This is a genomic window from Nocardioides sp. NPDC092400, from assembly GCF_040684155.1.
Taxonomy (GTDB): domain Bacteria; phylum Actinomycetota; class Actinomycetes; order Propionibacteriales; family Nocardioidaceae; genus Nocardioides.
On sequence record NZ_JBFBFJ010000003.1, the window covers coordinates 220,748 to 319,100 of the forward strand.

Genomic DNA, 98,353 nt, shown 5'->3' on the forward strand with positions numbered 1-98,353 from the left:
CCTTCACCGCGACGGCGTCGATCACCGTGTTGGTGAGCAGCGCGGCGACGGCCACCGCGGTCCACCGCGCGGCCCGCTCGCTGGCCACCCGCCGGGCGACCGCGGCCGCGGCGAGGACGGCCAGCACGCAGGCGACCGCGCCCAGGACGCGGATCGCGTGCTCGCCGCCGACCCGGTCGGTCAGCGCGAAGACGGCGATCACCAGCGGGTGCCGGTCGACGAAGAGGTCGCCGTACACGCTGTCGGGGCGGGGGTCCCAGCTCCGGGCGACCAGCGTGAACCCGGCCTCGTCGGGGCGCAGCGGCCGGGTCAGGCCCGGCAGTCGGAGCAGGAACGCCAGGGTCGCGGCGACCGCGACCGTCCACCGCGAGTCGATCCGGGCACCGACCCACCGCGCCTGGTGCTGCAGCCGGTCGAGCATGCGGCACAGGTTCCCAGACGCCGCCCGCCGAGCCGCGGCCCCCACCCGTGTGACCTGGGGGAAACATCGGCGACCCGGTCCGGCAACCTCGCCGGGCGAGGGTGGCGGCATGTTGTGGCGAGTGCGGACGACCCTGCCCGACCGACCCGGAGCGCTGGCCGTGCTGGCCGAGCACTGCGGACGGGCCGGCGTGAACATCCTGGGCCTGCAGATCTTCCCCGGCGTCGAGGCCGTGACCGACGAGCTGGTGCTGAGCACCCCCGGTGGGTGGGGCGCCTCGGCCACCGCCCACCTGGTGGAGCGGGCCGGCGGCCGCTCGGTCGTGGTCCAGCCCTGCACGGAGGCGGCGCTGTCGGACCAGCCGACCCGGTACGTCCAGGCCGCCCGCACCATCCTCGCCTCGCCGATGTCCTTCCCCGACGTGGTCGCGAGGCTCTTCGACGCCGAGGCCGACGCGGTCGACCCGGCCGGGCCGCCGCAGGACGTCATGGAGATGACCGTCGGCGACGTGCAGGTGCAGGTACGCCGCACCGCGGCGTTCACCGCCACCGAGCACGCCCGCGGAGCGGCGATCGCCGACCTGGTCAGCGACGTGCTGCAGCGGACCAAGGCCGAGTCGGCCATCGCGGTGACCCCCGGGCGGCGGATGGGCGGCGGCACGATGCCCGAGCACGTCGTCGACGGGGACTCCATCAGCGCCGTCGTCGACGGTGTGGTGGTCGGCCTCGCGACCGTCCAGGGCGAGCTCGAGGAGGACCCGGGCGCCCGGCAGGTCGTGCTCCGGGTGGACCCGGCGTGGCAGCGACGGGGCATCGGCACCCGGCTGCTGGTGGACGCGGCCCGGCTCGCGCACACGCTGGGTGCGGGGGAGATCGTGCTCACCACCCGCTCGGACAACCAGGCGGTGCTCCCGATGGTGCTCGCGGCCGGCATGCGCGGGCGGATCCGGATGGCGGCCGACGTGCTGACCGTCCGCATCGCCGTGCGCGAGCTGCGTCCGCTCACCGCCTGACCCACCCGCGGGCGACTACTCCTCAGGTGGAACCGGCACTTCTCAGGCGATGCATCCCCCGAGAAGTGCCGGAATCCCCGGGGCCCCGGGGATTCCGACGCGCCCCCACGCCCGCCCACCACCATCCGGCCGGTCCGAGGAGCGTCGTCGACGCCGGTAGGCTGGACGGGTGGAGCTCCCTGACAAGTTCGCCGCTCTCGGCCTCACCTACGACGACGTCCTGCTGCTGCCGGGGTACTCCGACCTGGCGCCCTCCGACATCGACACCACCAGCCGGCTGACCCGCGAGATCAGCCTGCGGGTGCCGCTGGTCAGCGCCGCGATGGACACGGTCACCGAGTCGCGGATGGCGATCGCCATGGCCCGCCAGGGCGGACTCGGCGTGCTGCACCGCAACCTCTCGATCGAGGACCAGGCCTACCAGGTCGACCTGGTCAAGCGGACCCAGACGGGGATCATCTCCAACCCGGTGACGATCGGTCCGGACGCGACGCTCGAGCAGCTCGACCAGCTGGCGGGGGAGTACCGCGTCTCCGGCTTCCCGGTCGTCGACGGCGAGCAGCGCCTGCTGGGCATCATCACCAACCGCGACCTGCGGTTCACCCCGGTCGCGGAGTGGGCCACCACCAAGGTCGACGAGGTGATGACGACCGAGGGCCTGGTCACCGGTCCCGCGGGCATCTCGCGCGACGACGCCACCGTGCTGCTGCGGCGGCACAAGAAGGAGCGACTGCCCCTCGTCGACGAGCAGGGCCGCCTGGTCGGGCTGATCACCGTCAAGGACTTCGTGAAGTCCGAGCAGTTCCCGCACGCCTCGAACGACGGCTCCGGCCGGCTCATGGTCGGCGCCGCGATCGGCTACTTCGGCGACGCCTGGGAGCGCGCGACAACCCTGATCGACGCGGGCGTCGACGTGCTCGTCGCCGACACCGCGCACGGCCACGTGCGCCTGCTGCTCGACATGGTCCGCCGACTGAAGTCCGACCCCGCGACCAAGCACGTCCAGGTCATCGGCGGGAACGTCGCCACCCGCGACGGCGCGCAGGCGTTCGTCGACGCCGGCGCGGACGCGGTCAAGGTCGGCTTCGGCCCGGGCTCGATCTGCACCACCCGGGTCGTCACCGGCGCCGGCGTGCCGCAGGTGACCGCGGTGTACGAGGCGTCGCTGGCGTGCAAGCCGGCCGGGGTGCCGGTCATCGCCGACGGCGGCCTGCAGCAGTCCGGTGACATCGCCAAGGCGCTCGTCGCCGGCGCCGACAGCGTCATGGTCGGCTCGCTGCTGGCCGGCTGCGACGAGTCGCCGGGCGAGCTGATCTTCCTCAACGGCAAGCAGTTCAAGGCCTACCGCGGCATGGGCTCGCTGGCGGCGATGTCGAGCCGGGGCAAGAAGTCCTACTCCAAGGACCGCTACTTCCAGGCCGAGGTCCTCAGCGACGACCTGATCGTGCCCGAGGGCATCGAGGGCCAGGTGGCCTACCGCGGGCCGCTGGCGGCCGTCGCCCACCAGCTCGTCGGCGGCCTCGCGCAGTCGATGTTCTACATCGGCGCCCGGACGGTGCCCGAGCTGCAGGAGAAGGGCCGGTTCGTGCGGATCACGTCGGCCTCGCTCAAGGAGAGCCACCCCCACGACGTGCAGATGACCGTCGAGGCCCCGAACTACAACGGCCGCTGAGCCGGAGCAGAGGACAGATGACCGAGATCGAGATCGGCCGGGCCAAGCGTGCTCGCCGCGCCTACTCCTTCGACGACGTGGCGATCGTGCCCTCCCGGCGCACCCGCGACCCCGAGGAGGTCAGCACCGACTGGCAGATCGACGCCTACCGGTTCGACCTGCCGGTCCTGGCGGCCCCGATGGACTCGGTGATGTCGCCGGCGACCGCGATCGCCTTCGGCGAGTTCGGCGGCCTCGGGGTGCTCAACCTCGAGGGCATCTGGACGCGGTACGACGACCCGGAGCCGCTGCTGGAGGAGGTCGCCGGCCTCGAGGGGCACGACGCGACCCGGCGCCTGCAGGAGATCTACCTCGAGCCGGTGAAGGCAGAGCTGATCACCGAGCGGCTGCGCCAGGTGCGCGAGGCCGGCGTGACCGTCGCGGGCTCGCTGTCGCCGCAGCGGACCAAGGAGTTCGCCAAGACCGTGGTGGACGCGGGCGTCGACATGTTCGTCATCCGCGGCACGACCGTCTCGGCCGAGCACGTCTCCTCCCAGGCCGAGCCGCTGAACCTCAAGGAGTTCATCTACGAGCTCGACGTGCCGGTCATCGTCGGAGGCTGCGCGACCCACCAGGCGGCGCTGCACCTGATGCGCACCGGCGCGGCCGGTGTCCTCGTCGGCTTCGGCGGCGGCGCCGCGCACACCACCCGCACCGTCCTCGGCGTCGCCGTGCCGATGGCCTCCGCCGTCGCCGACGTCGCCGCGGCGCGCCGCGACTACCTCGACGAGTCCGGCGGCCGCTACGTGCACGTGATCGCCGACGGGTCCATCGGCCAGTCCGGCGACCTGGCCAAGGCGATCGCCTGCGGCGCGGACGCGGTCATGGTCGGCTCGCCGTTCGCCCGGGCCAGCGACGCGCCTGGCCGCGGCTTCCACTGGGGCACCGAGGCCCACCACGCCGACCTGCCGCGCGGCCAGCGCGTGCAGTTCGAGACGGTCGGCACGCTCGAGGAGATCCTCTTCGGCCCCTCCCGCGTCGCCGACGGCACGATGAACCTCATCGGCGCGCTGAAGCGGTCGATGGCCACGACGGGCTACACCGAGGTCAAGGAGTTCCAGCGCGTCGAGCTCGTGATCGAGTGAGCGCGGTCGACGAGCGCCCCGTCACCATCCACACCGACGGGGCCTGCGTGCCCAACCCCGGCCCCGGCGGCTGGGGCGCGCTGCTGCGGCAGGGCAGCCACGAGCTGGAGCTGTGCGGCGGCGAGGTCGAGCCCACGACGAACAACCGGATGGAGCTGACCGCGCCCATCCGCGCGCTCGAGGCGCTCAAGCGGCGGTCGGTCGTGCACCTGTTCACCGACAGCACCTACGTGCGCAACGGGATCACCTCCTGGGTCGTGGGGTGGCAGCGCAACGGGTGGCGGACCAGCACGAAGCAGCCGGTCAAGAACGACGACCTGTGGCGCCAGCTGGTCGCCGCCTGCGCCGAGCACGACGTCGAGTGGCACTGGGTCAAGGGCCACAACGGCGACGAGGGGAACGAGCGCGCCGACCGGCTCGCCGCCCGCGGCCTCGCCGAGGCGCTGGCGGCCGCGCGCGCATGACCGGGCTGCTCCTGGGCGCGGGCCAGGCCGAGGCGGTGCCCGGGGACCTGCGCGCGAACGTCGCGACCGCCGCCCGGCTGGCCCGGCGGGCCGCCGACCGGGGCGTGCGCGTGCTCGTGCTGCCCGAGGCGTTCCTGACCGGGTACGACGCCTCCGCGTTCGACGGCGTGCTCCCGACGGCCGAGCGGGTGGCCGGTCCCGAGCTCGACCCGCTCCGCGAGGCGGCCGCGGCCGGCGACCTGGTGGTGGTCGTGGGCACGGCGCTGCAGCGCGCGGACCGCCGTACCCTCTCCTCGGTCGTGGTCCGGCCCGGCGGGGAGGTGTCGGTGCCATACGACAAGCAGCACGTCGACCACGACGAGCTCGCCTGGTTCACCGCGGGGGACGCCGGCTGCTCGATCACCGTCGACGGGGTCGAGCTGGGACTGAGCATCTGCTACGACGGCTGCTTCCCCGAGCACGCCCGGGCGGCCTCCGACGACGGGGCGCTGGGCTACCTCAGCTCTGCGGCGTACTTCCCCGGCGGGGCGCACCGGCGCGACCTCTACTACGCCGCCCGTGCGGTGGAGAACTCCTTCTACGTCGTCTTCTCCGGGCTCACCGGCCGGTGCGGCGGCAGCTCGTTCATCGGTGGTTCGGCGGTCCACGACCCCGAGGGCCGCCCGCTCGAGCGGCTCGGCGAGGAGGAGGGGATCGCGGTCGGCGAGCTGGACCCCGGGGTGGTCGCGGCGACCCGGGAGCGGCACCGGATGCACCACGACCACCGCCGGTCGCTGGGCGACCGGGTGCGCGCCTGACCTGCCTCTTGTCGGGTGTCGGCGGGCGGTCCTAGGGTCCTGCCCTCACCACTTGGTGACCGCCATCACTCGGGAGGCGTCGTGCGCCGTACTGCTCCATCCACCCTCGTCGCGGCGACCGCCGCGCTCGCGCTGGTCTGGCCGGCGTCCCCGGCCCTCGCCGTCGGTGCCGACGACGACCCCGCACGCCACGCACTGCGCAGCGGCGTCACCGAGGACAGCTTCTACTTCCTCATGGCCGACCGCTTCGCCAACGGCGACCCCGGCAACGACACCGGCGGGATCCCCGGCGGCAAGGACGAGCACGGCTTCGACCCGACCGCGAAGGGCTACTTCAACGGCGGCGACCTCGACGGCCTGCGCGCGCAGCTGGACTACGTCGAGGGCCTCGGCACCGACGCCATCTGGCTGACCCCGGTGTTCCAGAACAAGGCGGTGCAGCTCGAGGACGGCCCGTCGGCCGGCTACCACGGCTACTGGATCACCGACTTCACCCGGATCGACCCGCACCTGGGCACCAACGCCGATCTCGCCGAGCTCGTCGACGCCGCGCACGACCGCGGGATCAAGGTCTTCTTCGACATCATCACCAACCACACCGCCGACGTCATCGGCTACGAGGAGGGCGCGCGGACGGCGTACGTCCCCAAGGACGTCGAGCCCTACCGGACGGCCGGCGGGGCGCCGTTCGACGACCGCGACCACGCGGGCACCGGCGACTTCCCCGACCTCGACCCCGCGACGTCGTTCCCCTACACCCCGGTCCTCGCGCCGGGGGAGGAGGACCTCAAGGTCCCGGCCTGGCTCAACGACCCGACGCTCTACCACAACCGCGGCAACACCACCTTCACCGGCGAGGACAGCCAGTACGGCGACTTCTTCGGCCTCGACGACCTCTTCACCGAGCACCCGCGCGTCGTCGACGGGATGATCGACATCTACCGCACCTGGGTCGAGGACTTCGGGATCGACGGGTTCCGCATCGACACCATGAAGCACGTCGACGACGCGTTCTGGCAGGCCTTCGGCCCCGGCATCCTCGACTTCGCCCGCAGCCACGGCAAGCCGGACTTCTTCATGTTCGGCGAGGTGGCCCTCGACGGCAGCGACGCCGCCGCCAAGGCCTTCACCTCCCACTACACCGGCCACAACGGCATGCAGGCGGTGCTCGACTTCCCCTTCCAGTGGGCGGCCCGCGACTTCGTCTCCCGGCAGCGCAGCGGGCGCGCGCTCGCCCGGTTCTTCCGCGACGACGACTGGTACACCGACGCCGACAGCAACGTGCACTCCCTGCCCACCTTCCTCGGCAACCACGACATGGGCCGCTTCGGGCACTTCCTGGCCGTCGACGACCCCGACCGCAGCGCGGCGGAGCGACTGCGGCGTGACGTCCTCGCCCACCAGCTCATGTACCTCTCCCGCGGCAACCCGGTCGTCTACTACGGCGACGAGCAGGGGTTCACCGGGACCGGCGGCGACCAGCTGGCGCGGCAGTCGATGTTCGCCAGCCAGGTCCCCGAGTACGCCGACGACGACCAGCTGGGCTCCGCGGAGACCCCGGCCTCCGACAGCTTCGACACCGACCACCCGCTCTACCGCACGATCGCCGGCCTGGACCGGCTGGTGGAGCGGCACCCGGCGCTGAGGCGGGGCGCCCAGCAGGTCCGGTCCGCCGACCGCGACGTCGTCGCCTTCTCCCGGATCGACCGGCGGCAGCAGCGGGAGTACGTCGTCGTCCTCAACACCGCGGAGCGCCCGCGGGCGCTGCGGGTCCCGACCTGGGTCCGCGACGGCCGGTTCCGCAAGGTCCTCGGCCAGGGCCCCGCGACTCGCGAGAGCGGCCGCGACGGCGACCTGCGGGTCACGGTGCCGGCGCTCGGCGCGGTGGTCTACGCCTCCACCGCGCGGATCCCGGCCTCGCGGCGGGCACCCGCGGTCCGGCTGGCAGAGCCGGCGCCGACCAAGGTCGCCCGCAGCCGCACCAAGGTGGTGGCGAAGGTCGGCGGCGACTCGTTCTACGAGGTCACCTTCCAGGCCAAGGTCGGCGGCGGGCGCTGGCGCGACATCGGCACCGACGACTCCGCGCCGTACCGAGTCTTCCACGACACCCGGGACCTCGCCACCGGGACCCGCGTGCAGTACCGCGCCGCCGTCCTGGACAACCGGGGTCACAGCCGCACCAGCGGCGTGCGCGCGACCCGGGTGGCACCGCCGACCGTCGACCTGACCACGTCCGGGGAGCGCGGCACGGTGAGCAACGTCGACCCGGTGACGGTCACCGCGGTCGTCGACCCCGAGCGCCCGGCGCAGTCGGTGCGGTTCGAGCGCAGCGTCGCCGGCGGGGCGTGGGAGGTGCTCGGCACCGACACCTCCTCGCCGGCCTACCAGGTCAGCGACGACGTCTCCGCCCTCCCGCTGGGCACGCGGGTCCGCTACCGCGCGGTGCTCGTGGAGCGCGGCACGCCTCGCGTCGTCGGCGGTCCGGTGACCGTCACCACGGCGGCGCCGACGCCGGCCCGGGAGTCGGTCACGGTCGCGGGCAGCCTGCAGTCGGAGATCGGCTGCGCCGCCGACTGGGACCCCGCGTGCGAGGAGAGCCGGCTCGCCTTCGACCCCACCGACGGCCGGTGGCACGCGACGTTCGAGCTGCCGGCCGGCAGCTACGACTGGAAGGTCGCGGTCGACGGGTCCTGGGACGAGAACTACGGGGCCGGCGGTGCGGCGGGCGGCGACAACCTCACGCTCGTCGTGCCCGAGGGGGGCGCGACGTACCGCTTCACCTGGGACCAGGTGAGCAAGGAGCCGTCGGCCACACTGGTGCCATGACCCGCCCCGGCGCGCCCGTCCGACCCGACCCGAGCGCGCTGGGACCTGCCGCCCGGCAGGCGGCTCTCGACGAGCTGGCCGCCCCCGACCGCGAGCTGGACGTGCTCGTGGTCGGGGGCGGGATCGTCGGCACCGGGGTGGCCCTCGACGCGGTGACCCGCGGCCTGTCGACCGCGCTCGTCGAGCAGCGCGACCTCGCCAGCGGCACGAGCAGCCGCTCCTCGAAGCTCGTCCACGGCGGCCTGCGCTACCTCGAGATGCTGGACTTCGGACTGGTCCGCGAGGCCCTGCACGAGCGCGGCCTGCTGCTGACCCGGCTGGCGCCGCACCTGGTCCGGCCGGTGCCCTTCCTCTACCCTCTGACCCACCGCGGCTGGGAGCGGCCCTACGTCGGCGCGGGGCTCGCGCTGTACGACGGGCTGGCCGCCCTCGCCCCGGGCGGGTCCGGGCTGCCGCGGCACCGGCACCTCACCCGCCGCCAGGTCGCCCGGATGGCCCCGGACCTCCGCGTGGACAGCGTCACCGGCGCCATCCGGTACTTCGACTGCCAGGTCGACGACGCGCGCCTCGTGCTCACCATCGCCCGGACCGCCGCGGCGCACGGCGCCGCCGTCGCGACGCGGACGAAGGTCACCGGCTTCCTGCGCGAGGGGGAGCGCGTCGTCGGGGTCCGGGCCACCGACCTGGAGACCGGTCGCGAGCTCGAGGTGCGCGCCAAGGTCGTCGTGAACGCCGCCGGCGTCTGGACCGACGAGGTGCAGGAGATGGTCGGCGGTCGCGGCGCCCTGCACGTGCAGGCGTCTAAGGGGATCCACCTCGTCGTGCCGCGGGACCGGATCCGCTCCGAGGCGGGCTTCATCGTGCGGACCGAGACCTCGGTGCTGTTCGTCATCCCGTGGGGCCGGCACTGGGTCATCGGCACCACCGACACCGAGTGGGACCTCGACAAGGCGCACCCCGCCGCGAGCCGGACCGACATCGACTACGTCCTGGAGCGGGTCAACGCGATCCTGCGCGAGCCGCTGGACCACGACGACGTGGAGGGCGTGTACGCCGGGCTCCGGCCGCTGCTGAGCGGGGAGTCCGAGCCGACGTCGAAGATCTCGCGCGAGCACACCGTCGTCACCCCCGTCCCCGGCCTGGTGATGATCGCCGGCGGCAAGCTCACGACGTACCGGGTCATGGCGCGCGACGCCGTCGACGCGGCCGCCCACTCCCTGCGGACCACCGCCGGCCTGGCGGTGCGCGACTCGATCACCGACCGGGTCCCGCTCGTCGGGGCGGAGGGGTACGAGGCGCGCACCAACCAGCGGGTGCAGCTCGCCCGCGCCTCGGGCCTGCACGTGGCGCGGATCGACGCGCTGCTGGGCCGGTACGGCGCGCTCATCGACGACGTGCTCGCGCTCGTCGCCGAGCGGCCCGAGCTCGCGCGCCCGCTCGACGGTGCGGACGACCACCTCGCGGTCGAGGTCGTCCACGCCGTGTCCCACGAGGGCGCCCGCCACCTCGACGACGTCCTCACCCGGCGCACCCGCATCTCGATCGAGACCTTCGACCGCGGCACCCGCGCCGCGCCGGGCGTCGCCGCGCTGATGGCGACCGAGCTCGGGTGGGGCGAGGAGCGCACCGCCGACGAGGTCGACCACTACCTGCGGCGGGTCGAGGCCGAGCGGCAGAGCCAGCAGCGGCTCACCGACCAGGAGGCGGACGAGGCGCGGGTCAAGGCCCCCGACATCGTCTGACCGTCCCCTCGGTCGTCGCGGGTCGACCTGGGGGGCGCCTGCGGCTCCCGCCGTGGGCGGGGGCCCGGTCTACCAGCCCTGCGCTCGTGCCTCGCTCCGGGCCGCCAGACCCAACCACGACCGGGCCCCCACCCCCGGCGTGCGCCTCCGGCGCCCGCGGGGTGGGCTCGGAAGCGCTTGTGGCTCCCCACGAGGGCGGGGGCCCGGTCTACCAGCCCTGCGCTCGTGCCTCGCTCCGGGCCGCCAGACCCAACCACGACCGGGCCCCCACCCCCGGCGGGCGCCTCCGGCGCCCGCAGGGGCGAGGCGGCCCGTTGACAACTAGAACGTGTTCCACCGATGCTGGCGACCACTGAGACCCACGTCACACCCGTGCGCGACGTGGTCGACCCGAGGAGCGCCCGTGACCCAGGCACCGCCGCCGCCGGACATGAAGCTGCAACGCACCAGCCGCGACCCGAGCACGTTGCCGGACCGGCTCGTGGCCTGGTTGGCGCGGGAGCTCCCGCCAGGGGCGGACCCGGTGGTGGTCGTGCACTCGGGCGCCGACGCCAACGGGATGTCCTCGGAGACGCTGCCGCTCGACGTGACCTGGACCCAGGGCGGCGAGCAGCGCACCGGGCGGTACGTCGCGCGGGTCGCGCCGGCCGCGGAGGACTTCCCGGTCTTCCCCGACTACGCGCTGGGCGACCAGTACGACGCGATGCGGCTGGTGGGGGAGCTGACCGCCGTGCCGGTGCCGGTGGTGCGGTGGATGGAGCCGACCGGGGAGGTCCTGGGGACGCCGTTCTTCCTGATGGACCGGGTCGAGGGGGTCGTGCCCCAGGACGTGCTGCCCTACAACTTCGGCGACAACTGGCTCCACGACGCCTCGCCCGAGGAGCAGCGCCGGCTGCAGGACGCGACCGTCGGCGTGCTGGCCGGGCTGCACGGCGTGCGCGACGCTGCGACGACGTTCGCCTTCCTCGACCCCGCCCGTCACGGCCACGCCGGGGCCACGCCGCTGGAGCGGAACCTGGCGCGGACCCGGGCCTGGTACGACTTCGCGGTCCCCGACATCGGCCGCTCGGCGGTCACCGAGCGCGGCCTGGCCTGGCTCGAGGCGAACCTGCCGCCGGACCAGGGCGACACCGTGCTGTGCTGGGGCGACTCGCGGATCGGGAACGTGCTCTTCGAGGACTTCGCGCCCGTCGCGGTGCTCGACTGGGAGATGGCCACGGTCGGGCCCCGGGAGCTCGACCTGTCCTGGATGGTCTTCGCCCACCTGGTCTTCGAGTCGATCACCGGTGCGCTCGAGCTGCCCGGCATGCCGCACTTCCTGCGCGAGGAGGACGTCCTCGCGACGTACCGCGAGCTCACCGGGGTCGAGGTCGGCGACCTGCACTGGTACCACGTCTACAACGCGGTCCAGTGGTGCATCGTCTTTATGCGCACCGGTGCCCGGCAGATCCACTTCGGTGAGATCGAGCGGCCCGACGACCCCGACGGGCTGATGCACCACAAGCCCCTGCTCGACCGCCTCCTGGCCGAAGCGGGGGCCTGAGCCGTGGTCGGCCCGCTCGACGAGTACCCGCTGCACCAGGCGCCCCTCCCCGTCACCTGGCCCGCGAGCAGCGACCGCAACTTCTACGACCGCTGCTACTTCAACGCCCACGACCGCACCGGCGAGCTGTTCCTGATCACCGGGCTGGGCTACTACCCCAACCTCGGCACCAAGGACGCCTTCCTGCTGCTGGCCCGCGACGGGAGGCAGACGGCCGTCCACCTCTCCGACCTGTGCGACGACGACCGCCTCAACCAGCACGTCGGCGGCTACCGGCTCGAGGTCGAGGAGCCGCTGCAGCGCATCCACCTCACCCTCGAGGAGACCGAGGGGATCGCTGCGGACCTCACCTGGGAGGGCTCGTTCCCGGTCCTCCAGGAGCTGCCGCACGTCCTGCGCTCCGGCGCCCGGGTCACCCTCGACGCGCAGCGCTTCGCCCAGGTCGGCACCTGGCGCGGCCACGTCGTCGTCGACGGCGAGCGGATCGAGGTGACGCCGGACCGCTGGGTCGGCACGCGCGACCGCTCCTGGGGCATCCGCCCGGTGGGCGAGGCCGAGCCGGCCGGGGCGCCCGCGGACCCGCCGTTCGACGGGATGTGGTGGACCTACGTCCCGATGCGCTTCGAGGAGTACGCCGTCGTGCTCATCCTCCAGGAGGACCCGTCGGGCTACCGCACCCTCAACGACTGCCACCGCGTGCACGCCGACGGCCGGGTCGAGCAGCTCGGCTGGCCGCGCGTGCAGGTGCACTACGCCTCGGGCACCCGGAAGCCGACCGGCGCGACCATCACCTGCACCAGCGGTCGCGGGGAGGAGGTCCGCCTCGAGGTCTCCTCGCTGCTGGCGGCGCCGCTCCACGTGGGCGGCGGGTACGGTGGCGACCCCGACTGGACCCACGGGGTGTGGAAGGGCGAGAAGTTCGTCGAGCGGCTGACCTACGACATGGCCGACGAGGCCGTGCAGGGCCGGTTCATGTTCGGCTGCGTCGACCACGTCGGCCGCGCCGTCCTGCACGAGGGTGGGCGGACGGCCGAGGGCTGGGGCCTCTTCGAGCACTTCGCGATCGGCCGCCACGACCCCAGCGGCTTCGCCGACTGGTTCGCCACCGCGCCCTGACGCGCGCCCCACCACCCACGCGGACCGCCGCGCCCACGACGTACCCACGACGTACCTCAGGAGCACCCATGACCCTCGACCGCGACGCCTTCTTCATCGACGGCGGCTGGGCGGCACCCGCCACGTCGGCGACCCTCCAGGTGGTCTCGCCGCACAGCGAGCAGGTCGTGGCGACCGTGCCGGAGGGGTCGGCGGCCGACGTCGACGCCGCGGTCGCCGCCGCCCGCCGCGCGTTCGACGAGGGGCCCTGGCCGCGGATGTCGCCGGAGGAGCGGATCGAGGTGGTCCAGGCCTTCTCCGGGCTGTACGCCGCGAGGCTGGCGGAGATGGCGGACCTGATCACCACCGAGATGGGCTCGCCGACGTCGTTCTCGAACCTCGCCCAGTCGCCGGCGCCGTGGATGCAGATCGAGTCGTTCCTCGCGATCGCCCGCGCCTTCCCCTGGGAGGAGACCCGTCCCGGGGCGCTGGGGCCCGAGGTCATCGTCCGGCGCGAGCCGGTCGGCGTGGTGGCCGCGATCCCGCCGTGGAACGTCCCGCAGTTCACCACGATCTCCAAGGTCGTCCCGGCCCTGCTGGCCGGGAACACGGTCGTGGTCAAGCCGGCCCCCGAGACCCCGCTCGACGGCTACCTGCTCGCCGAGCTGCTCGCCGAGGCGGGGGTGCCCGCCGGCGTCGTCAACATCGTCGCCGCCGGCCGGGAGGTCGGCGAGCACCTCGTGGCGCACCCCGGCGTGGACAAGGTCGCCTTCACCGGGTCGACCGCCGCCGGCCGCAGGATCGCCGCGGTGTGCGGCGAGCAGCTCAAGCGGGTCAGCCTCGAGCTCGGCGGCAAGTCCGCCGCGATCGTCCTCGACGACGCCGACCTCGCCGCCACGATGGAGGGGCTGAGGTTCGTTGCGCTGATGAACTCCGGCCAGGCGTGCGTGGCCCAGACCCGGATCCTCGCCTCCCGCGCCAACTACGACGCGGTCGTCGACGCCCTGGCCGAGACCGTCTCCGGCATGGCCGTCGGGGACCCGGCCGACCCGGCGACCGAGATCGGCCCGATGGTGGCCCAGCGCCAGCAGGAGCGGGTCGAGAAGTACATCGCGCTCGGCCAGGAAGAGGGCGCACGCGTCGTCGTCGGGGGCAACGGGATGCCCGAGGGGCTGGACCGCGGCTGGTACGTCCGGCCGACCGTGTTCGCCGACGTCGACAACCGGATGCGGATCGCGCAGGAGGAGATCTTCGGCCCCGTCCTGTCGGTGATCGCGTTCGACGACGTCGACGACGCCGTCCGGATCGCCAACGACTCCGAGTACGGCCTGGCCGGGACGGTCTGGACCGGGGACCCCGCTGCGGGGCTCGACGTGGCGCGCCGGGTGCGTGCCGGGACCTACGGCGTCAACACCTACACGATGGACTTCGCGGCGCCGTTCGGCGGGCTCAAGGCCTCGGGGATCGGCCGCGAGTTCGGGCCGGAGGGCCTGGCGCAGTACACCGAGCTCAAGTCGATCTACCCCACCGCGCCGGCCATGTGAGCCGAACGGCCGACCCGGTTGACAAGGCGGACGACTGTGTAAAGCCCCACAATCCCTACCGCCGGGTAGTCCGGGAGACCGCGGTCACATACCCTCGGTACATGAGCGCCTCTTCACCGACCTCGTCCGGCGGCCCGCTCGTCGAGGGCCCCCGCGACCCCGAGCACGAGCCGGGGGCGACGTACGCCCTCGAGCCGGACCACGTCGCGTCCCTGACCCGGCGGGTCGTCTCCTCGTCGGGGGAGACCAACGCGGTGTTCTCCCCGCTGGACGGCGCACCGCTCGCCCACGTCCCGCAGAGCAGCGACGCCGACGTGGCCGAGGCGTTCGCCCGGGCCCGTCGCGCCCAGCAGGCATGGGCCCGCACCAGCGTCGACGAGCGCGCCGCGACCCTGCTGCGGCTGCACGACCTGGTGCTGGACCGGCAGGACGAGATCGTCGACATGGTCGTCCTGGAGTCCGGCAAGGCGCGCAAGCACGCCTTCGACGAGGTCCTCCACGTCGCGATGACCGCCCGCTACTACGGCCGCACGGCCCACCGGCACCTCGACACCCGCCGGCACCCCGGCGTGATGCCGGTGCTCACCCGGGTGGACGTCAACCGCGTGCCCAAGGGCGTCGTCGGCGTCATCTCGCCGTGGAACTACCCGTTCACGATGGCGCTGTGCGACGGCCTCCCGGCGCTCCTCGCCGGCAACGCCGTCGTCGCGAAGCCGGACGCCCAGACGATGCTGTCCGCGCTGCTGGGTGCGCAGCTGCTCGAGGAGGCCGGGTTCCCCGCCGACCTGTGGCAGGTCGTGGCCGGGCCCGGCTCGCGGGTCGGCGGCGGCATCGTCGAGCGCGCCGACTACGTCTGCTTCACCGGGTCCACCGCCACGGGCCGGGTCATCGCCCACGGTTGCGCCGACCGGTTGATCGGCTGCTCCCTCGAGCTCGGCGGCAAGAACCCGATGCTCGTCCTGCGCGACGCCGACCTGGAGCGGGCCGCCGAGGGCGCCGTCCGCGCGACGTTCTCCAACGCCGGCCAGCTCTGCGTGTCCGTCGAGCGGCTCTTCGTCGCCGACCAGGTCTACGACCGCTTCGTCGAGCGGTTCGTCGCCCGCACCCAGGCGATGACGCTCGGTGCGACCCTGGACTGGGACAACGACATGGGCTCGCTCATCTCCCAGGCCCAGCTCGACGCCGTCGTGCACCACGTCGACGAGGCGGTCGCCAAGGGCGCCCGGGTGCTCACCGGCGGCAAGGCCCGGCCCGACCTCGGGCCCTACATGTACGAGCCCACGATCCTCGAGGGCGTCACGCCCGACATGGCCTGCTTCCAGGACGAGACCTTCGGCCCGGTCGTCTCCCTCTACCGCTTCCACGACGAGGCCGACGCCGTCGCGCGGGCCAACGAGGGGGAGTACGGCCTCAACGCCGCGATCTACAGCCAGGACGGCGCCCGGGCCCGCACCATCGCCCGGTACGTCAAGGCCGGCACCGTCAACATCAACGAGGCCTTCGGTGCCACGTTCGCCAGCATCGACGCGCCCATGGGCGGCATGCGGCAGTCCGGCGTGGGCCGGCGGCAGGGCGCCGAGGGCATCCTGCGCTACACCGAGACCCAGTCGGTGGCGACCCAGCGGCTGCTGCGGTTCGCACCCGTCCTGGGCATGTCCGACGAGACCTACGCGAAGGTGATGACCGCCAACCTCCGCCTGATGAAGAAGCTGGGGCGTGCCTGATGACGACCGACCGACCTGAGCAGGCCCGCGACTTCGACGTCCTCGTCGTCGGATCCGGCTTCGGCGGCTCCGTGGCCGCCCTGCGGCTGACCGAGAAGGGCTACCGCGTCGGGGTGCTCGAGGCGGGCGCCCGGTTCCGCGACGAGGACTTCGCCGAGACCTCCTGGGACGTCAAGCGCTACCTGTTCCGACCGGAGGTCGGCTGCTACGGCATCCAGCGCATCGACGCGCTGCGCGACTGCCTGATCGTCTCCGGTGCCGGCGTGGGCGGCGGCTCGCTGGTCTACGCCAACACCCTCTACGAGCCGCTGCCGGCGTTCTTCAACGACCCGCAGTGGAGCCACATCACCGACTGGAAGTCCGAGCTCGCGCCGTTCTACGACCAGGCCAAGCGCATGCTCGGCGTGGTCGAGAACCCCCTGCGGACCCCCGCCGACGACGTGATGGAGAAGGTCGCCAGCGAGATGGGGGTGGCCGACACCTTCCACCCGACCCCGGTCGGCGTCTTCTTCGGCGGCCCCGGCCAGGAGAGGGGCGAGCAGGTGGCCGACCCGTACTTCGGCGGCGCCGGTCCCGAGCGCACCACCTGCATCGGCTGCGGTGCCTGCATGAGCGGCTGCCGCCACAACGCCAAGAACACCCTGGTCAAGAACTACCTCTACCTGGCCGAGGAGGCCGGTGCGAAGGTGCTGCCGCTGACGACGGTCACCCGGATCGCGCCCCGCGAGGACGGCGGGTACGACGTCCACGTCCGCTACACCAAGGCCAAGACGCCCCGACGGTCGGCGACCCGCGTGCTCACCGCCGACCAGGTGGTGCTGGCGGCCTCGGCGCTCGGGACGCAGCGGCTCCTGCACCGGATGAAGGACGAGGGGCACCTGCCGCGGGTCTCGGACCGCATCGGCTACCTCTCCCGGACCAACTCCGAGTCGATCCTGGGCGCGATCGCGCCCGACACGAAGATCGACTACAGCGAGGGCATCGCGATCACGTCCTCCTTCCACCCCGACGACGACACCCACATCGAGCCGGTCCGCTACGGCAAGGGCAGCAACTTCATGTCCATGCTGCAGACCGTGCTCACCGACGGTGACGGCCCGGCCCCGCGCTGGCGCACCTGGGTCAAGGAGACCTGGAAGCAGCGGCGCAACATCACCGACCTCTACGACCTGCGGCACTGGTCGGAGCGCACGGTGATCGCGCTGGTGATGCAGAGCCTGGACAACTCGATCACGACGTACACCAAGCGGATCCCGGGCACGAACCGCCGCTTCCTCACCTCGCGCCAGGGCCACGGCGTGCCGAACCCGACCTGGATCCCGGCCGGCAACGCCGCGGTCCGGCTGATGGCCAAGATCATCGGCGGCACGCCGGGCGGCAACATCGGCGAGCAGTTCAACATGCCGCTGACCGCCCACTTCCTCGGCGGCTGCGCGATCGGCGACTCCGCCGAGACCGGAGTGATCGACCCCTACCAGCGGGTCTACGGCCACCCCGGCCTGCACGTCTCGGACGGCTCCGCGGTCACCGCCAACCTCGGCGTGAACCCGTCGCTGACGATCACCGCCCAGGCCGAGCGGGCGATGTCGCTGTGGCCGAACAAGGGCGAGCCGGACCGGCGCCCGGCGCTCGGCGCGGACTACCGCCGGGTGGACCCCGTCGCCCCGCGCTCGCCGGTCGTCCCCGACAGCGCGCCGGGGGCCCTGCGACTCCCGATCGTCGGGGTCTCCTGAGCGGTCCGCACCGCGCTGACCTGCGCGGACACCTCGAGGGACGGCCCGGTCCAGACCGGGCCGTTTTTCGTCCCCGATCGGGCGTAACCCGACCGCGGGGGCGTCGTTGAGTGGTCAGACCCGGCAGTCATGCTCCCTCCCAAGAGTCGGGTCGTGGTCCAAGCACTGTCCAACAGCTGCGTGGACGATCAGGGCCCGGCCACCCTCCCTCCCCGGCCGGGCCCTGGTGCATTTCACGGCCCCCTGCGGCCGAGCACCCCGCGGGCGGGCCGAGCGCCGCCGATAGGCTGCGCCCCATGACGGCGGTGGGAGAGCACGACCTGGTCCTGGTGGTCGACTTCGGGGCGCAGTACGCGCAGCTGATCGCCCGCCGGGTGCGCGAGGCCCGCGTCTACTCCGAGATCGTGCCGCACACGATGCCGGTCGAGGAGATGCTGGCGCGGGGGCCGAAGGCCATCGTGCTGTCCGGCGGCCCGTCCTCGGTGTACGCCGAGGGCGCACCCTCGATCGACACGTCGCTGTTCACGGCCGGCACGCCGGTCTTCGGCATGTGCTACGGCTTCCAGCTGATGGCCCGCGGCCTCGGCGGCGAGGTGTCCCACACCGGCGCCCGGGAGTACGGCCGGACCGACGTGACGGTCACCGAGCCCGGCACGCTGCTCTCCGACGTACCCACCGCGCACCGGGTGTGGATGTCCCACGGCGACTCGGTCACGGCCGCGCCCGAGGGCTTCTCGGTGCTCGCGTCGACGGCGGTCACCCCCGTCGCGGCGTTCGAGGACGTCGACCGCGGCCTCGCCGGCGTCCAGTGGCACCCCGAGGTCCTGCACACCGAGCACGGCCAGCGGGTCCTCGAGCACTTCCTGCACGAGATCGCCGGGTGCCGGCCGACGTGGACGATGGTCAACATCGTCGAGGAGCAGATCGAGGCGATCCGCACCCAGGTCGGGGAGCGGGGCCGCGCGATCTGCGGGCTCTCCGGTGGCGTGGACTCCGCCGTCGCGGCGGCGATCGTGCAGCGCGCCATCGGCGACCGGCTCACCTGCGTGTACGTCGACCACGGCCTCATGCGCCAGGGCGAGACCGAGCAGGTCGAGCGCGACTTCGTGGCCGCGACCGGGGTGGACCTCAAGGTGGTCGACGCCGAGGAGCGCTTCCTCTCCGCCCTCGCCGGCATCTCCGACCCCGAGGAGAAGCGCAAGACCATCGGCCGGGAGTTCATCCGCGTCTTCGAGGCCGCCCGCGCCGAGATCCTCGCCGGGTTCGTCGAGCAGAGCACCGCGACCGAGGGCGACAAGGTCGCGTTCCTCGTCCAGGGCACGCTCTACCCCGACGTCGTGGAGTCCGGCGGCGGGGCCGGCACCTCCAACATCAAGTCCCACCACAACGTGGGCGGCCTGCCCGACGACATGGACCTCGAGCTGGTCGAGCCGCTGCGCACCCTGTTCAAGGACGAGGTCCGCCAGGTCGGCGAGCAGCTCGGCCTGCCGGCCGAGATCGTCCACCGCCAGCCGTTCCCCGGCCCCGGCCTGGGCATCCGGATCATCGGGGAGGTCACCCGCGAGCGGCTCGACATCCTCCGCCAGGCCGACGCGATCGCGCGCGAGGAGATGACCCGGGCCGGGCTGGACCGGGACGTGTGGCAGATGCCGGTCGTGCTCCTCGCCGACGTCCGCTCGGTCGGCGTGCAGGGCGACGGCCGCACCTACGGCCACCCCGTCGTGCTGCGCCCGGTCACCTCCGAGGACGCCATGACCGCGGACTGGGCGCGCCTGCCGTACGACGTGCTCGAGCGCATCTCCACCCGGATCACCAACGAGGTGAGCGAGGTCAACCGGGTCACCGTCGACATCACCTCCAAGCCCCCGGGCACCATCGAGTGGGAGTGACCGCGGCGGCCTGACCGGCGCCGAGCCGGGTTTCGCCCTCCTACGCGTGGGTAGGTTCCCGGTGTGGGGGGACGTCGTGCTGCGCTCGTGGCCGCCGCCGTGTCGACGGCGGTGGCGCTCGGTGGCGCCGCCGTGGCGGTCCGTGAGGCCCCCGAGCCGGCGGGCACCAGCAGCAGCCCCGCGGTGACGACCCGGGTCGCCGACCGCGGCGGCGAGCGTCCCGACCCCGCCGACCTGCCGCGCCTGGGCGTGCAGTTCCACGGCACCTGGACCCACTACACCCGCCGCGAGCGCGCCGTCGTCCTCGACCGGATCGAGCGCTCCGGCGCCACGTGGGTCCGGCTCGACGTCGGCTGGTCGATGCTCCAGCCGAAGCGCGGGTCCTACGACCGCGAGTGGGGCGTCAAGCGCGTCGACGGCGTGATGGACCAGCTGCGCCGGCGCGGCCTGAAGGTCCTGGTGATGTTCTGGCTCACCCCCGACTGGGCGACCCGCGAGGACGACCCGGTGCTCGCGCAGTACACCCCGCCCGACCGCACCCGCGACTACACCGAGGCGCTCGGCTGGGCCGCCCGCCGGTGGGGCGACGTGGTCGACGCGTGGGAGATCTGGAACGAGCCGAACCTGGAGTCCTTCTTCATCGGGACCGACCCGGCCGCCTACACCCGCATCCTGTGCCGCGCCTACCCGGTCGTGCGCCGCAACGACCCCGGCGCCCGGGTCGTCTTCGGCGGCCTGATGTACAACGACGACGCCTGGCTCGAGCGCGCCTACGACGCCGGCGTCGGCGGCTGCTTCGACGTGATGGCGGTGCACTCCTACCAGGCGCCCGCCGACGCACCGCCCGGCGCGGCCGACGACGGCGAGGTGTGGAGCCTGGCCCACCTCGACGCGGTGCGCGCCACGATGCGCGAGCACGGCGACCGGCTGCCGGTGTGGATCACCGAGTTCGGCTGGAGCGTGCACCGCAACGAGACCGACACCGAGCCCTGGCGGCGCGGCGTCACGAGGAAGCAGCAGGCGGCGTACGGCGCGCAGGCGCTGAAGATCATGGCCCGCGACTTCCCGTACGTCACCGCGGCGTTCTGGTACAAGGACGCGGCCGTCGCCAGCAGCACCGACGAGCACCAGGAGGGCTACGCGCTCCTGGACGAGAGGCTCAGACCGAGACCGGTGCTCCGCCGGTTCGGGAAGCTCTACGGGGAAGGCTGAGCGCAGTGTCTGTGGGGGGCATGCTGCGGAGGGCGGTCAGGTACCGCTGGGCCGTCGTCCTGGCGATCCTGGTGCCGGCCGTCGTCGTCGGCGTCGGCGCGGTCGAGACGCGTCCGGACTCCAGTGTCGCGGTCAGCGTCGTGGCCGCGACGCCGGAGTCGGCCGAGCTCGTGAGCGCCGACGCGGTCCGGCTCGCGCTCGGGAGGTACGCCGTCGCGCTCACGTCGCCGGACGTGCTGGACCAGGTCGCCACCACCACCGGCGCCGACCGCTCGGCGCTCGAGGACGCCGTGGCGGTGACGGTCTCCCAGGACGCCGGGAACCTCGCGGTCCGCGCGACGATGGCCGACGAGGACCAGGCGGTCGCCGTCGCGCGTGCGGTCGCCGAGGTCGCGGTCACGATGGGCGAGGAGGACCCGCTCGCCAACGCCACGGTGCTCTCCGGGGCCCGGGTCGAGCCGCCAGGGCCGCTGGGCTCGCCCCGGGTGCTCGAGCTGGTGCTCGTCCTGGCCGCACTGGTGGTCGCCCTGGCCGTGGCGTACGCCCTGGAGGCGGTCCGCCCGCGGGTCCGCACCGGCGGTGACGCGGCGGTGGCCGCGGGGGGCCCCGTCCTGGGCAGCCTGCCCGCCTTCACCGGGCCCTGGCCGCGTCGGACCGTCGCTTCGGACAAGGACATCCTGACCTCCGCCCGCGCGCTGCGCAGCGGCTGGACGGCCTCGGCGGGCACGGTCCCGCCCGGCCCGGTCGTCCTCGTCGGGGCCGAGCCCGAGGCCGGCGCCACGACCGTCACCTTCCTCCTCGCCCGCACGCTGTGCGACCGCGGCGAGTCGACGCTGGTGCTGGACCTCGACCTGGACGAGGCGGGCCTGACCGCGCTGATGGAGACGCCGGGCCGGTACGTGCTCGACGACGTGCTCGCGGAGCGGGCGTCGCTGGCCGATGCGGTCGTCCACGAGGGCGACGTCGCGGTGCTCGGCGCCGTCCCCCTGCGGTCGGCCGACGACGTGCTGGACCGGCGCCTGCCGGAGGTGCTCAAGCAGGCGGACGACCAGTGGGACGTCGTGCTGTGCGACACGACCCCGCTCGACGCGGGGGAGAGCTCGGAGATCGTCGCGGGCCACGCGGCCTCGGCCGTGGTCGTCGTACGCCTCGGGACGCCGGTGGCGGCGGTGCGGCGGACGGCGGCGCGGCTGTCCCGGCTCGGGGTCCCGGTGCGTGGCGTCGTGCTCAACCGCGCCACGCGGGACCAGGCCGAGGCGCCGGCCCTCGCCGAGGCCGCCACGGGCACGCTCGATGGCTGAGCGACCGCAGCCCCCCGGTCTCCCGCAGGTCCTCACCATCCACTCGGGGGGCGCCGGGCTCCTGCCCGGCCGCGAGCCGGTGGTGCTGATGTACCACGGGTTCTGCGTGGACCGCCGCGACGACGACCCGGAGAACCTCTTCGTCGAGGTGCGCCGGTTCGAGGAGCAGCTCTCCTGGCTGCTGGCACAGGGGTGGCGGCCGCTCGACCTGGACGGCTACCTCGCCGCGCGGCGGGGCCAGCGGTCCCACGCCCGGTCGTTCCTGGTGACGATCGACGACGGCTTCACCTCCGTGCTCGACCTCGCCGTGCCCGTGCTGCAGCGGCTCGGGGTGCCCGCCCTGCTCTACGTGCCGGCCGACCTCGCCGGCCGCACCGCCCGGTGGCTGCCCCGTCCGGCCGAGGAGCGGCTGCTCGACCCGGCCGCGCTCCGCCACCTGCACGGGCTGCCCGGCATCGAGCTGGGGGTCCACGGCGGGGACCACCTCGACCTGCGGGGCTGCGGCCGCGAGGAGCTCGACCGCCAGGTGCACCGCGCGCACGGCCGGCTGGCCGACCTGGCGGGGGAGCCGGTCCGGTCCTTCGCCTACCCCTTCGGCGCCCACGACGCCGCCGCCCGGGTGGCCGTCGCGGCGGAGGGCTTCGCGGTGGCCTTCTCGGTGTACGACGACGCCGGCCCGCACGCGGTGAGCCGGATCGACGTCAACGCCACGGACACCCTCGCGTCGTTCCGCCTCAAGGTGCAGCTGCCGCACTACCGCCGCTGGTGGGGCGCCCTCGAGCGGGTGCCCGCGGTCCGGCGCCAGGTGCGCGCCCTCACCACCCGGACCCCGCGGCGGGCGCGGTGAGCGGCACCACCGTCGCCGGTCTCCTCCGCGAGCCGGCCGCCGGCGCACCGGCGCGGGCGCTCGTGCCGCCCCGGCTGCTGGCGGCGAGCCGCTCGCGGCCCGCCGCGGCGACCGCGCGCACCACGGCGCTCTACGGCGGCTACGTGCTCGTCGGGCTGCTCACCGGGGTCGTCACCGCGGGCGTCGGCCTGCTCGCCGGCGCCGCCGCCTCGCTCGCCCTCCTCGTGGCGCTGCTGCTGGCGGCGGTGGCCTGGCGCACGCCGTACGTCGCGGTCGTGGCCGTCGCGCTCGCGCTGCCGCTCGGCCAGCTCACCGTCGGCCCGGCCGAGCTCGTCCAGGTCTCGACGGCAGCCGTCGTCCTCGCCGTGCTGGTGCCGGCCGCCGCGCGCGGGCAGGTGCGCCTGCCCCCGTGGCCGGTCGCGGTGCCCCTGGCGGCCTTCCTCGTCGTGGCCGCGCTCTCGACGCCGCGCGCGTGGGACGCCGACCTCGCCTTCCGCCTCGACGTCCAGCTGCTGCTGCTGGTGCTGCTCACCGTCGCGGTGACCACGGCGGTGCGCACGCCGGCCCAGGCGTACGCCGTCGCGACGGCCCTCGTCGTCGGCGGCGGTGCGGCCGCCGTGCCGGCCCTGCTCGACTCGGGGCCGACGGAGAGCTACTACGGCGGGGGCGTGGTCACCGGGCGCGCGCTCGGGATCTTCGCCCAGCCCAACGAGCTCGGGATCTTCGCCGCGGTGCTGCTGGTCGTCGCGGTCGGCCTCGGCCTGACCGCGAGCCGTCGCGCGGCCCGGGTGACCTGCGCGGTCGGCGGGAGCCTGCTGCTGGCGGCCCTCGTGGTGTCGCTGTCGCGGGGCGCGTGGGCCGGTGCCGTGGCCGGCCTGGTGGCCCTGGCCGTGCTCGTGCCGCGCACCCGACGTGCCCTCGCCGTGCTGGGCGCGGTGCTGGTCGTCGCGGCGGTCGTGCTCGGCGCGCTCGGGGTGGGGCCGGTCGCCGAGGTCGGGGTGCGCGTCGCGTCGCTCGCGGAGAGCACCGAGAACCCCTACGACCAGCGCCCCCTGATCTGGGCCGAGGCGCTGCGGCTGGTCGCGGAGTCCCCTCTGCTCGGGCACGGGCCCGGCGGGTTCACCGCGGCCGCGGGCAGCGACGCCCTGCGGACCGGGGCCTTCCTCGACGTGGACCACGCCCACGACCTGGTGCTCAACGTGGCCGTCGAGCACGGGCTGGTCGGGCTGCTCGCGCTCCTCGCCCTGGTCGCCGGGCTGGCCTCCCTGCTGCGCCGGCGGCACGCGCCCGGGCCGGGCCCGGACCCGGAGCTGCTGCCCCGGGTGCTCGCGGCCGCGCTGGTCGTGGTGCTGGCGCACGGGATCGTGGACTACCCGCTGCGCAACCCCACCACGATGACGACCGTGTGGCTGGTCCTCAGCCTGCTGGCCGCGGCCGCGGTCGTGACCGCCCGCCGCGCGCGACCGGAGCAGGACGCATGAGCGCGGGACCGGCGCCGCTCGCGCCCCTGCGGGTGGTCGTGGTGACCCCCGCCGGGGTGCTCGGGGGGTCCGAGCGGTGGCTGCTCGACCTGCTCGCCGCGACGTCGCGGCTGTCGGCGGAGGTGTGGCTGCTCGAGGACGGGCCGCTGCGCGCGGAGCTCGAGCGGCTCGACGTACCCGTCACCGTGCTGCCCACCGGACGGCGCGGCGCGGCGCTCGCCGCCCGCAACCTCGACCTGGCCCGGCGGCTGAGGACGAGCGACGCGGAGGTGGTCCTCGCGAACGGCGTGAAGGCCGCCGCCGCGGTCGTCCCGGCCGCGCGGACGGTGGGCGTGCCCGTCTGCTGGGCCAAGCACGACTTCTCCTGGGACCGCGAGCTGGCCCGCCCGCTCGGCCGCCTGGCCGACGTCGTGCTGGCCACCTCCGAGGCGGTCGCCTCGGCGACCGGCCGGCGCGACGCGGTCCTCGTGCCCCCGCCCCGGCCGGCCGCCGCTCCCGCCGGCCGCGAGGCGGCGCTCGAGCTGTGGGCCGCGCACGGCCTCCCGCGCGCCGACGGCCCGGCCCTCGCGGTGCTCGGGCGCCTGGTCGGCTACAAGGGCGTCGACACCGCCGTCCGGGCGCTCGCCGAGCCGTCGGGCCCGGCCGGCGCCCCGTGGCGCCTGGCCGTGGCCGGCCCGGACGACCCGACCGAGCCGGAGGAGCGGGCCCGGCTCAAGACGCTGGCCGAGGAGCTCGGCGTGGCCGACCGGTTGCACCTGCTCGGCCCGGTCGAGGACGCCGGCCGGCACCTCGCGGCCTTCGACGCCGTCGCGGTCCTCACCCGCCCCGCCGGAGCGCGGTTCGGCCGGGAGGGCTACTCGCTGGTCGCGCTCGAGGCGCTCGCCGCGGGCGTCCCGCTGATCGGCGCCGCCGGCAACCCGGAGGTCGAGCGGATGGCCGGCCTCGCCGGCCGGGTCGTGCCGCCCGACGCACCTGCCGCCGTCGCCACCGCGCTCGCTGAGGTGCTCGAGCCGGCCGTCGTGGCGCACTGCCGGACCGCCGGGCCCGCCGTGGTGGCCGGGCACCCCGACCGCGCCGGCTGGGCCGACCGCGTCTCCTCGGTGCTGGCGGGCGCCGCCCGCCGGCCCGGCGCCGGGCTGGCCGGCCCCCCGGTGACGGTGCTCAGCTGCTTTAAGGACGAGGAGGGCCACGTGGACGGCGTCGTCTCCCGCGTCGTGGCGCAGCTCGGGCCCGACGACGAGTACCTCCTCCTGGACGACCGCTCCCGCGACGGCACCGCCGCCGAGCTCGCCGCCTGGGCCGCCCGGGACCCCCGCGTCCGCCTGCTCCAGGGGCCGGGCATCAACCTCTCGGCCGCTCGCAACACCGGCTTCGCCGCGGCCCGGCACGCCCACGTGGCGTGCACCGACGCGGGCTGCCTGCCGGCGGCGGACTGGCTCGCCGCGCTCCGGGCACCCTTCGCCGAGGCCGACCCGACCGGTCCCGTCGGCCCCGTCGGCCCGGTCGACCTCGTCGTCGGCGTCTACGACGTCGACGGCGGCGACCCGGTCCGCGACGCCGCACGCGTCGCGCTCTTCCCCTCGGTCGCCGAGGCCCGGCGGCCCGGCCCGCTCGCGCGCACCGCGGGCCGGCTCACCGGCCGCCGGTTCTCCGCACGCCGCCTCGACGGCCGGTCCATGGCGTGCACGGTCGAGGCCTGGCGCCGTGCCGGTGGCTTCGACGTCGCGCTCTCCAGCTCCGAGGACGCCGTCTTCGGCGAGACGGTCCTCGCGACCGGGGGCGGCAGCGTGCTGGCCCTCGACGCCCGGGTGACCTGGGAGCAGACCGGGCGGCTGGGCGACATGGCCCGGATGTACGCCCGCTACGGCGAGTGGGGCGGTCGCGCCGGCTCCTGGCCGCTGGTCAGCCGCGACGTCGCCCGCGGTGCGGCGTACGTCGGCGGGCCGGCGCTCCTGGCCGCCGGCGGCCCGCGCACCCGCGTGGTCGTCGCGGCCGCCGCGGCGGCGTACCTCGCGATCCCGGCGGTCCGCGCGCGCGGTGCGGAGGTGGCCCCGGGCACGTGGGCACTGGTGCCTGTCGTGCTGGCGCTCAAGGACGTCTCCAAGGCGGCCGGCTGCGTGCGGGGCCTGGTCGGGCGACTCGCCTCGCGGGGGAGCGGGTCGGCATGACCGACCAGCAGGTCTCCGAGACCACCCACCGGGCCGCCCGCAACGCCGCGGTCCGCGCGGCCTCCGAGGTCCTCGGCAAGGTCGCCACCCTGGCGTGGACCGTCGCCGCAGCGCGGATGCTGCCCAACGAGGACTTCGGCACGGTCACGTACGCGATGACGATCATGCTGGTCCTCAGCGCGCTGGCGACCTGGGGCTTCGACTCGGGGCTCACCCGACGCGGGAGCGCCGACCCGCCGGCGCTGCCGCGGATCCACCAGGCGACCCAGGTCTGGAAGACCGTCCTGGCCGCGCCGGTGTTCCTCGTCGCCGGCATCGTGCTCGCCGGGACGCCCTCCGTGGGCTCCTGGCAGGTGCTGGCCTGCATGCTGCTGGCGGGCTTCCCCGAGCAGTGGAGCCACACGATCCGCTCGACGGCGGCAGCCCGCCAGGTCTCCTCGGGCATCTCGGTGGCGCTGGTGCTGCAGCGCGTGGCGACCGCCGCCGCCGTGCTGGTGGCGCTGGTGGCGGGCGGGGGTTCGGAGGGCGTCGCGCTCGGGTTCCTGGTCGGCACGTTCGCGGGGTACGGCGCGCACGTGGTCGCCCTGCGGCGGCTCGACGTGCGCCGGCCGGTGCGCGAGCTGAGCCGCGCCGACCTGTCCCTGACCGTGCGGGGGACGTTCCTGATCGGACTGAGCGGCCTGGTCCTGATGCTGCTCTTCCGCGTGGACGTGCTGATCCTCGGCCACGTCCAGGGGCCGGGGGAGGTGGCCGTCTACTCCGTGGCCTACCGCGTGCTGGAGACGGTCCTGTTCGTCACCTACGCGATCAACTACGCCGTGCTGCCCGTCATGAGCGCGACCGACGACGACAGCAAGCGGCGGGTCGGCTTCGAGCGGGCGGTCGCGGTCGCCGGCTTCGTCTACCTGCCGTTCGTCGCGGTCTGCCTGGTCGAGGGCCGGGCGGTCCTGCACCTGCTCTTCGGTGCGGCGTACGCCGACGCGGCCGCGCCGGTGCTCGCCGTCCTCGCCCCCGCGCCGCTGTTCGTCGCCGCGGCGACCTTCGCCAGCTCGGTGCTCCTGGCGCGGCGCCGGTCGTGGGAGATGCTCGTGGGCTCCGCGGCCGCGCTCGCGGTCAACCTCGTGCTCAACGTGGTGCTCATCCCGCCGCACGGCGCGATCGGCGCGGCCGTCGCCACCACCGTCTCCTACGTCGTGCAGGTGGCGGTGCTGCTCGTCGGGCTGCGCCGGCTGGGCGAGCGCCCGGCCGTCCTGGCGCCGCTGGCCTCGGCGGCCGGTGCGTCCCTGATGCTGCTCGTGGCCCTCGAGGCCTCGCCGTTCCCGCTGCTGCTCGAGCTGCTGGTCGGCGCGGTCGTGTACGCCGTCGCCTGGCTGCTCCTCGTCAGCCGCCTGGCACCCGAGCAGCAGCAGGTCGCGGCCCGGCTGCTCGCCCGCGCCCGGTCCTGACTCAGGCCGGCGCGTCCTCGGGGGCGGGCCCGCGTCGCGCCTGGACCGCACGGCGGCGCGCGGCGGCGACCGCCACGGCGGCCCGGCCCCGGACGCCCCGGGGGACCGCGAACGTGCCCACGCCGGCGTCGTCGTCGGCGAACCGGTGCTTGTAGTCCTCGTCGCCGCGCAGGAACCGGAACTCCTCGGCACCGGTCTCGACGGCGTCGCGGACGGCGTGGACCAGCAGCGCGAAGCCGACCGACTCCCGGTCCAGCTCCGGGTCCCGCCCGAACTGGTAGCAGTAGACGTCCGGCCCGAACCGGAACGTCAGCAGCGCGCACACGCGCCGGCCGTCGAGGTCCAGGCCCCACAGGCGCAGCCAGCCGCGCTCGAGCGCGGTCGCGGCGAACGCCGCGGTGAACCGGTGCTGCTGGGGATCCAGCAGCGGGCTGTCCCCCTCCCACCGGGCCGCGTGCAGCTCGAAGAGCCGCTCCAGGTCCCCGGCGAGCGTCTCCGCGGTGGCCAGCCGCACCGCGACGTCGTGGTCGCGCTCGAGGCGGGCGAGCTTCTTGGTGACCTGGCGGCGGAAGTTCTTGCTCTTGGCCGCGAGCCACCCGTCCCAGCCCTGCCCGGGCTCGAAGCGCACCACCGGGCTCACCTCGGTGCTGATCGGCCGGGCGCCGAGGGGCGCCCACCAGGGTGCGGCGACGGGGCAGTCCTGCAGCAGCACGACGTCGGCCGGCAGCCGCCCGCCCGCGAGCGCGTCGCCCAGCAGCCCGGCGGCGCGGGGCAGGTCCTTGGGCGCGCAGGCCGGGCCGAGCAGGTCGGCCGGGCCGTGACCGATCCAGCGGACCTGCCGCAGCAGCCGCCCGCGCCCGTGGAGGGCGAGCACCACGCGGGGGTCGGCGAGGTCGTCGCAGAGCACGTACGGCGTGGCGCCGGCGCCGTACTCCGCCCACCAGGTGCTGGCCCAGGCGTGAGTGGCGAAGAGGTTGCGCGCCTGCAGCGCGAGGCCGTCCCAGGCGTCGGGGTCGGGGCCGGGGAGCGGGTGCACGCTGCGGAGCCTAGGGCCCGACCGGGGGAGCGGGCCCTCAGCGCGCCAGCGGGCGCACGACGTCCTCGGCGAAGCGCGCCATGCCGTCGAGCTTCTGCTCCAGCGTCGAGGTCGTGCCGGTGTAGTAGGCCCACGGCATCGTCATGCAGTCGGTGACCCCGCCCTCCTCGGCACGGGCGAACTGCTCGGGCAGCAGCGCGTCGGTCAGCGCGACGACGACCCGGAAGTCGCCGGTGGCGCCGGCCTCCTCCCGGACCTCCCGCAGCCGGGTGGCCCAGCCGATCGCCTCGTCGGTGCGGTACATGTCGCCGACCCAGCCGTCGTGCCGGGCCGCCCGCCGGAAGGCCACCTCGGAGAGCCCGCCGACGTACACCGGGACCGGCGCGGTGGGCGTCGGCTCCATCACCAGCCGGGGCGCGGTGTAGTGCTCGCCGGTGAACTCGGTCCAGCCCGGCTCCCAGAGCCGCTTCATCAGGGCGAGCCCCTCGTCGGTGCGGCGGCCGCGGGTGCGGAACTGCTGCTCCAGGAGCTCGAACTCCTCCTCGCACCACCCGATCCCCACGCCCAGGGCGACCCGGTTGCCCGACAGGACGGCGGCCGTGCCGACGGCCTTGGCCACCGCGAAGGGGCTGCGCATCGCCGGGACGTAGACGGAGGTGAAGAACCGCAGGCGCTCGGTCACCGCGGCCAGCGACCCGGCCAGCACCCACGGGTCGGGCCACTCGGCGTCGTGGCCCCAGCGCCGCGACCCGTCGGCGGTGTAGGGGTACGGCGTCCGCAGCGTCTCCAGGTCGACCACGTGGTCGGGGATGGCCAGGGCGTCGTAGCCGAGCTCGTCGGCGGCGCGAGCGATGGCGGTCAGCTCGGAGACGGGCAGAAAGGCGGTGCTGATCGCGAAGCGCACCCGCGCAGCCTAGAGCGCCACTAGAACGTGTTCCAGTGGCGCTCTAGGCGGCCGGCGGCCCTTCGCTCAGCGGGCGCTCACTCGGGCTTGAGCGGGTCGTGCCCGATGTTCATCAGCTCGCGACGCCAGGCGTCGTCGCCCGCCGTCGGCTCGAACTCCGTGCCGCGCTCGGCTACGACCCGTTCGACCACCTCGTCCATCACCTCGACGTCGTCAGGGGTCAGGTCGGCGCGCCGCTTGCCGAGGATCGCCAGCACCCGGTGGCCCAGCGCGGGCCCGGCCTGGTCCGGCACGGTCTCGGTCTCCTCGCCGGCGCCCTGCACGGCCAGCCAGTCGCGCAGCTCGCGCGAGGTCATGTTGACCACCGTGTGGAAGTCCGTCCACAGCTCGTCCTCGACGATGCTCTCGGCCACAGGTCCTCCTCGTCCGTCGGTTCCGCCGCGGGGGCGGGTTGCGCCTGCGCCGGTACCCACGGGCCGCCGGATCATCATCGGGGCCGACCGGGGTACCCACCGGTCGTGGCCAGGGACGAGACCGAGCGGCCCGGCGCCGAGCGCTGGGTGCCCGAGCGACCGACGACATCCTCGCTGCTGGAGGCGGTGCAGGACTGCCGGGGCTGCGAGCTGTGGGCCGACGCGACCCAGGCGGTGATGGGCGCCGGACCGGAGGGCGCGCGCCTGCTGGTGCTCGGGGAGCAGCCGGGTGACCGCGAGGACGTCGAGGGCGAGCCGTTCGTGGGGCCCGCCGGCCGGTTGCTGGACCGGGCGCTCGCGGATGCCGGGATCGAACCGGGCGGGGTCTACCGCACCAACGTCGTCAAGCACTTCCGCTGGTCGGGGATGCGCGGGGGACGGCGGATCCACCAGTCGCCGAAGTCGGCGCACGTGGCGGCCTGCGTGCCGTGGCTGCGGGCCGAGCTGTCGGTGGTGCGCCCCGCGGGTGCGGTGCTCCTCGGCGGGACCGCGGGCAAGGCGGTCTACGGGTCGAGGTTCAAGGTGGGGGAGAGCCGCGGGCGGCTCGTGGACTGGCCGAGCAGCCTCGGGACGGCGGACGCGCCGGGCTGGGTCCTGACGACCACCCACCCGTCGGCCGTCCTCCGCGCGGACGACCGCGACGCGGCGTACGGCGAGCTCGTCGCCGACCTCCGCGTCGCGGCCGATGCGCTGGGTGCCGGCAGCTAGCTGTTGAAGATGCTGTAGCCGCCCGGGCCGACCGCCAGGCCGACGATGATCAGGACGATGCCCCAGAGCATCTGGCCCTTGAACAGCTGGAAGATGCCGGCGATGACGAGGATGACCGCCAGGATCCAGAGGATGAAACCCATTCGTTGTGCTCCTTCTAGTAGGGGGAGGTCGGAGGGAGCAACGGTCCACTTACCCTGTGCTGGTCCGGACCATGCGCATCCCGCGCGTTTCCGCCCGGCACCCGCCGGGTAGAGCCGGGACGGGTGCCCGGACCGGCCGCCCCCCACCTGGGATCGCTCCCCCCCACCCTCCGAGGTAGTAGATGCGCAGAACCGTCATCGGCGCCGCCAGCGCCCTCACCCTCGCCGTCACGGCGCTGCCCGGCTTCGCCGCCGCGGCCACCCGCGTGGACGGCGACCACCTGCAGGCAGCCGGGCTGCGGCTCGCGGTCCGCGACTGCGTCGACCCGGGCAAGGCCCCCGGCAAGCGGCCGGCCTTCCGCGCCACGCGGAACAAGCCGTCGGTCGGACGCGCCAGCGTCGGCTGGATCCCGTCCGGCACCGGCTTCGGCGCCGGCCCGACCGGCTTCCTGGCCAAGCCCTCCGAGCTGCGCACCATGGCCATCCGGGTCCGCAGCACCGCCGCGCAGTCCCAGGGCGTCGGCACGATCACCTACCAGCCGCCCGAGGACGACGGGTACTGGGTGGGGACCACGGACCTGATCACCGACCTGAACCAGGACGACAAGCCGGACTGGCGCACGATCGACGCCGCCGACCGTGCCTTCAGCTGGCGGCACTACACCAAGGACGGCGTCGAGGACGGCACGTCGTTCGCCCTGGACATCCCCAGCTTCGTCGCGCTGCGCGGCGGCGACGGCGAGGGTGCCTACCTCGGCTTCGCCTTCGGCTGCGACGGGAACCGCTTCGACCTCGACCGGCTGCAGCTCCAGGCCGACGGCGCCGCGAAGGTCTACGACTTCGAGGCGATCCGCACCCGGGCGACGCTGCAGCGCGGCACCTCCCAGGACCGCACGGTCCGGGTCGTGTACGGCGCGAAGGTCAACCTGGTCGGCAAGGTGCGCGAGTCGCTGGGCGGCAAGGGCGTCGCCGGCGTCGTGAAGATCTCCGCCAAGGGCCCGGGCGACAAGAAGTTCCGCAAGGTCGTCAAGAAGCGCGTCGGCGTCGGCGGCGCCGTCCGCAAGACGGTCCGCCCGTCCAAGAACACCGTCTACCGGATCTCCTTCCCCGGCTCGACCAAGCACGAGCCCTCGCGCTCCACGCTCAAGGTGCTCGTCGCGCCGAACGTGACCGGGTCGCTCGCCAAGCGCACGGTCGTGCAGGGCTCGCGCCTGTCCATGCGCGGTCGCAGCCTCCCGGCCCGTCGCGCCGCCATCCGGCTGCAGAAGTACACCGGTGGCAAGTGGCGCACCGTCACGCGCGGCGCCACGGCACGCAACGGTCGCTACGCCATCTCGGCACCGGCCTCGCGGACCGGTCGCAGCTTCTGGCGGGTCTGGGTCGCCGGCGGTGCCGGCAACACGTGGGGCGCCTCGGTGTCCCGCAAGCTCGTGACCGTCGCCCCGCCGTCCACCGGCGGTGGCGGTGGCGGTGGTGGCAACGGCGGTGGTGGCAACGGTGGTGGCGGGAACCCGCCTCCCACCGACCCGCCGCCCCCGCCGCCGACCGAGCCCCCGCCGCCCCCGCCGCCGGGCTCCTGACCCGAGGCGACCACAACCACGCCCCCGACCGGCTCCCGGTCGGGGGCGTGGTGCGTCCGGGCCCGTTCGGTGGTCGCGCCCCCGGCGTGCTCTGCGGCTGACCGGGCGGGGTGCCCAGCGACCGTGTGGTCGCTCCACACGCGGCAGGACGCGTGTCCGGCGACAACACGGTCGCTGAAGACCCCCCTCAGCGGAGCTCGGCCGCGCGCGCCTGCACCGCGGCTGCGGTCAGGGGCCGGTGACGCGGGCGCGGGTGCTCACGCCGTCGACGGTGAGCGTCACCAGGCCCTCGTCGCGGGCCACCTTGACCATCCGCGGCACGCGCCCGCGACCGTCGCGGCCGACCGGAATGGGGACGCAGTCCACGCCGTTGGCGCACCACTGGCCGACCTTCGCCGAGCGGAGCGCCGGGACGGGACGCGATCCCGTGGCGAAGCCGACCAGCTCGACGCCGTACCACGCGCAGGGGTAGGTGTAGCCCTGCGCGGACGTGCTGCACGCGCCCGGCGTGCGTACGAGCCGCACGACCCGGGCCTGGGAGGCGGCGCAGCTGCTCGCGACGTCGCTGGTGGCGGTGCCGCCGGCTGCGCTCTCGGCGACGGTCCGGACCCGGACGCAGACGCGCTTGCCGCCCTCGCGGGTCCCGATGCGGAAGGTGGGCTCGCCCAGCGGCTGCCATCCGTCGCCGCTGTTGAGCTCCGTGGTCTGGACGACGTCGCCGCCGGGCTCGGCGGCCTCCTTCACGGCGACCGCGACGGAGCGGTAGCCCCTGGAGACGCGCACCTTCGGCGCCTTCGGGGCGTCCAGGGCCGTGGCGGTCGCGCTCGCGGAGGGCGAGGCGTCGGCGGTGGGGCTGTCGGAGGCCTGCGCCGCGGTGCCGTCGGGGCTGGGCGCTCCGGCGGACGGCTCGTCCTCGCCGGTGCTGGCGTTGACGGCGAAGGCGGTGACGGCCACCGCGGCGACCAGGCCGGCGGCGGCCACGACGGCGAGCCCGCCACGACGGCGGCGGTCGCGGTGCCCGTCCCGGTCCCGGTCTCGGTCTCCGTCGCCGGCGCCGGGCGTCGTCGGCGGCTCGCCCGGCGGTCCGCCGTACGGCGCGCCGACGGCGACCGGCGGGACCAGGTCGCGCACCACGGTGCTGTCGGGCTGCGGCTGGTCGTGCTCCTGCGCGTCCGACCGGCCGGGGACGAACGCCGCGGGCTTGACCACGGTGCGGTCGTCCTCGGGCCGCTCCGCCGCGGCCGCGGCGGCGGGCACGACGGGCGGAGCGGGGGGAGCAGGCGGGTACGGGCGCGCCGCGGCCTCGACGGGGTCGTCGGCCTGCTCGTCGACCGGGCTGCCCGCCGGGGCGACGGGGCCGGGCACGGGCAGCCGGCCCGCGTCGATGTCGCGGATGATGCCCAGCAGGTCGGCACGCAGGTCGGCCGCGGACTGGACCCGCTGCTCGGGGTCCTTGTGCAGGGAGTGGGCGAGCACCTCGTCGATCCGGTCGTCGACCGGGTGGCCGGTGCCCAGCTGCGGGATCGGCGAGTTGACGTGGCTGTTGATCACCTGGAAGTCGGTGCCGGCGTACGGCGCGTCACCGGTCAGCACGGCCCACAGCAGGCAGCCCATGGAGTAGACGTCGCCGCGCTCGTCGGCGGCGTGCCCGAAGTGCCGCTCGGGCGCCATGTAGGACGGGCTGCCGACCAGCGTGCCGGCGCGGGTCAGCCCCTCCTGGTCCGGGGCGCGGCCGTCGAGGGCGATGCCGAAGTCGGCGAGGTAGGGGATCAGCCCCTCGGGCCTGCTCCAGAGCAGGACGTTGCCCGGCTTGACGTCGCGGTGGATGACGCCGGCGGCGTGCGCGTCGGCGAGCGCCTCGCAGGTCTGCGCGACCAGCGACAGCGCGGCCCGGCGGTCCAGCGGGCCGTGCTCGGCCAGCCAGCTGCGCAGGTCGCCGTCGGGGAAGAGCTCGGTGACGAAGTAGACGGTGTCGTCGTGCTCGCCGTACTCGTGGATGCCCACGATGTTGCGGGAGCGGATCCGCGCCAGCACCGACGCCTCGCGCGCGAAGCGGGCGTGGAAGTCCTCGCGGTCGGGGAGCGAGGGCAGGACGATCTTGAGCGCGACCGAGCGGTTGAGGACCTTGTCCACGGCCTCGTAGACCACGCCCATGCCGCCGTGGCCGATCCGACGCACGATGCGGTAGCGACCGTCGTACTCGTCGTCGACCTTCGGGTATCCCATGCCTGCCCTTGCCCGGGCTCCGGCGGCCCGCCGCGGGGAGTTTACCGGCCGGCGGCGGGTCCCAAACCCTCAGGCGTGCGGCTGCTCGCGGAGCCCGTACGTCGTGGTCCGCTCGACCACCGGGCGGCCGATCCCGGCGCCGATCTCCTCGAGCTCGGCGACGGTCTTGGCGGAGCCGTGCTCGGACCCGGCCATCCGGGAGATCGTCTCCTCCATGAGCGTGCCGCCGACGTCGTTGGCGCCGGCGTTCAGCATGGCCCGGGTGCCCTCGACGCCCAGCTTCACCCACGAGGTCTGGATGTTGTCGATCCGGCCGTGGAGCAGGATCCGCGCCATCGCGTGGACGGCGAGGTTGTCGCGCAGGGTCGGTCCGGGCCGGGCCACACCGGCGAGGTAGATCGGCGCGGACGTGTGCACGAACGGCAGCGGCACGAACTCGGTGAAGCGCGCCCCGCCGGCCTCGATCGAGGCGTCCTGGATGCGGGAGAGGACCCGCAGGTGGCCGACCCAGTGACGCGGGTTGTCCACGTGGCCGTACATCATCGTCGAGGTCGTCGGGATGCCCACGCGGTGCGCGGTGGAGACGATCTCGATCCAGGTGCGGGCGGGCAGCTTGCCCTTCGTGAGCACCCAGCGGACCTCGTCGTCGAGGATCTCCGCGGCGGTCCCGGGCAGCGAGCCGAGGCCGGCCTCGCGGGCCTTGATCAGGAAGTCCTCGATCGACAGCCCGGTGCGGGCGGTGCCGTTGACGACCTCCATCGGGCTGAAGGCGTGGACGTGCATCTCGGGCACGCGCTGCTTGACCGCCGCGACCAGGTCGAAGTACGCCGTGGCGGGCAGCTCGGGGTCGATGCCGCCCTGCATGCACACCTCGGTCGCGCCGAGGTCCCAGGCCTCCTGGGCCCGGTCGGCGACCTCGTCGAGGGACAGCGAGAACGCGTCGGCGTCGGTGCGGCGCTGGGCGAACGCGCAGAACCGGCAGCCGACGTAGCAGACGTTGGTGAAGTTGATGTTCCGGTTCACCACGTAGGTCACGTCGTCCCCGGCGACCTCGCGGCGCAGGTCGTCGGCGAGGCGGCAGACCTGGTCCAGCAGCGGCCCCTCGGCGGTCATCAGGGTCAGCGCGTGCTCGTCGGAGAGGCCGCCGGGGTCGGCCTCGGCCGCCGCCAGGGCCTCGCGGCCCTCGCTGTGCAGCACGGCCGGGGTGCCGTCGATGAGGGAGGTGGTGGAGGCGGCGTCCTTGACCGAGTCCCAGTCGCCGTAGACGTCGGCGAAGTCCGAGCGGCGGTCCTCGGTGCGGCCCTCGGTGTCGACAGCCGCGTGCAGGTCGGTCCGGCCGGCCGACTCGAACCCGCCGTCGGGCTCCTGCCAGGGCAGCCCGGTCGGCCGTACGCCGGGGCGCGCGAGGCCGTCGGGGCCCGCCAGCGCGGCGACGTGCCCGGCGACGCGCGGGTCGAGCCAGGGGGCGCCGGAGCCGAGCGCCGCGCGGACGTACTCCGGGTGGATCGTCAGCCGCGCGGCGAGCTCGAACCCGCACTCCGCGCTGATCGCCCGCAGGCGCTCCAACGAGGGCCAGGGGCGCTCGGGGTTGACGTGGTCCGGGGTCAGCGGGGAGACCCCGCCCCAGTCGTCGACGCCGGCGTCGAGCAGCGCCCGGCACTCGGCCAGGTCGACCAGGTTCGGCGGCGCCTGCACCCGCGCCTTGGGGCCGAGGACGATCCGGGAGACCGCGATCGCGGCGCGGTACTCGTCGAGGTCGAGGTCGTCGGTGTGCCGCATGGCGGTGTCGGGCTTGGCCCGGAAGTTCTGGACGATGACCTCCTGCACCGCGCCGAAGGCGCGGGCGGTCGCCCGCAGCGCGAAGATCGTCTCCGCGCGCTCGGCGAGCGTCTCGCCGATGCCGACGAGCAGGCCGGTGGTGAAGGGGATCGAGAGCCGGCCGGCGTCCTCGAGCACCCGCAGCCGCACGGCCGGGTCCTTGTCGGGGGAGCCGAAGTGCGCGAGGCCCTTGGTCTCGTGCAGCCGGCGGGAGGTGGTCTCGAGCATCATGCCCATCGAGGGGGAGACCGGCTTGAGCCGGTTCATCTCCTCCCACGTCATGACGCCGGGGTTGAGGTGGGGCAGCAGGCCGGTCTCCTCCAGCACCCGCACCGCCATCGCCCGCACGTAGGCCAGCGTCGAGTCGTAGCCCTGCTCGTCGAGCCACGCGCGGGCCTCGGGCCAGCGGTCCTCGGGCCGGTCGCCGAGGGTGAACAGCGCCTCGAGGCAGCCCAGCTCCGCACCCTGGCGGGCGATGTCGAGGATCTCGTCGGGGGAGAGGTACGGCGCCCGGCCCTCGCGGGCCGCCTGCCCGGGCGTCTCGACGAACGTGCAGTAGTGGCAGCGGTCGCGGCACAGCCGCGTCACCGGGATGAAGACCTTGGGGGAGTACGTCACGACGGCCGGCCGGCCGGCGGCGACGAGCCCCGCGTCGCGGACCTTGGCCGCGGCGGCGCACAGCCGGTCCAGCTCCGGGCCGGTCGCCGCGAGCAGCGCCTCCGCCTCGGCCGGGTCGAGGGCGGCGCCGCGCTCGGCGCGCGCGAGGGCGCGGCGTACCTGCTGGGGCGTGGGACGGGGCTCCGCGGTCTCGACGTGCATCGTCATCAGGCTAGTCGCGCCCACGACGGGCCGTGGCCGCCGGGCCACTGGCCGGTCGGGCGGCTCACACGCGGGCCGGCTCCTGCTCCGTCGGCACCGGCCGCTCCTCGGGCGGGCCGTGGTGGAGCCGGCCGGGCCACCAGATCCGGTCGCCGAGGTCGAGGTTGAGCGCGGTGACCAGCACTGAGCGCACGACCATCGTGTCGAGCAGCACGCCGAGCGCCACGGCGACGCCGAGCTCGGCGAGGAACACGAACGGGATGGTGCCCAGGACGAGGAACGTCGCGGCGAGGACCAGCCCCGCCGAGGTGATGACGCCGCCGGTCGAGCTGAGCGCGATGAGGGACCCGCGCCGGGTGCCGTGGAGCGCGCTCTCCTCCCGGACGCGCGTCATGAGGAAGATGTTGTAGTCGATCCCCAGAGCCACCAGGAAGACGAAGGCGAACAACGGGAACCCCGGGTCGGCGCCGGCGAAGCCGAAGACGAACTCGAAGAGCAGCGTGGAGATGCCGAGGGCGGCACCGAAGGAGAGCACGACGGTGGCCATCAGCAGGAGAGGTGCCACGAGCGCGCGGAGCAGGCCGACGAGGATGAGGAACACCACCAGCAGGACGATCGGGATGATCACCTTGTTGTCGCGGTTGCTGGCCACCTTGGTGTCGAGGTAGAACGCCGACCCTCCCCCGACGAGCGCGTCGGCCCCGTCGATGTCGTGGACGGCCGCGCGGGTCGCCTCGACGACGTCGAAGGCCGGGCTCGAGGAGATGTCGTGGTCGATGGTCGCCTCGACGTAGGAGCGGGTCTCCGAGACGGGCCGGACCTCGCCCGGCTCGCCGAGGCCCTCGACGCCCTGCATCGCGGACACCACGGCGTCGGCCGCGGCGGTGTCCGTGACCACCTGTGCGGTGTTGGAGCTGTCGACGAGGCCGTGCTCGACCAGCACCTTCTGGCCCTTGATGGAGTCGAACTCCTGGGTGTAGGTGTCCTCGGTCGAGAGCCCGGAGGCGTCGAGCCGGAGCAGGCCGAGGCAGGCCACCGCGAGCACCCCGGCGGTGACCACCCACACCCGCCGCGGCCGCGGCTCGATGGCCCGCCCGACGCGGGCCCACCACCCGGTCGTGTTCGGCTCGCGCGACCCGAAGTGCGGCCGCTTCGGCCAGAACACCCAGCGCCCGGCGATCACGAGGAGGGCGGGCAGCAGGGTCACCATGACGAGGAAGGTGATGCCCACCCCGACGGCCAGCACCGGTCCGAGGCCGGCCGTGGAGTTGAGGTCGGCGAAGACCAGGCAGAGCATCCCGACCACGACGGTCGCCGCGCTGGCGAGGATCGCCGGGGCGGCCCGGTGCAGGGCGAAGGCCATCGCGGCGTGGCGGTCCTCGTGCCGGCGCAGCTCCTCCCGGTAGCGGGCCACCAGCAGGAGCGCGTAGTCGGTGCCGGCGCCGATGACGAGGATGCCCAGGATCGCCTGGCTCTGGCCGTTGACGGTCAGGCCGGCGTGCTTGGCCAGCAGGTACACCACGCCGCCGGAGACGGTGTAGGCCACGGCCGCGCTGAGGATCGGCAGCACCCACAGCACCGGGCTGCGGTAGGTGAGCAGCAGGATCACGATCACCACGGCGAAGGTGATGAGGATCAGGTTCGTGTCGATGCCCTCGAAGGCCTCGGCGGAGTCCGCCGCCTGGCCGCCGTACCCGGCGAGGTGCACCGTGGCCCCGTCGAGCGTCGCGATCTCCCGGAGGTCCTCCGCGGCGTCGGGGATGGCGTTCCAGCCGTCGGCGCCGAAGTTGAGGACGACCGTGGTGACCGCGACCTCGCCGTCCTCCGACAGCCCGCCGAGGCCCGCGGCGGCGGCCGTCTGCGGGTCGACCACCTCCCCGGTGACGCCCTCGACCGACGCCATCTCCTGGGCCTGCTCCTCGATGGCGGCGAGGTCGTCCTCGCTCAGGCCGCCGTCGCGCTGGTAGACGACCAGGGTCGGGATGTCGTTGGGGTCGACCGTGCCGGCCAGCTCCTCGGACACCCGGGTCGACTCCGCGTCGCCGGGCAGCCACGAGGAGGCCTCGTTGTCCTGCACGTCGACGAGCTTCGCGGAGAGGCTGCCGCACACGGCGAACGCCGCGACCCACGCCAGCACCACCAGCCACTTGGTCACGCGGCCCGTGAGCCGTCCGGCGAGCTGCAGGTGCATGGTGGTCTCCCTCGGCGGTGGATGCTCCTACCGAGGAGACCGCGTTTTACCCGCGGAGTCATCGCCTTTCCTGGGGCGGTGGGCGTGCCCCTCGCCCGGGCTAGGCGGCGGCGGGCTCCCGCTCGAGCTGCGGCGCGGTCGAGCGCAGGTGGCCGGCCGCCCACGCGCGGTGCACGACGACGGCGGCGAGGAGCGAGCCGAGGATCCCGAGGGTCAGGTCGCCGAGGGTGTCGGCGTAGGCGTGCGCGCGCTCGGAGTGCCGGCTGAGGAACGCGGCGTACTCCGCCAGCTCCCAGGCCACCGCGGCGGTGGCGCCGAAGGCCAGCGACCGCTCGAGGGCCGCGCCGAGCGAGGAGCTGCGGTGCATCGTCAGCAGCAGCACCGCGGCGGTGAGCATGGCGAGGTTGGCGAAGTGCATGAAGTCGTCGAACCACACGACGGTGTCGTAGAGGTCCATCCGGTTGCCGAGGGTGTCGCTGAAGCAGGTGAGGGTGACCAGCAGGTCGGCCAGCCACGGGAACGACGCCCGCTCGCGCCAGTGCCACCACCACACGGCCGGGATCGCGAAGGCCAGCAGCGGGTAGCCCACCGCGCGGGCGCCGGCGCCCTTGCCCTCCAGGCCGCTGCTGTCGGGGTAGGCCAGGGCGAGGCCGAGCATGAGGACGAGCAGCGCCTTCGCGCCGACGTCGAGGGTGCGGACGAGCCCGGGGGTGTCGTACCGGACTGCTGTCACGACCTCGCTGCTCACCGCTGCACGCTACGCCGCCCGGCCGGTGCGGCCGGGCGGCGGTCCCGCCGGTGCGGGCAGCGGTGTGACCTGGGGCTCAGATGCCCAGGCTGCGGCCGATGATCTCCTTCTGGATCTCGGTCGTGCCGCCGTAGATCGTCTGGATCCGGCTGTCGACGTAGGCCTTGGAGATGGGGTACTCGCTCATGTAGCCGTAGCCGCCGTGGAGCTGGACGCCCTGGTCGACGAGCTTCTTCTGCAGCTCGGTGGTCCACCACTTGGCCATCGAGGCCAGCGAGGTGTCGACCTCGTCCTCGTTGAGCTTGAGGATGCAGTCGTTGACGAAGAGTCGCGCGATGTGGACCTCGGTGGCCATCTCGGCCAGCAGGAACCGGTTGTGCTGGAACTTGCCGATCGGCTTGCCGAAGGCCTCGCGCTCCTTGGCGTACCTCAGGCAGAGGTCGAGCACGTGCTCGCACGCCGCGACCGCGATCGCGGCGATCGAGACCCGCTCCTGGGGCAGGTTGACCATCAGCGAGATGAAGCCGGCGCCCTCCTCGCCGAGGAGGTTCTCCTTGGGCACCACGACGTTGTCGAAGAACAGCTCGGCGGTGTCCTGGGCCTTCATGCCCATCTTGTCCAGGTTCCGGCCGCGCTCGAAGCCCTCCATGCCGCGCTCGACGACGAGCAGGCTGATGCCCTGGTGGCCGGCGTCGGGGTTGGTGCGCGCGACGACGATGACGACGTCGCTCATGATCCCGTTGCTGATGAAGGTCTTCGAGCCGTTGAGCACGTAGTGGTCGCCCTTGTCGACCGCGCTCGTCCGGATGCCCTGCAGGTCCGAGCCCGCGCCCGGCTCGGTCATCGCGATCGAGGAGATCAGCTCGCCGCTGACCAGGCCGGGCAGCCACCGGCGCTTCTGCTCGTCGGTGCCCAGCTGGCTGATGTAGGGGACGATGATGTCGGTGTGGACCGGGAAGCCCAGCCCGCTCGCACCGACCTTGGAGATCTCCTCGGCCACGACGGCGTTGTAGCGGAAGTCCTTGATGCCCGGCCCGCCGTACTCCTCCGCGACGTCGAAGCAGAGCAGGCCCGCGTCGCCGGCCTTGGTCCACACCTCGCGGCTGACCTGCCCGTCCTTCTCCCACTGGTCGTGGAAGGGGAGGACCTCCTTCTCGAGGAAGGCGCGCACGCTCGTGCGGAAGTCCTCGTGCTCCTGCTCGTAGATCGACGGTCGCTCCGGCATGGTTCCTCCAGGTGGGTCGACCCCGGACGGGGTCGCAGCACAGTGTCAGCGCAACTGTGACAGCGGAACTGTCATCGATCAAGATAGAGTCCACGCCATGGCCAGCACCGCTTCCCTGACCGTCGACGAGCTCGCGGCCGCCGTGGGGCTGACCGTGCGCACGACGCGCTACTACGCCAGCCTGGGCCTGCTGCCGCCGCCGGAGCGGCGCGGCCGCGTGGCGTACTACGGCCCCGAGCACCGCGCGCGGCTGGAGCTGGTCCGGGCGCTGCAGGACCACGGCTTCACCCTGCAGGCGATCGAGCGGGTGCTGGCCGGGCTGCCGGAGCACGCCACCGTCGAGGACCTCGCCCTCCAGCGGGCGATGCTCACCTCGTGGTCCTCCCAGCCGCAGGAGCGGCTGACCCGGGGCCGGCTCGAGGAGCTCGCCGGCCGGCGGCTCTCCGACCGCGACCTGGAGACGCTCGAGACGCTCGGCTCGCTGGAGCGCGACGGCACGAGGTACGTCGCCATGCCGAACCTGCCGGTCGGGGTCGAGCTGCTCGACGTCGACATCCCGCCGGGCAGCATGGAGGCCGCGAGCGAGGCGATCCGCCGGCACATGGAGGCGCTCGCCGAGGAGCTCACCGACATCCTGCGCGAGCAGGTGCTGCGCCCCTACCGGCGCGAGGCGCACTCGGCCGAGGACGCCGAGCGGCTCGAGCAGACAGTCTCCCGGCTGCGCCGGCTCACCCTCGAGGCGGTCGTCACCGGCTTTCAGCGCGCCGCGAACGCCGTCATCGCGCGCTCGCTCGCCCGGGACTGACCGGCCGGGCCGGCCCGACCCCGCGCGGCGCGGCGCAGGGACGGTCAGCCGCAGGTCAGCAGCAGGTCAGGAGACCCACTCCTTCACCTGGGCGATGGTGGCGGCGGGGTCGGCGCTGGCGGGGGTCAGCTGCAGGTTCGTGACGCCCGCGTCGCGGAAGGCGGCGATCCGCTCCTTGACGTAGGACTCCGGTCCGACCAGGTTGCCGGCCTCGAGCCACTCCAGCGGCACGAGCGCCTCGGCCTCCTTCTTCTTGCCGTCGAGGTAGAGGTCCTGGATCTTCTCGGCCTCCTCCTCGTAGCCGTACTGGCGGGCGAGGTCGTTGTAGAAGTTCTTGCCGCGGGCGCCCATGCCGCCGACGTAGAGCGCGTAGAGCGGGCGGGCGAAGTCGAGCAGGGCCTTGGTGTCCTCGCCCTCGCCGATGGCGACCATGCCGCCGGCGGTGACCTCGAGCGGGGCCAGGTCGGCCGAGCGCTTCGCGGCGCCCTTCGCCAGCGACTCGCCCCAGACGTCCTGGGCCTTCTCGGGCAGGAACAGGTGGGGGATCCAGCCGTCCGCGATCTCGGCGGTCATCGCCACGTTGGCGTCACCGAGCGAGGCGACCCACAGCGGCACCGCGGGGCGCTCGGGCCGGGTGAGCAGCTTCAGCGGCTTGCCGAGGCCGAGCCCCTGGTCGGCCGGCAGCGGCAGGGTGAAGATCTTGCCGTCGTGCTGGAGCGGCTCGCGGCGCAGGCCCTGGCGCAGGATCTTGATGACCTCGCGGGTGCGCCCCAGCGGCTTGTCGTACGGCAGGCCGTGGAAGCCCTCGATCACCTGCGGGCCGGAGGCGCCGAGGCCGATGACCGCACGGCCTCCCGAGACGTTGTCGAGGCCCGCGGCGGTCTGCAGCAGGGCGCCGGGCGTGCGCGAGAAGACGTTGAGGATCGCGGCGCCGATCTCGAGGGTCTCGGTCTTCGCGGCGAGGTAGCCCATCAGCGTGGGGGAGTCGAAGCCGTACGCCTCGGCCACCCACACCGTGTCGAGGCCGGCCTTCTCGAGGGCGACGACCTGGTCGGCGGCCTGGCGCGGGTTCCCGTCGTACATCAGCGGCATCGAGAGCTTCATGCCGCTCACCCTGACACCGGCACTGTCACCGTCACAAGGTGGGGGTGCTCACGGCTGGTCGACCATGTGCAGCGCCCGCCCGAGGGGGCCGGCGAGCGAGGCGGCGTACTCGGTGGTCAGGTGGTCGGTGTCGCGGTAGGACAGCGTCCCGCCGATCACCACCGGGCAGAGGTCCTGGTAGCACAGCCAGGGGGTGGGGTCGACGACCTCGGCGCCGGCCACCCGGGCCGAGGTCACCGCGACGTCGGCGAGCCGGCGCGAGCGCTCGACCGGCTCGAAGGTGCAGTCGCCGAGGCTGGGGGAGCCGGTGGTCAGGCAGGTCCCGGGGTCGTACGACGACTTGGGCACGTCGCGCAGGAGCACGACCCGGTCCGCCGCCAGCCGCAGGTCGGCGAAGAGGTCGTCGTACCCGTCGGCGAGCACCGGGGCGACCCGGTCGAGCGCCTCGACGCGGTCGTCGCCGGCGTAGACGCCGTTGACCGGGGGTGAGGACGTCACGACCACCAGGTCGGGCCGGAGCTCCGCCACCTGCTCGCCGACCCAGTCGTGGAAGTCGGTGCACTCGGTGAACGGGCGGTCCTCGTCGATCGGCGCCACGACCACGTGGGCGGCGGTGCACTGCGACATCACGAGGTAGTACGCCGTCCAGCCGCCGTCCTCCGCGATCCGGTCGACCGCCGGGATCCACGCGCGGGCGTGGGAGTCGCCGATGACCACGACGGTGCGGTCGGCGGAGGTGTCGCCGCGGGGGCAGAGCCTGCGCACCCCGGCGCTGTAGTCGCAGGGACCGACGTCGGCGATCGACTCGCGCAGGTCGAGCAGGTCGGGGGAGAGGTCGCTGGGGACGGCGCGGCGCTCCCGCGCCGCGTCCACGGACGCCCGGACCAGGGCGACGGTGCCGTCCGGGTCGTCGGGGTGGGTGGTCCCCTCGGCGGTGATCGCGGGGTTGTCGCCGGACCCGGCCCGCTCGCCGGTCCACCACCAGGACACCCCGCAGGTCGCGGCGACGAGCGCCAGGCTGACCGGGTAGAGCACGAGCGCCCGCGGCACGCGCAGCGCGAGGGCGGGGCGGCCCTCGCGGAAGGGCAGCTCGACGGCGGCGTACGTCACGCCGGCCAGCACGAACGTCGCCGCGACCGCCGCCGCGGCCTCCCACGGCTCGAGCCCGCGGCCGAGCAGCCCCGCGGGCAGGACGAGTGCCGGCCAGTGCCAGAGGTAGAGCGAGTAGGACCAGTCACCGACCACGCGCACCGGTCGCCACGCGAGCACGGTATCGGTCAGCGGGCGGGCCGCGCCGGCGCCGGCGAGCAGGACGAGCGCGGTGCCGACGACGGGGAGCGCGGCGGCGTGCCCGGGGAACGGGGTGGCCTCGGTGAGCACGACGCAGGCGGTCGCCACCATCGCCAGGCCGGCGACGGCGAGCACCGTGGCGGAGCGCTGGCCGAGCCGCCGGGTCGCGGCGGCGGGCAGCAGCGCGACCAGCGCCCCGAGCCCGAGCTCCCAGGCGCGGGTGAGGGTGGACAAGTACGCCGCCGTCGGCTGGTCGGCCGTCTGCACGACCGACCAGGCGAACGACGCCGTGGTCACCGCCAGCAGCACGCCCAGCACGGCGCCGCGCGGCAGCCCGCCGGTCGGGCTGCCCGTCGGTCTGCCCGTCGGTCTGCCCGGCCGGGTGCGGCTCCGGCGCCCGAACCGGGCGGAGGCGAGGCAGGCCAGCAGGAGCAGCGGCCACACGACGTAGAACTGCTCCTCGACCGCGAGCGACCAGTAGTGCTGCAGCGGCGAGACGCCGAGGTCGGAGGCGAAGTAGTCGACGTCCTGCCGCGCGAAGTGGAGGTTGGCCGCGAACAGGGTCGCCCAGCCGGCGTCCTCGACGACCTGGCGCGCGTCGATCAGGCTGTACCAGGCCAGCGCGGTCAGGACCGTCACGACCGTGACCACCGTGGCGGCCGGCAGGATCCGGCGGGCGCGACGGGACCAGAAGCCGAGGAGCGAGAACCGGCCGTCGCGGTCGACCTCGCGGTAGAGCAGGCCGGCGATGAGGAAGCCGGAGATCACGAAGAAGACGTCGACCCCGACGAAGCCGCCCGGCAGCCACGGCACGCCCGCGTGGCTCGCGACGACGACCAGGACCGCGACCGCGCGCAGCCCCTGGATGTCCCCGCGCAGCGCTCGCGCCATCAGCCTGCCCCCGTCGTTCGCCCGCGGCAGGGTACCAACCAGTGGGCCGCGGAGACCCGGCATCGGGCCGGTGGGACGATCGTGGTCCGCACCATCCATGGACAGAGGAGCAGCAGCGTGACGTCGTACCGCATCGCCGTGATCGGGGGCACCGGCCCGCAGGGCAAGGGCCTGGGCTACCGGTTCGCCCGAGGAGGTCACACGGTCGTCCTCGGCTCGCGGGCCGCGGAGAAGGCGGAGGCGAGCGCCGCCGAGGTCGCCGAGCGGCTGACCGGTGTCGACGGGGCCGGGACGGTCACCGGCGCGACCAACGAGGACGCCTGCGGCCAGGCCGACCTGGTGCTGCTCGCGGTGCCCTACGACGGCCACGACGAGCTGGTCGCCTCCCTGCCCTTGGCCGGCAAGGTCGTCATCTCCTGCGTCAACCCGCTGGCCTTCGACAAGCGCGGGGCGCACGGCCAGGTCATCGACGGCGGCGAGGGGTCCGCGGCGGAGACCGCCCAGCGGCTCCAGCCCGAGGCGGTCGTCGTCGGCGCGTTCCACCACGTGTCCGCGGTGACGCTGTGGGGCGACGCGGAGTTCCTCGACGGCGAGGACGTGCTCGTGGTCGGTGACAAGGCCGAGGCCAAGGAGCAGGTCATGGAGCTCGCGGCCTCGGTCACCGGGCGCCCCGGCATCGACGCCGGCAAGCTGCGGCTGGCCCGCCAGCTCGAGCCGCTCACGGCCGTGCTGATCTCGATCAACCGCAAGTACAAGACGCACTCGGGCATCCGCATCCACGGGGTCTGACCCCGGGGCCAGCGGCCCTCAGCCGCGACCGTTCCAGGACTCCCACAGCGCGGCGTAGGAGCCGCCGGCCGCCACCAGCTCGTCGTGCGAGCCGAGCTCGGCGATCCGGCCGTCCTCGACCACCGCGACGCGGTCGGCGTCGTGGGCGGAGAACAACCGGTGGGCGATCGCGATGACCGTCCGCCCCTCGAGCACCGCGGCGAGCGACCGCTCGAGGTGGCGGGCGGCGCGCGGGTCGATCAGCGAGGTCGCCTCGTCCAGCACCAGCGTGTGTGGGTCGGCGAGGACGAGCCGGGCGAGCGCCAGCTGCTGGGCCTGGGCGTCGGTCAGGCTGAGGCCGCCGGAGCCGACGACCGTGTCGAGCCCCTCGGGCAGGCCGTCGGCCCACTCCAGCGCGTCGACCGCGGCGAGGGCGGCGCGGACGTCGTCCTCCCCGGCACCGGGCGGGGCGGCCAGCGCGAGGTTCTCGCGCAGCGTGCCGACGAAGACGTGGTGCTCCTGGGTGACCAGGGCGACGTGGCCGCGCAGGTCGTCGAGGGGCAGCTCGGTCAGGCCGACGCCGCCGACGGTGACCGACCCGGTCCGGGGCGGGTGGATGCCGGCGAGCAGCCGACCCAGGGTCGACTTCCCGGCACCCGACGGCCCGACCATCGCGAGCCGCTCGCCCACGCCGACGCGCAGGTCGACCCCGTGCAGCACGTCGCGTCCCTCGGCGTAGGCGAACCGCACGTCGGTGGCGGCCAGCTCCTCCCCGTCGGGCACCCGGTCGGTGGCCGCGCGGTCGTCGGGCACCTCGGCGACACCGAGCAGCCGGGCCAGCGAGGCGGCGCCCATCTGCAGCTCGTCGAGGATGGAGACGATGCGGTCGACGGGGTCGATCAGCATCTGGACGTAGAGCGTCGCGGCGGTGACGTCGCCGAGCGAGACCTCGCCGCGCAGGTACAGCCAGCCGCCGAGGAGCAGCGTCGCGACCGTCGGCAGCAGGTAGCTGATCTCCATGCTGGGGAAGAACACCGTGCGCAGCCGCAGCGTGTAGCGCTCGGCGGCGAACGAGTCGGCGATGTCTTCGTCGATCGCCCGGACCCGCTCGTCGGCGAGCCCGAGCGCCTCGACGGTGCGGGCGCCGTGCACGGTCTCGGTGAGCGTCGCGTTGATCTGGGAGTACGTCGCGCTCTCGCGCAGGTAGCCGTCCTTGGCACGGGCGAGGTACCAGCGCAGGCCGATCACCAGCGGCGGCACGCCGAGCAGGCAGGGCAGCGCGACCCACCAGCCGACGCTGAGGGCGGCCAGGAACGTCACCACCGCGGTGATCACCGCGATCGTCCACTCCGGCAGCGCCATCCGCACCGACCAGCCGAGCTGGTCGACGTCGCGGCTGGTGCGGGTGAGCAGGTCACCGGAGCCGGCCGCCTCGATGGTGCCGAGCGGCAGCGCGAGCGCGCTGCCGACGAAGTCCTCGCGCAGGTCGGCGAGCACCTTCTCGGCGAGCACCTGGCTGACGTAGCGGGCGTAGCGGGTGAGCACCGCCTGCACCACGACGAACCCGGCCAGCAGCAGCATGATCCGGTCGACGTGGTCGGTGGTGGTGCCGTGCTCGACCGCCTCGACGAGGTCGCCGAGCAGGCGGGGCGCGGCCAGCGCGGCGACCGCGGCGAGCACGTGGAGCAGCAGGGCGCCCCAGACCATCCGGGGGTGCTTGCGGACCAGCTCCCGGGCGTAGCGGCGCACGGAGCGGCTGCCGGCCACCGGCAGCGCGGTCGAGGAGCTCATCGGCCCGCCTCCACGGGCTCGGGGTCGGTCTCCCGGGTGACCACGCGGCGGTACTCCGGCTCGGTGGCGAGCAGCTCGGTGTGCCGCCCGGTCGCCACCACCACGCCGTCGCGGACGAGGGCGACCTCGTCGACGGCGTCGAGGAGCAGCGGGCTGGAGGTGGTGACGACGGTGGTCCGGCCGGCGCGGTGGGCGCGCAGCCGGGCCGCGACCCGTGCCTCGGTGTGGGCGTCGACGGCCGAGGTCGGCTCCACGAGCACGAGCACCTCCGGGTCGGCGACGAGCGCGCGGGCGAGCACGAGCCGCTGGCGCTGGCCGCCGGAGAAGCTGCGGCCGCGCTCGGCCACCGGGGTGTCCAGGCCCTGCGGGAGGGCGGCGAGGATGTCCTCGGCCGAGGCGGTGTGCAGCGCCGGGTCGACCGGGCGGCCGTCGCGCGAGACGTCCAGCCGGTCGCCCAGGCGGCCGGAGAACAGCATCGAGCCGGTGTCCGAGACGACCACCCGGCGGCGTACCTCCGCGCGCGGCAGGCGGGAGAGGGGTACGCCGCCGAGCCGCACGTCGTCGTCGACGTCGGCCGCGCACATGCCCAGCCGGTCGGCCAGCTCCGCGGTCTCGTGCGGCTGCTCGCTGACCAGCGCCACCATCGAGCCGGGCCGGACCCGCAGGCCGCTGCGCAGGTCCTCCAGCGCGGAGCCGGCCGGCGGCGGGGGCAGCGGGTCCGCGGGGTCGAGGTGGTCGGAGGCCAGCGCCAGCACGCGCACCACGCGCGCGGCCGCGACGCGGGCGCGGATGAGCTTGTTGGCGAACTCCGTCGCGGTGCGCAGCGGGATCATCAGGAACGCCGAGTAGCCGTAGAACGCCACCAGCTCCCCGGGCGTGATCGTGCCCTGGACGGCGTACCGCGCGCCGAGCCACACGACCAGGACGACGAACACGCCGGGCAGGAGGACCTGGAGCGCGTCGAGCACCGACTGCAGCTTCGCGACCTGCACGCCGGCCCGGCGGGTGGTCTGCGACTCGCGGCGGTAGCGGTCGTGGAAGACCTGCTCGCCGCCGATCCCGCGGAGCACCCGGAGGCCGGTGACGATGTCGGTCGCGGTGTTGGACAGGTGGCTCATCAGCTCGCGCTGGCGGTGCGCGCGGGTCTGCAGGGGCGAGAGGAGCGGTCCCACCAGGAGCATCAGCCCCGGCACGCCGAGCAGCACGACCAGGCCGAGGGTGGTCGAGGTCTGCAGCAGGATCACCGCGACCAGCACGAAGGAGACGACCGCGCCGGCGAAACGGGCCGAGACGTCCATGACCTGGCCGAGGTGGGAGAGGTCCGTGGTGCCGATGGCGACGACCTCGCCGGCCGACACCTTGCGCGGGAGGGTGCCGCCGAGGGAGACGGCCTGGCGGCCGACGAGCTGGACGGTGCGGTACGCCGCCACGAGCCAGTTGGTCACCGCGAACCGGTGCCGCATGATCCCGCTCGCCGACTGCACCAGCCCGACGAGCAGGAGGAGACCGGCGAACCAGGCCAGCGTGCGCCCGTCACGGTCCGCGACGCCCCGGTCGATCGCCCGCCCGATGATCGACGGCATGACCGCCTGGCTGCCCATCCACACGATGCCGAACGCCGCGCCCGCCGCGAGGGTGCGCCACTGCCCGCGCGCCATCCACCACAAGAACCGTCCGGGCGAGCGGTGGTCGGCGGTGCCGGGGTCCTCGAGGGGCAGGTGGATCACCGGAGAACGTTAAGGAGGGTCGGCTCCGCACGACGAATCCTTTTCGCCCCGCGTCGGGTCAGCCGCCGAGCCCGCAGGAGTCCGCCGCGAAAGCGACCGCCGCGGCGGCGCCGGCCGGACCCATCCGCAGCACCAGCTCGCCGGGCTCCCCGTCGAGGGTCAGGCGCAGCCGGAGCGCGGTGGCGCCCCCGGACTCCAGGAAGGCGTGGGCGTCGCAGCGGGTCGGCCGTACGGGCAGCGCCGCCCGCACCGGCGGACCGTCGCCGCGGACCCGGAGGCCGGGCGACCAGGCGGAGGCGCCGTCGGCGGGGGAGAGCACCGGCGTGCCGCCGACCGTCTCCACCACGAGCTCGGGACCGGCCCGCCCGGTCGGCTCGGCGAGGAGGGTCAGCACAGCGGTGTCCCCGACCTCGACGGGTGCGTCGCCGGGGGCGACGACCCGGTCGGCCCAGCGCAGCGTGGCGACCTGCGCGACGGCCAGCTCCAGGCAGCGGGCGCGGACGAACCGGCCCACCACGTCGGTGGGGTCCTCGACCGGGACGGTCTCCGAGCGGCCGTCGTGGCGCACGACGAGCCGGCCGCCCCCGGCGGCGTCGTCCCGGGCCGCGCACGCCGGGCGGTCGGGCAGCACCAGCGGGAAGCCGCGCTCGGCCTGCGCCGGGGCGGGCCGCAGCCGGTCCGCGGCGATCGGGGCGCGCAGCCGGTCGTCGACGTAGGTGATGCGGCTCGGGGTGACCACGTCGGCGGTGTCGTTGTCGACCCACACCTGGATCCGGCCCAGCGCCGCGTCCCGCGAGGACTGGCGCATGTCGGCCAGCAGCCGGCCGGTCGGCGGCTCCTCGGGCGGTGGCGGCAGCGGCGTGAGCGTGCGGATCGACGGGGAGGGTTCGGTCGTCGACCGCGCGGCCTCCCCGCCCGAGCAGCCGGCCGCCGACGCCAGCACCACGCCGAGCACCGCGCCCAGCACCAGGCAGCGCACCGCGGGGGTCGCCCGGTCCCGCCTAGTCATCGGCCAGCCGGCCGGGCACGACGACCAGCAGGACGACGGCGACCGCGGCCAGCGAGAGCCCGGCGACGGCCCCGGCCACGGGCCCGACGACGACGTCGAAGACGAAGAACGTCAGCAGGCCGGCCATCAGGCCGATGCAGGTCAGCACGGCGCGCATCGTCCGCTGGGCGCTGCCGACCAGCCGCTCCTTGACGTGCTGGCCGCTGATCCGGCGGTGGATGGCGATCGGCGTGGTGACCAGCAGGGTGGTGACCAGCGCGACGACGACCAGCACGAGGTAGACGCCGTGCTGGTAGCGCTGCAGGTCGTCGCGGAACACCTCCTGGAACGGCAGCGTGAGCAGGAAGCCCGCGAGCAGCTGGGTGCCGGTCTGCATGACGCGCAGCTCCTGCAGCAGGTCCGCCCACAAGCGGTCCAGCCGCTCCTCCTCGGTCTCGTCCCGGCCGCTGTCCACGTCCTCATCCTCCGCCGAGCGGTGCGGTGGCGCGACGCTTCCGTGCAGGTCAGCGCGGGATTTTGCCGTTCAGCCGGCGAGGTCCTCGACCAGCTCGGCCCCCGGGAGGGCCGCGAGCAGCCGGCCGGGCAGGAGCAGCTTGGAGCGGCGTACGCCGGAGCCGATGACCGCGACGTCGATGTCGGCGACCCGGGCGTCGACCAGCAGCCGCCACCCCGCGGGCAGGCCGACGGGGGTGATGCCGCCGTGCTCCATCCCCGACTCCTCGACCGCCCGGTCCATCGTGAGGAACGACGCCTTGCGCACGTCGAGCAGGCGCTTGACCCGGTTGTTGACGTCGGCGCGGGTGTCGGCGCGGACGATGCAGGCGGCGACCCGGTCCTCGCCGTCGCGCCGGCCGCCGACCAGCACGCAGTTCGCGGAGGCGGTCAGCGGGAGGTCGTAGGCCTCGGTCATCGCCGCGGTGTCGGCCAGCGCCGGGTCGATCTCGACGACCGCCACCTGGTCGGCGTGCGGCCACCCGGTCAGGGCGGTGGCCACCGAGGGCGCCAGCAGCTCGGGGGAACCGGTCGCGGGGAGGGACACGAGGGTCCCGAGGGACGGCAGGGCCATGTCGTCATCCTGACACCGGACGTTCACGTCGCTCCCGCGCCCCGGTCATCCCGGGCGCGGACGCTGCAGGAGTGATCGCACACGTCACCGCCCTCCCCCTGGTCGTCGGCCACCGGGGAGCCTCGGGACACCGTCCCGAGCACACGCTCGCCTCCTACCGCCTCGCCGCCCGGATGGGCGCCGACATCATCGAGCCGGACTTGGTCTCCACCCAGGACGGCGTCCTGGTCGCCCGCCACGAGAACGAGATCGCCGGCACCACCGACGTCGCCTCCCACCCCGAGTTCGCCGACCGGCACTGCACCAAGGTCGTCGGCGGCCGTGAGGTGACCGGCTGGTTCACCGAGGACTTCACCCTCGCCGAGCTGCGCACCCTGCGCGCCGTCGAGCGGTGCCCGGACCTGCGCCCCGACAACACCCGGTACGACGGGCTGTGGGCCGTGCCGACCCTGGACGAGATCTGCGCGCTGGTGCACCACGAGTCGCGCCGGGCCGGGCGCCGGATCGGGATCTACCCCGAGACCAAGCACCCGTCGTACTTCGCCTCGATCGGGCTGCCCCTCGAGGGCACGATGCTCGAGGTGCTGGCCCGCCACCGGCTCGACGGGCCGGGCGGCCGCGCCTACCTGCAGTCCTTCGAGGAGGGCAACCTGCGCGAGCTCGCCGGGCGGACCGAGTCGCCGCTGGTGCAGCTGCTCGGCGCCGACGCCGAGGTCGACGTGGCCCGCGTGGCGACGTACGCCCAGGTGCTCGGCGTGCACAAGAGCCTCGTGACGCCCGGGCTGGTGGCCGAGGCGCACGCCGCCGGGCTGGCCGTCCACGCCTGGACGCTGCGTGCCGAGCTGGTGCCGGACCCGTACGCCGAGGTCCGGGAGCTGCTCGACGCGGGCGTGGACGGCCTCTTCTCCGACCAGCCGGGCCTGACCGTCCAGGCCCGGTCGGAGTGGCTGAGCCTGCAGGAGCGGACCGGCTAGTCCTCGAGCCGCTCGGTGGTCTGCTCGGCCGCCGGCTCGGGTGTCGGCTCGGGCGCGGGCTCCGCGGCCGAGCGGCCCCGCCGCATCGGCGCGAGCGTGGTGGCGAGCAGCCCGGCCACCCCGGCCAGCACCCACGGCACCGGGAGCAGCCAGCGGACGTCGTCGCCGGAGACGGCGTCGGACTGCACGACCGCCCACACCGCGACCAGTCCGAGCAGGGCGATCCCCATGACGAGGTGCCCCACGTTGACGGGGTGGCGGCCGTCGCGCCAGGTGGTGCTCATCGGAGGTCTCCTTCGGTGTGGATCTCGACCTGGCCGACGCCGAGGTGGGCGTCGATGGTGAGGGCGGGGTTGCCGGTGCCGGCCGCGTCGTGGCTGTAGCCGTCCTCGATGCCCAGGCCGCCCCGGTCCGAGCCGAACACGCGCGCGTTGCCGACGCCGACCGACACCTCGGCGTCGACGTCGAGCCCGGGCGGGACGAGGACCTCGATCCGGCCCACGCCCGCCTCGAGCAGCAGCGTGCGGCCGTCGAGGGCCTCGAGGTCGGTGATGCCGGTCAGGTCGATGACGGTCTCCCCGGCGCCGGTCTCGTAGGACGACGCCAGCCCGGCGGCCGTCGTGGGCCGCAGGTCGACCTGGGTGCCCTCGAGCTCGCCGGCCACCGTCGCCGCGGACGTCGCCAGGACCGCGAGGAGGCCGACCGCGACCAGGCCACCGGCCCGGCCCCAGAAGGCACCGACCAGCAGCATCACGCCGCAGGTCGCCGTGACCAGGGCCGGGTACGCCGCGTCGGCCACCGGCACGCCGCTCATGTCGAGCAGGCCGAGGACGCCGATGCCGAGTGCGGCGAGGGCGAGGGTGAACCAGAAGAGCACCGGTCCGCGCCGGCGGGGGTTCCGCGGCGGCAGGTACGGCTGGGCGTAGGCCTGGGTGTACTGCTGGTCGTACGGCGCGTACGCCGCGGCGTACGGACGGGTCGGCGGGTCGACCGGGTCGGCCGGCCCTCCGTGGCCCGTCCACCCCGCCTGCTCGCCGTACGGCGGGGCGGAGGGCTGGACATAGGGCGGGGCGTAGGGCTGGGCGTAGGGCTGGGCGTACGGCTGGGCGGGGCGCTCGCGCCGCTTGCGGTCCGACCGGCTCAGCAGCAGCAACGCCGCGAGCGCGACCAGTGCGAGCGGCCACGGGAAGCTGAAGATCCCCCAGGAGTCGCCCAGCATCGAGAGCAGGGCGACCACGCCGACGATCGTCAGCGCGACCGACCGGGTGCGCTCGTCGAGGTGGAACGGCGCCTCGACGTCGTCGTCGGAGGGCACCAGCAGCCAGCACGCGCCGTACAGGATGAGACCGGCGCCGCCGAAGAACACCAGCACCACGAAGGCGACCCGCAGGATCACCGGGTCCACGTCGAGGTGGCGGGCCAGGCCGCCGGCGACGCCGGCCACCTTGGAGTCGGTCGAGCTGCGGCGCAGGCGGCCGAGGTCGCGCACCTCCTCCCGGGTCGCTCGGGGCCCGGAGTCGTGCTCCGGACCGGGCTCGGGTGGCGCTTCTGGCGGGGTCGTGGTCATGGCACCAGCCTGGCCCTCGGCGGCCTCCCGGACCATCGGGGGAACCCCTGGTCCGGGCCCGAGGGGCGGTGCCCCGGTCCCGGGCCGCGGGTCAGGGTCGGGCCGGGGTCCGACCCCGTGGTGGGGGGCGTCACCGGGTGGGACGATGGTCCGGAGATGACTGCCGAGACCGCTCCCGGGCGCACCACCGGACCGCCGAGGGAGGTGCGCCGCGCCTACCGCGACACCACCGAGCCGGTCGTCGGCGGCGTCGCCGCCGGCCTCGCGCGCCACCTCGCGGTGCCGACGGTGTGGGTGCGCGCGGCGTTCCTGCTCGCGACGGCGCTCGGCGGGCTCGGCGTCGCGCTGTACGGCGGCCTCTGGCTGGTCCTCCCCGCGCAGCCGTACGTCGAGGACGAGGCCCCCGGGCTCGCCAGCGCCCGCCGTGGGGGCAAGCGCCCCGGGCGGGTGCGCCGCCTCACCGACGTCGGCCCCGCGGTGGCCGTGGCCGCGCTCGGCCTGGGCGGGCTGCTGGTCGTCGAGGCGGTGCTCGGCCGGGGAGCGACCCTGTGGCCGGTCGCCCTGGGGCTGGCCGGCCTCGCGCTGCTGTGGCGGCAGGCCGACGAGGTGCAGCGCGAGCGGTGGCTCGACCACACCGGACGGCTGGACCCGGTCCAGATGGTCTTCGGCGACGGCGGCTGGGCGTCGTACCTGCGCGTCGGCCTGGGGGCCGCGCTCGTCGTCTCGGCGTTCTTCATCTTCGGCTTCGACAGCGGCTCGCTGCAGGAGGCCCGGGGCGCCGTCGTGGCCGGCGGGCTCGGCGTGATCGGGGTCGGGCTGGTCGCCGGGCCCTGGGTCTTCCGCCTGGTCTCTGACCTGGCCGCCGAGCGCGCCGAGCGGGTCCGCACCCAGGAGCGCGCCGACGTCGCCGCCCACCTGCACGACTCGGTGCTGCAGACGCTGGCGCTGATCCAGAAGAACGCCGGCGACGCGGCCGCCGTGGCCCGGCTGGCCCGCGCCCAGGAGCGCGACCTGCGCTCCTGGCTCTACGCCGGGGAGTCCACCGACCAGCGGACCGTCGCCAGCGCGCTGCGCGGCGTCGCGGCCGAGGTGGAGGACGCCCACGGCGTCTCGGTCGAGGTCGTGACGGTAGGTGACTGCGACTTCGTCGAGCCGCTGCGGCCGGTGGTCCAGGCGACCCGCGAGGCGGTCACGAACGCCGCCAAGCACGCCGGCACCGGTCAGGTCGACGTGTACGCCGAGGTGTCGGCGGCCGCCGTCGACGTCTTCGTCCGCGACCGGGGGCGGGGCTTCGACCCCGACGCGGTGCCGGCGGACCGATACGGCGTGCGGCACAGCATCATCGACCGGATGGAGCGCCACGGCGGGACCGCCGAGGTCCGCACCGGCACCGACGAGGGGACCGAGGTGCGGCTGCACCTGCCCCGGCAGGAGGAGGACGCATGAACCAGCAGGTGCCGGCGGCGGGAGCGGCCGTGGAGCCGGCGGAGGTGTCGGTCGTGGTGGTCGACGACCACGCGATGTTCCGGCGCGGGGTCATCGCCGAGCTCGCCTCGGCCGGTGCCGGCACGGTGCGCGTGCTCGCCGAGGCGGCCGACGTCGACGAGGCGGTCGCCGCGGTCGCGGCGTACCGGCCCGACGTGGTGCTGCTCGACGTGCACCTGCCCGGTGGTGGCGGCGTCGAGGTGATGCGCAGGTCGACCGCCGCCGGTGCCTCCCCGACGACGCGGTACCTCGCGCTGTCGGTGAGCGACGCCGCCGAGGACGTGATCGGGACGATCCGCGGGGGAGCGCGGGGGTACGTCACCAAGACGATCACCGGCCCCGAGCTGGTCTCCGCGGTGGGGCGCGTGGCCGAGGGCGACGCGGTCTTCTCCCCGCGGCTGGCCGGGTTCGTGCTCGACGCGTTCTCCGGCTCGATCGAGGTGGCCGCCGTCGACGAGGACCTCGACCGGCTCACCGAGCGCGAGCGCGAGGTCATGCGGCTGATCGCGCGCGGCTACGCCTACAAGGAGGTGGCCAAGGAGCTGTTCATCTCCATCAAGACCGTCGAGACCCACATGTCGAGCGTGCTGCGCAAGCTGCAGCTGTCCTCGCGCCACGAGCTGACCCGCTGGGCGTCGGACCGGCGCCTGCTCTGACCTGCGGTTTCCCTGGTCGGCGCGAGGGGTAACGGACCCGTCACCGACTACTGACCGGGGGAACCATGACCGCCGACACCGCTGCACCGGACGATCTCGAGGACACCGACCTCAAGCGGACCGTCACCGGCCGGCTGCTGTTCTTCTACGTGCTCGGTGACGTGCTGGGCTCCGGCATCTACGTCCTCGTCGGTGCGGTCGCCGCGGCGGTGGGCGGTGCGTTCTGGATCGCGTTCGCGATCGGCATCACCGTCGCCACCCTGACCGGCCTGGCGTACGCCGAGCTCGTCACGAAGTACCCGCGGGCCGCCGGCGCCTCCCTCTACGTCAACAAGGCCTTCCACATCCCGGCCCTGACCTTCCTGGTGACGATCGCGATGCTCTCGGCGAGCTTCGCGGCCGCGGGGTCGCTGGCCACCGGCTTCTCCGGCTACTTCGCCGAGCTCTGGGACGCCCCGCCGGCGCTGCTGATCGGGCTGCTCTTCGTGGTCGGCCTGACGGTCGTGAACTTCATCGGCATCACCGAGTCGGTCGTCGCCAACCTGGTGATGACGGTCGTCGAGGTCGTCGGCCTGGCGATCGTCATCATCGTCGGCATCGTCGTGGTGGTGAAGGGCGACGCCGACTTCGGCGTGCTGACCGACTTCGACGCGGGCGACAACGGCCCGATCCTCGCGATCGTCTCCGGTGTCGCGCTCGGCTTCTTCGCGATGACCGGCTTCGAGAACGCCGCGAACATCGCCGAGGAGTGCACCGACCCCCGTCGTACGTTCCCCAAGGCGCTCATCGGCGGCATGGTCGGTGCCGGCCTCATCTACGTCGCGGTCTCCGTCGCGGCGGCCCTCTCGCTGCCCATCCCCGAGCTCGCCGCCTCCGACGCCCCGCTGCTCGACGTGGTCGAGTCCGGCGTGCTGCCGCTCCCGGCCGGCGTGATCACGATCGTCTTCGCGCTGATCGCGATGACCGCCATCACCAACACGACCCTGGTCGCGGTGGTCACCCAGTCCCGGATCCTCTACGGCATGGCGAACGAGGACGTCGTGCCGAGCGTCTTCGCCAGGCTCCACTCGGGTCGGAAGAGCCCCTGGGTCGGGCTGGTGTTCTCCGCCGTCGTGGTCTCCGGCCTGCTGGTCGCCGGCGCGGTCCTCAACGAGACCGGCGTCGGCGTCGACCTGGTCACCCGGCTCGCTGCCGTGACCGTCGTCCTGCTGCTGTTCGTCTACGCGATGGTCATCGTCTCCGCCCTCCGCCTGCGCGGCCACGACGAGACCGAGCAGACCTACCGCGCCTCCACCCCGCTGCTCGCCCTCGGCATCGTCGGCAACCTCGCCCTGCTCGCCTACGTCGTGTACGACGACCCCGCCTCGCTCGTCTGGTGCGGTGCGCTCCTCGCGCTCGGCGTGGTGCTCTTCGTCCTCGAGCTGGTCTTCGGCCAGCAGGACCGCCCCGACGGCTACGACCGGGGGGACCCCAGCCTGAAGGTCTGAGCCGTCCTATCCTTCGGCCATGGAGACCGTGCGGCTGATCCTGCTCTTCGTGCACATCCTGGGCTTCGCGGCCCTGCTGGGTGGCCTGCTCGGCCAGGCGCGCCTGCCCGAGAAGACGGTCAACGCCGCCATGCGCGACGGCTCCGGCACCGCCTTCGTGGCCGGCGTGGCGCTGGTCGGCGTCATCGAGGCCGGCGACCTCGCCGACCCGAGCTACGCCAAGATCACCGTCAAGCTCCTCATCGGGCTGGTCATCCTGGGCCTCGTCATGGCGAACGTCCGCAAGGAGCGCATCTCCCAGGGCCTGTGGACCCTCCTCCTCGCCCTGACCGTCGTGAACATCGCCGTCGCCGTCTTCTGGTCCTCCGCGCACGCCTGAGCGGGCTCTGCCGGCTTGTAACGCGCTGTTCGTGCATCTACCGCGCCGTTGGACCGGCGCGGTAGACATGCCAACGGCGCGGTAGTCGTCGAACGGCGCGCCAGGACGTCGAACGGCGCGTTGCATGTCGCAACGGCGCGGTAGACGAAGCGCGGCGGACCGCTCGGTCAGGCCGCCCGTCGGCGGCGGGCCGTGCGCGGCCGGTACGGCTCGAGGTCGGCGATCGACTCGCCGAACCGCGTGCAGGTGTCGACGTACTCGCGGCGCAGCCGGGCGCGTGCGGCCACGAGTCCGGAGGGCATCACGTCCGGCCACGTGATCCGCGACATGCCGAGCTTGAACCCGCAGCAGAAGTCCTGCCGCTTCTTCTCCTCCCAGACCACTTCCGAGGGGTCGAGACCCGCGGCTGCGTCCCGCATGTACTTCACCTTGCCGTCGAACTCGAACAGGTGTCGCCCCAGACGCAGGTCGACCCAGACGGTGCGCCGGCCGTCGGTCAACCCGAACTGCGTCTCGGCCCGGCCGAAGCCCAGGCTGTTGACGAGGTCGCGCGCGAGGGTCTCCCCGACGCTCTCGCTGCCCGGGTCGGCGAGACCGACGATCTCCCGGGCTCGTCGCACGCCCGGCCAGCTCGTCTTGGCCTCGAGCGCGACCGCCAGGTCCGCCCGAGTGACCCCGAGCCGCATGGCGGAGTCGACGGCCACCAGGCCCGCTCGGCCACCGGTGTAGCGGGCGATGTCGAGCGCGGTTCGAGTCGGTCCGAGCACTCGTGCCCCACTCCCGGCGACCGTCACCTGCTCCTCCGGCAGGTACGGCGCCAGGTGGTGCACGATCCCGTAGCGGTTCCGCGACCCCTGCAGGCCCGGCCGGGTCACGTGGGTGACGCCCTGCTGCGGGAGGAAGACGTCCATCCCCAGCTCGAGCGCAGCCGACTCGTGGCTCCGCACGTGGGGCACCGTCACGCGCAGGCACGCCGCGCGGTCGCGGAGCAGCTGGCGGGCCTTCCTGGAGACGTGCGCATCGACCGTCTCGCGATCGGCGTACACACCCCGGCGCACCTGGACCCAGGAGCCTGCCTGGACCATTCGTCGCACCTGCTCCGGGGAGACCCCGCACGCGAGGACGCGACTCCGAGTCACCAGGCCATGCCCTTCTCGGAACGCTCGCGCCAGGTCGGGACTCATGCTCACCGACGGTCGCCGAAACCCGCCGCACCGGCGGTCCCGCCGGCACGAGCGGTGGAGGAGGCGGCCCCTGCGGAACGCTGTGCACGGCAGGTGGGTCGGCCGGCCGCTCGCCCTGAGGTCGGATGCAACGCGCCGTTCGAGGATCTACCGCGCCGATCGGTCGGCGCGGTAGATGGCCGAACAGCGCGTTACAAGCCGCTGCCACCCCGCGGAGGACCGCACCGTCCGCGCCCACACGTAGGCTGGGGGGAGCATGAGCACCCCGTCCCTTCCCGGCTTCGAGCACCTCCTGGCCGGCCCCGAGAGCCCTGCCAGCCCGAGCACCCCGGACGGCCGGACGTCGTCGCGCACCGAGCGCGCGCCGCGTCGCGGACCGACGCGGGAGCAGCTGCTGGAGGGGCTCAACGAGCCGCAGCGGGCGGCGGTCGTGCACGCCGGCGCGCCGCTGCTGGTGGTGGCGGGCGCGGGGTCGGGCAAGACGCGGGTGCTGACCCGGCGGATCGCCTGGCTGATCCAGGAGCGGCAGGCGCACCCGGGGTCGATCCTGGCGATCACCTTCACCAACAAGGCCGCCGCCGAGATGAAGGAGCGCGTCGAGGAGCTCGTCGGCAAGCGCGCCCGGATCATGTGGGTCAGCACGTTCCACTCCGCCTGCGTGCGCATCCTGCGCAAGGAGGCCGACAAGCTCGGCTACAAGTCGAGCTTCTCGATCTACGACGCGGCCGACCAGAAGCGGCTGATGCAGCTGGTGTGCAAGGACCTCGACCTGGACCCCAAGCGCTACCAGCCCGGCGCGCTGCTGCACTGGGTCTCGAACCACAAGAACGAGCTGCGCGACGTCGACGAGGTCAAGAAGGACGCCAAGAACAAGCTGGAGGAGACGTACGCCGCGGTGTACGAGCTCTACCAGCGGCGCCTGCGCGAGGCGAACGCCCTGGACTTCGACGACCTGATCATGGCGACGGTCAACCTGTTCCAGGCTCACCCCGAGGTCCGGGAGACCTACCGCCGCCGGTTCCGCCACGTGCTCGTCGACGAGTACCAGGACACCAACCACGCGCAGTACGCCCTCATCCACCAGCTCTGCGCCGACCCGATGGAGGAGACCGGTGCGCCGGACGAGGCGGCCGGGGACGGCCAGCGCGTCGAGCCGGCCGAGCTGATGGTCGTCGGTGACGCCGACCAGTCGATCTACGCCTTCCGTGGCGCCAACATCCGCAACATCCTCGACTTCGAGCAGGACTTCCCCAACGCCACCTCGATCCTGCTCGAGCAGAACTACCGCTCGACCCAGACCATCCTCAACGCCGCGAACGCGGTGATCGGCAACAACAAGGGCCGCAAGCCCAAGCGGCTGTGGTCCGACGCGGGCGACGGCGACCGCATCGTCGGGTACGTCGCCGACGACGAGCACGACGAGGCGCGGTTCGTCTCCCAGACGATCGACGAGCTGGTCGACGCCCACGGCGTCCGGCCCGCCGACGTGGCGGTCTTCTACCGGACCAACGCGCAGTCCCGCGTCTTCGAGGAGGTGTTCATCCGCACCGGCCAGCCCTACAAGGTGGTCGGCGGCGTCCGCTTCTACGAGCGGCGCGAGGTGCGCGACGCGCTCGCCTACCTGCGGATGCTCGCCAACCCCGACGACCAGGTCTCGCTGCGCCGCATCCTGAACACCCCCAAGCGCGGCATCGGGGACCGGGCGGTCGAGTGCGTCACCTCGCTGGCCGACCGGGACCGGATCACCTTCTGGGAGGCGCTGCGCCGCGCCGACGACGCCCCGGGCCTCGCCACCCGCTCGGCGACCAACATCCGCGGCTTCGTGGCGATGGTCGAGGAGCTGCAGTCGATGGTCGACGCGGGGGAGCGGGCCGACGTCGTGCTCGAGTCGGTGCTCGCCCGCTCGGGCTACATCGTCGAGCTCGAGGAGTCCGACGACCCGCAGGACGCCACCCGCCTGGAGAACCTCGCCGAGCTCGTCGCCGTGGCCAGAGAGTTCTCCGACGACCCCGTGGCCGGTCCCTCGGCGGACCCCGCCGACGTGGACGCGGGCACCGTGGCGCCCGGGCTGCGCGACTTCCTCGAGCGGGTCGCGCTGGTCGCCGACACCGACCAGATCCCGCAGGACGACGACGGCGTGGTCACCCTGATGACGCTGCACACCGCCAAGGGGCTCGAGTTCCCCGTCGTCTTCCTCACCGGCCTCGAGGACGGCGTCTTCCCGCACGCCCGCGCGCTCGGCGACCAGCCCGAGCTGGAGGAGGAGCGCCGCCTGGCGTACGTCGGCCTCACCCGCGCCCGCGAACGGCTCTACATCTCCCGCGCCGTGGTCCGCTCCGCGTGGGGCGCGCCCTCGCACAACCCCGGGTCGCGCTTCCTCGACGAGCTCCCCGTCGACCTGATCGACTGGAAGCGGACCGAGGCCTCGCAGACCTCGTGGAACCGCCCCGACCTCTCCGGCGGCGGCAGCACGCGGCTCGGCAGCCCCACGGCCGCCGGCCGCCGCAACTTCTCCTCGGCCGCGCTCCGCGCCGACGCGGCGGCGAAGTCCAAGCCGGCCCGCGAGGTGCCCGCGCTCGAGCCCGGCGACCGGGTGCTGCACGACTCCTTCGGCATGGGGACCGTCGTCTCCCTCGAGGGCGTCGCGGAGAAGGCCGTCGCCTCGATCGACTTCGGCAGCGAGGGCGTCAAGCGCCTGCTGCTGCGCTACGCGCCGGTGGAGAAGCTCTAGGCCCACCGGCGGGCGGGCAGGTCACCGGGACTCGTCCCTCGGTCGCGCGGTTTGCTCGACCACCGACAGCGAGTCCGCTGACGCGTCCTCGCTAGGGGTTGAGCCCGTGCACCTGCAGCGCGGCGTAGGGGTCGACCGGGTCGCCGGCGCCGGGGCGGACCTCGAGGTGCAGGTGCGGACCGGTCACGTTGCCGGTGGAGCCGACGCTGCCGATGACCTCGCCGGCCCGGACGACGTCGCCGGGGGAGACGGTGGTGGAGGTCTGGTGGCAGTACCAGAGCTCGGTGCCGTCCTCGAGGGTCAGCACGGTCTTGTTGCCGTACGCGCCGTCGTACCCGACGCTCGAGACGACCGCGTTGGCCATCGCGACGAGCGGGGTGCCGGTGGGGGCGGCGAAGTCCAGGCCGGTGTGGTAGTTCGCCCACAGGCCGTAGTCGCCGAAGCGGGCGGTCAGCCGGTAGCCCTGGATCGGCAGGACCCACTGGTTCTTGGCGATCTCCTGCGCGTGCGCCTCGGCGTCCTTGGCGAACTGCGCGAGGGCGGTGTTGCGCTGGCGCATCTGCTTCGCGGCCGCCTCGACCAGCTCGGCGTCCGCGGTGTCGGCGAGCGCGTCGCGCCGCGAGTCGCGGCTCACGGCCGAGGAGCGGTCGAGGGTGTTGACGGCGGAGACGCCGCTGGCGCCGCCGAGGGCGCTGGGCTGGTGCACCTTGGGCTGGTCCGCGACGAGGTCGGCGGACGAACCGCCGGTGACCGCGCCGCCGACGGAGACGACCAGGGCGGCCGCGCCGATGAGGACCGGCGCGGAGGGCACCACGCGGCGCAGCGGCGCCCGCGAGGAGGTCTGCTTGACGGGCTTGACGGCCTTGCGCTTGCCGGCCGTGCTGCGGGTCTCGGCCGCGGCGACGAGCGGCATCTCCACCGTGACGTCGTGGTCGCGGAACACGGTGGTGGCGTCACCGGCCACGACGGGCGTCGCGACGGGAGCCGGGGGCGCAGCAGCGGGCGCGGGGTTTGCCTCGGTGAGGACCGGGGTAGAGGTGTCTCGTCCGACCGCACGGCGGCCGGCGATGATCCCCTGCGGGGTCTCCGAGGGACGGCGGCGAGGGCCGCGACGGTCCGCTCGGTGGTTACCCATGGATGGTGACTCCGTTGCTGTCGGCTGCAGGGCGTGCGCTTCCAGGCCCGTTCCAGACTCGTGGAAGTGGGCGAGAGGCGACTGTAACGGAACCGTCACACGCTCCGAAATCGGGCTGGACAAGTTGTGGACGACCCGTTCCGGTGCTGTGGATCGCCCCCCGGGACGGGTCTCGAGGCCCTAGGGTGCGCCCGTGACCAGGCTCCTCCTCGCTGCCGTGGCCGCCTCGGCCGCGGGCCAGGACGAGCCCGCCGGGGCGCCCGGCCGGACGTCGGAGGAGTCGCCGGCGGAGGCCGAGGGGGCGATCGTCCGGCTGGCGAGAGCCTTGCGCGACGCCGGCCACGAGGTCGTCCACGCAGGTCAGGGCCTCGACGAGGCCGTCGTAGTGGCGGCCGCGGTGCAGGAGGACGTGCAGGTCGTCGTGCTGCTCGCACCGCCGGCGTACGACGCGTCCGCGCTGGCGACCCGCCTCGGCGGCGGGACGGGCGGCGAGGCGACCGAGGGCGTCGACGAGGACGTCGTCGCCGTGGTGCTCACGACCCCGGCGGACGCGCCGGGTGACGTCCTCGCCCGGCTCGAGGCGCTCGCCGGGGTGGCGGACGACACGCCGTACCACTGATCCGGGCACGGGTGGGCCCGGTGTCCCAGGGGCACCGGGGGTCGGACGGGACGTGTATGCGTTGCGTCACGTCGGCACCTCCTGCTCTCGTCGGCGACGGCGAGACAGGTCTAGGGTGCCGCGAGGACACCCCCGGGCCGCCGCGCGCCCCGCGCCGGACGCGGCCCGCACCCTGAATAGGACTGGTGGAATTTCGTGGACCTGATGGAGTACCAGGCGAAGCAGCTCTTCGCCAAGCACGGTGTGGCGACGACCCTCGGGACGGTCGTCGAGACCGCGGAGGCCGCCAAGGCCGCAGCCGAGGAGATCGGTGGTGTCACCGTCATCAAGGCGCAGGTCAAGGCCGGTGGCCGAGGCAAGGCCGGCGGCGTGAAGCTCGCCAAGACGGCCGACGAGGCCTTCGAGCACGCCTCGAACATCCTCGGCATGGAGATCAAGGGCCTCACGGTCAACCGTGTCCTGGTCACGCCCGCCACCCCGCCGGTGGAGGAGTACTACTTCTCCTTCCTGCTCGACCGCTCCAACCGCTCGCACCTGTGCATCGCATCGGTCGAGGGCGGCGTGGAGATCGAGGAGGTCGCCAAGACCAACCCCGAGGCGGTCCGCCAGATCCCGATCAACGCGCTCGAGGGCGTCACGCCCGAGAAGGCTGCTGCGATCGTCGACGAGGCGAAGTTCCCCGCCGAGCTGCGCGACCAGGCCATCGAGATGGTCCAGGCGCTGTGGAAGGTGTACGTCGAGGAGGACGCCACCCTGGTGGAGGTCAACCCGCTGGCCCGCCTCGAGGGCGACAAGCTCGAGGCCCTCGACGGCAAGGTGTCGCTGGACGACAACGCCTCGGAGTTCCGTCACGCCGACCACGCCGAGTTCGAGATCCGCGAGGAGGCCGACCCGCTCGAGGCGAAGGCCAAGGACCTCGGCCTCAACTACGTCAAGCTCGACGGTGCTGTGGGCATCATCGGCAACGGCGCGGGCCTGGTCATGTCGACCCTCGACGTCGTCGCGTACGCCGGTGAGGCGCACGGCGGCGTGAAGCCGGCGAACTTCCTCGACATCGGGGGCGGCGCCAACGCCACCGTGATGGCCAACGGCCTCGACGTCATCCTCAACGACCCCCAGGTCAAGAGCGTGTTCGTCAACGTCTTCGGCGGCATCACCGCCTGCGACGAGGTCGCCAACGGCATCAAGGGCGCGCTGGAGATCCTCGGCGACAACGCCACCAAGCCGCTCGTCGTGCGCCTGGACGGCAACAACGTGGAGGAGGGCCGCCGGATCCTCGACGAGCTCAACCACCCGTTGGTGACGCAGGTGGACACGATGGACGGTGCGGCCGACAAGGCCGCCGAGCTGGCGAACGCCTGAGACAAGGAGACCTGACAGCATGACGATCTACCTCAACAAGGACTCCAAGATCATCGTCCAGGGCATCACGGGCGGGATGGGCTCCAAGCACACCAACCTGATGCTCCAGGCCGACTCGAACATCGTGGGCGGTGTCAACGCCCGCAAGGCCGGCACCACCGTCGAGCTCAGCGGCAAGGAGCTGCCGGTCTTCGGGACCGTCAAGGAGGCCATGGAGGCCACCGGCGCCGACGTCTCGGTCGCCTTCGTTCCCCCGGCCTTCACCAAGGACGCCTGCATCGAGGCCATCGACGCGGAGATCCCGCTGCTGGTGGTCATCACCGAGGGTGTCCCGGTCCAGGACAGCGCCGAGGTCTTCGCCTACCTCGACGGCAAGAAGACCCGGATGATCGGCCCCAACTGCCCCGGGATCATCTCCCCGGAGGAGTCGCTGGCCGGCATCACCCCGCACACCATCGCGGGCAAGGGTCCGGTCGGCCTCGTGTCGAAGTCGGGCACGCTGACCTACCAGATGATGTACGAGCTGCGGGACTTCGGCTTCTCCACCGCCATCGGCATCGGTGGTGACCCGATCATCGGCACCACGCACATCGACGCGCTCGAGGCCTTCGAGAACGACCCGGAGACCAGGGCCATCGTGATGATCGGCGAGATCGGCGGCGACGCCGAGGAGCGGGCCGCGGCGTACATCAAGGACCACGTCACCAAGCCGGTCGTCGGCTACGTCGCGGGCTTCACCGCCCCCGAGGGCAAGACGATGGGCCACGCCGGCGCGATCGTGTCGGGCTCCTCCGGCACCGCGCAGGCCAAGAAGGAGGCCCTCGAGGCCGTCGGCGTCAAGGTCGGCAAGACGCCGTCCGAGACCGCGGCGCTCATGCGGGAGATCCTCCAGTCGCTCTGAGCGACCGCTCCACCAGCAGCAACCGAACGGCCCCCGGCGATCTCGCCGGGGGCCGTTCGTGCGTCGTACGTCGCGTGCGGACCCGGTCAGGGTGCCCGGAGGTCGCCCATGGCGGCGACGACCCCGTCGAGCGACTCGAACGCCTCGCGCGTCTGCTGCTGGATGCGCTCGCCGTTCGGCCCGACGCCCTCGTCGCTGGTGATCGTGCCGAGGACGACGGCGGCGCCGACCCGGACGACGGCGACCGTCTCGGTGCCGCCGACGGGCTCGCCGTCGCGCTCCCAGCTGAGGTGGGCGCCGCCCGCCTGCTGGTAGCCGCCGAGGTCGAGGATGGCCTGGACCGACTGGGTCCTCCCGTCGGGCTCCTCGGACTCGGTGCATTCCTCGTAGAGCCCGATGACCGCCTCGACGTAGGACCGCGCCTGCTCGGTGTCGGCGAAGGTGACGAGCTGGCGCTGCCGGTCCTCGCCGGGCACGGACCAGCCGGCACGGACGAGGTCGGTGTGCTCGGGCACGTCCACGGTCGCGCCGCACTCCTCGAGCACGATCGGCGGCAGGTCGCGGGTGGGGTCGGTGGTCGCCGCACCCGTCGGGACGCCGTCGAGGAGCGGGAACCCGCCCGGGACGACCGTCGTCCGCGAGCACGGGGTCGCGCTGAAGACGCACATGTCCGAGAGCGGGACGGCGGCGCGCTCCAGCTGCTTGCGCAGGTTGAAGTCGACCGCCTGCTCGCCGCCGGCGCTGCCGTAGGACTGGTCGAGCAGCAGCGCGTTCCCGCTGCGGCCGACCATCGTGGTCGTCGCGCTGTAGAGCAGGCCGTCGGCCTCGTCGCGGACCCGCTCGACGAAGACGAAGGAGTCCTCGGTGGGCAGGCCCTGGTCGAGCACGTCGTAGACCAGGGTGTTGTCGGGGGTGTCGTCGGCGTCGGTCTGCTCGGGGCAGTCGGCGACGGCGTCGCGGATGCCGGCCAGCGCCTCGGCGGCCGCGGTGTCGTCGGGGTAGACCATCAGCGTCCGGGCGTCGAGGGCCTCGCCGCCGTAGACCGCCGCACCCTGGACGTCGGTGGTCCCCTCGGTCGTCCAGAACGGCGTCCCGCAGGCCGCGGGGATGCTGGTGGCGACCTCGTCGACGGCGGAGCCGAACGCGTAGCCGTCGTCGAGCGGGAACTCCTCGGGCGCCTGCTCGAGCCACTCGACGGTCGGCGGTGCCGGGCTGATGTCGCGGCCGGCGTCCGCGCCGGAGCGGGAGATGCCGAAGGGGACGGCCACCGCGACGAGGGCCGCGGCGACACCGCCGGCGGTGGCGAGCGCGGTCGTGCGGCGCCGCATCCGGTCGCCGCGGCGCCGTACCTCGGAGGCGGGCAGGGGGTTCACGGTGGTCCCATCGGTTCGGAAGTGCTCGAGGTCCTCGATCGGGTCACGCACGGCTCGCTCCCTCCTGGTAGCCGGTGTCGTCGGAGAGCAGGGCCGCCAGGGCGGCGCGCCCCCGGCTGAGCCGGGCCTTGACCGTGCCCTCCGGGACGCCGGTCTCGCGGGCCACGGCCTGGACCGGGAGGTCGGCGATGTGGTGCAGCACGAGCGCCTGGCGCTGCGCCTCGGGCAGCTGCTTGAGCGCGGCCACCAGGGCCACGTGCGCCTCGCTCGGTGCGGCGGTCTCGGTGGGGGCGGCGAGTGCGCGGTCGGCGGGCCGCCGGCCACGCGACGTACGTCGCCAGCGGCTGACCGCCAGGCGGTAGGCCGTCGTGCGCACCCACGCCTCCGGGTGCTCGGCTCGCTCGAGCTTGCGGCGGTGCGCCCATGCCCGCACGAAGGCCTCCTGGACGCACTCCTGCGCCTCGTCCCGGTTACCGATCATGGCGTACACCTGGCCGGTGATCCTCTGGAACGACGCGGTGTAGAAGTCGTCGAACTCGCGTTCGTCCATCGACTCGTGTCCCGTCTGCTGTCCTGCTCCTGGCCGGCCTTCGTGGCCGGTCAGGGGGCATACGCCTCAGCGCAGGTCACGGTTGCACGCGAACCACCGGAAAGTCGCGGACCCTCGCTGACGGGGCCGAGGAGGGCTGGCGAGGAGGGGCGGGTCAGGACGTCGGGTGCTCGTGCAGCCGCTCGAGCGCCCGCCGCGCCAGACCGGCGAAGGCACCGTCGCCCATGGTCCGGCCACCGGCCGGGACGAACCCCACCTGGCCGACGGTCCGGTCGGTGCGCAGCACCGCCATCAGGTAGCGGACGGTGGTCTCGTCGGACAGCTCGGTGGTCACCGCCCAAACCGAGAGGTCCTCGCGGCGGGTGTCGGTGTGGGAGATCCGGCGCACCTCGGTGGTCAGGTCGTCCTCGGCGCAGCGGTCGATCCGGCGGCGCACGCCCTCCACGAAGGCGGTCGCGGCCTTCCGGCTCGGGAGGTTGCCGACGGTCTGGGTCAGGCCGAACTCCGTCGGGAGCCCGGCGTCGAGCACCACGAAGGTGCGGGTCACGTTGTCGGTGATGCCCTTGCCGGTGAAGGACGTGCGGTCGCACGGAGTCGCGGCGGCGTTCTGGTCGGCCCGCACGGTCGGGCTGCCCGTCCAGGGCTTCGCGACCCCCTGCACCGGGGGCAGGTCGATCTCGGAGAGCAGGCTCGGCACCTCGCCGACCGCGACCGGCCGGACCAGCTGTGGCTCCGGCTTGCCCACGCACGAGCCGCCGTCGGGCAGGCCGCACAGGCCGCGGACGGCCTCGGCGAGCAGCGCGACACCGGCGCGGACGTCGGGCGCCGCGTCGTTCCCGACCCGCAGCACGGTGGTCGTCGTGACCAGCCCGGTGCGAGCGACGCCGACGACCGTGGTCCGGACCGGGCGTTCCCATGAGCGCAGGGTCAGCAGCATCGCCTGGTCGCCGACGGCACCCAGGGAGCGGGTCGAGAGCAGCTGCGTGCGCGGCTCGGTGCACCCGGCGTACCAGGACACCGCCCGGCGGTACGTGCGGCCGGCGGCGCGCTCGCTGCGGGAGACCTCGGCCATCTGCCAGGCGGTCCGCCGCGGGCCGTCGCCTTCCCGCTTCGCCTCGAAGGTGCGCACCAGGGCGGCGGTGCCGCGCGGATCGGCGTACCGGTCCTCCTGGCAGGGCAGCGCGGTGCCGTCGCCCTCGGTGTTGCCGTCGGTGCGGCCCTCGGACCAGCCGGTGCCCTTCGCCCGCTGCTGGACGTCGTCGGCGCCGAGGAGGGCGTCGGCGACGAGCGGCGGCTGGGCGGCCTCGCCGTCGCCGCCGCCGGACGCCGTGGACTGCCGCGTGGTGCCCTCCCGGTCCAGCGTGGCGCGCACCCCGCCGTCGGCCACGGCGACCCCGCTGACGACGAGAACCGCGACGGTGGCGAGCACGCCGGCAGCGGTGTGCGTGCGGCGCCGGCCGGAGCCGGAGCGCCGGATGATCGAGGGGCGCGGCCACCGGACCTCGGCCACCTCGGCGGCCAGGGGCCCGAGGAGCGCGGCGAGTCCGTCGGGGTCGTCGGTCACCCCGCGTGCCGCCGCGAACTCGGCGGTGGCGGTCCGCAGCTCGCGCTCGGCGTCGTCGCGGGGCAGCCCCACCTCGCGGGCCAGCTCGTCGAGGGGCGCGGGCGTGAGCAGGGAGAGCAGCAGGACCCGGCGCCGCGCGAGCGGGAGGGTGCCGAGCGCGTCCAGGGTCGCCTTGAGGTCGGGATCGAGGTCCTTGTCGCGGTGGCCGAGCCGCGCGGTGTGGCGGCGCTGGGCGTAGGCCCAGGCGTGGGGTCGCAGCCACGACTCGGGGTCGTCGCGGCGGGAGACCTTCGGCCAGTGGTGCCACGCCACGACGTACGCGTGCCGCACGGCGCTGCGCGCCGCGGCCAGGTCGCCGGTCAGCGCCCAGGTCTGCAGCAGCAGGCGCTCGCGGGTCTGCTTGTAGAAGACGTCGAACGCCACGGACGCGTCGTCGCGTCGCGGTTCGGCGGGGGAGGAGGGCGGCATGGCGCCGTCCACCGTACCCGCGCGGCGTGCCTGCCCGCCGGTGCCTGCCGCCCGGGTGATGATCGGGGGGTCATGACCTCCTTGCTGCCTCCGTCGACGGCCCGCAGCGGACCCTCGGCCCTCCACGACCTGGCACACCGGCGACCGCTCGTCCTCGTCGCGACGCTCGGCGGCGCGGCGGCGGCCCTCGGCCCGCTGGTCGTGTGCCTGGCGCTGGGCGTGGTCGGCTGGTTCCTCACCGACGCCGGTGCGCACGGCACCTCCGGGGACGGGCTGCGGGTCGGTGCGCTGGGGTGGCTGCTCGGCCACGGCTCCGGCGTCCGCGTCGACGGCGTGCCGGTCACCGCGGTGCCCCTGGCGATCACGCTGGCCTGCGCCTGGACCGTGTGGCGCGTCGGGCTGCGGGTCGGGGACTCCGTCTCCGGCCACGGGCCGGACGCCGACCGGATCGCCGACGGCGAGCGGGACTGGACGGTCCCCATGGCGGCCGGGCTGCTCGCGGCCGGGTACGTCGTGGTCGCGGTGCTCACCTGCGTGCTGGCCGCCGACGCCGGCTCCGGCGTCGGCACGGGCCGGGTCGTGGCGTGGTCGCTGCTGCTGTGCCTGGCCCTGGGTGCGCCGGCCGTCGCGGTCGGCTCCGGCCGGGCCGCGATCTGGGCCGCGACCGTGCCGCCGGTCCTCCGGCTGGCGCTGCCGGCCTGCCGGCAGGTCCTCGTCGCCTGGCTCCTCGTCGCCGGCGTCGCCTTCCTGGCCGCCCTGGTGCTCGACCTCGGGACCGCCGCGAACGTGATGTCGCAGCTGCACACCGACGCCGGCGCGGCGACGCTGCTCGTGCTCGTCTCCCTGCTGGTCGTGCCCAACGCCCTGGCCTTCTCCGGCTCCTACCTGCTGGGCCCCGGCTTCAGCGTCGGGATCGGCACCGTCGTCTCGCCCTCGACGGTGGTGCTCGGCCCGCTGCCGATGTTCCCGCTGCTGGCCGCGCTGCCCGACAACGGACCGGCGCCGGCCTGGACGCCGTACCTCGCGGTCCTGCCGGCCCTCGTCGCCGCCGTCGCCGTCGCGCGGCACCACCGGCTGGTCCCCGCCGACGGCTGGGGCGAGGCGCTCGCCCGCGGCCTCGCCGCGGGCGTGCTCGCCGGCATCGCCTTCGGCTTCCTCGCCGGCCTGGCCGGCGGCGCGGTCGGGCCGGGCCGGATGCGCGAGGTCGGCCCCTTCGAGCTCGACGTCGCGCTGCACGCGATCACCGCGTTCGGCGTCGGCGGGCTGGTCGGCGCCCTCGCCACCACCTGGTGGCAACGCCGGTCCGCGGCCACCGCCGACTGAACCGGCCCGGTCGGCGGACCGTCTAGGCTCCGGGGCGTGCCCAGCAGCCCCGCCCGCCTCGTCGTCCTCGTGTCCGGCTCCGGCACCAACCTCCAGGCGCTGCTCGACGCCAGCTCCGACCCGGCGTACGGCGCCCGGGTGGTCGCGGTCGGCGCCGACCGCGACGGCATCGAGGGCCTGGCCCGGGCCGAGCGGCACGGCGTCCCGACCTTCGTGACGAAGGTCGGGCAGTTCACCAGCCGCGACCACTGGGACCGGGCGCTGGCCGACCGCGTCGCGGCGTTCGAGCCGGACCTCGTGGTGCTGGCCGGGTTCATGAAGCTCGTCGGCGAGGACTTCCTGGGCCGCTTCGGCGGCCGGACGGTCAACACCCACCCGGCGCTGTCCCCGTCGTTCCCGGGCATGCAGGGACCGGCCGACGCGCTGGCGTACGGCGTGAAGGTGACCGGCGCGACCCTGTTCGTGGTCGACGCGGGTGTGGACACCGGCGCGATCGTCGCCCAGGTCGCGGTGCCCGTCGAGGACGACGACACCGTCGACTCCCTGCACGAGCGGATCAAGGCCGCCGAGCGCCGGATGCTCGTCGACACCGTCGGACGGATGGCCCGCGAGGGCTTCGTCGTCGACGGTCGCCGGGTGCGCCTGGGCGGCTGAGCCGCTCTATGCTGGGCGCACACGACTGGCGCAGGTGGGCAACCACCAGGGAGTGACGTCGGGAGCATCGACCGCCTGGGTGCTCCCTCACGCCGAGCCGAGCAGGAGCGACCTCGTGTCCGAGCAGACCCCCGACCTCCGTGTCCCGATCCAGCGCGCGCTGGTCTCCGTCTACGACAAGACCGGCCTCGAGGACCTCGTCCGCGGCCTCCACGAGGCGGGCGTCGCGCTCGTCTCCACCGGCGGCTCCGCGGCGCTGATCGAGGGCCTCGGCCTGCCGGTCACCCGGGTCGAGGACCTGACCGGCTTCCCGGAGTGCCTCGACGGCCGGGTCAAGACGCTGCACCCGCGCGTCCACGCCGGCATCCTCGCCGACCGCCGCCTCGAGACCCACGTGCAGCAGCTGGCCGACCTCGAGGTCGAGCCGTTCGACCTCGTGGTGTGCAACCTCTACCCGTTCGCGGCCACCGTCGCCTCCGGGGCCAGCCCCGACGAGTGCGTCGAGCAGATCGACATCGGCGGGCCCTCGATGGTCCGCGCCGCGGCCAAGAACCACCCGTCGGTCGCCATCGTCACCAGCCCCGAGCGGTACGCCGACGTGCTGGCCGCGACCGCCGCCGGGGGCTTCAGCATCGAGCAGCGCCGGGCCCTCGCGGCCGAGGCGTTCGCCCACACCGCGTCGTACGACGTCGCGGTCGCCTCCTGGATGGGCAGCGTGCTCACCGACTCCTCCGCCGGCACCGGGTTCCCCGCCTGGGCCGGCGCGACGTGGGAGAAGAAGGCCGTGCTGCGGTACGGCGAGAACCCCCACCAGCCGGCCGCGCTGTACGCCAGCGGCCACGCCACCGGTGGGCTCGCCGCCGCCGAGCAGCTGCACGGCAAGGAGATGTCGTACAACAACTACGTCGACACCGACGCCGCCCGCCGCGCGGCCAACGACTTCGACGAGCCTGCGGTCGCGATCATCAAGCACGCCAACCCCTGCGGCATCGCGGTCGGCGCCGACGTTGCCGAGGCGCACCGCCGGGCGCACGCCTGCGACCCGACCTCCGCCTTCGGCGGCGTGATCGCGGTGAACCGGCCGGTCTCGGTCGAGATGGCCCAGCAGGTCGCCGAGGTCTTCACCGAGGTGATCGTGGCCCCGGCCTACGAGGACGGCGCGGTCGAGGTGCTGCAGGGCAAGAAGAACATCCGCATCCTGGTCTGCCCCGTCGACGGCGGCACCGCGGTGGAGACCCGGCCGATCAGCGGTGGCCTGCTGATGCAGCAGGTCGACCACGTCGACGCCGAGGGCGACGACCCCTCCACCTGGACGCTCGCCACGGGCGAGGCGGCCTCGCCGGAGGTGCTCGCCGACCTCGCCTTCGCGTGGAAGGCGTGCCGCTCGGCGAAGTCCAACGCGATCCTGCTGGCCAAGGACGGCGCCTCGGTCGGCGTCGGCATGGGCCAGGTCAACCGGGTCGACTCCTGCCGCCTCGCGGTCTCCCGCGCGGGCGAGCGGGCCGTCGGGTCGGTGGCCGCCTCCGACGCGTTCTTCCCCTTCGAGGACGGCCCGCAGATCCTCATCGACGCGGGCGTGGCCGCCATCGTCCAGCCGGGCGGGTCGGTGCGCGACGAGCTGACCATCGAGGCCGCCAACGCGGCCGGCGTGACGATGTACTTCACCGGCACGCGGCACTTCGCGCACTGACGACCCCGGTCCTGAGAGGATCCCCGAGATGACTGCACAGAAGCTGGACGGCAGCGCCACCCTCAAGGCGATCAAGGCCGAGCTGACCGAGCGCGTGGCGGCGCTGCGCGCCCAGGGCGTCGTGCCCGGGCTCGGCACGGTGCTCGTCGGCGACGACCCCGGTTCGCACTGGTACGTCGGGGCCAAGCACAAGGACTGCGCGGAGATCGGCATCGAGTCGATCCGCGTCGACCTGCCGGCGTCCTCGACCCAGGCCGAGGTCGAGGCGGCGATCGACGAGCTGAACGCCGACCCGTCGTGCACCGGCTTCCTGGTGCAGCAGCCGACCGGCCTCGACGAGTTCGCGCTGCTCTCCCGCGTCGACCCCGACAAGGACGTCGACGGGCTGCACCCGGTCAACCTCGGCCGGCTCGTGCTGGGCGAGGACGGCTCGCTGCCGTGCACGCCGCTCGGCTGCATCGAGCTGCTGCGCCGCCACGGCATCGAGCTGCGCGGCGCCGAGGTCGTCGTGGTCGGCCGCGGCCTCACGGTCGGCCGCCCGATGGGGCTGCTGCTGACCCGCCGGTCGGAGAACGCCACCGCCACGCTGTGCCACACCGGCACCCGCGACCTCGCCGCGCACACCCGCGGCGCCGACGTGGTCGTGGCAGCGGCCGGTGTCCCGGGGATCATCACCGGCGACATGGTCAAGCCCGGCGCGGCCGTGCTCGACGTGGGCGTCTCGCGCGTCGACGGCAAGATCGCCGGCGACGTCGCGGACGACGTCTGGGAGACGGCCGGGTGGGTCTCCCCGAACCCGGGCGGTGTCGGGCCGATGACCCGCGCGATGCTGCTGATGAACGTCGTCACGATGGCCGAGCGGTCGCTCGCCGCCGGGAAGGTCCCGGCCTGAGCGTCGTGACCGACCCCGCCCCGCCGCTGCCCGAGGACCCCGACGCCCCCCTCGACCGCGACCCCGCGCCCGACGGCGTACCGGACCCGGTGCCCTCGGAGGACGAGGTCGCGGCGGGGCTGGCCGAAGAGATCGAGCAGGTCGAGGAGCGGCGCTACCCCTCCACCATCGGTGGGGCGTTCTACCTGCTCGTCCTCGCGGCGACGACGGTCGGCATCGGCATCGTCACCGCGGGGGAGTGGCGCGTCGGGATCCGCGTCGTCGCCGGCGCGATCTTCAGCGCCGCCCTGCTGCGGCTGGTGCTGCCGCGGCGCGACGCCGGCATGCTCGCCGTGCGGCACCGCGTCGTCGACGTGCTGATCCTGCTGCTCGTCGGCTCGGCGCTCGTCTTCCTCTCGGCCACGATCCCCGACCAGCCGGTCTGAGGCAGCGTCCCGACGTGCGAAGGGCCACCGCGGTCGTCCGGTCGGACGACCGCGGTGGCCCCGGAGCCGTGCTCAGATCAGGCCGAGACCGGTGACGGCCTCGCGCTCCTCGGCGAGCTCGGCGGTGGAGGCGTCGATCCGGCCGCGGGAGAAGTCGTCGATCTCCAGGCCCTCGACGATCGACCAGTCCCCGTCCTTCGTGGTGACCGGGAAGGACGAGATGAGTCCCTCGGGCACGCCGTAGGAGCCGTCGGAGCGGACGGCCATCGAGACCCAGTCGCCCTCGGCGGACCCGAAGAGCCAGTCGCGGGCGGCGTCGATGGTGGCCGACGCGGCCGACGCGGCCGAGGAGGACCCGCGGGCGTCGATGATGGCGGCACCGCGCTTGGCCACCGTCGGGATGAAGGTGTCCTCGATCCAGCCCTGGTCGCCCACGACCTCGGCGGCGTTGCGGCCGCCGACCTCGGCGTGGAAGAGGTCGGGGTACTGCGTCGCGGAGTGGTTGCCCCAGATCGTCATCCTGGTGATGTCGGTGACCGGCGCCCCGGTCTTCGCGGCCAGCTGGGAGATCGCGCGGTTGTGGTCCAGGCGGGTGAGCGCGGAGAACCGCTCCTGCGGGATGTCGGGGGCGTTGGTCATCGCGATGAGCGCGTTGGTGTTCGCCGGGTTGCCGGTGACGCCGATGCGGACGTCGTCGGCGGCCACCTTCCCCAGTGCCTTGCCCTGGGTGGTGAAGATCGCGCCGTTGGCCTCGAGCAGGTCGCTGCGCTCCATGCCGGGGCCGCGCGGGCGGGCGCCGACGAGGAGGGCGAGGTTGACGCCGTCGAAAATCTTCTCGGCGTCGTCGCCGATCTCCACACCGGCGAGCCCCGGGAACGCGCAGTCGTCGAGCTCCATGACCACGCCCTCGAGCGCCTTGAGCGCCGGGGTGATCTCGAGGAGCCGCAGCTCGATCGGCCGGTCGGCCGCGAGCGCACCGCTCGCGAGGCGGAAGAGCAGGCTGTAGCCGATCTGGCCGGCGGCACCGGTCACGGCCACCTTGAGTGGGGATGAGCTCACGAGGACTCCTTGTCGAGGTCGGCGGACGCTGCCGACGCTAGCAGCGGGGGTGGTCGCGCGGGCCTACGCTGCGTGCATGCGTACGACAGGCGGCCTGGCGGCCGTGGTGCTGACCGCCGCCCTCCTCGCCGGGTGCGGGACCGCCTCGCCGGTCAGCCCGCCGACCGGCGTCGACGAGCTGGTCGTGCCGACGCCGTCGCCGGAGCCGGACGACTTCGTCGACGGCATCGACAACCCGTGGTTCTCCGAGGCGGGCGAGCCGGCCGGGACGGCGGAGGTCGCCGGCGTGACGGTGACGGTCCTCGGCGAGGACTACTACGCCCAGGACCGCCGCGGCAACGTGTGGTGGTTCGGCACCGAGGGGGAGTGGGCGGCCGGCGTCGACGGGGCGGAGGCCGGGCTCGCCATGCCCGCCGAGCCGCGGTACGGCGACTCCTGGCGCACGGCGTACGTCCCCGGGGAGGTCGAGGACGTCGCCGCCGTCACCGAGATGGACGACGACACCCTCGTGCTGGAGACGACGTCGGCGCTCGATCCGGGACGGACCGAGCGCCGGACGGTCGAGAAGAGCGACTAGCAGGCCTCAGCGGGGCCTCAGCAGGCCCTCAGCGCTGGGTGGGGCCGCCGGGCTGGTCGCCCTGGTCGGTGCCGGGCCACGGCTGCTGCTGGGTGGGGTCGGCCTGAGGGGTGGCCCAGCCCTGCTCGGCGGGCTTCCACTCCTGCGCGACCGGGTCCCACTGCCAGCCGTCCTGGATGATCGGCTGCTGCTGGCTCCAGTCCTGCGCGGCCGGCTGGTCGACGGCCGCGGCGGCCTTCGGGGAGCGGGCGGGGAGCCGGAGGCCGGAGCCGGGGACCGCCGCGCCGGAGCGGCCGAGCACGAGGGGGTAGGCGAGGCCGGCGAGCAGGCCGCCGAGCAGCGGGGCCAGGATGAAGACCCACAGCTGGAGGATCGCGTCGCCGCCGGCGAAGAGGGCCGGGCCGATCGAGCGGGCCGGGTTGAGCGAGGCGCCGGTGAACGGCACCGCCACGGCGGCGAGGGCGGCCAGGGCCAGGCCGGACCACAGCGGGGCGGGGCCACGGTCCTGGTGGCGCTCGTCGAGGACCGCGAGGACCACGAGCACGAGCAGCGCGGTCAGGACCAGCTCGAGCAGGAACGCGGCCCAGCCGGCGTACCCGTCGCGCAGGTCGTCGAACCCGTTCTGCCCCATGGAGTTCTCGGCGTCGAAGCCGTCGTAGCCGTGCAGGAGGGCGAAGAGCACCAGCGCGGCGAGCACGCCCGCGAGCACCTGGGTCCCGATGAGGATGCCGGCGTCGCGCCAGGGCGTGCGGCCGGCGACGGCCGAGCCGACGGTGGCGGCGGGGTTGAGGTGCGCCGAGACCCTGCCGAACGCGGCGATCGCCACGGCGTACGCCAGGCCGTAGGCCAGCGCGGCGGTGAGGGCGTCGTCGGTGCGGACGAGGCTCGCCGCGGCGACGAGGACGACGAGGAAGGTGCCGATGGCCTCGGCGGCGATGCGCTGCCCGGTCGAGGGCAGGGCAGTGGTCGGGGTGCTCATGCCCTGGGTGCTCCCCGCGGAGGGTCCGACCCAAACGTGGGCGGGGCATGGCACGGCGACCGCACGGGTGCGAGGGTGGGAGCCGGCGAGCCCGTCAGGTATCTTGACGTCAAGAAACCTGATCGTCCCGCGATCCGCCCCCAGCCATCCAGCTACAGGAGCAGCCGTTCCATGGCCAAGATCATCTACACGCACACGGACGAGGCGCCGCTGCTGGCGACGTACTCCTTCCTGCCGATCGTCCAGGCGTACGCCGCGAAGGCCGGCGTGGACGTCGAGACCCGCGACATCTCCCTGTCGGGTCGCATCCTGGCCCAGTTCGGGCTGGTCGACGACGCGCTCGCCGAGCTCGGCGAGCTGGCCACGAAGCCCGAGGCCAACATCATCAAGCTGCCCAACATCTCCGCCTCCATCCCGCAGCTGAAGGCCGCGATCAAGGAGCTGCAGGAGCAGGGCCACGACATCCCGGACTACCCGGAGAACCCGCAGAGCGACGCCGACAAGGACGCCCGGGCCAAGTACGACAAGGTCAAGGGCTCCGCGGTCAACCCGGTCCTGCGCGAGGGCAACTCCGACCGGCGCGCGCCGGCCTCGGTGAAGAACTACGCCAAGGCCCACCCGCACCGCATGGGCGCCTGGTCCAGCGACTCCAAGACCAACGTCGCGACCATGGGCCAGCACGACTTCCGCTCCAACGAGAAGTCGGTCGTCATCGAGTCCGACGACTCCCTGCGCATCGAGCTCGTCGCCGCCGACGGCTCCACCACCGTCCTCAAGGACGGCGTGAAGGTCCTGGCCGGCGAGGTCGTCGACGGCACCTACATGGACGTCGCCGCGCTGCGCCGCTTCCTCACCGAGCAGGTCGCCCGCGCCAAGGCCGAGGGCGTGCTGTTCTCCGCCCACCTCAAGGCCACGATGATGAAGGTCAGCGACCCGATCATCTTCGGCCACGTGGTGCAGGCGTTCTTCCCGACGCTGTTCGAGCAGTACGGCGAGCAGCTGCGCGCGGCGGGGATCTCCCCGAACGACGGCCTCGGCGCGCTGCTGAACGCCGTGGAGTCCCTCCCCGAGGGCGACGCGATCAAGGCGGCCGTGCAGCAGGGCCTGGCCGACGGTCCGGCGCTGGCGATGGTCGACTCCGACAAGGGCATCACCAACCTGCACGTGCCGAGCGACGTGATCATCGACGCCTCGATGCCGGCGATGATCCGCACCTCGGGCCACATGTGGGGCCCCGACGGCGAGGAGGCCGACACCCTCGCGGTGATCCCGGACTCCTCCTACGCCGGCGTCTACCAGACCGTCCTCGACGACTGCCGCGCCAACGGCGCCTTCGACCCCGCGACCATGGGCTCGGTGCCGAACGTCGGCCTGATGGCCAAGGCGGCCGAGGAGTACGGCTCCCACGACAAGACCTTCGAGGTCCCCGCCGCGGGCACCGTCCGCGTCGTCACCTCGGCCGGCGACGTCCTCATGGAGCACGAGGTCCAGCCGGGCGACATCTGGCGCGCCTGCCAGACCAAGGACGAGCCGATCCGCGACTGGGTCAAGCTCGCCGTGACCCGCGCCCGCGCGAGCAGCACGCCGGCGGTCTTCTGGCTCGACGAGACCCGCGCCCACGACGCGAGCCTCATCGCCAAGGTCAAGGAGTACCTCGCCGAGCACGACACCGACGGCCTGACCATCGAGATCATGGCGCCGGCCGAGGCGACGGCGTACTCCCTGGAGCGGATCCGCCGCGGCGAGGACACCATCTCGGTGACCGGCAATGTGCTGCGCGACTACAACACCGACCTCTTCCCGATCCTCGAGCTCGGCACCTCGGCGAAGATGCTGTCGGTCGTCCCGCTGATGAACGGCGGCGGCCTGTTCGAGACCGGCGCCGGCGGCTCGGCGCCCAAGCACGTGCAGCAGCTGGTCAAGGAGAACTACCTGCGCTGGGACAGCCTGGGCGAGTTCTTCGCGCTGGTGCCGTCCTTCGAGCTGTACGCCGAGCAGGCGGGCAAGCCGGGGGCCAAGGTCCTCGCCGACACCCTCGACCGGGCGACCGGGACCTTCCTCAACGAGGACAAGTCCCCGACCCGTCGCGTCGGCGGCATCGACAACCGCGGCTCGCACTTCTACCTGGCGCTCTACTGGGCCCAGGAGCTGGCGCAGCAGACCGAGGACGCCGACCTCGCCGCGGCCTTCGGGCCGCTGGCCGAGCGCCTCGCGGCCGAGGAGGAGACCATCGTCTCCGAGCTCAACGCCGTCCAGGGCTCGCCGGCCGACATCGGTGGCTACTACCGGCCCGACGACGCCAAGGCCTCGGCCGTGATGCGTCCGTCGCAGACGCTCAACGAGGCGCTCGCCTCGCTCTGAGCCGTCCCGCTCGTGCTGCGGCCCGCCACCTCCTCGAGGTGGCGGGCCGCGGTGCGTCCGTGCCCCTCCGAGAACCCCCCGACCGGCCGGAAAACCAGGTGAGGAGTGTCGGCGCCGCGCCGTAGCGTCGTCGGTGATGACCGTGAGCAGCCCACCCGCAGCCGACCGCGGCACGCCCAGCCCCGACGACCCGACCGACGACCCGACCGGCGCACCCGCCGGGGGGACCACCGGCGCAGTGCCGGTCGAGGACTCCCGCGTCGTGGACTGGCGGCGGCTGCGCTCCCGCGTCGCCGGCTGGTCGCTGGTCGCGCTGTTCGTGGCCGCGGTCGGGCAGGCGCTCGGCACCGTCGTGGCCGGCCGGCTCGCGGCCGACCCGAGCCGCGACCTGGTGCTGCTGCTGGCGCTGTGCGTCGTCGGTGCCGCGGTGCTCGACTCTGCGGCCCGCGTCGTGTGGTCCGGGGTCGTCGACCGGGCCGAGGGCAGGCTTCGCGCCGACCTGCTCGACGCCGCGCTCAGCCAGCCGCTCGCCCGCCTGGGCGACCAGGCCGTCGGGGAGGTGCTCGACCGCGTCGACGACGACACCTACGAGGTCGGCGTCCTGGTGCGCCGCCAGGTCTGGGACGCGATGCGCACGCTCTTCGCGACCGTCCCGATGTGGGTCATCGCCGGCATCACGTGGTGGCCGGCCTGGCTGCTGCTGCCGGTCGTCTCCGGGCTGACCGTGCTCGCGGTGCGGCGGCTGCTGCCGGAGATCGCCCGGCGCAAGGTCGTGGAGGAGATGGCCTGGACCGACCACGCCGCGGCGCTCGAGGAGGGCATCGCCGGCCGCGACGACCTGCGCACCAGCCTCGGCCAGGCCCACGTCGTACGCCGCCTGGCCGGCCTCTCGGCCCAGGTGCACCGCCGGCTGGGCGCCGTGCTGGAGGCCGAGACCAGGCTGGCCCGGCGGGCCGGGCTGCTGCTCCACGCCCTGCTCGCGGCGGTCGTGGTCGCCGGCGTCGCGCTGGTGGCCGCCGACGGCATGTCGGTGGCCCGCCTGGTGACGCTGTTCCTGGTGACCTCCACCTTCGTGGGGCAGGTCAACACCCTCGCCCAGCACCTGCCGGACCTCCAGGCCGGCCTGGGCGCGCTGGTCCGGCTGCGCCAGCTGCTGGAGTCCCGGCCCGAGCCCGCAGGCGGCCTGGCCGTGCCGGACGGCCCCCTCGACCTGCACTTCCGTGACCTCCACTTCGCCTACGAGGAGGGCCGGTTCGCGCTCGAGGGGGTCGACCTGCGGGTGCCGGCCGGGGAGACGTGCGCGCTGGTGGGCCGCACCGGCTCGGGCAAGTCGACACTCGCCGCCCTGGTCTCGCGCGCGGTCGAGCCGGAGCCGGGCACGGTCCTGCTCGGCGGTGTCGACGTGCTCGACCTCGACCTCCAGCAGCTGCGCGCGACGGTCGGCGTCGTCACCCAGCGCACGGAGATCCTGGCCGGCACGCTCGCGGAGAACATCACGCTGTTCGCCGACGTCCCCGCCGGACGGGTGGAGCAGGCCGTGGCCGAGCTGGGGCTCGAGGCCTGGGTCGCGGGGCTGCCCGCCGGGCTGGACACCGGGCTGGGGCCGGGCGGGACGACCCTGTCGGCGGGGGAGGAGCAGCTCGTCGCGTTCGCGCGGCTGCTCGTCCGCGACGTACGGGTGGTGGTGCTCGACGAGGCCACCGCGCGGATGGACCCGGTCACCGAGGAGCTGGTGGTCCGCGCGGCCGACCGGCTGCTCGCGCGCCGTACCGGACTCCTCGTCGCGCACCGCCTGGGCACCGTCGAGCGCGCCGGGCTGGTGGCGGTGCTCGAGCAGGGTCGCGTCGTCCAGCAGGGCGGGCACGCCGAGCTGGCCGCGGCCGAGGGCCGCTTCCGCGACCTGCTGCGCTCCGGTGACGCCGGACACGTCGCCGCACACGACGCCGGACACGACGCCGCACACGACGTCGCGGAGCAGCCCGCGTCCGGCCCGTCCGGCTCCTTCGCGGAGCCCGCGACGGCGGTCGGCGGACGGCGCCGCACCGGCCCGCCGCCGGAGCGGCCCGAGGTCGGCGACGGGCCGTCGCTGACCCGCGGCATCGCGCACGCGCTGGTCATCCACCCCGGGTGGGGCCTGGCCGGAGCGGCGCTGTTCCTGCTCGCCTCGCTCACCGGCTCCTTCGGGGCCCTGACCGGCTGGGCCTGGGGCCGCCTGGTCACCGACCTCGCCGAGGGGGAGGCACCGGTCGCCCTCACCGCGGTCGTCGTCGTCAGCCTCTTCGTCGCGCCGCTCGCCATCGCCGCAGCGTTCCTGCGCTACCCGCACTGGTGGTCCGCGGTGCTCCTGCGCACCCGGATGAGCGTCCTCGTCGGCCAGACCGACCAGCGGCGGCTCGCCCGGACGCCGCCGGGGGAGGTCGTCGCGCGGACGATGGACGCCGACCGCTACGCGCGGTACGCCGACCGCTGGGTCGACTTCGTCAACGGCCTGCTCATCGTGGCGGCCACCAGCGTGGCCGGCGGCAGCCTGCTCGCCGGCGGGGTGCTGCTGGCGGTGATGGTCGCCTCGGCGCTCGCGTCCTCGGTCGGCCGCCCGATCGCGGGCCGGTCGGCCGCGGCGGCGTCGCGGGCGCGGGCCGGCTTCGGCCGGTCGCTGGTCTCCGCGCTGGAGTGCGTGCGCACCGTCAAGCTCGCCGCCGCGACCCCCGCCGTGCGCCGCCACCTCGGCCGGGTCGACTCCGGCCGCGTCGACGCCGCGGTGCGCGAGCACCGGGTCCAGGCCGCTCTCGACGGGGTGCCGGTCGTGGTCGTCCAGTGCGGGGTCGTCGCCGCCTGGGCGGTGCTCGTGGCCGGCCGCTGGGACCTCGCGACGGCGCTCCTGGTGGCCTCGGCGGTCAACGGCTTCGACTGGTTCGGTCGGGTCGCCGGCTCGGTCATCACCGAGGCGCCCGGGACCAGGTCCTGGCAGCGCGCCACCAGCCGCCTCGCCGGCGGCGCGGACCTGGTGACGCTGCCCCCGGGCGTCGACCTGGTGCACGGCACCGCACCCGACCCGGCCCCCACCCCGCGGGTGCCGCTGCAGCGGCTGGAGCTGCGCGGCATGAGCGCGGTCCACGACGACGGCACCCTCGGCGTCACCGGGGTCGACCTCGACGTCGACGCCGGCGACCTGGTGCTGCTCCTCGGGCAGGTCGGCTCGGGCAAGTCCAGCCTGCTCGCGGCGCTGGCCGGGCTCGTCGACCACCGGGGCTCGGTGCGCTGGAACGGCCTGGAGGTCGAGGACGCCGAGGTCTTCCTCCGGCCCGGCCAGGTGGCCCACGTGGCGCAGGTGCCGCGGGTGCTGTCCGGGACCTTCGCCGACAACGTCCTGCTCGGCCACACCGTCGAGCGCGGCCTCGACGCCGCCGTCGCCGACGCCCGGCTGCGGCGCGACCTGGAGGAGGCCGGCGGGCCGCACGCCCTCGTCGGGCACCGCGGCGTACGGCTCTCGGGTGGGCAGGTGCAGCGGCTGGCGCTCGCCCGGGCGCTGGCCACCGACGCCGAGCTGCTGCTCGCCGACGACGTCTCGAGCGCGCTGGACGCCGCCACCGAGCTCGAGCTGTGGGAGGCGCTGCGCGGCCGCGGCACGACCGTGGTGGGCGCGACGTCCAAGCGGGCCGCCCTGGCACGGGCCGACCGGGTGGTCGTGCTCGTCGACGGCCGGGTCGCCGCGAGCGGTCCGTGGTCGGAGCTGGCCGCGCGCTGGGGCCACCTCGCCGGCTGACCCCACCGAGCCGGGGGCGAGCGGAACCCCGGGCGCCCCCCGCTCGTTCGGACCGGTGTGCGCACCCTGCTCGTGACCTCAGCCCTGGCCGCCACCCTGCTCACCGGGTGCTCCGAGGCCGAGGACATCGTCCGCGGGGCCGCCGAGGACGCCGGGTGCGCGGCGGCCCAGCAGGCGATGGGCGAGGCCGAGCGCCGCGCGCGGGACGCCGTCGCGGACATCAAGGCAGACCCGCAGGCCGCCGAGCGGGAGCTGACGGCCGTCCGCGAGGTGCTGGCCGCCGCCGAGCGCGGGCTCGGCGGCGAGACCCGGCAGCAGGTGGACCGGGCCGGCAAGGCGGTCGACCGGCTGCTCGCGGAGGCCCGGGGCGCCGCCGAGGGCACCCGCGTGGACGACGTGGCGGTCGACGAGGCCGAGCGGCAGCTGGACGGCGCCGTCGGCCAGATCACCACCGTCTGCTGACCCGGCGCGGAATAGGCCGGCGGCCGGAGCCGGTTGGAGGATGAGGCACGTCCCCGACCGGAAGGCCCCATGACCTCCACCGCGCCCGCGTCCGCCCCGGCCCGTGCCGCCGACCCCGCAGGGGGCCGCAGGTTCGTGCTCGCGGTGCTCGCCCTCGCGGTGGGCGGCTTCGCGATCGGGACGACGGAGTTCGTGACGATGGGGCTGCTGCCCCAGATCGCGGACGGCATCGGGGTCTCCGAGCCGACCGCGGGCCACGTGATCTCGGCGTACGCGCTGGGCGTCGTGGTGGGCGTGCCGATCCTGTCGTTCTTCGCGGCCCGGCTGCCGCGCCGCGGCCTGCTCGTCGGCCTGATGGGGGCGTACGCCGCCTTCAACCTGCTCAGCGCGGCCGCGACCGGCTACGGCCTGCTCACCCTCGCCCGCTTCCTCGACGGCCTGCCGCACGGGGCGTACTTCGGCGTGGCCAGCCTGGTCGCCGCCAACCTCACCGTGCCCGAGAAGCGCGGCCGAGCGGTCGCCAGCGTGATGCTCGGCCTCAGCGTCGCCAACGTCGTCGGCGTCCCTGCCGCGACGTGGGTCGGCCAGCACCTGGGCTGGCGCGCGGCGTACGTCATCACCGCGGCGATCGCGGGGCTCACGATGCTGCTGATCCTGGCCTTCGTCCCCTCGGTGCCCGGCGACAAGGAGGCGACGGGTCGCAAGGAGGCGCGCGACTTCTTCGGCAACCGGCAGGTGTGGCTGACCATGGCGGCCGGCGCGGTCGGCTTCGGCGGCATGTTCGCCGTCTACTCCTACATCGCGACCACGGTCACCGACGTCGGCGGGCTGGGCAGCGGCACGGTGCCGTTCTTCCTGCTGGCCTTCGGCCTCGGCATGGTCGCCGGCACCTGGCTGGGCGGTGAGCTGGCCGCGTGGTCGGTGTTCCGCTCGCTGATCTGGTCCGGCATCGGCTCGACCGTCGTGATGGTGCTCTTCTGGGCGGTCGCGCCGTACGGCTGGTGGCTGCTCCCGGTCGTCTTCGCGATCACCGCGATCGGGTCCGTGCTCGTCACGAACCTGCAGGTCCGGCTGATGGACGTCGCCGGGAACGCCGTCACCCTGGGCGCCGCGATGAACCACGCCGCCCTCAACCTCGCCAACGCGCTCGGCGCCTGGCTCGGCGGCCTCGTCATCGCCGCCGGCCTGGGCTACCGCGCGCCCGCCCTCGTCGGCGCCGGCCTCTCCGTGCTCGGCGTCGCGATCCTGCTCTGGTCCGCGGTCAGCCACCGCAACGGTCAGTCCGCGGCTGCGCCCGCCGAGGGTGCGGCCAGGTCGTAGAGCGCCAGCGGCTCGCGGCCGGCGCGGGTCCACGCGCCGAGCGGGTCGACGCCGTACTGGGTGAACCCGCACGCCTCGATGACCCGGCGCGACGCGGCGTTGCCCACGGCCGCACAGGCCCGGACGCGGCGTACGTCGAGGGTCGCGAAGGCGTGCGCCGCGACCGCCCGCAGGGCGCGGGTGGCGACCCGGCGGCCGCGCGCGTCCGGGTGCACCCAGTAGCCGATCTCGCAGTCGACGCCCTCGACCAGCCCGAACCAGCCGACCGACCCGAGCACCGGGGAGCCGTCCGGGTCAGCGGGGTCGACAGGGTCCACGACCGCCCAGTTCACCGCGGTGCCGGCCGCCAGCCGTTCCTCGACCTGGTGCAGCCAGGCGCGCGCCGACTCCTCGGTGTACGGCGACGGCATTTGGCCCAGCCACGCCTGCGTGTCCCGGTCCGCGCAGCCCTCGACGATCCGCGGGACGTCGTCGGCCCGCCAGGGACGCAGGAGCAGGCCCTCGGCCGCCAGCTCGGGAACGACCGGCCAGGGCCGCCGGGGCGCCGGCGGCTCGCCCCGCAGCAGCGTGCCCGTCCACGCGTCCGCGCCGTCGGGCAGCCAGCTGCGCAGGACGCCGTCGCCGGCGAACCCCAGCTCGTGGAGCAGCCGCCGGGCCGGCCACGCGTCGACGGCGACGTACGCCACCACGCACCGCAGGTCCGGTGCGCCGAAGGTGGCGGCGAGCAGCCCGCGGACGTCGTCGGGGGTCGGCAGCGGGCCCGGCGGGAGGACCAGCTCGGCCCGGCCCTCGCCGCGGTCCACCAGGACGGGGGTCACGGACATGGCGGCACGGTAGTCGGGGAGAATGGGCCCATGTCCACCACCACCCAGCCCGAGACCGCCGCGCCCACCGCGGCGTCCGGCGGCGCCCGTCCCCGGGTGCTGTCGGGGATCCAGCCGACGGCCGACTCGTTCCACTTCGGCAACTACCTCGGCGCGCTGCGGCAGTGGGTGGACCTCCAGCGCGACCACCAGCCGTTCTTCTTCATCGCCGACCAGCACGCCATCACCGTCGAGCAGGACCCCAAGGTGCTGCGCGAGCGGTGCCTGCGCGCCGCCGCCCAGCTGCTCGCTGCCGGCGTCGACCCCGAGCGGTCGGCGATCTTCATGCAGTCCCACGTCCCGGCGCACGCCCAGCTCGGCTGGGTGCTGCAGTGCATGACCGGCTTCGGCGAGGCCCGCCGGATGACGCAGTTCAAGGACAAGTCCGCCAAGCAGGGGGAGGGGGCCGCCAGCGTGGGCCTCTTCACCTACCCGGTCCTGATGGCCGCCGACATCCTGCTCTACCGCCCGCACTACGTCCCGGTCGGCGAGGACCAGCGCCAGCACCTGGAGCTGACCCGCGACCTCGCGCAGCGCTTCAACAGCCGCTACAAGAAGACGTTCCGGCTGCCCGAGCCCTACATCCTGAAGGCGACCGCCAAGATCGCGGACCTGCAGGACCCGACGAAGAAGATGTCGAAGTCCGCCTCGTCCCCGGCCGGCATCGTGGAGATGCTCGACGAGCCCAAGCAGAGCGCGAAGAAGATCCGCTCCGCCGTCACCGACTCGGGCTCGGAGATCCGCTTCGACCTCGAGGAGAAGCCGGGGGTCAGCAACCTGCTGACGATCTACTCCGCGCTGACCGGGACCGCGGTCACCGACCTCGTCGACACCTACGCGGGCAAGGGCTACGGCGACCTCAAGAAGGACCTCGCCGACGTCGTGGTCGAGTTCGTGACGCCGTTCCGCGAGCGCACCCTCGAGCTCCTCGACGACCAGGCCTACCTCACGTCGGTGCTGCAGCGCGGCGCCGCGACCGCCGGGGCGGTGGCCGAGGCGACGATCAAGGACGTCTACCAGCGTGTCGGGTTCGTCGCGGTGGGCCAGTAGGGTCGGGGGATGCCGACGATCGGGGTTGCCGTAGCGATCCCTGAGCCCTGGGCGAGCGAGCTCCAGGACTACCGGACCGCCCTCGGGGACGAGACCGCGACGATGATCCCGACGCACATCACGCTGGTGCCGCCGACCGAGATCGGCGAGGACGACGTGGCGGCCGTCGAGGAGCACCTCGCGGCGGTGGCGACCGCCCAGCAGACGTTCCTCGTGCACCTGCGGGGGACCGGCACCTTCCGGCCGGTCTCACCGGTGGTGTTCGTGTCGCTGGTGGAGGGGATCTCCCAGTGCGAGCAGCTCGCCTCCGCCGTCCGACGCGGACCGCTGGCGGTGGACCTGGAGTACCCCTACCACCCGCACGTCACGATCGCGCACCACCTCGGCGACGAGCAGCTGGACCGGGCCTTCGACGACCTCGCCGACTTCGAGTGCGAGTTCCTCGTCGAGGAGTTCCACCTCTACGTGCACGACGCGGTCCTGGGCTGGCAGCCCAGCCGCGACTTCACGCTGAGCGGCTGAGCGGCCTCCGCGGCCCGCGTGGACCGGTGGGTACCTGCTGCGCATGCCATCGATCCAGGAGCGGGTGACCGGAGGCGTGCGGGACGTGCGCCGGAGCCGGCCCTTCGTGGACCACCTCGTGCGGATGCAGGAGCACTACGGTGCGGCGCAGGCCTCCCAGCAGGCCGGCGCGGTGACGTACTTCGCGTTCCTGTCGTTCTTCCCGATCCTGGCGCTGTCGCTGTTCACCGTCGGCCTGGTCTCCACGGTGTACCCCGACGCCAACCGCAACCTGCGCGAGGCGATCGACTCCGTCCTGCCCGGCATCGTCGGGCAGGGGGAGGGCAAGGTCTCGCTCGAGCAGATCCGCACGTTCCGCGGGTGGGCGGCGGTCCTCGGTGTCGCCGGTGTCCTGTACTCCGGCCTCGGGTGGCTCTCGGCGATGCGCGCCGCCCTCCAGGCGGTCTTCGTGACCCCGCAGCGCGACCAGCCCAACTTCGTCGTCGGCAAGCTCCGCGACGCCCTCACCCTGGTCGTGATCGGCACCGTGCTGCTGGTCGCCGTGGCCGTGGCCGGCTTCGTCGGGGGCTTCTCCGAGGACATCCTCGACTGGATGGGGCTGGACCAGGAGCTGGGCTGGCTGGTCAAGCTGCTGACGATCGCGTTGGGCCTCTGCGCGAACGCCGTGCTCTTCTTCGCCCTCTACACCCTGCTCGCCCAGCCGCACGTGCCGCGCCGCTCGCTCCTCCAGGGCGCGCTGCTCGGCGCCGTCGGGTTCGAGGTGCTCAAGCAGCTCTCCGGCTACCTGCTGGCCTCCACCAAGGAGCAGCCGGCCTTCCAGGCCTTCGGCATCGCGCTGATCCTCGTGGTCTGGATCAACTACTTCTCGCGGGTCGTGCTGTACTCGGCTGCGTTCGCGTACACCTCGCCGGCGGCCATCGCCCAGCGCGTGCTGGAGCCGGCCGACCCGGTGCAGGGACCGCGGACGCCGTCGCCCCGGGAACTGCGCGCGCAGCACGGCGGGGTGCGGGCCGCGCTCACCCCGTTCGCGGCCGGAGGAGCGGCCACCCTCGGGCTGGTCGCGCTGCTGAGGAGGAAGAGGACCTGATGAAGCTGGAACGACGCCACGGGTGGCTGCTGGTCGGTGTTGCGGTGTGGAACTTCCTCACCTACGCGATGTTCACCCGCAACCTGTGGAACGCCCACGCCGAGGGCGAGGACCGCCCCACCGGCTACTGGGTCGCCCACACCGTGCTGATCGTCGTCAACGTCGCCATCGGCGTCGTCCTGGCCCGGTTGGGGCTGCGCGCGCTGCGGTCGCGGCGCTAGGACGTCGGAATCCCCGGGGCCCCGGGGATTCCGGCACTTCTCAGGTGTTGCATCCCCTGAGAAGTGCCGGTTCTCCCTGAGAGGTCGAGGCCTCGGCGTGGGCCCGATCCACCTGTCCACAGGTCCAGGACAGTCGGGTGTCGGGGCGCTCCCGGCCGGGGACGAATGCAGTCATGATGCTGCCGCCCGGTCACCCGTTGTTGACTCCGGTCCGGCTCCGCAAGGAGCTGGTCGCCGAGGGCTACGACGACCGGGCGATCCGCCGGCTCACGCGCGATGGGGCCCTGCACCGCGTGCGCCACGGCGCGTACGTCGCGGGGGAGCGGTGGCGTGGGCTCGACCCGGCCGGGCGGTACGCGGTGCTGTGCCGTGCGGTCCAGCGACAGGCGAAGAGCCGCCTGGTCCTCTCCCACGTCTCCGCGCTTCCTGCCTTCGACGCGCCGCTGTGGGGGCTGGACACCTCCGTGGTGCACGGAACCCGCCTCGACGAACGCGCCGGACGGAAGGAGGCGGGCGTGCAGCAGCACTCGGGGCTGCTCCTGCCCGGCGACACGGACGAGGTCGACGGGCTCGCCATCACCAGCGCCGTCAGGACCTGCCTCGACGTGACGATGACGGCGCGGGCCGATGCCGCTGTGTGCGTCGTCAACCACTTCCTACGGGCCGGGCTCGTCACCGCCGACGAGCTGAGGGCGCGGTACGAGTCCGACGCGACGGTGCCGCGCGGTGTCGATGCTCATGCATCCCGGAGAAGTGTCGGCATGGCGCACTGGCCGGGGAGCCTCCGTACCGACCTGGTCCTGCGCATCGCGGACGGCCGGTGCGAGTCGGTGGGCGAGAGCAGGACGCTCCACCTCCTGGCGGTGCACGGCCTGCCGCGGCCTGAGCTGCAGCACGAGGTGAGGGACGGATCCGGGCGCCTGGTGGCCCGGGTGGACTTCGCCTGGCCCGACCGCGGCGTGTTTCTCGAGTTCGACGGGAGGATCAAGTACGGCGCACTGGCTCCCGCAGGCGAGTCCGCGGTCGACGTCGTTCTCCGCGAGAAGCGTCGAGAGGACCGGGTGCGCGAGGCCACCGGGTGGCTGTGCATCCGGGTGACGTGGGCCGACCTTGCCGATCCTGGCCGGCTTGCCGACCGGATCCGCGCAGCCTTCTTCGCTGCCCGCGCCGCCCGTGCGGGACGTCCTGCCTGACGGGCCCATCGCGTCGTACATGTCAGGGAATACCGGTACACCTCAGGGGACGCATTCCCTGAGAAGCGCCGGAATCCCCGGGGGACCGGGGAATCCTGCAGCCCCCAGCGACGCACGAACGGCCCCCACCAGAAAGGCGGAGGCCGTCGTACGACGCGCGAAGGAGCGGGACGCTCAGCGACCCTGCTTGAGCGCGGTGCGCAGGTCCTTGTTGAGCTGGGAGATCACGTCGAGCGGGATCTCCTTGGGGCAGGCGGCGGTGCACTCGCCGATGTTGGTGCAGCCACCGAAGCCCTCGGCGTCGTGCTGGCCGACCATGTTGACGACCCGGTCGTAGCGCTCCGGCTGGCCCTGGGGGAGCTCGCCGAGGTGGGTGATCTTGGCACCCATGAACAGCGAGGCCGAGCCGTTGGGGCAGGCCGCGACGCAGGCGCCGCAGCCGATGCAGGTGGCGACGTCGAAGGAGCGGTCGGCCCTCTTCTTCTCCACCGGCGCCGCGTGGGCGTCGGGGGCGGAGCCGGTGTTGGCCGAGATGTAGCCGCCGGCCTGGATGATCCGGTCGAACGCGCCGCGGTCGACGACCAGGTCGCGCAGGACCGGGAAGACGTCCGAGCGCCACGGCTCGATCGTGATGTCGTCGCCGTCCTTGAACGAGCGCATGTGCAGCTGGCAGGTCGTGGTGACCTCCGGGCCGTGGGCCTGGCCGTTGATCATCAGGCCACAGGTGCCGCAGATGCCCTCGCGACAGTCGGAGTCGAAGGCGACCGGCTCCTCGCCCTGCTCGTTGAGCTGCTCGTTGAGCACGTCGAGCATCTCGAGGAAGCTCATGTCCTCGGAGACGCCGTCGAGCTCGTACTTCTGCATCGACCCGGCCGACGCCGCGTCGCGCTGACGCCAGATGTTGAGGGTGAGTCTCACTTGTAGCTCCGCTGCTTCATCTCGATGGCCGTGTAGATCAGGTCTTCCTTGTGCAGGACGGGGAGGCCGTCCTCACCGCTCCACTCCCAGGCCGCGACGTAGGCGAACTCGTCGTCGTGGCGCAGGGCCTCGCCGTCCTCGGTCTGGGACTCGGCGCGGAAGTGGCCGCCGCAGGACTCGCGGCGGTTGAGGGCGTCGATGCACATCAGCTCGCCGAGCTCGATGAAGTCGGCGACGCGGCCGGCCCGCTCGAGGCTCTGGTTGATGCTCTCGTTGGTGCCCAGGACCTTCAGGTTGGTCCAGAACTCCGCCTTGAGCTCGCGGATCAGGTCGATGGCCTTGCGCAGGCCCTCCTCGGACCGCTCCATGCCGCAGTACTCCCACATGATGTTGCCGAGCTGCTTGTGGAAGGAGTCGGCGCTGCGGGAGCCGTTGATGGAGAGGAACTTCTGGATCCGCTGCTCCACGTCGGTGCGAGCCTCCACGACCGCCGGGTGGGCCTCGTTGATCTTCTCGAACGGGCCGTCGGCGAGGTACTCGCGGATGGTGTTCGGGAGCACGAAGTAGCCGTCGGCCAGACCCTGCATGAGCGCCGAGGCGCCCAGGCGGTTGGCGCCGTGGTCGGAGAAGTTGGCCTCGCCGGTGACGAAGAGGCCGGGGATCGTCGACTGCAGGTGGTAGTCGACCCAGAGGCCGCCCATCACGTAGTGGACCGCCGGGTAGATGCGCATCGGCGTCTCGTAGGGGTCCTCGCCCGTGATCCGGGCGTACATGTCGAACAGGTTGCCGTACTTGGTCTCGACGGCCTTGCGACCCATCCGGCCGATCGCGTCGGCGAAGTCGAGGTAGACACCGCGACGGACCTGGGTCTCCTGGCCGTCCGCGCCGACCTCGGTGACGGCGGGGCCGACGCCGCGGCCCTCGTCGCACATGTTCTTCGCCTGGCGCGAGGCGATGTCGCGGGGGACCAGGTTGCCGAAGGAGGGGTAGATCCGCTCCAGGTAGTAGTCGCGGTCCTCCTCGGGGATGTCGCGGGGGTCCTTGTCGCAGTCCTCGGCGCGCTTGGGCACCCAGATCCGGCCGTCGTTGCGCAGCGACTCCGACATCAGCGTCAGCTTCGACTGGTGCGCGCCCGAGACCGGGATGCAGGTCGGGTGGATCTGCGTGTAGCAGGGGTTGGCCATGTAGGCGCCCTTGCGGTGCGCGCGCCACGCGGCGGTGACGTTGGAGCCCATCGCGTTGGTGGAGAGGAAGAAGACGTTGCCGTAGCCGCCGTTGGCCAGCACGACGACGTCCGCGAGGTGGGTCTCGATCTCGCCGGTCACCAGGTCGCGGGCGATGATCCCGCGGGCCTTGCCGTCGGCGACGATGACCTCGAGCATCTCGTGGCGGGTGTACTGGGTGACCGTGCCGGCCGCCACCTGGCGCTCCATGGCCTGGTAGGCGCCGAGCAGCAGCTGCTGGCCCGTCTGGCCGCGGGCGTAGAAGGTGCGGGAGACCTGCACGCCGCCGAAGGAGCGGTTGTCGAGCAGGCCGCCGTACTCGCGGGCGAACGGGACGCCCTGCGCGACGCACTGGTCGATGATGTTCGCGCTGACCTCGGCCAGGCGGTAGACGTTCGACTCGCGCGAGCGGTAGTCGCCGCCCTTGACGGTGTCGTAGAAGAGACGGAACGTGGAGTCGCCGTCCTCCTTGTAGTTCTTGGCCGCGTTGATGCCGCCCTGGGCCGCGATCGAGTGGGCGCGGCGCGGGGAGTCCTGGTAGCAGAAGGACTTCACGTTGTAGCCGGCCTCGCCGAGCGTGGCGGCAGCGGCGCCGCCGGCCAGGCCGGTGCCGACGATGATGATGTCGAGCTTGCGGCGGTTGGCCGGGTTGACCAGGCGGTTGTCGAAGATGCGCTGGCTCCAGCGCTGGCCGATCGGACCGGTCGGGGCGACGGGGTCGATCAGCGGGTCGCCGGGCGTGTAGTAGCCGCGCGCGTCGTCGGAGACCTGCTGGGAGGGCTGGTTGAGGGGCGAGGTGCCCTGGGCGGAGGCCATGGTGCGCCTTCCTTACTTCTCGATGATGCCGGCGAGGACGGACAGGGGGACGAGCGAGAAGCCGCCGGCGATCACGACCGCGAGCACCCAGCCGGCCTGCTTGGCGCGGGCGCGGGAGGAGGCGGTGTTGGTGAAGCCGAGGGTCTGGATCGCGCTGAACGTCCCGTGGTGCAGGTGGAAGCCGAGCGCCAGCATCGCCAGCAGGTAGATGACCGTCATCCACCACACGTCGAAGGAGTCCACCATCAGGTTGTACGGGTCGTCGGTCGGCCCGCCGTCGGGGTTGACCTTCGGGACGGTGAAGTTCAGCAGGTGCCAGACGATGAACAGCAGCAGCGCCAGGCCGCCCCAGCGCATGGTGCGCGAGGAGAGCGAGGAGTGCTGGTTCTTCTTGACCTGGTACTTCACGGTCCGGGCCTTCGCCGCGCGGCGCCACAGCGCGTACGCCGAGGCGACGTGCGCGATCAGCGCGACGATCAGCAGCAGGCGCATCACCCAGAGGAAGCCCTCGTGGGGGAGCAGCGGCTCACCGAACTCCCGCAGGTGATGGGCGTACTCGTTGAACGCGTCGTGGCCGGCGAACGCCTTGAGGTTGCCGTACATGTGCGCGAGCACGTAGCCGATGAAGACGAGGCCGCTGACGGCCATGACGAGCTTGAGCGCCACGGTGGAGCGCGTCGCGCGCGCCCCCTTGACGAGGGTCGGGGTTGCCACGAGGTGTCACGCTACCTCTCGGTACCGGCGCGAGGTGGCGCCGGGCGTGTGACATATGCCTTGTTACCCGCGGGTCAGGAACTCCCGGGTGCGCTCGAGCGTCGTCCCGGGGTTGGTCACCGCACGGCAGGAGCGGTCGTACGCCGCGTGGCGAGCGGCACCAGGTGCTGCTCGAGCAGCTCGTCGACGGCCTGCGTCCACGACCGCTCGAGCGCGAGCTCACGGCCCCGCGCGCCGAGCAGCGCGCGCCGGGGGTCGCCCGCCACGACGGCCACCGCGCGGGCCAGCCCGTGCGGGTCGCCCGCCGCGTGCAGGAGACCGGTCTCCAGCGGCCGGACGACCTCGCGCGCACCGCCGGAGCGCGGTGCCACGACCGGGACGCCGCTGGCCCCCGCCTCGCGCAGCGCGTGGCAGCACGTCTCCTCCTCTCCCGGGTGGACCAGGAGGTCGAGGCTGGCCATCGCGACCGCGAGGTCGCCGGGGCCCAGGGCGCCGGTGAGCTTCGCGCCGGGGAGCCGCGCGGCCAGCCAGTCGCGCTGCGGGCCGTCGCCGACGAGCACCGGCCGGATGCCGGGCACCCGGGCGAGGCCGGCCAGGCGGCGCACGCCGTGCCGCTGGTGCAGCCCGCCGACGTACCCGACCACCACGAGCGGCCCCGACGCCGACCGGGCCCGCGCCCAGCGGTCGTGCAGCCAGGGGTCGCGCAGGGCCGGGGTGAAGGCGGCCGTGTCCACGCCGGGCAGCCACAGCCCGGCGTCGATCGACGCCTCGGCGAGCCGCTCGACGGACCACGCCGCGGTCACGAGCACCCGGTCGGCGCGCTCGGCCACCCGGGTCCGCCAGCGGTCGAGGACGGGGACGGGGAGGGCGTCCTGCTGCACGACGAGGCTGGGTACGCCGAGGCGCCGGGCGTGCTTGAGCGCCTTGCGCCCGAGGGTCCCGGGCGAGACCACGTGGACCACGTCCGGCCGGAACGCCTCGAGCGAGGCGCGGACCTGGGCGCCGGGACGCTCGAGCGTGCCCACCCGGTCGACCCGGCACCCGCGGTAGTCACCGAGCCCGGGGGCCGGCGCCACCAGCCGCACCTCGTGCCCGAGGTCCACGAGCCGGTCGACCGTCGCCTTGACCGTCGTGGTCGTGGCGTCGACGGCGGGGTAGTAGGTCTCGGTCACCACCGTGATCCGCATGCACCCACCGTGGCGGCAGCGGGTGACGACCGCCCGGCGCCGACGTGCACGGCGGGTGAACGGTGTCGTCGCGGCGGGAGCGGGAGCGTCCATCCGGCCAGCGGGACCCGTCGAAAACGTCACACTCGGTGGTCACCGTCACGCCACGTCCTTATCGTTCGCACCATGACGCAACCCCAAGGCGCGGTGGAGGGCGGCCTCGACGAGCCGGCCGAGCTGGAGCCGGAGCAGGGCACGCTCGACCTGGCCGGTGACGAGGACCGCTGGACGGTCCAGGACTGGGAGCAGGCCGCCGCCGCGGTGCTGCGCAAGTCCCGCCGGCTCAAGGACGAGGACCCCGACGACGCGGTGTGGGCCAAGCTCACCCGCACCACCCTGGACGGCATCGAGGTCACGCCCCTCGGCACGCCGGCGCTGCTGGAGGGGCTGCGGACCGCGGGCCGCCCGACCCGCGTCGGGCCCTGGGACGTGCGGGCGCACCTCGGCGGGACCGGGGTGCCGGCGAAGCAGGCCAACGAGGAGGCGCTCGTCGACCTCGACGGCGGGGTGGCGTCGCTGTGGGTGACCGCCGACGCCGGCACCGACCTGCCCGCGCTGCTCGCGGGCGTCCTGCTCGACCTGGCCCCGGTGGTCCTCGACGCGCCCACCGCGCCGGTCGCCGTGGCGGAGGCGTTCCTCGCCCACCTCGGTGGCACCACCCCGGCCGACGGCACGAACCTCGGCGCGGACGGCCGGGCCGACGAGGACGTCCTCGTCGCGGTCGCCCGGCTCGCCCTGGACCGTGGCGTCCTCGGCGTGGTCGTCGACGCGACCGTCGCCCACGACCTCGGCGCCTCGGACGCCCAGGAGCTCGGCTACTCGATGTGGGTCGCCGCCCGCGTCCTGCGCGTGCTCACCGGCGCCGGCATCGGGCTCGACGAGGCCGCCGGCCTGCTGGAGTTCCGGTACGCCGCGACCGACGAGCAGTTCCCGACCATCGCCAAGCTCCGCGCCGCGCGCCGGCTGTGGGCCCGCGTGCTCGAGCTGAGCGAGGCCGCCCCGGCCGAGCAGCGCCAGCACGTGGTCACCAGCCGCCCGATGATGAGCAAGTACGACCCCTACGTGAACATGCTGCGCACCACCGTGGCCGCGTTCTCCGCGGGCGTCGGCGGGGCCGACGCCGTCACCGTGCTGCCCTTCGACAGCCCCCTGGGCCGCCCCGACACCTTCGGGCGCCGGATCGCGCGCAACACCTCCCACCTCCTGGTCGACGAGGCGCACGTCGCCAAGGTCGCCGACCCCGCCGGTGGCGCCTACGCGGTCGAGAAGCTGACCGACGACCTGGCCGTCGTGGGCTGGGACGTGCTGGGCCGGCTCGAGTCGGGGGAGTCCCTCGACGACGCCGTGGCCGAGACCGTCGCCCGCCGCGAGCGCGAGGTCGCGACGCGCAAGCGCCCGATCACCGGGCTCACGGAGTTCCCGAACCTCGCCGAGCAGCTGCCCGCGCGCACGCCGGACCCGGCCGCCGACGCGGTGCGCCGCTACGGCGCGGCCTTCGAGGAGCTCCGCGACGCCCCCACCGCCCGGCCGGTCTTCCTGGCGACGATGGGCACGGTCGCGGCGCACACCGCGCGCGCGACGTTCGCGACGAACCTGCTGGCCGCCGGCGGCATCGCCGTCGAGGTCGCCGGCCCCACGGCCGGCGTCGAGGAGGTGGTCGCGGCGTACACCCGCGGTGACCGCAGCCCGGTCGTCTGCCTGGCCGGCTCCGACGCGGCGTACGACGAGTGGGCCGACGCGCTCGTGCCCGCCCTGCGCGAGGCCGGCGCGGGCCACGTCGTCGTCGCCGGCAAGCCGCGCGACGGCGTCGACGACTCCTGCGCGATGGGCGTCGACGCCCTCGCGTTCCTGACCCGCACGAGGGAGCACCTGTCATGACGGTCCCGAAGAGCTTCGCCGGCCTGCCGCTGGACGGGGGCGCGGGCGCGCTGTCGTCCCCGGCCGCGGCCGAGGCGTGGACCTCGCCCGAGGGCATCGACATCCTGCCGATGTACACCCGCGAGGACGTCGCCGGCCTGGACGCGCTGGACACGCTGCCGGGCCTGAGCCCGTTCCTGCGCGGGCCCTACCCGACGATGTACACCACCCAGCCGTGGACCATCCGGCAGTACGCCGGCTTCTCCACCGCCGAGGAGTCCAACGCCTTTTACCGCCGCAACCTCGCGGCCGGCCAGAAGGGCCTCTCGGTCGCCTTCGACCTCGCGACCCACCGCGGCTT

General features: G+C 74.0%; 80 protein-coding genes (1 of these 80 only partly in view). 49 read left to right on the plus strand and 31 right to left on the minus strand.

Annotation, left to right across the window (positions count from 1 at the left end; all coding sequences use genetic code 11):
* On the minus strand, positions 1-421 hold the beginning of the coding sequence (locus AB0N29_RS12880) for a glycosyltransferase family 39 protein (RefSeq protein WP_364867213.1). The gene continues 1,091 nt to the left of window position 1, outside the view; 421 of the gene's 1,512 nt are visible here — the first part of the coding sequence; it begins with the start codon at positions 419-421; the stop codon falls past the left edge of the window.
* A gap of 109 nt (positions 422-530) precedes the next feature.
* Here AB0N29_RS12880 and AB0N29_RS12885 point away from each other — a divergent pair, with 109 nt between their 5' ends.
* The 19 genes from AB0N29_RS12885 to AB0N29_RS12975 all read left to right on the plus strand — a co-directional run bounded on the left by AB0N29_RS12885 (position 531) and on the right by AB0N29_RS12975 (position 28,040).
* The gene (locus tag AB0N29_RS12885; protein WP_364867215.1) at positions 531-1,433 is read left to right on the plus strand and encodes a GNAT family N-acetyltransferase; all 903 of its coding nucleotides are present in this window, start codon (positions 531-533) and stop codon (positions 1,431-1,433) included.
* Positions 1,434-1,602: 169 nt separating this feature from the next.
* Positions 1,603-3,105 (plus strand): IMP dehydrogenase, encoded by a 1,503-nt coding sequence (gene guaB / locus AB0N29_RS12890; RefSeq protein ID WP_302268009.1) that lies wholly within the window; start codon positions 1,603-1,605, stop codon positions 3,103-3,105.
* A gap of 17 nt (positions 3,106-3,122) precedes the next feature.
* Entirely contained in the window at positions 3,123-4,229 is a 1,107-nt protein-coding gene (locus tag AB0N29_RS12895) for a GuaB3 family IMP dehydrogenase-related protein (RefSeq protein ID WP_302268007.1), read from the plus strand.
* Positions 4,226-4,693: a ribonuclease HI gene (rnhA, locus tag AB0N29_RS12900; protein ID WP_302268005.1), complete on the plus strand. Its 468-nt coding sequence runs from the start codon at positions 4,226-4,228 to the stop codon at positions 4,691-4,693. The genes AB0N29_RS12895 and rnhA overlap by 4 nt, the downstream gene beginning before the upstream one ends.
* Positions 4,690-5,490: a carbon-nitrogen hydrolase family protein gene (locus AB0N29_RS12905; RefSeq protein WP_364867219.1), complete on the plus strand. Its 801-nt coding sequence runs from the start codon at positions 4,690-4,692 to the stop codon at positions 5,488-5,490. Before rnhA ends, AB0N29_RS12905 begins: the two co-directional genes overlap by 4 nt.
* 81 nt (positions 5,491-5,571) lie before the next feature.
* On the plus strand, positions 5,572-8,316 hold the full coding sequence (locus tag AB0N29_RS12910) for an alpha-amylase family glycosyl hydrolase (protein WP_364867221.1): 2,745 nt from the start codon (positions 5,572-5,574) through the stop codon (positions 8,314-8,316).
* The gene (locus tag AB0N29_RS12915) at positions 8,313-10,058 is read left to right on the plus strand and encodes a glycerol-3-phosphate dehydrogenase/oxidase (RefSeq protein ID WP_364867223.1); all 1,746 of its coding nucleotides are present in this window, start codon (positions 8,313-8,315) and stop codon (positions 10,056-10,058) included. The genes AB0N29_RS12910 and AB0N29_RS12915 overlap by 4 nt, the downstream gene beginning before the upstream one ends.
* 403 nt (positions 10,059-10,461) lie before the next feature.
* The gene (locus AB0N29_RS12920; RefSeq protein ID WP_364867225.1) at positions 10,462-11,601 is read left to right on the plus strand and encodes a phosphotransferase family protein; all 1,140 of its coding nucleotides are present in this window, start codon (positions 10,462-10,464) and stop codon (positions 11,599-11,601) included.
* Positions 11,602-11,604: 3 nt separating this feature from the next.
* On the plus strand, positions 11,605-12,717 hold the full coding sequence (locus AB0N29_RS12925; RefSeq protein ID WP_302267999.1) for a hypothetical protein: 1,113 nt from the start codon (positions 11,605-11,607) through the stop codon (positions 12,715-12,717).
* Positions 12,718-12,785: 68 nt separating this feature from the next.
* Entirely contained in the window at positions 12,786-14,240 is a 1,455-nt protein-coding gene (locus AB0N29_RS12930; protein ID WP_364867228.1) for an aldehyde dehydrogenase, read from the plus strand.
* A 101-nt stretch (positions 14,241-14,341) separates the two neighbouring features.
* Positions 14,342-15,964 (plus strand): succinic semialdehyde dehydrogenase, encoded by a 1,623-nt coding sequence (locus AB0N29_RS12935; RefSeq protein WP_364867231.1) that lies wholly within the window; start codon positions 14,342-14,344, stop codon positions 15,962-15,964.
* Positions 15,964-17,697, plus strand: coding sequence for a GMC family oxidoreductase (locus AB0N29_RS12940; RefSeq protein ID WP_364867233.1), 1,734 nt, complete (start codon positions 15,964-15,966; stop codon positions 17,695-17,697). The genes AB0N29_RS12935 and AB0N29_RS12940 overlap by 1 nt, the downstream gene beginning before the upstream one ends.
* A 296-nt stretch (positions 17,698-17,993) precedes the next feature.
* Positions 17,994-19,586 carry a glutamine-hydrolyzing GMP synthase gene (guaA, locus tag AB0N29_RS12945; protein ID WP_364867235.1) on the plus strand — a complete coding sequence of 531 codons (1,593 nt, stop codon included), beginning with the start codon at positions 17,994-17,996 and terminating at the stop codon, positions 19,584-19,586.
* 63 nt (positions 19,587-19,649) lie between these two features.
* Complete coding sequence (locus tag AB0N29_RS12950) at positions 19,650-20,798, plus strand: cellulase family glycosylhydrolase (RefSeq protein ID WP_364867237.1); 1,149 nt, start codon at positions 19,650-19,652, stop codon at positions 20,796-20,798.
* 5 nt (positions 20,799-20,803) lie between these two features.
* Positions 20,804-22,099, plus strand: a complete 1,296-nt coding sequence (locus AB0N29_RS12955; RefSeq protein WP_364867239.1) for a hypothetical protein — start codon at positions 20,804-20,806, stop codon at positions 22,097-22,099.
* Positions 22,092-22,946, plus strand: a complete 855-nt coding sequence (locus AB0N29_RS12960) for a polysaccharide deacetylase family protein (protein ID WP_364867241.1) — start codon at positions 22,092-22,094, stop codon at positions 22,944-22,946. Before AB0N29_RS12955 ends, AB0N29_RS12960 begins: the two co-directional genes overlap by 8 nt.
* On the plus strand, positions 22,943-24,427 hold the full coding sequence (locus AB0N29_RS12965; RefSeq protein WP_364867243.1) for an O-antigen ligase family protein: 1,485 nt from the start codon (positions 22,943-22,945) through the stop codon (positions 24,425-24,427). Before AB0N29_RS12960 ends, AB0N29_RS12965 begins: the two co-directional genes overlap by 4 nt.
* Positions 24,424-26,595: a glycosyltransferase gene (locus AB0N29_RS12970; RefSeq protein WP_364867245.1), complete on the plus strand. Its 2,172-nt coding sequence runs from the start codon at positions 24,424-24,426 to the stop codon at positions 26,593-26,595. Before AB0N29_RS12965 ends, AB0N29_RS12970 begins: the two co-directional genes overlap by 4 nt.
* The gene (locus AB0N29_RS12975) at positions 26,592-28,040 is read left to right on the plus strand and encodes an oligosaccharide flippase family protein (protein ID WP_364867247.1); all 1,449 of its coding nucleotides are present in this window, start codon (positions 26,592-26,594) and stop codon (positions 28,038-28,040) included. The genes AB0N29_RS12970 and AB0N29_RS12975 overlap by 4 nt, the downstream gene beginning before the upstream one ends.
* A gap of 1 nt (position 28,041) precedes the next feature.
* On the opposite strand, the gene AB0N29_RS12980 is transcribed toward AB0N29_RS12975, so the two are convergent.
* The 3 genes from AB0N29_RS12980 to AB0N29_RS12990 all read right to left on the minus strand — a co-directional run bounded on the left by AB0N29_RS12980 (position 28,042) and on the right by AB0N29_RS12990 (position 30,393).
* Positions 28,042-29,076, minus strand: a complete 1,035-nt coding sequence (locus AB0N29_RS12980; RefSeq protein ID WP_364867249.1) for a GNAT family N-acetyltransferase — start codon at positions 29,074-29,076, stop codon at positions 28,042-28,044.
* Between the two features lie 37 nt (positions 29,077-29,113).
* Entirely contained in the window at positions 29,114-29,980 is an 867-nt protein-coding gene (locus AB0N29_RS12985; protein WP_302267986.1) for a TIGR03619 family F420-dependent LLM class oxidoreductase, read from the minus strand.
* 77 nt (positions 29,981-30,057) lie between these two features.
* Positions 30,058-30,393 carry a DUF3140 domain-containing protein gene (locus AB0N29_RS12990; RefSeq protein WP_302267985.1) on the minus strand — a complete coding sequence of 112 codons (336 nt, stop codon included), beginning with the start codon at positions 30,391-30,393 and terminating at the stop codon, positions 30,058-30,060.
* Positions 30,394-30,498: 105 nt separating this feature from the next.
* On the opposite strand from AB0N29_RS12990, the gene AB0N29_RS12995 reads away from it, so the two are divergent.
* A complete protein-coding gene (locus AB0N29_RS12995) occupies positions 30,499-31,161 on the plus strand; it encodes a UdgX family uracil-DNA binding protein (RefSeq protein ID WP_364867252.1) in 663 nt (220 codons plus the stop codon).
* On the opposite strand, the gene AB0N29_RS13000 is transcribed toward AB0N29_RS12995, so the two are convergent.
* A complete protein-coding gene (locus tag AB0N29_RS13000) occupies positions 31,158-31,304 on the minus strand; it encodes a GPGG-motif small membrane protein (RefSeq protein WP_302267983.1) in 147 nt (48 codons plus the stop codon). The genes AB0N29_RS12995 and AB0N29_RS13000 overlap by 4 nt on opposite strands.
* Before the next feature lie 182 nt (positions 31,305-31,486).
* Between AB0N29_RS13000 and AB0N29_RS13005 the strand changes: the two genes are divergently transcribed.
* A complete protein-coding gene (locus AB0N29_RS13005; protein ID WP_364867255.1) occupies positions 31,487-32,884 on the plus strand; it encodes a hypothetical protein in 1,398 nt (465 codons plus the stop codon).
* Between the two features lie 228 nt (positions 32,885-33,112).
* Here AB0N29_RS13005 and AB0N29_RS13010 read toward each other — a convergent pair whose 3' ends face one another.
* From AB0N29_RS13010 to AB0N29_RS13030, 5 genes are all read right to left on the minus strand, one after another.
* The gene (locus tag AB0N29_RS13010; protein ID WP_364867257.1) at positions 33,113-35,110 is read right to left on the minus strand and encodes a serine/threonine-protein kinase; all 1,998 of its coding nucleotides are present in this window, start codon (positions 35,108-35,110) and stop codon (positions 33,113-33,115) included.
* A gap of 69 nt (positions 35,111-35,179) precedes the next feature.
* A complete protein-coding gene (locus tag AB0N29_RS13015) occupies positions 35,180-37,747 on the minus strand; it encodes a bifunctional FO biosynthesis protein CofGH (protein WP_364867259.1) in 2,568 nt (855 codons plus the stop codon).
* 64 nt (positions 37,748-37,811) lie between these two features.
* Complete coding sequence (locus AB0N29_RS13020; protein WP_364867261.1) at positions 37,812-39,938, minus strand: MMPL family transporter; 2,127 nt, start codon at positions 39,936-39,938, stop codon at positions 37,812-37,814.
* A gap of 100 nt (positions 39,939-40,038) precedes the next feature.
* The gene (locus AB0N29_RS13025) at positions 40,039-40,686 is read right to left on the minus strand and encodes a hypothetical protein (RefSeq protein WP_302267977.1); all 648 of its coding nucleotides are present in this window, start codon (positions 40,684-40,686) and stop codon (positions 40,039-40,041) included.
* Positions 40,687-40,762: 76 nt separating this feature from the next.
* On the minus strand, positions 40,763-41,911 hold the full coding sequence (locus AB0N29_RS13030; protein ID WP_364867265.1) for an acyl-CoA dehydrogenase family protein: 1,149 nt from the start codon (positions 41,909-41,911) through the stop codon (positions 40,763-40,765).
* A 97-nt stretch (positions 41,912-42,008) separates the two neighbouring features.
* Here AB0N29_RS13030 and AB0N29_RS13035 point away from each other — a divergent pair, with 97 nt between their 5' ends.
* The gene (locus AB0N29_RS13035) at positions 42,009-42,716 is read left to right on the plus strand and encodes a MerR family transcriptional regulator (protein WP_364867267.1); all 708 of its coding nucleotides are present in this window, start codon (positions 42,009-42,011) and stop codon (positions 42,714-42,716) included.
* A 66-nt stretch (positions 42,717-42,782) separates the two neighbouring features.
* Here AB0N29_RS13035 and AB0N29_RS13040 read toward each other — a convergent pair whose 3' ends face one another.
* Positions 42,783-43,820: an LLM class F420-dependent oxidoreductase gene (locus tag AB0N29_RS13040; protein WP_364867269.1), complete on the minus strand. Its 1,038-nt coding sequence runs from the start codon at positions 43,818-43,820 to the stop codon at positions 42,783-42,785.
* A gap of 48 nt (positions 43,821-43,868) precedes the next feature.
* The gene (locus AB0N29_RS13045) at positions 43,869-46,001 is read right to left on the minus strand and encodes an acyltransferase family protein (protein WP_364867271.1); all 2,133 of its coding nucleotides are present in this window, start codon (positions 45,999-46,001) and stop codon (positions 43,869-43,871) included.
* A 117-nt stretch (positions 46,002-46,118) separates the two neighbouring features.
* Here AB0N29_RS13045 and npdG point away from each other — a divergent pair, with 117 nt between their 5' ends.
* Complete coding sequence (gene npdG, locus AB0N29_RS13050; protein ID WP_302267971.1) at positions 46,119-46,790, plus strand: NADPH-dependent F420 reductase; 672 nt, start codon at positions 46,119-46,121, stop codon at positions 46,788-46,790.
* An 18-nt stretch (positions 46,791-46,808) separates the two neighbouring features.
* Here npdG and AB0N29_RS13055 read toward each other — a convergent pair whose 3' ends face one another.
* From AB0N29_RS13055 to AB0N29_RS13075, 5 genes are all read right to left on the minus strand, one after another.
* Positions 46,809-48,560, minus strand: coding sequence for an ABC transporter ATP-binding protein (locus tag AB0N29_RS13055; RefSeq protein WP_302267970.1), 1,752 nt, complete (start codon positions 48,558-48,560; stop codon positions 46,809-46,811).
* A complete protein-coding gene (locus AB0N29_RS13060; RefSeq protein ID WP_364867274.1) occupies positions 48,557-50,287 on the minus strand; it encodes an ABC transporter ATP-binding protein in 1,731 nt (576 codons plus the stop codon). Before AB0N29_RS13060 ends, AB0N29_RS13055 begins: the two co-directional genes overlap by 4 nt.
* Before the next feature lie 58 nt (positions 50,288-50,345).
* Positions 50,346-51,296, minus strand: coding sequence for a hypothetical protein (locus tag AB0N29_RS13065; RefSeq protein WP_302267967.1), 951 nt, complete (start codon positions 51,294-51,296; stop codon positions 50,346-50,348).
* Positions 51,289-51,750 carry a DUF6328 family protein gene (locus AB0N29_RS13070; RefSeq protein WP_302267965.1) on the minus strand — a complete coding sequence of 154 codons (462 nt, stop codon included), beginning with the start codon at positions 51,748-51,750 and terminating at the stop codon, positions 51,289-51,291. Before AB0N29_RS13070 ends, AB0N29_RS13065 begins: the two co-directional genes overlap by 8 nt.
* A 69-nt stretch (positions 51,751-51,819) precedes the next feature.
* The gene (locus tag AB0N29_RS13075; protein WP_302267963.1) at positions 51,820-52,362 is read right to left on the minus strand and encodes a YbaK/EbsC family protein; all 543 of its coding nucleotides are present in this window, start codon (positions 52,360-52,362) and stop codon (positions 51,820-51,822) included.
* A gap of 71 nt (positions 52,363-52,433) precedes the next feature.
* On the opposite strand from AB0N29_RS13075, the gene AB0N29_RS13080 reads away from it, so the two are divergent.
* On the plus strand, positions 52,434-53,336 hold the full coding sequence (locus AB0N29_RS13080; RefSeq protein WP_364867278.1) for a glycerophosphodiester phosphodiesterase family protein: 903 nt from the start codon (positions 52,434-52,436) through the stop codon (positions 53,334-53,336).
* Here the strand turns inward: AB0N29_RS13080 and AB0N29_RS13085 are convergent.
* The gene (locus tag AB0N29_RS13085; RefSeq protein WP_364867280.1) at positions 53,333-53,620 is read right to left on the minus strand and encodes a hypothetical protein; all 288 of its coding nucleotides are present in this window, start codon (positions 53,618-53,620) and stop codon (positions 53,333-53,335) included. The two genes, AB0N29_RS13080 and AB0N29_RS13085, sit on opposite strands and share 4 nt — an antisense overlap.
* Positions 53,617-54,903: a PspC domain-containing protein gene (locus AB0N29_RS13090; RefSeq protein WP_364867282.1), complete on the minus strand. Its 1,287-nt coding sequence runs from the start codon at positions 54,901-54,903 to the stop codon at positions 53,617-53,619. Before AB0N29_RS13090 ends, AB0N29_RS13085 begins: the two co-directional genes overlap by 4 nt.
* Before the next feature lie 156 nt (positions 54,904-55,059).
* On the opposite strand from AB0N29_RS13090, the gene AB0N29_RS13095 reads away from it, so the two are divergent.
* From AB0N29_RS13095 to AB0N29_RS13110, 4 genes are all read left to right on the plus strand, one after another.
* On the plus strand, positions 55,060-56,349 hold the full coding sequence (locus tag AB0N29_RS13095) for an ATP-binding protein (protein ID WP_302267956.1): 1,290 nt from the start codon (positions 55,060-55,062) through the stop codon (positions 56,347-56,349).
* Positions 56,346-57,044 carry a response regulator transcription factor gene (locus tag AB0N29_RS13100; protein WP_364867284.1) on the plus strand — a complete coding sequence of 233 codons (699 nt, stop codon included), beginning with the start codon at positions 56,346-56,348 and terminating at the stop codon, positions 57,042-57,044. Before AB0N29_RS13095 ends, AB0N29_RS13100 begins: the two co-directional genes overlap by 4 nt.
* A 65-nt stretch (positions 57,045-57,109) precedes the next feature.
* The gene (locus AB0N29_RS13105) at positions 57,110-58,531 is read left to right on the plus strand and encodes an APC family permease (protein ID WP_364867286.1); all 1,422 of its coding nucleotides are present in this window, start codon (positions 57,110-57,112) and stop codon (positions 58,529-58,531) included.
* A 19-nt stretch (positions 58,532-58,550) separates the two neighbouring features.
* Entirely contained in the window at positions 58,551-58,910 is a 360-nt protein-coding gene (locus tag AB0N29_RS13110; protein ID WP_364867288.1) for a hypothetical protein, read from the plus strand.
* A gap of 167 nt (positions 58,911-59,077) precedes the next feature.
* Here AB0N29_RS13110 and AB0N29_RS13115 read toward each other — a convergent pair whose 3' ends face one another.
* Positions 59,078-60,094 (minus strand): type IV toxin-antitoxin system AbiEi family antitoxin domain-containing protein, encoded by a 1,017-nt coding sequence (locus AB0N29_RS13115; protein ID WP_364867291.1) that lies wholly within the window; start codon positions 60,092-60,094, stop codon positions 59,078-59,080.
* 256 nt (positions 60,095-60,350) lie between these two features.
* Here AB0N29_RS13115 and pcrA point away from each other — a divergent pair, with 256 nt between their 5' ends.
* A complete protein-coding gene (pcrA, locus tag AB0N29_RS13120) occupies positions 60,351-62,825 on the plus strand; it encodes a DNA helicase PcrA (RefSeq protein ID WP_364867294.1) in 2,475 nt (824 codons plus the stop codon).
* A 91-nt stretch (positions 62,826-62,916) separates the two neighbouring features.
* Here the strand turns inward: pcrA and AB0N29_RS13125 are convergent, their stop codons facing one another.
* Positions 62,917-63,789, minus strand: coding sequence for a M23 family metallopeptidase (locus AB0N29_RS13125; protein WP_302267949.1), 873 nt, complete (start codon positions 63,787-63,789; stop codon positions 62,917-62,919).
* A 364-nt stretch (positions 63,790-64,153) separates the two neighbouring features.
* Between AB0N29_RS13125 and AB0N29_RS13130 the strand changes: the two genes are divergently transcribed.
* From AB0N29_RS13130 to sucD, 3 genes are all read left to right on the plus strand, one after another.
* Positions 64,154-64,579, plus strand: a complete 426-nt coding sequence (locus tag AB0N29_RS13130; RefSeq protein WP_364867297.1) for a hypothetical protein — start codon at positions 64,154-64,156, stop codon at positions 64,577-64,579.
* A 195-nt stretch (positions 64,580-64,774) separates the two neighbouring features.
* The gene (sucC, locus tag AB0N29_RS13135; RefSeq protein ID WP_302267947.1) at positions 64,775-65,941 is read left to right on the plus strand and encodes an ADP-forming succinate--CoA ligase subunit beta; all 1,167 of its coding nucleotides are present in this window, start codon (positions 64,775-64,777) and stop codon (positions 65,939-65,941) included.
* A gap of 19 nt (positions 65,942-65,960) precedes the next feature.
* A complete protein-coding gene (gene sucD, locus AB0N29_RS13140) occupies positions 65,961-66,842 on the plus strand; it encodes a succinate--CoA ligase subunit alpha (protein ID WP_364867299.1) in 882 nt (293 codons plus the stop codon).
* 86 nt (positions 66,843-66,928) lie between these two features.
* On the opposite strand, the gene AB0N29_RS13145 is transcribed toward sucD, so the two are convergent.
* The 3 genes from AB0N29_RS13145 to AB0N29_RS13155 form a co-directional block, all read right to left on the minus strand.
* Positions 66,929-68,266: a hypothetical protein gene (locus AB0N29_RS13145; RefSeq protein WP_364867301.1), complete on the minus strand. Its 1,338-nt coding sequence runs from the start codon at positions 68,264-68,266 to the stop codon at positions 66,929-66,931.
* On the minus strand, positions 68,259-68,765 hold the full coding sequence (locus AB0N29_RS13150) for a SigE family RNA polymerase sigma factor (protein WP_302267936.1): 507 nt from the start codon (positions 68,763-68,765) through the stop codon (positions 68,259-68,261). Before AB0N29_RS13150 ends, AB0N29_RS13145 begins: the two co-directional genes overlap by 8 nt.
* 154 nt (positions 68,766-68,919) lie before the next feature.
* Positions 68,920-70,752 carry a hypothetical protein gene (locus AB0N29_RS13155; RefSeq protein ID WP_364867304.1) on the minus strand — a complete coding sequence of 611 codons (1,833 nt, stop codon included), beginning with the start codon at positions 70,750-70,752 and terminating at the stop codon, positions 68,920-68,922.
* Between the two features lie 117 nt (positions 70,753-70,869).
* Here AB0N29_RS13155 and AB0N29_RS13160 point away from each other — a divergent pair, with 117 nt between their 5' ends.
* The 5 genes from AB0N29_RS13160 (at position 70,870) to AB0N29_RS13180 (ending at position 75,781) form a co-directional block, all read left to right on the plus strand.
* Complete coding sequence (locus AB0N29_RS13160; protein ID WP_302267934.1) at positions 70,870-72,120, plus strand: DUF6350 family protein; 1,251 nt, start codon at positions 70,870-70,872, stop codon at positions 72,118-72,120.
* Between the two features lie 36 nt (positions 72,121-72,156).
* Complete coding sequence (purN, locus tag AB0N29_RS13165; RefSeq protein ID WP_302267932.1) at positions 72,157-72,774, plus strand: phosphoribosylglycinamide formyltransferase; 618 nt, start codon at positions 72,157-72,159, stop codon at positions 72,772-72,774.
* Positions 72,775-72,889: 115 nt separating this feature from the next.
* Positions 72,890-74,464: a bifunctional phosphoribosylaminoimidazolecarboxamide formyltransferase/IMP cyclohydrolase gene (gene purH / locus AB0N29_RS13170; protein ID WP_364867307.1), complete on the plus strand. Its 1,575-nt coding sequence runs from the start codon at positions 72,890-72,892 to the stop codon at positions 74,462-74,464.
* A 28-nt stretch (positions 74,465-74,492) separates the two neighbouring features.
* A complete protein-coding gene (locus tag AB0N29_RS13175) occupies positions 74,493-75,356 on the plus strand; it encodes a bifunctional methylenetetrahydrofolate dehydrogenase/methenyltetrahydrofolate cyclohydrolase (RefSeq protein WP_302267930.1) in 864 nt (287 codons plus the stop codon).
* 5 nt (positions 75,357-75,361) lie between these two features.
* Positions 75,362-75,781 (plus strand): DUF3017 domain-containing protein, encoded by a 420-nt coding sequence (locus AB0N29_RS13180; RefSeq protein WP_364867310.1) that lies wholly within the window; start codon positions 75,362-75,364, stop codon positions 75,779-75,781.
* A 72-nt stretch (positions 75,782-75,853) separates the two neighbouring features.
* On the opposite strand, the gene AB0N29_RS13185 is transcribed toward AB0N29_RS13180, so the two are convergent.
* Entirely contained in the window at positions 75,854-76,840 is a 987-nt protein-coding gene (locus AB0N29_RS13185) for a malate dehydrogenase (protein WP_302267928.1), read from the minus strand.
* A gap of 76 nt (positions 76,841-76,916) precedes the next feature.
* On the opposite strand from AB0N29_RS13185, the gene AB0N29_RS13190 reads away from it, so the two are divergent.
* Entirely contained in the window at positions 76,917-77,417 is a 501-nt protein-coding gene (locus AB0N29_RS13190) for a hypothetical protein (RefSeq protein WP_364867312.1), read from the plus strand.
* A gap of 28 nt (positions 77,418-77,445) precedes the next feature.
* Here AB0N29_RS13190 and AB0N29_RS13195 read toward each other — a convergent pair whose 3' ends face one another.
* On the minus strand, positions 77,446-78,396 hold the full coding sequence (locus AB0N29_RS13195) for an aquaporin (RefSeq protein ID WP_364867314.1): 951 nt from the start codon (positions 78,394-78,396) through the stop codon (positions 77,446-77,448).
* 171 nt (positions 78,397-78,567) lie between these two features.
* Here AB0N29_RS13195 and AB0N29_RS13200 point away from each other — a divergent pair, with 171 nt between their 5' ends.
* From AB0N29_RS13200 to AB0N29_RS13215, 4 genes are all read left to right on the plus strand, one after another.
* Entirely contained in the window at positions 78,568-80,757 is a 2,190-nt protein-coding gene (locus AB0N29_RS13200) for an NADP-dependent isocitrate dehydrogenase (protein ID WP_364867317.1), read from the plus strand.
* 136 nt (positions 80,758-80,893) lie between these two features.
* The gene (locus AB0N29_RS13205; RefSeq protein WP_364867319.1) at positions 80,894-84,520 is read left to right on the plus strand and encodes an ABC transporter ATP-binding protein; all 3,627 of its coding nucleotides are present in this window, start codon (positions 80,894-80,896) and stop codon (positions 84,518-84,520) included.
* A 72-nt stretch (positions 84,521-84,592) separates the two neighbouring features.
* Positions 84,593-84,982: a hypothetical protein gene (locus tag AB0N29_RS13210; protein ID WP_302267923.1), complete on the plus strand. Its 390-nt coding sequence runs from the start codon at positions 84,593-84,595 to the stop codon at positions 84,980-84,982.
* Between the two features lie 69 nt (positions 84,983-85,051).
* On the plus strand, positions 85,052-86,302 hold the full coding sequence (locus tag AB0N29_RS13215; protein WP_364867321.1) for an MFS transporter: 1,251 nt from the start codon (positions 85,052-85,054) through the stop codon (positions 86,300-86,302).
* On the opposite strand, the gene AB0N29_RS13220 is transcribed toward AB0N29_RS13215, so the two are convergent.
* A complete protein-coding gene (locus AB0N29_RS13220; protein ID WP_364867323.1) occupies positions 86,260-87,126 on the minus strand; it encodes a GNAT family N-acetyltransferase in 867 nt (288 codons plus the stop codon). The genes AB0N29_RS13215 and AB0N29_RS13220 overlap by 43 nt on opposite strands.
* A 30-nt stretch (positions 87,127-87,156) precedes the next feature.
* Here AB0N29_RS13220 and trpS point away from each other — a divergent pair, with 30 nt between their 5' ends.
* From trpS to AB0N29_RS13245, 5 genes are all read left to right on the plus strand, one after another.
* Complete coding sequence (gene trpS / locus AB0N29_RS13225) at positions 87,157-88,215, plus strand: tryptophan--tRNA ligase (protein WP_364867325.1); 1,059 nt, start codon at positions 87,157-87,159, stop codon at positions 88,213-88,215.
* Positions 88,216-88,224: 9 nt separating this feature from the next.
* Entirely contained in the window at positions 88,225-88,737 is a 513-nt protein-coding gene (locus AB0N29_RS13230) for a 2'-5' RNA ligase family protein (protein ID WP_364867327.1), read from the plus strand.
* A 43-nt stretch (positions 88,738-88,780) separates the two neighbouring features.
* Positions 88,781-89,824, plus strand: a complete 1,044-nt coding sequence (locus tag AB0N29_RS13235; protein WP_302267918.1) for a YihY/virulence factor BrkB family protein — start codon at positions 88,781-88,783, stop codon at positions 89,822-89,824.
* Positions 89,824-90,045, plus strand: coding sequence for an SCO4848 family membrane protein (locus AB0N29_RS13240; protein ID WP_302267917.1), 222 nt, complete (start codon positions 89,824-89,826; stop codon positions 90,043-90,045). The genes AB0N29_RS13235 and AB0N29_RS13240 overlap by 1 nt, the downstream gene beginning before the upstream one ends.
* Positions 90,046-90,218: 173 nt before the next feature.
* Positions 90,219-91,238 carry a type IV toxin-antitoxin system AbiEi family antitoxin domain-containing protein gene (locus tag AB0N29_RS13245; RefSeq protein ID WP_364867330.1) on the plus strand — a complete coding sequence of 340 codons (1,020 nt, stop codon included), beginning with the start codon at positions 90,219-90,221 and terminating at the stop codon, positions 91,236-91,238.
* Positions 91,239-91,412: 174 nt separating this feature from the next.
* Here AB0N29_RS13245 and AB0N29_RS13250 read toward each other — a convergent pair whose 3' ends face one another.
* From AB0N29_RS13250 to AB0N29_RS13265, 4 genes are all read right to left on the minus strand, one after another.
* Positions 91,413-92,156, minus strand: a complete 744-nt coding sequence (locus AB0N29_RS13250) for a succinate dehydrogenase/fumarate reductase iron-sulfur subunit (protein WP_364867332.1) — start codon at positions 92,154-92,156, stop codon at positions 91,413-91,415.
* Entirely contained in the window at positions 92,153-94,195 is a 2,043-nt protein-coding gene (locus AB0N29_RS13255) for a fumarate reductase/succinate dehydrogenase flavoprotein subunit (RefSeq protein WP_364867333.1), read from the minus strand. Before AB0N29_RS13255 ends, AB0N29_RS13250 begins: the two co-directional genes overlap by 4 nt.
* A 12-nt stretch (positions 94,196-94,207) precedes the next feature.
* Entirely contained in the window at positions 94,208-94,909 is a 702-nt protein-coding gene (locus AB0N29_RS13260; protein ID WP_302267913.1) for a succinate dehydrogenase cytochrome b subunit, read from the minus strand.
* A 116-nt stretch (positions 94,910-95,025) separates the two neighbouring features.
* Complete coding sequence (locus AB0N29_RS13265) at positions 95,026-96,096, minus strand: glycosyltransferase (protein WP_364867336.1); 1,071 nt, start codon at positions 96,094-96,096, stop codon at positions 95,026-95,028.
* Positions 96,097-96,261: 165 nt separating this feature from the next.
* Here AB0N29_RS13265 and AB0N29_RS13270 point away from each other — a divergent pair, with 165 nt between their 5' ends.
* Entirely contained in the window at positions 96,262-98,013 is a 1,752-nt protein-coding gene (locus AB0N29_RS13270; RefSeq protein ID WP_364867338.1) for a methylmalonyl-CoA mutase family protein, read from the plus strand.
* On the plus strand, positions 98,010-98,353 hold a 344-nt coding region (locus tag AB0N29_RS13275; RefSeq protein WP_364867340.1), incomplete at its 3' end, for a methylmalonyl-CoA mutase family protein. The genes AB0N29_RS13270 and AB0N29_RS13275, both read left to right, overlap by 4 nt.

What these genes read in the sequence shown, in the direction of transcription:
- AB0N29_RS13160 (WP_302267934.1), top strand. Translation starts at nt 70,870, where the DNA reads ATGACCTCCTTGCTGCCTCCGTCGACGGCCCGCAGCGGACCCTCGGCC.
- AB0N29_RS13195 (WP_364867314.1), bottom strand. Translation starts at nt 78,396, where the DNA reads ATGAGCACCCCGACCACTGCCCTGCCCTCGACCGGGCAGCGCATCGCC.
- AB0N29_RS13100 (WP_364867284.1), top strand. Translation starts at nt 56,346, where the DNA reads ATGAACCAGCAGGTGCCGGCGGCGGGAGCGGCCGTGGAGCCGGCGGAG.
- AB0N29_RS13000 (WP_302267983.1), bottom strand. Translation starts at nt 31,304, where the DNA reads ATGGGTTTCATCCTCTGGATCCTGGCGGTCATCCTCGTCATCGCCGGC.
- AB0N29_RS13085 (WP_364867280.1), bottom strand. Translation starts at nt 53,620, where the DNA reads ATGAGCACCACCTGGCGCGACGGCCGCCACCCCGTCAACGTGGGGCAC.
- AB0N29_RS13005 (WP_364867255.1), top strand. Translation starts at nt 31,487, where the DNA reads ATGCGCAGAACCGTCATCGGCGCCGCCAGCGCCCTCACCCTCGCCGTC.
- AB0N29_RS12975 (WP_364867247.1), top strand. Translation starts at nt 26,592, where the DNA reads ATGACCGACCAGCAGGTCTCCGAGACCACCCACCGGGCCGCCCGCAAC.
- AB0N29_RS12935 (WP_364867231.1), top strand. Translation starts at nt 14,342, where the DNA reads ATGAGCGCCTCTTCACCGACCTCGTCCGGCGGCCCGCTCGTCGAGGGC.
- AB0N29_RS13215 (WP_364867321.1), top strand. Translation starts at nt 85,052, where the DNA reads ATGACCTCCACCGCGCCCGCGTCCGCCCCGGCCCGTGCCGCCGACCCC.
- AB0N29_RS13220 (WP_364867323.1), bottom strand. Translation starts at nt 87,126, where the DNA reads ATGTCCGTGACCCCCGTCCTGGTGGACCGCGGCGAGGGCCGGGCCGAG.
- AB0N29_RS13105 (WP_364867286.1), top strand. Translation starts at nt 57,110, where the DNA reads ATGACCGCCGACACCGCTGCACCGGACGATCTCGAGGACACCGACCTC.
- AB0N29_RS13115 (WP_364867291.1), bottom strand. Translation starts at nt 60,094, where the DNA reads ATGAGTCCCGACCTGGCGCGAGCGTTCCGAGAAGGGCATGGCCTGGTG.
- AB0N29_RS13255 (WP_364867333.1), bottom strand. Translation starts at nt 94,195, where the DNA reads ATGGCCTCCGCCCAGGGCACCTCGCCCCTCAACCAGCCCTCCCAGCAG.
- sucD (WP_364867299.1), top strand. Translation starts at nt 65,961, where the DNA reads ATGACGATCTACCTCAACAAGGACTCCAAGATCATCGTCCAGGGCATC.
- pcrA (WP_364867294.1), top strand. Translation starts at nt 60,351, where the DNA reads ATGAGCACCCCGTCCCTTCCCGGCTTCGAGCACCTCCTGGCCGGCCCC.
- AB0N29_RS12885 (WP_364867215.1), top strand. Translation starts at nt 531, where the DNA reads ATGTTGTGGCGAGTGCGGACGACCCTGCCCGACCGACCCGGAGCGCTG.
- AB0N29_RS12970 (WP_364867245.1), top strand. Translation starts at nt 24,424, where the DNA reads ATGAGCGCGGGACCGGCGCCGCTCGCGCCCCTGCGGGTGGTCGTGGTG.
- guaA (WP_364867235.1), top strand. Translation starts at nt 17,994, where the DNA reads ATGACGGCGGTGGGAGAGCACGACCTGGTCCTGGTGGTCGACTTCGGG.
- trpS (WP_364867325.1), top strand. Translation starts at nt 87,157, where the DNA reads ATGTCCACCACCACCCAGCCCGAGACCGCCGCGCCCACCGCGGCGTCC.
- AB0N29_RS13010 (WP_364867257.1), bottom strand. Translation starts at nt 35,110, where the DNA reads ATGGGATACCCGAAGGTCGACGACGAGTACGACGGTCGCTACCGCATC.
- AB0N29_RS13245 (WP_364867330.1), top strand. Translation starts at nt 90,219, where the DNA reads ATGATGCTGCCGCCCGGTCACCCGTTGTTGACTCCGGTCCGGCTCCGC.
- AB0N29_RS12940 (WP_364867233.1), top strand. Translation starts at nt 15,964, where the DNA reads ATGACGACCGACCGACCTGAGCAGGCCCGCGACTTCGACGTCCTCGTC.
- AB0N29_RS13230 (WP_364867327.1), top strand. Translation starts at nt 88,225, where the DNA reads ATGCCGACGATCGGGGTTGCCGTAGCGATCCCTGAGCCCTGGGCGAGC.
- AB0N29_RS13035 (WP_364867267.1), top strand. Translation starts at nt 42,009, where the DNA reads ATGGCCAGCACCGCTTCCCTGACCGTCGACGAGCTCGCGGCCGCCGTG.
- AB0N29_RS12915 (WP_364867223.1), top strand. Translation starts at nt 8,313, where the DNA reads ATGACCCGCCCCGGCGCGCCCGTCCGACCCGACCCGAGCGCGCTGGGA.
- AB0N29_RS13090 (WP_364867282.1), bottom strand. Translation starts at nt 54,903, where the DNA reads ATGACCACGACCCCGCCAGAAGCGCCACCCGAGCCCGGTCCGGAGCAC.
- AB0N29_RS13190 (WP_364867312.1), top strand. Translation starts at nt 76,917, where the DNA reads ATGCGTACGACAGGCGGCCTGGCGGCCGTGGTGCTGACCGCCGCCCTC.
- AB0N29_RS13045 (WP_364867271.1), bottom strand. Translation starts at nt 46,001, where the DNA reads ATGGCGCGAGCGCTGCGCGGGGACATCCAGGGGCTGCGCGCGGTCGCG.
- AB0N29_RS12930 (WP_364867228.1), top strand. Translation starts at nt 12,786, where the DNA reads ATGACCCTCGACCGCGACGCCTTCTTCATCGACGGCGGCTGGGCGGCA.
- AB0N29_RS13075 (WP_302267963.1), bottom strand. Translation starts at nt 52,362, where the DNA reads ATGGCCCTGCCGTCCCTCGGGACCCTCGTGTCCCTCCCCGCGACCGGT.
- AB0N29_RS13030 (WP_364867265.1), bottom strand. Translation starts at nt 41,911, where the DNA reads ATGCCGGAGCGACCGTCGATCTACGAGCAGGAGCACGAGGACTTCCGC.
- AB0N29_RS12905 (WP_364867219.1), top strand. Translation starts at nt 4,690, where the DNA reads ATGACCGGGCTGCTCCTGGGCGCGGGCCAGGCCGAGGCGGTGCCCGGG.
- AB0N29_RS13015 (WP_364867259.1), bottom strand. Translation starts at nt 37,747, where the DNA reads ATGCACGTCGAGACCGCGGAGCCCCGTCCCACGCCCCAGCAGGTACGC.
- AB0N29_RS13040 (WP_364867269.1), bottom strand. Translation starts at nt 43,820, where the DNA reads ATGAAGCTCTCGATGCCGCTGATGTACGACGGGAACCCGCGCCAGGCC.
- AB0N29_RS13270 (WP_364867338.1), top strand. Translation starts at nt 96,262, where the DNA reads ATGACGCAACCCCAAGGCGCGGTGGAGGGCGGCCTCGACGAGCCGGCC.
- AB0N29_RS13095 (WP_302267956.1), top strand. Translation starts at nt 55,060, where the DNA reads ATGACTGCCGAGACCGCTCCCGGGCGCACCACCGGACCGCCGAGGGAG.
- AB0N29_RS13055 (WP_302267970.1), bottom strand. Translation starts at nt 48,560, where the DNA reads ATGAGCTCCTCGACCGCGCTGCCGGTGGCCGGCAGCCGCTCCGTGCGC.
- AB0N29_RS13110 (WP_364867288.1), top strand. Translation starts at nt 58,551, where the DNA reads ATGGAGACCGTGCGGCTGATCCTGCTCTTCGTGCACATCCTGGGCTTC.
- AB0N29_RS13235 (WP_302267918.1), top strand. Translation starts at nt 88,781, where the DNA reads ATGCCATCGATCCAGGAGCGGGTGACCGGAGGCGTGCGGGACGTGCGC.
- AB0N29_RS12960 (WP_364867241.1), top strand. Translation starts at nt 22,092, where the DNA reads ATGGCTGAGCGACCGCAGCCCCCCGGTCTCCCGCAGGTCCTCACCATC.
- AB0N29_RS13265 (WP_364867336.1), bottom strand. Translation starts at nt 96,096, where the DNA reads ATGCGGATCACGGTGGTGACCGAGACCTACTACCCCGCCGTCGACGCC.
- AB0N29_RS13150 (WP_302267936.1), bottom strand. Translation starts at nt 68,765, where the DNA reads ATGGACGAACGCGAGTTCGACGACTTCTACACCGCGTCGTTCCAGAGG.
- AB0N29_RS13175 (WP_302267930.1), top strand. Translation starts at nt 74,493, where the DNA reads ATGACTGCACAGAAGCTGGACGGCAGCGCCACCCTCAAGGCGATCAAG.
- AB0N29_RS13205 (WP_364867319.1), top strand. Translation starts at nt 80,894, where the DNA reads ATGACCGTGAGCAGCCCACCCGCAGCCGACCGCGGCACGCCCAGCCCC.
- AB0N29_RS13240 (WP_302267917.1), top strand. Translation starts at nt 89,824, where the DNA reads ATGAAGCTGGAACGACGCCACGGGTGGCTGCTGGTCGGTGTTGCGGTG.
- AB0N29_RS12895 (WP_302268007.1), top strand. Translation starts at nt 3,123, where the DNA reads ATGACCGAGATCGAGATCGGCCGGGCCAAGCGTGCTCGCCGCGCCTAC.
- AB0N29_RS13020 (WP_364867261.1), bottom strand. Translation starts at nt 39,938, where the DNA reads ATGCACCTGCAGCTCGCCGGACGGCTCACGGGCCGCGTGACCAAGTGG.
- AB0N29_RS13065 (WP_302267967.1), bottom strand. Translation starts at nt 51,296, where the DNA reads ATGACTAGGCGGGACCGGGCGACCCCCGCGGTGCGCTGCCTGGTGCTG.
- AB0N29_RS13200 (WP_364867317.1), top strand. Translation starts at nt 78,568, where the DNA reads ATGGCCAAGATCATCTACACGCACACGGACGAGGCGCCGCTGCTGGCG.